We start from the raw sequence: 110300 nt of genomic DNA on the forward strand, positions 1-110300 counted from the left end.
TCTACCGTAGCGCTGGCTTGCATCTATCGTCGGTCTTGCCGATGAATTCCTTATTGGCGCTTTAGGTAGAAGGGGCGGGACGAGAAGTCTCCCACGGTCCGTACTGGCTAGAGTCGGAATCGAGCTTTTAGTCCCGCCCACCCCTTCAAGTCTAAACATACAAGCGAGCCTGCTCGCGATAGCGGTGTGTCAAGCTTGCCGGGATGTTGAATGTGCTGATGTCATCGCGAGCAGGGCTCGCTCCCACAGGGGATCTGTGTCAGACACAAAGCCAGCAGACACCTGGAACCACTGTGGGAGCGGGCTTGCTCGCGATAGCGGTGTGTCAAGCTTGCCGGGATGTTGAATGTGCTGACGTCATCGCGAGCAGGGGATCTGCGTCAGACACACTGCCTGCAAGCACCAGGTGGGCGCTGATTCAGCCGGCTCCGCGCAAATGCTCCATCGCCCAGACCGCCGCCTCGACCCGCGAGCGCAAGCCGAGCTTGTGCAGCAGGTTCTTCACATGCACCTTGACCGTGCCTTCGGTGATGCCCAGCTTGTGCCCGATGACCTTGTTGCTGTGGCCGCTGGCGATGGTCTTGAGTACCTGGCGCTCGCGTTCGGTCAGTTCCACTTCGGGCTGGCGCGGTGGCGAGCGCAGGGCCTGGGCCATGACGCGGGTCAGGCCGGGACTGATCACCAAGGCCCCGCCGAGGGCGTCGCGGATGTATTGGATCAGCAGTTCGGGCTCCATGTCCTTGAGCAGGTAGCCGTTGGCGTCCAGGCGCAGGGCATCGCGGATGTCGTCCTCGGCGTCGGATACGGTGAACAGCAGTACCTTGCCGCTGTAGTGCATGGCCCGCAGCCGACGCAGGGTCTCGATGCCGTTCAGATGCGGCATGTTGTTGTCCAGCAGCACCAGGTCGGGCTTGAGCGGCTCGATCAGCGCCAGGGCTTCTTCGCCATGGCTGGCTTCGCCGACGATCTGCAGATCGTCTTCGAGTTCGAGCATCTGGCGAATCCCGCGACGCATCATCGGATGGTCGTCGACCAGGAGCAGGGAGTGGCGCAGGGGGACGTTCATGTGGCAAGGCCTTCGGTGTGTTGACCCAGGAATTCCGGTTGGAAGCGCACCTGGATGCGGGTGCCCTGGGGCGTTCGGGAGAGAATCTGCAATTGGCCACGCAGGCTGCGGGCCCGTTCATTCATGATGTTCAGGCCATGGTGCTCACGCTGGTCCACCTCACCGCTGAACCCACGGCCGTCGTCTTCGATCGACAACTGCACTGTCTCGCCTTCCTGGCGCAGCTGCAGCCAGGCGTTCTCGGCATGGGCGTGGCGCAGGCAGTTGGACAAGGCTTCGCGGGTGATCTGCAGGATGTGGATCTGCTCGCTGGCCGACAGCTCGAAGGCCAGGGTGTCGATGAACAGATGCACCTGGAAATCCCCGCGGGCGGAGAACTCCTCGGCCGTATCCTTGAGTTCCTCCACCAGGCCATCGTCGTGGATCTGCAAGCGGAAGGTGGTCAGCAATTCGCGCAGCTGGCGATAGGCATTGTTGAGTCCTTCGCGCAGCTCGCCCGTGACGGTTTCCAGGGTCTGCACCGGTTCGCCGCGACGCATCAGGGTTTGCATGCGGCTGACTTGCAACTTCATGTAGGACAAGGCCTGGGCCAGGGAGTCATGCAGCTCCCTGGCAATGATCGTGCGTTCGTCGAGCAGCAGCAGGCGATGGTCCTGTTCGCGCTGGCGCTTGAGGGACAGCGAGGTGCCGATCAGGTTGGCCAGGGCCTGGATCAGTGCGGTCTCCCAGGGTTGTGCCGCGTGGCCGTCGACAAAGTGCGCCTTGAGTTCGCCCAGTTCATTGCCCTGGTTGCTGATGCTGAACGTCAGTGGCTGCGCCGCACCGTGTTTCTGGCAGGTAGCGCAATCGCTGCTGGCGCAGATCTCGCGGTTGTTGGCGCCATGAATGGCCAACAGGTGCCGTGCGGGTGCCTGTAATTGTCCCTGCAGGCACAGTGACAGGCGCAGGCCCGGCAGCCGTTGCTGGAAGCGCTGGATCAATTCATCCAGGCCCTTGGCATTGGCCTGTCGCGTCGCCAGGCTGCGGCTGCTCTGGTACAGCAGCTCCAGGGCGGCATTGGCCTGTTGCAGGTTCAAGGTCTTTTGCCGGACCTGGTTTTCCAGGGTGCGGTGGGACTCCTCGATGGTCTCGGCCATGGTGTTGAAGCTCGTCGCCAACTGGCCCAATTCATCCTCGGACTGATGATTGACCCGCACCTGGAATTCGCCACGGCGAAAGCGCTGGGTCGCGACCACCAGCTCCTGCAAGGGGCTGACCACGCTGTACTGCAATTCGTACAGGCCGATCAGCAGGATGATCATGGTGCTGAACAACGCCATGCCCTGGATCGTCTGCTGCCAGCCCTGTTTGTGCTCGCTCTGGCGTTGCAGCAAGGTGACGAACTGGTCCAGTTGCTCGACGAACGAACTGGCACTGTCCTGGAAGAACACCGAGTCGCCGCGCTCGACCGCAGGGCGCAGGGTCTGGTTCCAGCGTTGCAGGAGATCGCGATAACTCTGGTGCAGGGCGGTGCTCGGACCGTCCTCCAGCACGGCGCGAAGGGCAGGGCTATTGAGGCGTTGCTGCAGGCTGTCGATGATCGGGGCGATGTCTGCGGTGGCACCGGCCGCCAGTTTCCAACTGAGGTGGTAGGTTTCCATGCGCACCGAACCTGCGGTGTTGATCGCCGCTGCGTCGCCCTGGCTGAACCAGGCGATCAACCCGGCGCTCAGGGAACTGGCCAGGGCGAGGATGGCGATGAGAATCACCGCGACCCCGGCACGGGCGGGCAGGGAACTGCGCAGCCAGCCCATCATCGTGGCTGGCTCTGGAAAAATAGGTTCAAGCCTGACATGGGGCGTCCTGGACCATGGGTGTTGCAGCCGTCCCGGGCGCACTACCTCTAAAGAGTTGTTGGCCGTTCCGTTTCGATAAAAGCTTCGGCCAACTCAGTCAAGAGATTGATAAACAAAGGGTTTTATCAATTTCAAGGTCTACCCCTTTGGAGGTAGACGGGCCCAGCATAGGCCAGGATGGCTCCAGGGCTCGTTGACCCAGGTCAAGTTTTCAACGGGTTCGCATCACTAGGCTGCGCTCATCGAATCGAGGGGAGTGCAGCGTGATGCGAGCGCAAGTGCAACAAGGGCTGGTACTGGGGATGAGTACCCTGGCCTTCACCGTGTGCTTCATGGTCTGGATGATGTTTGCCGTCCTGGGCGTTCCGATCAAGGAAATGCTCGCGCTTAACGAAACCCAATTCGGCCTGCTGGCCGCCACCCCGGTACTGACCGGTTCGCTGGTGCGCCTGCCCCTGGGGATCCTGACCGATCGCTTTGGCGGGCGGATCGTGTTCTTCCTGTTGATGCTGTCCTGCGTGTTGCCGCTGTACCTGATCACCCTGGCGACCGCGTTCTGGCAATTCCTGGTGCTGGGCCTGTTCGTCGGCCTGGCCGGCGGTTCGTTTTCGGTCGGCGTCGCCTACGTCGCCAGGTGGTTCGACAAACAGAACCAGGGCTTCGCCATGGGTGTGTTCGGCGCCGGCAACGCCGGTTCCGCGCTCACCAAGTTCCTCGCCCCGGGCCTGATCGCCCTGGGCACCTGGCACCTGGTGCCGAAGGTGTTCAGCGCCATCCTGTTCATCACCGCGCTGTTGTTCTGGTTCCTCACCGCCGAGAAGAAAGAGCACCGCAGCGTTGGTGGCGCGAGCCTGCGCGAACAACTCAAGGCGTTGAAAGAACCGGCGGTGTGGCGCTACTGCCAGTACTACTCGATCGTGTTCGGTGGCTATGTCGCCCTGGCCCTGTGGATGACCAAGTACTACGTGCAGGAATACGGTTTCAGCCTGCAAAGCGCCGCGCTGCTGGCCGCCTGCTTTTCCCTGCCCGGCGGCGTGCTGCGGGCCGTCGGTGGCTGGATGTCGGATCGCTGGGGCGCCCAGAGCGTGACCTGGTGGGTGCTGTGGATCAGCTGGATCTGCCTGTTCCTGCTGTCCTACCCCCAGACCCAGCTGCAAGTGCACACCGTCAATGGCATCGTCGATTTCCACATCGGCCTCAACGCCACGCTGTTCACCGTGCTGCTGTTCGTGATGGGCATTGCTTTCGCGTTCGGCAAGGCCTCGGTCTTCAAGTACATCGCCAACGACTACCCCGGAAACATGGGCGCGGTGTCCGGCATCGTCGGTCTGGCCGGCGGCCTGGGCGGCTTCGTGCTGCCGATCCTGTTCGGTGCCCTGGTGGACCTCACCGGCGTGCGCTCGTCCTGCTTCATGTTGCTGTACGGCGTGGTCTGGGTCTCCCTGATCTGGATGTACCTCAGCGAAATCCGCAAGCGCCCGCTGCTGGGCAAGCAACCACTTGCCAGCCAACCCCCGTTTTCCAGCATTGCCCAAGGAGAAGAACATGTCCGTTCTGCAAACGCCTGACAAAGGCCCGGTCATTCATGACTGGCGCCCGGAAGACCCGGCCTTCTGGGGCCGCAGTGGCAAACAGACTGCGCGTCGCAACCTGTGGATCTCGATCCCGGCGCTGCTGCTGGCCTTCGCGGTGTGGATGGTCTGGAGCACGGTGATCGTGCGCCTGAATGCCATCGGTTTCAGCTTCAGCACCGACCAGTTGTTCTGGCTGGCGGCACTGCCGGGGCTGTCCGGCGCAACCTTGCGCATCTTCTATTCATTCATGGTGCCGATTTTCGGCGGACGCCGCTGGACCGCCCTGAGCACCGCGTCGCTGCTGATACCTGCGCTGTGGATGGGCTTCGCCGTGCAGAGTCCGGCCACGCCCTACAGCGTGTTCGTGCTGATCGCGCTGCTCTGCGGCTTTGGCGGCGGCAATTTCGCTTCGAGCATGTCCAACATCAGCTTCTTCTATCCCAAGTCCCAGCAGGGCACCGCCCTGGGCCTGAACGCCGGCCTGGGCAACCTGGGCGTGTCGGTGATGCAGTTCAGCGTGCCGCTGGTGATTTCCTTCGGGGTGTTCGGCTTCATGGGCGGTCAACCGCAGGTACTGGCCGACGGCAGCTCGTTGTGGTTGCAGAACGCCGGGTTCATCTGGGTGCCGTTCATCCTCGCCGTCACCTTGATTGCCTGGTTCGGCATGAACGACCTGTCCAGTGCCCGTGCTTCGTTCAGCGAACAGGCGATGATTTTCAAGCGCAAGCACAACTGGCTGATGTGCTGGCTGTACCTGGCCACGTTCGGCTCGTTCATCGGGTTCTCCGCCGCGTTCCCATTGCTGATCAAGACCTCGTTCCCGGACGTCATCGCCCTCAAGTTCGCTTTCCTCGGCCCTCTGGTGGGTGCCCTGGTACGGCCATTGGGTGGCTGGCTGGCGGACAAGCTCGGTGGCGCGAAAGTCACCCTGTGGAACTTCGTGCTGATGATCGCGATGGTGTTCGGCGTCATGCACTTCCTGCCGCAAGGCGGTCAGGGCGGCAGCTTCTACGGCTTCCTGGGCATGTTCATGCTGCTGTTCATCACCACCGGCGTGGGCAACGGTTCGACCTTCCGCATGATCCCGGTGATCTTCCGCACCCTTCACGAAAAAGCCGCCCTGGGCAAAAAGCCCGAGCTGCGTGAGCAAGCGCTCAAGAACGCTGGCAAGGAATCGGCTGCGGTGCTGGGTTTCAGCTCGGCCATGGGGGCGTTCGGCGCGTTCTTCATTCCCAAATCCTTCGGCACTTCGATGGCCCTGACCGGCGGCCCGGAGATGGCCTTCTACATGTTCGTCGGCTTCTACCTGAGCTGCATCGTGGTGACCTGGTGGTGGTACGCGCGCAAGGGTGCCGCGACCCCTTGCTGATTCGAAATTACCTGTTGCGTGGGCGGGGCGAAGACCCCGCGGAGCAAGCCTGAGAGGAAAGACACTGTGAGTCATTTACTGGATCAACTGCGGTTCTTCAACCGCAAACAAGGCGAGTTTTCCGAGGGGCATGGCGAGACCCGCAAGGAGTCCCGGGACTGGGAGAACGTCTATCGTTCCCGCTGGCAGTACGACAAGATCGTGCGCTCCACCCATGGGGTGAACTGTACCGGTTCGTGCTCGTGGAAAATCTACGTCAAGAACGGCCTGATCACCTGGGAAACCCAGCAGACCGACTACCCGCGTACCCGCAACGACCTGCCCAACCACGAGCCACGCGGCTGCCCTCGCGGCGCCAGCTACAGCTGGTACATCTACAGCGCCAACCGGCTCAAGTACCCGAAGGTGCGCCAGCCATTGCTCAAGCTGTGGCGTGAAGCCCGGCAGACCCTGCCGCCGGTGGAGGCCTGGGCCAGCATTGTCGAGAACAAGGCCAAGGCCGACTCGTACAAGAGCAAGCGCGGCATGGGCGGCTTCATCCGTTCCAACTGGGAAGAAGTCAACGAGATCATTGCCGCCGCCAACGTTTATACCGTCAAGCGACACGGCCCTGATCGGGTGGTGGGCTTCTCGCCGATTCCCGCCATGTCGATGGTCAGCTACGCCGCCGGCGCTCGCTACCTGTCGCTGATCGGTGGCGTGTGCCTGAGCTTCTACGACTGGTACTGCGACTTGCCGCCAGCCTCGCCAATGGTCTGGGGCGAGCAGACCGACGTGCCGGAATCGGCCGACTGGTACAACTCCAACTACATCATCGCCTGGGGCTCCAACGTCCCGCAGACCCGTACCCCCGACGCGCACTTCTTTACCGAGGTGCGCTACAAGGGCACCAAGACCGTGGCAATCACCCCGGACTATTCGGAAGTCGCCAAGCTCACCGACCTGTGGCTCAACCCCAAGCAGGGCACCGACGCGGCACTGGCCCAGGCCTTCAACCATGTGATCTTCAAGGAATTTCACCTGGACAAGCCCAGCGCCTATTTCACCGACTATGCCAAGCGCTACACCGACCTGCCGGTGCTGGTGATGCTCAAACCGATGCTTGGCACGGCGCCGGGCGCGGGTTACCAGCCGGACCGCTTCCTGCGGGCCAGCGACCTCACCGCTAACCTCGGTCAGGACAACAACCCCGAGTGGAAAACCATCGCCCTCGATGCGACCGGCGAATTGGTCTCGCCCCAGGGCTCCATCGGTTATCGCTGGGGTGAGAAGGGCAAGTGGAACATTCTGCCTCGCGAAGGCGGCGAGGGGCGTGAGATCGACCTCAAGCTGAGCCTGATCGGCGGCGACGTGGCCGAAGTGGCCTTTCCGTACTTCGCCGGCAAAACCCAGGAACACTTCCAGCACGTGGCCGGTGACGCGGTGCAGTTCCGCCGGGTGCCGGTGCACAGCGTGGTGCTGGCCGACGGCAGCGTGGCGAAAGTCGCCACCGTGTTCGACCTGTCGGCGGCCAACCTGGCCATCGACCGTGGCCTGGGTGGAGCCAACGTCGCCAAGGATTACGACGACGCCTCGGTGCCCGGCACACCGGCCTGGCAGGAGCAGATCACCGGCGTCAGCCGCGAGAAGGCGATCCAGATCGCCCGTGAATTCGCCGACAACGCCGACAAGACCCGTGGCCGCTCGATGATCATCGTCGGCGCGGCGATGAACCACTGGTACCACATGGACATGAACTACCGCGGGCTGATCAACATGCTCATGCTCTGCGGTTGCATCGGCCAGACCGGCGGTGGCTGGGCCCATTACGTCGGCCAGGAAAAACTCCGCCCGCAGTGCGGCTGGCTGCCCCTGGCCTTCGGCCTGGACTGGAACCGTCCTGCGCGGCAGATGAACGGCACCAGTTTCTTCTACGGCCACAGCTCCCAATGGCGCCACGAGAAGATGAGCATGCACGACGTGCTCTCGCCCCTGGCGGACAAGTCGCAGTTCCCCGAGCACGCCCTGGACTACAACATCCGCGCCGAACGTGCCGGCTGGTTGCCCAGCGCGCCGCAGCTCAACACCAACCCGCTGCACATCTGTCGCGATGCCGCTGCCGCGGGCATGGAACCCAAGGACTACGTGGTCAAGTCCTGGCAGGACGGGTCGCTGCGCTTTGCCTGTGAACAGCCCGACAATCCGGTGAACTTCCCGCGCAATATGTTCATCTGGCGCTCCAACTTGTTGGGTTCTTCGGGCAAGGGCCACGAGTACATGCTCAAGTACCTGCTCGGCACCAGGAACGGTGTGATGAACGAAGACATCGGCCAGGTCGGTGACTGCAAGCCGACCGAGGCCGAATGGGTCGACGAGGGCGCCATCGGCAAACTCGACCTGGTGACCACCCTGGACTTCCGCATGTCTTCGACCTGCGTGTACTCCGACATCGTCTTGCCGACCGCCACCTGGTACGAAAAAGACGACATGAACACCTCGGACATGCACCCGTTCATCCATCCGTTGTCGGCGGCCATCGACCCGGCCTGGGAGTCGCGTTCGGACTGGGAAATCTACAAGGGCATCGCCAAGGCGTTCTCGGCCATGGCGGTCGGACACCTGGGTGTCGAGAAGGACCTGGTCACCGTACCGTTGATGCACGACAGCGTCGGCGAGCTGGCCCAGCCGTTTGGCGGCACTGACTGGAAAACCGCCGGCGAGGCGCCGCAGCCGGGCAAGAACGCACCGAACCTGCAAGTGGTGGAGCGCGACTACCCGAACATCTACAAGCAGTTCACCTCCCTGGGGCCGTTGCTGGAAAAACTCGGCAACGGCGGCAAGGGCATCAACTGGAACACCGAGGCCGAAGTGAAATTCCTCGGCGAGCTGAACCACCACGAAGTGGATGCGGGCATCAGCCAGGGCCGGCCAAAAATCGACAGCGCCATCGACGCCGCCGAAGTGATCCTGTCCCTGGCCCCGGAAACCAACGGCCACGTAGCGGTCAAGGCCTGGGCGGCGCTGTCGGAGTTCACCGGCATCGACCACAGCCACCTGGCCGTCTCCAAGGAACACGAGGCGATCCGCTTCCGCGACATCCAGGCCCAGCCGCGCAAGATCATTTCCAGCCCGACCTGGTCCGGCCTGGAAGACGATCACGTGAGCTACAACGCCGGCTATACCAACGTTCATGAGTCGATCCCATGGCGCACCATCACCGGCCGCCAGCAGTTCTACCAGGATCACCCGTGGATGCAGGCGTTCGGCGAGCAACTGATGAGCTATCGGCCGCCGGTCAACACCCGCACCATCGAGGTGGTCAAGGGCAAGCGCACCAATGGCCATACCGAGATCGTCCTCAACTGGATCACCCCGCACCAGAAATGGGGCATCCACAGTACCTACACCGACAACCTGCTGATGCTCACCTTGAGCCGTGGCGGGCCGATCATCTGGCTCTCCGAGATCGACGCCCGGCGCGCCGGTATCGAGGACAACGACTGGGTCGAATGCTTCAACGCCAACGGCGCGTTGACTGCCCGCGCGGTGGTCAGCCAGCGGGTCAAGGAGGGCATGGTGATGATGTACCACGCCCAGGAACGGATCGTGAACGTGCCAGGTTCGGAAACCACCAAGACCCGTGGCGGCCACCACAACTCGGTGACCCGCGTGGTGCTCAAGCCCACCCACATGATCGGTGGCTACGCCCAGCAGGCCTACGGCTTCAACTATTACGGCACGGTCGGCTGCAACCGCGACGAATTCGTCGTGGTGCGCAAGATGGCCAAGGTCGACTGGCTCGACGGTTCCAGCGGCGATGAGCTGCCGCGTTCCCTGCCGACTGAGCTGGATTGAGGAGATTGAAATGAAGATTCGTTCACAGATCGGCATGGTCCTGAACCTGGACAAATGCATCGGTTGCCACACCTGTTCGATCACCTGCAAGAACGTCTGGACCAGCCGTGAAGGCATGGAATACGCCTGGTTCAACAACGTCGAGACCAAGCCCGGCATCGGCTATCCCAAGGAATGGGAAAACCAGGACAAGTGGAAGGGCGGCTGGATCCGCAATGCCGACGGCTCGATCAACCCGCGCATCGGCGGCAAGTTCCGCGTGCTGGCGAACATCTTCGCTAACCCGGACCTGCCAGGCCTGGACGACTACTACGAACCGTTCGACTTCGACTACCAGCACCTGCATACCGCGCCCCTGGGGGAACACCAGCCCACCGCGCGGCCGCGCTCGCTGGTCTCCGGCAAGCGCATGGAGAAGATCGAGTGGGGGCCGAACTGGGAGGAAATCCTCGGCACCGAATTCGCCAAGCGGCGCAAGGACAAGAACTTCGACAAGATCCAGGCAGACATCTACGGCGAGTACGAAAACACTTTCATGATGTACCTGCCGCGCCTGTGCGAGCACTGCCTGAACCCGGCGTGCGCGGCGTCGTGCCCGAGCGGCGCGATCTACAAGCGTGAAGAGGACGGCATCGTCCTGATCGACCAGGAAAAATGCCGCGGCTGGCGCATGTGCATCAGCGGCTGCCCGTACAAGAAGATCTACTTCAACTGGAAGAGCGGCAAGTCGGAAAAATGCATCTTCTGCTACCCGCGCATCGAAGCCGGGATGCCAACGGTCTGTGCGGAAACCTGCGTCGGCCGGATCCGCTACCTCGGCGTGCTGCTGTATGACGCCGACCGTATCAGCGAAGTGGCGAGCACCGCCAACGAACAGGACCTGTACGAGAAGCAACTGGAGATCTTCCTCGACCCGAACGACCCGGCGGTGATTCGTCAGGCCCTGGCCGATGGCGTGCCGCAGTCGGTGATCGACTCGGCACAGCGCTCGCCGGTCTACAAGATGGCCGTGGACTGGAAACTCGCGCTGCCGCTGCACCCGGAATACCGCACCTTGCCGATGGTCTGGTACGTGCCGCCACTGTCGCCGATCCAGAACGCTGCCGCCGCCGGCACCGTGGGCATGAACGGGGTGATCCCGGACGTCGACAGCCTGCGCATCCCGTTGCGCTACCTGGCCAACCTGCTGACCGCCGGCGATGAGAAGCCCGTCAAGCTGGCCCTCAAGCGCCTGCTGGCAATGCGTGCCTACAAGCGTTCCGAACAGGTGGATGGCGTGAAAGACCTGCAAGTGCTGGCCGATGTCGGCCTGAGCGTGAACCAGGTCGACGAGATGTACCGCTACCTGGCCATCGCCAACTACGAAGACCGTTTCGTCGTGCCGAGTGCTCACCGCGAAGACGCCATGAGCGACGCGTTCGCCGAGCGCTCCGGGTGCGGCTTCAGCTTTGGCAGCGGTTGCAGCGGCAGTTCCGACACCAACATGTTCGGCGGCAAGAAGGCCAACCGTCGCGACGTGATCAAGACCGTACAGTTGTGGGAGGACTGAGCATGCGCATTCTCAAGGTAATTTCGTTGTTGCTCGACTACCCGACCGAGACCCTGGTGGCCGGTCGTGACGAGCTGGAGCAAGCGATTCTCCAGGCGCGGGAAATCAGTCCCAATCAGCGCGCCGGGCTGTTCGAGTTGCTGGAGGTGATCTGCGCCAAGGACCTGATGGACGGCCAGGAGCACTACGGCGCGTTGTTTGGCCGCGGCCGTTCACTGTCGCTGTTGCTGTTCGAACATGTCCATGGCGAGTCCCGCGACCGCGGCCAGGCCATGGTGGACATGATGGCCCAGTACGAGGCGGCCGGTTTCGCCATCGGCGTCAAGGAGCTGCCCGACTACATTCCGTTGTACCTGGAATTTCTCTCCACCCGCGAAGACCTCGAGGCCCGCGAGGGCCTCGCGGATGTCGCGCACCTGCTGGCTTTGCTCGCCGCGCGCCTGGATGAGCGGGAAAGCGCCTACGCCAGTTGCTTCCGGGCCTTGCTGCAGATCGCCGGGGCCGAACCCCAGGGCGCGGTCGCCGAGCTGCGCGAGCAAGTGAAGGCCGAGCCACGGGACGACTCCCTGGAAGCCCTGGACCGGGTCTGGGAGGAGGAGGCGGTGGATTTCATGAAGGCCGAACAGCAGGACCGTTGCAGTTCGCTGCCGAGCGCGCCGGGCAGGGCTCGGGAAGAAAGTGCGGTGCCGTTGCACTGGGTGGATTTTCAGCATGAAGGGCGGGCCGCTGCGCCGGCCGGGGAGGTGGGCAATGTCTAAGTGGGATCTGTTGTTGTTCGGGGTCTACCCCTATGTCGCCCTGGCGATTTGTCTGCTCGGCAGCTGGGCGCGTTTCGACCTGTCCCAGTACACCTGGAAGGCCGGTTCCAGCCAGATGCTGAACCAGCGCGGCATGCGTGTGGCGAGCAACCTGTTCCACGTCGGCGTGCTGTTCGTGTTGGTGGGGCACTTTGTTGGCCTGCTGACGCCGTCGGCGGTCTACCACCATGTGCTGAGCACCGAGAACAAGCAGCTATTGGCGATGGTTTCCGGCGGCTTTTTCGGCGTACTGGGCCTGATCGGCTTGCTGATGCTGCTGAACCGGCGCCTGAGCGATCCGCGGGTGCGCGCTACGTCCAATACCTCGGACATCCTGGTGTTGGTGTTGCTGTTGGTACAACTGGTGCTGGGGTTGATGACCATCGTTGCCTCCACCGCCCACATGGACGGTTCGGTGATGGTGATGCTGGCCGACTGGGCGCAGAACACGGTGCTGTTGCGTCCGGTGGAAGCCGCTACGTCGATGGCGCCGGTGGGCCTGGTCTACAAGCTTCACGTGCTGCTGGGCCTGACCCTGTTCGTGCTGTTCCCGTTCACCCGCCTGGTGCACATCGTCAGCGCGCCGGTCTGGTACCTGGGACGGCGTTATCAAATCGTTCGGCAGAAATTCTGAGGAGGCGATCATGGCCAGTGGATGCGGATGTGGTGGCGGTAACGGCGGCAGTGGCGGCTGTGGTTCGTCGGCAAAGGCGGCGCCCGTGGCGGATGTAGCGCCCGTCGGGGCGGTGCAGTTCGAGCCGGTGGTGGTTGATGAGGCGCCGCCGCAGTTGATTGCCAGCAGTGAACAGGAATGGCCGATCCTCAGCGTCAACGGGGTGTCGATCACCCCGCAGGCGATGGCCCAGGAGCTGCAATATCACCCGGCGCAGAGTCGCGAGGATGCGGTTTACCAGGCCGCGCGGGCCCTGGTGATTCGGGAATTGCTCCAGCAGCGCATCGCTGAGCTGGGCTTGTCCCTGCAGGTCGGTGCCGGTGAAAACGAAGAGGAGGCGGCGACGCGGTTGCTGCTCGAGCGCGAAGTACAGGTGCCGCAATGCGACGAGGCAACCTGCCTGCGCTACTACGAAAGCAACCGCGCGCGCTTTCACAGCGCACCGTTGCTGGCGGTGCGGCACATCCTGCTCGAATGCGCACCGGACGACGCCGAGGGGCGCAGCCTCGCGTATGTCCAGGCCGAGTTGCTGCTGGAACGACTGGACCAGGCTCCGGGCACTTTCGCCGAGCTGGCCCAAACGTATTCGGCCTGTCCGTCCAAGGAGCAGGGCGGGTCGCTGGGGCAGATCAGCAAGGGCCAGACCGTGCCCGAGCTGGAGCGCCAGTTGTTTGCCTTGCCGGCGGGACTGTGGGGCAAACCCCTGGAGAGTCGCTACGGCTGGCACGTGATTAGCATTGACCAACGCATCGACGGCCAGCCGTTGCCTTACGAGGCGGTGGCGACGGCGATCCGCACCCAGCTGCAGCAGGGCGTCTGGCAGAAAGCGTTGGTGCAGTACCTGCAAACCCTGATTGGTGCGGCGGACATTCGCGGTATTCATCTTCAGGGCGCCGACTCGCCGCTGGTGCAGTGAGCATCGACTCGAACAGGGGGCATTCATGAACGCTTCGCTGCAGGATGGATTTGGGCGCCAGATCGATTATCTACGGATGTCGGTGACCGATCGTTGTGATTTTCGTTGTGTGTATTGCATGGCGAAGCACATGACCTTCCTGCCGCGTCAGCAGGTATTGACCCTGGAAGAGCTCCAGCGGTTGGCGCGGCTGTTCGTCGGGCTGGGGGTGAAGAAGATCCGCCTGACCGGCGGCGAGCCACTGATCCGCCCGGGCATCGTCGGGTTGTGCCGCGACATCGCGGCATTGCCCGGGCTGCGGGAGCTGGTGATGACCAGCAACGGCTCGCAGCTCGGGCGTCTGGCCAAGCCGCTGGTCGATGCCGGCGTCAAGCGCATGAACATCAGCCTCGACAGCCTTGACGGCGAGCGTTTTCGGGCCATCACCCGCAACGGCAACCTCGACCAGGTGCTGGCCGGCATCGAAGCGGCAAAGACGGCCGGATTCGAGCGGATCAAGCTCAACTGCGTGGTGATGAAAGGACGCAATTTCGATGAGGTGCCGGCGTTGGTGCAGTACGCCATCGAGCAGCGCATCGACATCAGCTTCATCGAGGAAATGCCGTTGGGGGAGGTGGGGCGTTCCCGGGGGGAGTCGTTCTGCTCCAGCGATGAAGTCCGGGCTGTGATTGCCCGTCATCACAGGTTGCTCGACAGCGCCGAGAGCAGCGGCGGGCCGGCGCGCTATGTGCGCCTGGAGCGTCACTCCGGCACGCGGATCGGCTTCATTTCACCGAACACCCACAACTTCTGCGCCAGTTGCAACCGGGTGCGCATGACCGTTGAGGGGCGCTTGCTGCTGTGCCTTGGACAAGAGAACGCCCTCGACCTGCGTGGCCTGCTGCGGCGCTATCCGCTGGAGGACCAGCCAGTGATCCAGGCGGTGCAACAAGCCCTGCGTGGCAAACCGCTGCGCCATGACTTCAATCCTGGAGGGGAGGTGCAGATTGTGCGGTTCATGAACATGAGTGGGGGTTAGGCATTTACCTGGCAGACACCAAAGACACCCTGTGGGAGCGGGCTTGCTCGCGAAGGCGGTGGGTCAGTCGCTGAAGATGTTGACTGATCTGACGCCTTCGCGAGCAAGCCCGCTCCCACACGGAATGACGGTGTTGATGAGTTAGCTTTCAGACCATCCCCAATTCTTGACATCAATCAATTCCAATTAAACCTATCGGGCCTAACATCACTGCATATTGTGTCTTAATAGCTAAATGTATCTATATGTAGTGTCTGGAGCCCAAATGCAAAGCACGTTGATTTCGGTAGGGTGCAACCGCCTGCACAAGCGCGACGGCAGTGTGGTCGCTTTTGATGCGGACAAGATCCGCCAGGCGCTGATCGCCGCCGGCAAGGCCACCGGCGAGTACGCCGAGGCTGAAGCCGAAGCGCTGCTCAACGCCGTGCTGGCCCGGTTGGAAGGGCAGTCGCGATTGAACGTCGAGCAGATCCAGGATCGGGTCGAGCGGGTGTTGATGGACGCCGGTTTCTTCCTTTCCATGCGCGCCTACATTGTTTACCGCGAGCAACACGGACGCCTGCGCCGTGATCGTCGCACCCTGGTGGAAGTCGCCACGTCGATGAACGAATACCTCGACCGCGAAGACTGGCGCGTGCAGGCCAACGCCAACCAGGGCTATTCCCTGGGCGGGCTGATCCTCAACGTGTCGGGCAAGGTCACCGCCAACTACTGGCTCGATGAGGTCTACAGCCAGGCCATCGGCGAGGCGCACCGCGAGGCCGACCTGCATGTCCATGATCTGGACATGCTCGCCGGCTACTGTGCCGGCTGGTCCCTGCGCACGCTGTTGCACGAAGGTCTCAACGGTGTGCCGGGGCGGGTCGAGGCCGGGCCGCCCAAGCATCTGAGCAGCGCCCTGGGGCAGATGGTGAATTTCCTTGGCACCCTGCAGAACGAATGGGCCGGGGCCCAGGCCTTCAGCTCGTTCGACACCTACCTGGCGCCCTACGTGCGCAAGGACCGGCTCAGCTACGACGAGGTCCGCCAGTCGTTGCAGGAGTTCATCTACAACCTCAACGTACCCTCGCGCTGGGGTACGCAAACGCCGTTTACCAACCTGACGTTCGACTGGGTCTGCCCGCAGGACCTGCGCGAACAGATCCCGGTGATCGGCGGCGAAGAGATGCCATTTGCCTACGGTGAGCTGCAAGCGGAAATGGAGCTGATCAACCGTGCCTACATCGAGGTGATGCAGGCCGGCGATGCGAAAGGGCGGGTGTTCACCTTCCCGATCCCGACCTACAACATCACCCATGACTTCCCCTGGGACAGCGACAACGCCGACCGCCTGTTCGAAATGACGGCCCGCTACGGCTTGCCGTACTTCCAGAATTTCCTCAACTCGGACATGCAACCCAACCAAGTGCGCTCGATGTGCTGCCGCCTGCAACTGGACGTGCGCGAGCTGCTCAAGCGCGGCGGCGGTTTGTTCGGTTCGGCGGAACAGACCGGCTCGCTGGGGGTGGTGACGATCAACTGCGCCCGGCTGGGCTACCTGTACAAGGGCAACACCAGCGCGCTGTTGCAACGCCTCGATGCCCTGATGGAACTGGCGAAGGAGAGCCTGGAGGTCAAGCGCAAGGTGATCCAGCACCACATGGACGCCGGCCTGTATCCCTACACCAAGCGCTACCTGGGCACCTTGCGCAATCACTTCTCCACCATCGGCGTGAATGGCCTGCACGAAATGCTGCGCAACTTCACCGATGACCAACAGGGGCTTCACACCGAGCAGGGACGCGAGTTCGCGCTGCGGTTGCTGGATCATGTGCGGGCGACGCTGCTGCGCTTCCAGGAGGAAACCGGCCATCTCTACAACCTGGAAGCCACGCCTGCCGAAGGCACCACCTACCGCTTCGCCAAGGAAGACCTCAAGCGCTACCCCGATATCCTGCAGGCCGGCAGCCCGGTCGCACCGTACTACACCAACTCTTCGCAATTGCCGGTGGGCTTTACCCAGGACCCGTTCGAGGCCCTGGAGCTGCAGGACGAACTGCAATGCAAATACACCGGCGGCACCGTGTTGCACCTGTACATGGCCGAGCAGATCTCTTCCACCCAGGCCTGCAAGCAACTGGTGCGCAAGGCCCTGGGGCGGTTCCGGCTGCCGTACCTGACGGTCACGCCGACGTTTTCCATCTGTCCGGTACACGGCTACCTGGCCGGTGAACACGAGTTCTGTCCCAAATGCGACGAGGCGTTGTTGCTGCAACAGCAACAGGCACGCTGCGTCCACTGATCCGATCATCCACCGCAAGGAGTTTCACCATGAATGAATCGCGCAACCTTCCGCAGGCCCAGCGCCAACGCTGTGAAGTCTGGACCCGGGTAATGGGGTATCACCGCCCGGTGGCGGCGTTCAACCCGGGTAAGCAGTCCGAGCACCGCGAACGGGTGCATTTCACCGAACGCGCGGCCGGGCGTCCATGAGTCGAGTGCTGCGGGTCGGGGGCATGGTGCCCCTGACCACCCTCGATTATCCGGGCCAATTGGCCTGCGTGCTGTTTTGCCAGGGTTGCGCCTGGCGTTGCCGTTATTGCCATAACCCGCAACTGATCCCGCCCCGTGGCAGCGAGGAAGTGGAGTGGTGCCGGGTGCTGGCGTTCCTGCAACGCCGTCAGGACCTGCTCGACGCAGTGGTGTTCAGCGGCGGCGAACCGACCTTGCAGGACGGCCTGGGCTCGGCCATGGAGGAGGTGCGACAGATGGGCTTTCGCATCGGCCTGCACAGCGCCGGCATCAAGCCGGCGGCATTCGCCAAGGTGGTCGGGCAAGTCGACTGGGTGGGCTTCGACGTCAAGGCCCTGGCCGAAGATGCCTTGGACGTGACCCGGGTCGAAGGCAGCGGCATGGCCAACTGGCGCAGCCTCGACCATCTGCTGGCCAGCGGCGTGGATTACGAGTGTCGCACCACGGTGCATTGGCATCTGTTCGACCCCGAGCGGCTGCTGACCCTGGCCCGGCGCTTGAGCGAACACGGTGTCAGCCGGTTCGCCGTGCAACTGGTGCGCACGGCCCGGATGCTCGACCCGCACCTCTCCAGCGTTTCGGCATACGCCTTGCAACCCGAACTGTGGGCCGCTCTGCGGGAGCTGTTTCCCTCGTTCGTGTTGCGCAGCTAAGCCTTGTCGGGACGAACGACACCGCGGCTCGGGATGACCCGGGCCACTCTTTTCCAAGGTTCTCAAATGCGCTGCCGGATTGGCAGGTAGTTGAACAGGGAGCATTTGATATGACCAGACTCACCACCGCCCAACGCATCGTGATCGGCTTTGCCATCGCGCCGCTGGCCTTGATCGCCCTGGCGTTGTACGCCTTGCACGACCTGGCTGTGTTGCGCGACCAGGCCGAGCAGATCGTCCGGCAGGATTGGCCGAAGATTGACCCGATCATGGTGATCGCCACAGGCGTACGCGATAACGCCAGGAACACCCGGGACTTGCTGATCGACAAGAACAATGCGCAGGTGCAGCAATCCATCGATGCCACGCGGCAACGCATCACCCAGGCTTTTGCGACGTTGGAGCCGCTGTTGTTTCAGCCCGAAGGCAAGGCGGCTTTTGCCGAACTGAAGAAGCGTCGAGAGGCCTATGTGGCGGCATTCGTCCAGGTGCAGGCGCTGATCCGCCAGGGCGCCACGAATGAGGCGATGACGCAACTCAGGCAGGGTGTGATCCCGGCGGAGCTTGAGGTGTACAAGAGCCTGGAAGGTTTGATGGCGATGCAGGGCAGGCTCTTTGCCGAGCGTGAGCAACTGGCCCAGGCGCGCTACAGCGATGCGCGGCGCAACATGTTGATGTTGGTCCTGGCGTGCCTGGCCGTGGTGAGTACCGTGGCGATACTGGTGACCCGCAGCGTGACCCGTCCGTTGGGCGGCGAGCCCGATGATGCCGCGCGGGTGCTGAGCCACATCGCCCAGGGCGATCTGACGATCCGCGTACCGGTGGGCGTCGGCGCCAACGACAGTGTGATGAGCAACATGCACGACATGCAGCAGAATCTGAACACCATGGTTCGGCACATTGCGGCCTCGGTGGATCGGGTAGCCAGTTCATCCGAAGAGCTGAGTGCGGTCAGCAGCCAGACCAACAGCACGTTGCAGTTGCAAGGCATGGAGATCGAGCAGGCTGCGGCGGCGGTGAACCAGATGACAGCGGCGGTGGACGAGGTGGCGCGCAACGCCGTGAGTACCAGCGAAGCCTCGCGGGTTTCCGAGCAGACCGCCCAGCGTGGACGTGAGCAGGTCCAGCAGACGGTCGCCTGCATCTCGGCGCTGGCGGACGGCGTGACGGACACCTCGGCGCGCATCCAGCAACTGGCGGGGCGGGTCGAGGGTATCAGCACTGTACTGGACGTGATCCGCGGCATTGCCGAGCAAACCAACCTCCTGGCCCTGAACGCCGCCATCGAAGCCGCCCGGGCCGGCGATGCCGGACGCGGCTTTGCGGTGGTGGCTGACGAAGTCCGTGCACTGGCCCATCGCACCCAGGATTCGACCCGGGAAATCGAGGACATGATCGGCAACATCCGCCAGGACAGCGGACATGCTGTGACGGCCATGCAAAGCAGCAGCGAGCGGGTACTGGACACCTTGCAAGTCGCCCAGCGTTCCGGCGACGCCCTGGATGAAATCGCCCGCTCGATATCGCAGATCAACGAGCGCAACCTGATGATCGCCAGCGCCACGGAACAACAGGCCCTGGTGGCCCGGGAAGTTGACCGCAACCTGGTGGGCATTCGCAACCTGTCGGAACAGGTGCTTCTGGGGGCAAGGCACACCGATACCGCCGGCCAGGACCTGGCACAGATGGCCGGCTCGCTGCATGAGACGGTGGCGCGGTTCAAGGTGTAGCGGGGCGGGCATTACGAACTTTCTGTGGGAGCGGGCTTGCTCGCGAAAGCGGTCTTTCAGTTACCTATGCATCACTGACACACTGCATTCGCGAGCAAGCCCGCTCCCACAGGATCCAGTTCTACCCAGGTGTTAGGAACACCTCGCAAGATCACCACCCCCAGAACTGCAACCACCAGCCGTATCCCACCAGGCCGCAGGCCAATGCCAGGCATGTCACGGTGGGTAATCGTCGAACCGGGGGCATCTGCTCCAGGCGTTTCCAACCCAGCCACAGGCTCCAGGCCATCGCCGCCAGCAAAAGCACGGCCCGCGCCGGCTGCACCCATTCGAGCGACAATCCTTCATAGCGCAGCAGTTTTACCGTGGTGGCCGACAAGCCGAGAAACAGCCCTGCACCACCAAGAGGCGTCAGGGTGATGGCTAAGGGCCAATAGTGTGCGGCATCTCCCGACATTTTCGCCGCCAGGCGTATCAGCAGCGTCAACGAACCACCCAGCAGCAAGGCGCTCATGCCCAGGTAGGCGAGGATGCAAAAACCATCGAGCCAGCTGAAACTGTCATTGAGCTGCGGATAGTGCGTCAACAGCCACCAGGGCTCGTTATCCTGGAGGGGCCAAAACAGGTCATGGGTTATCAGCCATTGGGCCAGATTCTGCTTCAAGGCGATGAACCACGGGCTGATAGTCCACTGGAAAGCTCCCATGGCCAGGCCGATGACGCCGAACAACAGCAAGCGCACGTCCCACGGCGAGACGCTGTCCGGTGTCGAATCAAGGATTTCCTGGTTGCTGGAACGGGCGATCAGGCGCACGGCGTCGCGTTGGCCGCTGCAACGACCGCAGGCATGGCAGTCGGCGGCGCTGCGCATGCGACGAATGTCCAGCAGCGGCGCGCAGTTGGGCGCTGGTCGACGGGGCGCCGGGTTTTCCAGCCAGCGTTGTTCGTCCACCTGAAAATGCACCGGTGCCAGGCGGGCGAGCAGGGCGAAGACGCCGCTGACCGGGCACAGGTAGCGACACCATACCCGTTTACCCCGGGCGAACAGCAGGCCGACGAGCACCGCCGCGACGGTCGAGCCGCCGAGGATCAACAGCGCAGCCTGAGCATAGTCATAAACGCTGATGAGTTGGCCATAGATCGTGGTCAAACAGAAGGCCAGGGTCGGCCAACCGGCCCAGCGCAGGCCTCGCGGTATGCCCAGGCCTTTGCCATATCGGCTGGCCCATTCGCTCAAGGCGCCCTCGGGGCACAGCACGCCACACCAGAGCCGACCGAACAGCACGATCGACAGCAACACGAAGGGCCACCAGAGGCCCCAGAACAGAAATTGAGCCAGCAACGTGAGGTTGTCGAGCAGGCGCGCCTGGCTGTCCGGCAAGGGCGGGAACGCAGGGACCACCAGCAACACCCCATAAAACAGCACCACTGCCCATTGCACGGCGCGGATGGTCGCGCCGTGGCGGCGCATGCCGTCGCCCAGGCGCTGGAGCCAGGCGTTCAGGTCGGGCATGGCAGGGTTTCCATCTTGCGTGGCCGCAGCGACCCGACGACGGCCAGCCAATAGCCGACCCACACCAGCAATGTCAGCGCGCTGGGACTCGCCCGATACCCGGCGAAATCGGCGAGGAAACCACCTAACCCATGGCCGTCATCCAGAATCGCGCTGCTGTCCCACAGGGCATCGCCGATGCCGCGATACACTGCCTCGGGCCAGTCCATCGCAAGCAACTGCCCGGCGACCCGCTCGATGCCGCTGACCAGCAACGCCGCTCCCAACAGCAACACAATCGTCTCGCTGATGGCAAAGAAACGCGGCCATGCGATGAACCGTCGACCGCTGTGCAGCAAGGAAACGGTCAGCAGCGCCAGCACCAGCCCAGCCAGTGCGCCAACGGCGAACAGGCCCAGTTGCGTCCCGTGCAGGCGAGCCCCGGCGCCATACAGGAAGACCACGGTTTCACTGCCTTCGCGGCTCACGGCCAACAGCGCCAGGACCAGCAGGCCCAGGCCACCCTGGCGGTCCAGGCGCTGATCGGCGTGACGGGTCAGCGCCTGCTTGAGCGTCCCGGCGTTGCGATGCATCCAGCCCACCATCTGCACGATCAGCACACTGGCAACCAGCGCCAACGAGGCCTGGAACCACTCGTTGGCCGCGCCGCTCATGGCTTCGCCGGCCAGCAGGATCAGCCCCGCCAGCCCCGCCGAAAGCAACAGGCCCAGGGCCGCGCCGCTCCAGACGTAGCGCAGTAGCGGCCGGGTCTGTCGCTGCCGGCTGACCCAGGCCTGGAGAATCCCGAGCACCAACAAGGCCTCGACGCTTTCGCGCCAGACAATAAACATCGATTGAGTCATGCAAACGCCTCCTGCTGACCGATCACTGGGCCAGGATGCCGCCCTCGGGCAGTTGCGGATTGAATTCATCGAAAAATGGATAGTGCCCCGGACGCAGCGGATGAATCACGACGAAGGTGGTGACTCCGGGCGACAGCACTTTTTCCACTCGCAATGGCGTGCTCTCGAACTCCGCCGGACCCTGGCCGATGTTCTTCAGCACGATCTTGAAGCGCTGCCCGGCCGGTACTTCCAACAGCGGCGGGGTGAAATGTCCGTCGCGGATGCTCAGTTCATAGGTCGGCAACTCGGCCTGGGCCAGCGACGGCAGCAGGCTCGCCAGCACCAGCCAGGCCAGGCGTCCATGCCTCGCGGGCTGCCCGCGGGTTCGACGGTCCATCGTCAATATCCGCCTTTCTTGCCGATCCCGGCGTAGACGAATTCGTAGTGCAACTCACATCGTTCGAACCACGGCGCGACGCCGGTCTCCTTGTCGGTATGACGACCGAGGGAGCCATGGCCGCCCGGGGGCAGGACGGTGAAGGTCAGTTGATATTTGCCGGGACCGAGCAGTTTCACGTTGTCGCCATAGTGCGGTCTGTCATTGGCGACCATGGCGTGGAAATCACCCTTGAGCTCGGTGTCGTTGCCCTGTTTTTTCAGCTGGAACGCCACGTTGAGGTAAGGCACGAAACTGCCTTCCTGGAAGCCTTGCGGGTTGTCCGCCGTGGCGCGGATATCGGCTTCCAGGTGAATGTCGGAATCGGCGGTGGCGCGCATCATGCCGGCCGGGGCCATTTCAATCGGTTGCAGGTACACCGCGCCGACTTCCAGTCCCGGGCACAGTTGCGGTTCGCCGATGGGGTATTCCTTGGCCTGGGCCAGCGGCGTGAGAACGAGGAGGGCGAGAGACAGGGGAGCGAACGTGCGCATGATGACTTCCTGGACGACATGAGAGTTGGCCGGAGTCTAGGGAGCTTCGCTGCGAATAATAATGATTATTGTCAATTTCCCGCGTGATTCTGCGAAGGAAATGGCGAGGGGGTTTTTGATCGAAATCAAGGGCGATCCAGGCCCGACGCGTTAGGGTACAGCTACACCCATCTGTCAGCGGGGTTCCCATGGCCAAGCCCTTTCCCCTTAGTCCCAAGCATCCTGAACGCATCTGCTGGGGCTGCGACCGCTACTGCGCATCGAACGCCCTGGCCTGTGGCAACGGCGCCGACCGGACCATGCACCCGGCCGAGATGATTGGGGAGGACTGGTACCTGCATGGGGATTGGGGGTTGGAGTTGACTGACATTACAGACCAAAGCGCCAATCTGGAGAAATAGACCAAAGCACCTGTCTGAAGGAATAGACCAAACCTGTGGCGAGGGGATAAATCCCCTCGCCACATTAAACCTGCCAGCCTGGAACCAACAGGCCGGCAGGTGTACTCAGAGCTTCGGCATCTGCCCGATCCGTCCCATCATTTCGGTCACGATCTGCAAGTCCAGCATGAACTGCTCGACTGTCTTGAACTCGTTGTCGTTATGACCGGTGTACTTGACATTGGGCATTGCCAGGCCGAACTGCACGCCGTTGGGCAGGTCGTGGACCGACGTGGCGCCTGCGGAGGTGCCGTATTTGTGCTCCATGCCCAGGTTCTCGGTGGCCACGGCCAGCAGCGCCTTGACCCATTCGCCCTCGGGGTTGCGGTACATCGGTTCGTCGATGGAATAGTCGAAGGCCACCGCCACGTGGGACTTCTTGCTCCAGGCCGCGAGTTTGTCGGCGATCTCGGTCTTGAGCGCTTCGGTGGACTTGCCGACCGGAACGCGCAGGTTGACGGCGAGCTTGAAGGTCTTGTCATCCATGCCGACAAAGGTCAGAGAGGCTGTCAGCGGGCCCATGAACGCGTCGGAGAAGCCAATCCCCAATTGTTTGCCCAGGTAGTCCAGGCCCCAGTTGTCGGCGGCGTAGCGGGCGGCGTCGGTGATGTGGTTGTGCTTGAGTGCGACCTTGCCGTCGAGGCCGTTGATGAAGTCGAGCATCCGCGCTACCGGGTTGACGCCGGACTCGGGTTCTGACGAGTGAGCGGAAACACCGGTGAAGGTCAGTTGGACGTCCTTGCCGACGACCTGGCTGGCGACCTCGAAGTTGCCGCCATTGCGCTTGGCATAATCGGTACCGGCCTTGAGCAGGCTGGCGGCCAGTTCGGCAGGCTTGTCAGCGACAAAGGTGGCCACCGATGTCGATGGAATCTGATTGGTTGCCAGGCCACCGGTCAACCCAGTGATTTCGGCGCCCTTGCCTTGCGCAGGACGGCGGGCAAAGTTCGCCATGACCGTGCCATAGCCTTTCTCGGCAATCACGACAGGGTAGCCGCCATCCAACGCCAGGTTGTAATTCGGCGTCGGGTTGTGTTCGAAGTAGTAGGGAATCGCGTCACCGGTGGTTTCCTCGGTGGTGTCCACCAGCAGCTTGAAATTCCGCGCCAGCGGCAGTTTCTCTTCCTTGATGATCTTCATGGCATAGAGCGCCACGACGATACCGTTCTTGTCGTCCTCGGTGCCTCGGCCGTACATACGGTCGCCCACCAGGGTGACTTTGAACGGGTCGAGCCGTGTGCCATCCTTCAGCACCCAGTTTTCCGGCGTCACCGGGACCACATCGGCGTGGGCGTGGATGCCCACGACTTCGTCGCCACTGCCTGGCAGGGAAATTTCATAGACACGGTTGTCGATGTTGCGGAAGTTCAAGTCGAAGCCCTGGGCGAGGCTTTTGATCTTGTCGGCGATCTTGAGGAATTCCGGATTCTCGTACTGGGCCACGCCGTCCTTGCGGAAGGTCGGGATCGCCACCAGTTCTTTCAGGGTTTCGGTGGCCGCGGCGCCGTATTTCACCCGCGCATAGATACCCAGCAGGCGATGGATTTCGTTCTGTTGTTCAGCCGACAGGGTTTTGTTGTCCTGGAAGGCGTTGATGGCCGGACCCAGGTTCGCGGTTTTGGCAACGTCGCTCTTGGCCACGCTACCCAGGAACTGCCTGAAGTCCGTGGCCGATGTGTCAGCGAGTGTCTTGACGAGCGTCGCGCTCTGCTGCGCGGTGATGTTGGCAAGTGCTGGCGCGCAGAGTGTTGCGAAGCTGGACAGCAGCAGGGTGGTCACAGCCAGGTGCTTGAGCGAGAAGTCCATTGCTGGGGGCATTCCTTTGCAGGGAGTTGAAGGAAGATGTTTCATTGGTGAAACAACTACGCAACCTAACACTGCAGATCAGCGGGCGGGGAGTCCACGAAGTAGGATTTGTCGCACACTCAAGCAAAAACGGCGCACAAATGAAAAACAATGCAGCCGGCGGTCCAGGTGGACGGGTGTATGCAGCCTCTGCATACATCACCGAACCCTGTGGGAGCGGGCTTGCCCGCGAAGGCGGCACATCCTGTATCTGTGTGACAGAGACACCGCTTTCGCGAGCAAGCCCGCTCCCACAGGCCATTGCGGCATTGCTTAATGCGGTGCGCGTGGAATGGTCTTGAGCAGGTCTTCAGGGCTGATGTACCCGACCACCGGCTGCGCCGTGCTGCCCGGCAATGGCAGGTCGAGGATGTGGCCCTTGATCTTGCCGACCACGTGCATCTCGCAGGGTTTGCAGTCGAACTTCAGCGTCAGCACTTCATCGCCGTGGATAAGCTGCATCGGTGCGACCTTGGTGCGCACGCCGGTGACGCCCTTGGCCTGCTTGGGACAGAGGTTGAACGAGAAACGCAGGCAGTGCTTGGTGATCATCACCGGCACTTCACCGGTTTCTTCGTGAGCCTCGAACGCCGCGTCGATCAGCTTGACCCCATGGCGATGATAGAAATCCCGGGCCTTCTGGTTATAGACGTTGGCCAGGAACGACAGGTGCGACTCTGGATACACCGGCGGCGGGCTGGTCTCGGCCTTGCGGCTACCGCGGGGGTGCGCTTCGATGCGGGCGGCGGTCAGGGCTTCGATGGCTTCGCGACGCAACGCCTTGAGCTGCGAGTTGGGAATGAAGAATGCCTGGGGTGCATCCAGCTCGATGGCGGTGGCGTGGTATTCGGTGGTGCCCAGTTGGCCGAGCAGGTCGTGCAATTGCTCCAGGGCCTGTTCCGGCTTGTTGGCTACGCCGAACGGTCCGTCCAGGCCGATGCTGGCGCTGATGCCTTCCTCGCTGGTGGCCGTCAGTTGCAGGCGCTCTTCGCGCAGGCACGCGACCCAGGCCAGGCCGACACGGCGCTCGGATGAGGTTTTCAGCAGCGCCTGCTGCCAGTTATGGTCCAGGTTGCGGCTCAACGGGTGGTTGGGGCGCAACTGGTACATGCCGGCCGGCATCTCGTTCGGCTCGACGCGGTAGCGGTAGCGTTTCTGGCCGTCTTCTTCGAATTCGCCTTTGGGCTCGGCGATGTTGGCCCGGAAGCCCACCACCTCACGCTTGACCAGCACATTGAGGCCGTCGCCGTTGGACAGCGGGTCGAAGGTCACGACCTGCAGGTCGCGCTTGCCGACTTTTTCCACCACGCCCACCGGCACGCCAGTGAAGGTCGGCGAGTCGAAGGCGCCGATGTCGATCTTGCGCTCGCTGACGAAGTAGTCGGTGCTGCCCCGGTGGAAGGTCTTGTCCGGGTCGGGCACGAAGAAGTGCGCGGTACGGCCGCTGGATGCCCGGGCCAGGTCCGGACGGTCTTCGAGGACGTCGTCCAGGCGCTGGCGATAGTAGGCGGTGATGTTCTTCACATAGCCCATGTCCTTGTAGCGCCCTTCGATCTTGAATGAGCGCACACCGGCCTCCACCAGGGCGCGGATGTTGGCGCTCTGGTTGTTGTCCTTCATCGACAGCAGGTGCTTTTCATAGGCGACGACCCGACCCTGGTCGTCCTTGAGGGTGTAAGGCAGGCGACAGGCCTGGGAGCAGTCGCCACGGTTGGCGCTGCGACCGTTCTGGGCGTGGGAGATGTTGCACTGGCCGGAGAACGCCACGCACAGCGCGCCGTGGATGAAGAACTCGATGGCGGCATCGGTTTCGTCGGCGATGGCGCGGATTTCCTGCAGGTTCAGCTCGCGGGCCAGCACCAACTGCGAAAAGCCGGCCTGATCGAGGAACTTGGCCCGGGCCAGGGTACGAATGTCGGTCTGGGTACTGGCATGCAACTCGATCGGCGGAATGTCCAGCTCCATCACTCCCAGGTCCTGGACGATCAATGCGTCGACACCCGCATCGTAGAGCTGATGGATCAGCTGGCGGGCCGGCTCCAGCTCATTGTCGTGCAGGATGGTGTTGATCGTGGTGAATACCCGGGCGTGGTAGCGATGGGCGAACTCCACCAGCCGGGCGATATCGCCCACCTCATTGCAGGCGTTGTGACGCGCGCCGAAACTCGGGCCACCGATGTACACGGCGTCGGCGCCATGCAGGATGGCCTCGCGGGCGATGGTCACGTCGCGGGCAGGGCTGAGTAATTCCAGATGATGTTTGGGCAAGGACATGTGTTTTTTAGTCAGGCTGGTCACGGTCGAAGCGACCATTGTAGCCGCCAGGCGCCTTGCCGGCACCTGTGGACTTGGATTTGCGCGATCCGGACCGATGCACGGCGGTCCTTTACCGGCTCAACCCGACGTTGCGTTGGCACTGCACCAGCGGTTTCGCCCGGTGTTCTTGGCCAGGTACAGAAAGGCGTCGGCGGCCTTGATCAACATGGCAGGCGTCACGTCCACCGTGCCCGGCTGGCTGGTGGTGATGCCGGCGCTGGCCGTGACGATGCCCAATGGATGATCGCCATGTTCGATGTCCAGCGCTCTGATGGCGTCGAGAATGTCCTGGGCTATCTTGGAGGCACCGGTGCTGTCGGTATTGGGCAGCAGGACGGTGAACTCTTCGCCGCCGTACCTCACCGCCAGGTCGCTCGGCCGATTGACCGCGCCCCGGATCGCCCCGGCAATGGCCCGCAGGCACTCATCGCCTGCGGCATGCCCGTATTTGTCGTTGAAGCGCTTGAAGTAATCGACATCGAGCATGATCAGCGCCAGGGACGAGCCCTGGCGCTTGGCCAGGCGCAGCTCATCGGCCAAGGCCAGGTCCAGCTTCCGGCGGTTGCCCAGCCCGGTCAGGCTGTCGGTCAACGCCATGTCCCGCATGCTCTGGTGTGCATGACGGATCTGCTTTTCCATGGTCATCCGGTAGCGCAGTTGGCTCAGCACGATGAGCCCGAAGCCGACCAGGGTGACGATCAGGAAAACCAGCACGAAGCCGGTCTTGAGCAGGTCGCGGCGCCAGGGTGCGGTGATGGAGTCCCGGGACAGGCCGGCTTCCACCACCAACGGATAGGTGGTCAGCGCGCGGTAGCCATACAGGCGTTCGGTGGCGTCGATTACGGCGCGGGCTTCGGCGATGCCCTGGTTCGACGTCGGCAGGAAGTTCTTGAAAATCACGCTATTGACCAGGCTCTTGCCGATCACCGTCTCGACGAAGGGGCGCCGTACCAGGACGGTACCGTTGCGCATGGCCAGGACCAGGGCGCCTTTGTCGTCGATCTTGAAGTCGCCGTAGTAGTCCACGAAGTAGGCGACCTTGACCGTTCCAAGCAGCACGCCGGCGAATGAACCGTCGGGGTTGTTCAGGCGTCGAGAGATGGGAATGATCAGATCATTGGTGGAGCGGCTCCTGATGACCTCGCCAATGCGCACGTTTCTATCCGTGTGGGTGCGGTGATACTGGAAATAGTCACGGTCCGCGTTGTTCGCCGGTTCCGGGATCGTTTCCTTGTCGGTGACCACCCATTGCCCATCGGGTCCGTAGATAAACAGCCCATGCAACTGCGGCATGATGGCTGATTGCTGCACCAGCAGTTTATGGATGCGCGGGATGTCGATGTTCTTGAGCCCGTCGCCTTCCACCCGCTCGCTGAGCGCGGCGGTCACCACGTCCACCTGGCGGATGGTGTCTTCGGCGTGCTGAGCCGTCGCCCGCGCCAGGTTCGTCACCGAATCACGGGCGGCCGAAAACGCCGCACGGTAGTCACGCCATGTTCTCCAGCCCTCCACGGACAGAAAGGCGATCACCACCACCAGCATGAAACTGACGGTAAGCCTCAATGCCGCACCTGGCCGCGCAGGCTGGGGGTCGAAATCCTCGACAGGGCTTTCGCTCTTTGGCTCCGGCCGTTTGCGTCCGAGCATTAACATTTCCTTTTACGACAAGTCTGCGCACTATGGCTGCGCAGCCTATCTTATTCAATTCCAGCACGTTAGCCATTGCGACGACGCAGATTCGGCGGGAAATCACATGAAAGTTGGCGTCATTTCCGATACCCACGGCTTACTCCGTCCTGAAGCGCTTGCCGCGCTGACGGGGTGCGAGCGGATCATACATGGTGGTGATATTGGCAACCCCGGGATCCTCGAACAACTGGCGTCCATTGCGCCGCTGCATGTGGTGCGCGGCAACAACGACCTCGGGGCGGACTGGGCCGGGCCGTTAGCCGATAGCCTGCAGTTCGATCTGTGTGGTTGGCAGGTCTTTCTGGTGCATGACATCGCCGACGTGCCGGCTTCACTCGACTCGGCTGTGAAGGTGGTCATCACGGGGCACTCTCACAAACCGCGTATCGAATGGCGTGGCGAGCGTTTGTACCTGAACCCCGGCAGCGCTGGCCGGCGGCGTTTCAAGCTGCCGGTGACGCTGGGGTTGCTTGAGGTGAGTGCGGGTTCGATCGAACCGCGGATTGTGGCGTTGCTGGAGTGACGAGATGGGGGATCCCGGATCGCGAGCAGGCTCGCTCCGACCCAATCCGCGTTCATAACGAATGCCTGGTGCAGGCTGGGCGATCGAAGAAAAAACACCCGCCGAACCATCCATGGCGGGTGTCTGGGAAAAACCGGCTCAGAAAGGAGGGATCTGGCCGGGATCAGCGAAGTGAAATCACGCCACCGGAATCGACGGGTCGGCTGCTGCCAGGGCTGCGGCGCGGTCGGCGGCGGGCGGGTAGATCCATATCGAGTTGATCTGGGTCTTGAGGGTCTTGGCCTCCTGGCCTACCAGTTTGAGCTGGCGATCCCACCCTTCGGTATACACCGCACCCCAGGCGCCCAGGTCCAGGCAGGTCACGTACTTGGGCTGGCTGTAGGGCATCGGTGCCACGCCCAGCAGGTCGGCGGCGACGTTGTTGCCGGCGTAGCGGCCCAGGGCTATGGCGTGCTGGCAGGACATCGCCGCATAGTTGCCCGCGGTGTCGGTGGCGGCGTAAGCCACGTCACCGGCGGCGAAGATGTGGTCCTGGCCCAGCACCTTCAGGTTGCCGTCGACGTGCAAGCGGCCTTGGCGATCACGGGTGCCGGGTACGTGTTCGGTCAACGGACTGGCACGGAAACCCACGGTCCAGACCACCGTGCTGGATTCGATGCGCTGGCCGTTCGACAGGGTGACGCCGCCAGCATCCACCGATTCGACCGAGGCGTTGAGGATCCATTCGATGCCCAGGTGAGCCGACGCTTCGATCAGGGAAGGGCGGATGCCCTCGCCCAGGGAGGCACCGATCTCTGGTGCGCGGTCGACGACGATGACCCGGATGTTGGCATGTTCGCCCAGGGCGGCGCGCAGGCGGGCGGGCATTTCGGTTGCGGTTTCTATCCCGGTAAAGCCGCCGCCGGCCACTACCACGGTGTTGCGGGCAGGGCTGTCCGGCAAATTGCCAAGGGACTTGATGTGGGCTTCGAGACGGGTTGCCTGCTCGATCTCATCGACGTCGAAAGCATGCTCGACCACGCCCTTGAAGTCAGCGCGCATCAACTGGCTGCCGGCGGCGAGCACCAGCCGATCATAGCCCAGCGTGCCGTGGGTACCGGAGGCGTCGCGATAGCTCACCTGCTTGAGATCGGCGTCGACGCCCTGTGCCGAGCCCTGCACGAAATTCACTCCGACCGCGTTGAACAACCCGTCCAGCGGAGCCGTCATCGTATGGACGTCCGGCTCGTAGAAACGCGGCCGGATGCGCAGCTCCGCCTGGGGCGCCAGGACGGTAATCTGCACATCGTTGCGATCATGCTGGTCCAACAGGCGGGCCGCGCTCAAGGCGCTCCATACCCCACCGAAACCTGCGCCAATTACCAGAATATGCTGTTTCATGATGTGCTCCCGAAGACAAAATCGATACGTTGAATTGTTCAACTGTTTCAGCGTGACCGTGTCGCGAAGTACCCGAACGTGCGTGGCTTCATGCATTCAGCTTCGGTTCGCTGTAGGAAATGGTATGCGTCGGTTCGGCGGCCGACACTTCTACATAAGGTCAGCGGCGGCATGTCTGCGTATGAAGGATCTATACGAAGGTGTTAGAGCAATGGGTGAGAGGATTGGCGGTTGGACACTGCTTTTGTGAACCACGCGGAACCTGTGGGAGCCGGGCTTGCCCGCGATGGCGGTGGCCATTCAGTCGATTGGTCGATTGAGTACCGATTCGATGCTGGCAATCAATTCAGCGCAGTGAAACGGCTTGGGAAAGAATGCCACCGGTTCCGCTGCGCCGGCCTTGACCCGGGGCGTCGGGGCGGGATGGCCGGTGATGAAAATGACCGGGATGTGAATGCCCTGGCCGGCCAGCTCGTTATACATCTGGATGCCGCTCATGCCGGGCATCGTGATATCGGAGATCAGGCAGGCGGTCTGTTCGGGGCCGCTGGAGGACAGGAAATCCAACGCGTTGGCATAGGTTCGAACGGTGTAACCGCTGGAACGCAGGAGACCATCCAAGGCGATTCGAACGGACTCATCGTCATCGACCACTGAAATAATCGCGGTATTGGACATTTAGATACCGAAGGTGATGTCAGGTCGCTATAAAGGCCCCGTCTTCCCTGCAAGATACCTTGTCCTGTCACCCCGCCAAGTTATACCTGGGTATGAACGTTCACCCGCCGCGATGCATGTCCAGCGCCTGGGCCATGCGCACCAGATCGGCGAATGAGCGCGCACGCATTTTGCGCATGGCCTGGCCCCGGTGGATCTTGACCGTGATTTCACTCAAACCGATTTCCCCGGCGATCTGTTTGTTCATCAATCCCGACACGGCCAGGGCCATGACCTGTTGTTCCCGGGCCGTGAGGCTGGCGTAACAGTCCTGGAGCGCCCGACGGCTACGGTCGGACTCACGGCGCAATCGATCCCGCTGCAGGGCGGCGGACACTGCATCGATCAGGTCCTGCTCCCGGAAGGGTTTGCTCAGGAAATCCACCGCGCCGGCTTTCATGGCCTTGACCGTCATGGCGATGTCGCCGTAGCCGGTCATGAACACGATCGGCAGATGGGTATCGGTCGTCGCCAGTTGCTGCTGGAAGTCCAGGCCGCTGGTGCCGCGCAGCCGCACGTCGAGCACCAGGCAACTGGGCTGGTCGGGGCGAGGGTATTGCATGAACTCCGTCACCGAGCCGAACAGTGCGACCTGCAGGCCAATGGAGCGCAACAGGCCGCCGAGGGCTTCGCGCAGCGGTTGATCGTCGTCGACGATATAGACGAGCGGCTCGTCGTTGATGGCCTGGCAGGCGGAGTGGGTAGGCGTCATCGGCTTTCCGAAACGAATCATGTGCAAGTGAGTAGGGGCGGGGCGAACCTGCACGAAGTGCCTTGGGCTGCGCTCGGATCCTACGGTCATGGGAATCGTTGCATCTTAAAAGTGCCGCTTGCCGCCAGGTAGGACATAAAACCCTGAAATTGCGCCACGGTCCTGAAGCGCTGCATACCGAAGTATCGATGAGCTTGCCTAAAGGTTGAATGGGTTGTCCCTAGGTACAACAGACAAGCGCGCGGCCGCGGGAATAACCTGCCAGGCATACCGTCGCCGGTGCGTCTCGATGAAAGGGCCGGCGATGATCCTGTCAACTCCTGAATCAATGGCCTGGTGCCTGGGACGGCTACTATGATGAACAGAAATGACCTGCGTCGTGCTGACATCAACCTGCTGGTTGTCTTCGAAACCCTGATGCATGAGCGCAATGTCAGCCGTGTCGGTGAAAAGCTGTTTCTTGGTCAACCGACGATCAGCAGTGCGCTGGCCCGCTTACGACTGATGTTCGATGACCCCTTGTTCATTCGTTCGGGCCGCTTGATGGAGCCGACGTCACGGGCCCAGGAAATATTTTCCAACCTGAGCCCTGCACTGGATGGCATTGCCGCTGCCCTGAGTCGCTGCCAGGCGTTCGATCCGGGCACCAGTGAAGCGACCTTTCATGTCGGACTGTCCGATGACGTTGAATATGCGTTGCTGCCGGATCTGTTGCGCCGCCTGCGGGTCGAGGCGCCGGGCACGACACTGGTGGTGCGCCGGGCTGATCAATGGCAGATGTCCCAGTTGCTGATCAGCGGGGAAATCACCCTGGGCATCAGCCACACCCTGGAATTGCCGGCCAATGCCCGGCGCAAGGACTTGCGGCGGATTCGGCCGATGCTGCTGCGGGCCGACTCGAAGCCTGGGGAATTGTCCCTGGACGAGTTCTGCCAGCGACCCCACGCGGTGGTGTCGTCCATGGGCAATGTCATCGATGACTCTGATCGCGCCTTGAACCTGATCGGGCGCCAACGCCGGGTGGTGTTGACCGTGCCACAGTTCAGCGCCTTGCCCGTGTTGTTGGCCAATAGCGACATGATCGCCATCGTGCCGGACTATGTCGCCCAGGCCATGGCGACGGCCACTGGCCTCAGGGCCGAGCCGGCGCCGATCCGTTTGCCCGAGCACGCGCTGTCGATGGTCTGGGGTGGTGCTTCTCACAATGATCCGGGGGAGTGCTGGTTGCGTGCCCGTTGTAGCGCGTTCGTGGCCGAGCACGCCGAGCACCAGGACGCCAGGAAGGTCGCTTGAGCTGCGGGCCGGCTAATCGTCTTTCGAGGCGTATCCCTCGGGGTCGACGTTGGCTTGCGCCTTCGCCACCAGGCGCTGCACCCATTCGGCATCCTGCTCGTTGATCACCGCGTAGCGGTCCGGTGGAAAAAAGGTCCAGTGATGGGCGGCCTCGGCAAGGCGCTTGAGTTCATCGCCAGACAGCCAGTACGCCGTGTCGATCAAGGGTATCGGTGCGCCGTCGAAACGCCGGCCCAGGGGCAACTGGGTGCCGGGGGCAAAGGCAATCGCCAGTTGCTCCCGTGGTTGAAGCTGCTTGGCCGGCGCAGGCGTTTGTCCAATCCGAGCGTAGGTGAAGTTGCCGGGGAATTGCTCCTTGAGCACCAGCCAGTGTCCCTCCTTGGTCCTGGCCAGGACCCACTGCGATACGCCGCTGTCTTGCACGCGCTCGATTTTATCGTTGACCCAGAGCATGAGGCTGTTGCAGTCGGGGTCATAGTCGTTGGCCCACAGGCAGAAACCTGAGACCAGGGTATGGCGCTCAAGCTCGACCACACCCTGATCCGGCATGGACTGCCAGTAGCGTTTGGTCGGGTCGTGTTTGTCCCGCAGGAAATTGCGCAGCGCCCAGGCCGTGGTGAAAAGCACTATCGCGACCGCCAGCCATCCCAGGGACTCATCGATGATGGGATCCAGGTCGAGGCCAGGGGCGAACAGTGCTTGATAGAGCATCAGCCCCAGGAATAACGCGATGGGGGGCAACAGGGGGCCGAAGCACAGCGGCGGCACCAGCACCATGAGCCAGTTGAAACGGTGGTGAGCCGCATAATCATGGGCCCAGGCCAGCTCCTGGGGGTGCATCGGCGCCTGTTCACGCGGGCCGATGGCTGGGTCCGGGGTCCAGAAACGCATGTACTGTGTGTAGGAGAAGTCGCTCATGGACGAAGTCATGCTCGTTAGAAATCGTTGGGAGCCTCAGCCCGGTCAGCGGGAAAAGCGCTTGCGGTAATCCCGGGGTGAAATCGAGAGGTGGCGCTGGAAGGTAAGGCGCATTCGTTCTTCGTCACCGAAACCGCACGAGCGGGCGATCTGATCGATGTTGCGTTGGGAGTCTTCCAGCAGCCTTCGCGCGGCTTCCAGGCGAAACAACTCGATGGCTTTGGCCGGAGTCCGGCCGGTCTGGCGCTTGTAGACCCGGGAGAAGTTACGCGGGCTCATTCGCGCCTGGCGGGCCAGCCGTTCGATGGTCAGGTCGTCGCCCAGGTGCTCGGCAATCCAGAGGTGCAGCTCGTCGAAGCCGGCGCTGTCCTGGGTTTGCAATTGCAGCAGCTGGCTGAATTGCGCCTGGCCACCGGGGCGCTTGAGAAACACCACCAGCTCCCGGGCCACTTGCAGGGCGACCTCGCGGCCGCAGTCGGCTTCCACCAGCGCCAGGGCCATGTCGATGCCGGCGCTGACCCCTGCCGAGGTCCACACGTGACCCTGCTGGATGAAAATCGCATCCAGGTCCACTTCCACCATCGGGAAACCGCTTTTCAGCATGTCGCACATGGCCCAGTGCGTCGCGGCACGGCGTCCGTTCAGCAAGCCGGCCTGGGCCATCAGGAACGTGCCGCTGCACACCGATGCGGTGCGTCGGGCCCTGACTGAAGCATGGCGCAGCCAGTCGACCAGATCGACGCAATCGATCATCGCCTGGCGGATGTCGGGCGCGCCGGGGACGATCAGCGTGTCGATCAGAATGTCTTCGAACTGGCGCAGGCGGCAGGTCTGCACGACCAGGCCTTCGGCGGTTCGCATCAACCCGCCCGGGAGGCTGGCGGTATGCATGGCGTAGCCGGGCAGGCCGCGTTCGGCCATGGCTTTGGTCGCCGCCCAGAACACCGTCTGGGCGCCGGTCAGGTCCAGAAGGCCCATTTGCGGGTAGGCCAGGAAGACCAGCGTGCGTGGTTGGGTGATCGACCGGCTGGCAAGGTCGATGTCACGGGGCATTTCGTTCATGGTGGCGTGGATGTTCAGAGGTCGATTCATTCTGCTTTATACACTGGCAGCGAATCCATTCCTGGCCAATTATCCGTTTTCGGCACAATTGCACGGCTTGCCTGGGAGGCGGAATGGAACTTGCCTGATGTTTGATCCGTAAGCCCAGGAATCGATGAAGGTCGGGTCAATGAATAACAACAACAGAGTGCAGTCGACGGTTCCGGCAAGTGGGTTTCCGACCCCGGTGGTCAATCGGTTTCGCACCGGTGACATCGACGAACACTCGCGCAACATGGGCGGTTGGCAACTCTGCTACGACCAGTTGACCCCAGGGCGCTTCGAGGGCGACCTGGTCGAGTTCCGTGCCGACTGGATGCAGCTGGTGCGTGACCGCTCTAACCAGGCGATGACCAAGCAGGGCGCGGCTTGGGAAGGCGCCATCACCTTCAGCTTGCCGCTGAATGCGGACGGTCCGGCCTTCTGCTCCGGACACCCGATTGCCGAACCCAGCCTGTTGGTTGCACGCGGGCAAAACCTGCCCGAGTTGTGTACGCCTGCGCACCTCGATCTGTTCGCTTTCGCCTTGGATGAGCAGACGCTGGAACATATGCTGGAGCGCCAGGGCAGCCGGTTCCAGATTACCGATCTTCCCAAGTGTTACCGGCTCGGTGATTCGATGCTGCCGGCCGAAGTCGCGATGGTGTTCAATGAACTCGAAGGCTGCGCCCAGGGACGCGACTCGATGTTGGGCTATGAGTCGATCCGTCGGGGCCTGCGCGACACCGTCATGGTGCAGGTGCTGGAATTGGTCGCGCCGGACGAGGCGCCCCCGCTCAACCCTACGGCGCGCAAGCGCATGGTCGACCGGGCCCGGGAGTACGCCATGGCCCATGTTGATGAGCCGCTGTCGATCCTTGACCTGTGCAACCACATCGGTGCCAGCCGGCGCAAATTGCAGTATTGCTTCCAGGAAACCCTGGGCATCAATCCCGTGGCTTATTTACGCGCGTTGCGCCTCAATGCCGTGCGCCGTGAGCTGCGCAATGATGATCAGGTCCAGAGCGTGCAGGAGGTAGCGGCACGCTGGGGATTCTGGCATTTGAGCCGGTTTTCCAGTGACTATCGGGTCCTGTTCGGTGAAACGCCTTCGCAAACCTTGCGTCGCACGCATCTGTGCTGAAAACGGATAACGGCCGATGACGCCTGCTCCCTAGGATGACCCCACCACCACATGGTCGGAAGGGGCATTCGATGAATCACAATAAGAAAACAAACGTCTTGCGCTTTACGTGGTTGACCCTGGGGATGATCGGCCTTTGCGCCGCCGCCCATGGCACCGAAAACGGCGCGCCGACCACGGCGGTCGGGGTCTACGACTTCGGTGCGGGCATGATGCCGCCGGCCACGCCCTTCGGGACCGTCGGCCTGCGCACGGCGTTTTACTCCGCCAACGTGCAGAAAGACCGCCACGGCAACTCGGTGGACAACAATTTCTCTCTGGATGTGCTGTCCATCGGCGTCGCCTACATGCGCATGACCGATTACACCGTGTTGGGCGCCAAATATGGCTTCGGCACCGTAGTGCCGTTCTTCAAGATGGACGCCTCGGTACAGGTGCAGACACCTGTCGGCCCGCTGGACCTTGAAGCCGATCCGTTTCGTCTGGCGGACGTCCAGTTCCTGCCGGTGATCCTGCAATGGACCCTGTCGCCGAACCTGTTCGTCAACACTCAGTTCCAGATCCAGGCGCCTACCGGCGACTACGACAAGAATCGCTTGATTTCACCCGGCCTCAACCACTGGACGTTCTCACCGATCGTCAACGCCACCTACCTCTCCGACAGCGGCTTTGAAGTGTCTTCCAGCTTCGAGGTCGATGTGAATACCCGCAACAACGCCACCGACTACAAGAACGGCGTCGAGTACCGCCATGAGTTCGCCGTGGGGCAGCACGCCGGGCCCTGGACCGTGGGGGTGGGCGGCTACTACTACCGCCAGTTCAGCGATGACGATGCGCCAGGACTGGAGACCGGCAATCGCGCCCGGGTGATGGCCGTAGGGCCGGCGGTGAGTTACTTCAAGCCCGGTATTCCGCCGGTGTGGCTGCACGTCTACAAAGAGTTTGACGCCCGCAACCGTGCCGAGGGCTATACCGCGGCGTTGCGTATTTCTCAAAGTTTCTGAAGGGGCTCGCCATGAACCAACCAAGCAGCGTTTCAACGGCTCCGTTGCGTCAGGCAGGCCTGCGTGAGGGCCTGGTACTGATGCTGGGCAGCAGTTTGACCATTATGGGGTCGGTGATGGTTTCTCCCGTCCTGCCCCGCTTGGGTGCCGAATTCGGCCCCGTGGAACCCCGGGCCGATTTGCTGTTGCCGCTGGCGGTCACCGGGCCGGCCCTGGCAATCGCCCTGTGCGCACCTCTGGCCGGATGGTTGGCCGATCGCGTCGGGCGTAAGGCCTTGCTGGTGCTTGCCACGTTGCTCTACGCCGTGCTCGGCGCCTTGCCCGCCATGCTCGATAGCCTGCCCGCCATCGTGGCGACGAGGCTGTTGTTCGGCTGTACCGAAGCGGCGGTCATGACCTGTTGTGCCACGTTGATTGCCGACTATTGGCACGACGAGGAGCGCTTGCGCTACGTCAATCGGCAGGTGGTTACCATCGGGCTGGTGGGGGCGCTGTTCTTTGTGGTGGGCGGGGCACTTGGGGAGCATTCGTGGCGCTCGCCGTTCCTGCTCTATCTCCTGCCGTTATTGCTGGTACCGTCAATGATGAAGGTGTTGTGGGAGCCGCCGCTGGCGCGGCGCAGCGCGACCAGGTCGCCAAACGACGGGGCAGGCTTGACCAAAGTGGCGGTGCTGCCGCTGGTGGTCGGCAACCTGATGATTTTTGGCGGCATGGTCCTGGCCTTCGTTTTACCGGTCCAGGCGCCGATGCTGTTGGTCAGCCTGGGCATTACCTCCAGCACCATGATCGGCATGGCAGCGGGGCTGAGCCTGTTGGCGACGCTGGTCGGTTCGCTGATGTGGCCGATGCTGCGTCGCCGCTTCGGCATCGCCGGTTGCAATGCATTGCTGCTGGGGCTGGCGAGCCTTGGGCTATGGCTGCTGACGCGCGCACAGAGTTACAACGAGGTGCTGGTTTCAGTACTCATCCAGGGTCTGGGGTTCGGGTTGTTGGTGCCCAATGTGATGGCACCGGTGATGAACGCCCTGACCGCCAGCACCCGTGGTCGGGGGTTGGGCGGGTTCACGGCATTTCTCTATCTCGGTCAATTCGCCAGTCCTCTGGTAGTGGCCGGCGTGGGGGGATTGGCCGGGGATCTGCGCCAGTCCATCCAATGGTTAGCGTTCACCAGCCTTGTCGTAGCACTGCTTTGGCTGATTACCGGTCTGCGCAGCCGTGGTCACGACCAGGCCAGTCCTATCGGTACACGCCCATCATCATGAATAAGGAATCCGAAGCATGAGCATGCAAGACATCCACCAGTTGATGGATCGCGAAGACGCCATGGGCCTGGCCGAGTGGGTCCGGCGCGGCGAGGTCCGGCCTGGCGAATTGCTCGAGGTGGCCATCGAGCGCCTCGAACGGGTCGAGCCGCAACTCAATGCCGTGGCCGAGCGGCTGTATGACGCGGCCCGGGAAGCGGCGCAAACGCCTGAGATGGGGCAGGGCCCGTTGGCCGGCGTGCCGACGTTGATCAAGGACCTGTTTTCGCCGGTCAACGGTGCGGCGATGACCAATGGCTCCCGTTCTCTTGGAAGCGCTCGTGCGGATTTCGAGGCGGAAGTGGTGACGCGTTTGCGCCGGGCAGGGTGCCAGTTGATGGGCACCAGCACGTCGCCGGAGTTCGGCACGTCGTACTCCACCGAGTCCACGCGTTTCGGCGCGACTCGCAACCCCTGGAACACCGACTACAGCGCCGGGGGCTCCAGCGGCGGTGCAGCGGCGTTGGTGGCGGCCCGGGTGGTGCCGTTCGCCCATGGCAACGATGGCGGCGGTTCGTTGCGGGTGCCGGCGTCCTGCTGCGGGGTGTTCGGTCTCAAGCCCAGCCGTGGCCTGTTGCCCTCGGGGCCGATTGTGGGGGAGGGCTGGGCGGGGATGGGCACGCCCCATGCGATCACCTTGTCGGTGCGTGACAGCGCGGCGTTGCTGGATGCGACCGCAGGGATGGATCTCGGCGCGCCCTATGCCGCCCCGGTGCAGGCACTGCCTTACGTAACCGCGGTGCAGCGCGATCCACAGCCGCTGCGCATCGCCCTGGTCGAGCAGCTCGGCCCCTGGCCGACGTCGCCTGAGAGCTTGCGGGCGGTGGGCGAGGCGGCACGCTTGTGCGAGTCCCTGGGGCATCGTGTCGAGCCGGTGAGCCTGCCGGTGGTGTTGCCGGAGTTTCTCGACCAGGTGTTCACCATCATCGGTGCAAGCACGCGTCATTATGTCGATCTGCTGGGCCAGATGCGTGGCTTCGCGGTCCAGGCCGAAGAGCTGGAAGTGCGCACCCGGATCATCCTGCGGGACAAAGGGAATGTGAGCGGCGCCCAATACGCGGCCGCTGTGGAGTGGATACACGGCCTGGGCCGGCAACTGGCGCTGTTCATGCAGGATTACGACCTGATCCTCACCCCGGTCCTGACCCGCGAACCGGCGCCGATTGGCGAGCTGGACATCCAGGATGTGTGCCTGAGCCTTGATCAGTTGATCGAGCGCTACCACAGCTACTCGCCCTTCACGGCCTTGTTCAATGCCAGCGGTCAACCGGCGATGTCGGTGCCGTTGTCCTGGAGTGCCAGAGGCTTGCCGATGGGGGCGCATTTCGCCGGGCGCTTTGGTGAGGAGGGCACGTTGCTGGCCCTGGCCGGACAACTGGAGCGAGCCCGGCCGTGGCGGGGGCGGGTGCCGGCGGTGAATGCTTGTTGGTGAGCTTGACTGGCTAAAAGGCAACGCGATGCTCGCCCTGCAGGGAGCGGGCATCGGCAACTTTCTTCAAACGGTTTATGCCCTTTCTACTGTCTGTAACCTGCGCTCTAGAGGGGTTATCCGTCGCAGGGCACTAAACCAGCGCAATAATTTCAAATCAATATCAAAGAGCCATATTGACCCATTGTCCTACAATCAGTAATCTTTGCTGAATGTTTCAAGGACTGAAAATATGACTGACGGATTAGTCGCGCCTGCTCGCCTGTGCCTGATAGAAAAATTCCTTTCTTGCCCATCTTCTCGTCTGACCACGGTCCTGGCGCAGGATGGCGTTGTCTCCTTGAAACAGTCCGAAATGCTTGCCCGGGTGGCTTGTGCGCGCCGGGTATTGCGTCAGAGTGCCCTGGCACCTGAACAGGTCGTTGCCATCGCCCTGCCTTCCAGCGTTGAAGTGCTGGTCGTGGTGCTAGCATGCTGGGCCGAGGGGTTGGCGATTGCCTTGCTGCCCCACGAAAGCAAACGCGAAGGGGCGGGGATAGAGGCGATGCTGGCATTGCTCGAACCTGCCTTGATCCTTACCTCTGAGCACATCGCGCAGCAGCTTGCGCAAGAATGGGCGCAGCGGGTCTTGACGGATGCCGCCCTGAGCGAGCGTATGCAGGCTGTGGAAACACCCGTCAATGAGCCAGTACTCAGCCGTCCTGAAAGCCTTGCGATCCTGCAGTTTACCTCCGGCAGTACCGGCGCGCCGAAAGCGGTATGCATCACCCAGGCCATGCTCAGTGCCAATTGCCAGGCTATCGCCGAACGCGTGTCCGTCGCAGCGGCGGATCGCATGGTGAGCTGGTTGCCCCTGCATCACGACATGGGGCTTTCTGCCTTGACCCTGGCCTGGTGGTGCTCCATCGACCTGGTGTTGATGCCCACCAGCGAATTCAGCCGTCAGCCCTTGGCCTGGCTCCATGCGCTGTCGCGCTACAAAGGCACGCTGTCACCGGCGCCGACCTCGGCTTTCGCGTTGCTTGGCCGTCTGGCGGGACGCTTGCGTGACGGCGATCTGGATCTGTCCCATTGGCGCTACGCATGGGTCGGTGCCGAACCGGTTTTTCACGCGCATCTTCATCAGTTCGAAACTGCCTTCAGCGCTTATGGCCTGCAAGCGGGCGTACTGCAACCAGCTTACGGCATGGCAGAAGCGGTGGTGGCCGTATCCCTCAATGCGCCAGGCCAGGCGTTGCGCGTGCGCTGGCTGGACACTCAGAGCCTGCATGCCGACGGTGTGGTCCGCGAGCAACCGGAAGGTGCACCAGGCGCTGCGGCCTATCTGGGCAATGGCACCGCGGTCGGTGACGTCGAAACGCGTGTGGTGGACGAACACGGCCTTGAGGTGAGTGAAGGCCTGCTGGGCAGCCTGCAGATTCGTGGCAGCAGCGTGATTGGCCGGTACTTGAAGATGGAGCCCGTGCGCCCGCAGGCCAGCGATTGGTACGACACGGGTGACCTGGGTTTCATACTGGACGCCGAGATCTACATCACCGGCCGGACCAAGGACCTGATTACCCGTGCGGGAGTGAATGTCAGCCCGCATATCGTCGAATGGTCGTTGGAGCATGAACTGGGCCTTGCGGCAGGTTCTGTCGCGGCGTTTTCCTGCATTGACAGCCGGCATGTCAAAGAGAGCGTCGTGGTGGTGATCGCCGTCAATGCGTTGGGCAATCGTGACCTGGAGGAACTGCGTCGCGAAGTCGCCCGGACAGTGGCGCGCCATGCCGGCGTTCAAGTGGACGACCTGGTGTTGATCCGTCGCGCCGATTTCCCCAAGACCACCAGCGGCAAGATCCAGCGCCAGGCGCTGAGTCGCTTGTACCTGAGTGGCAAATTGAAGCCCGCAGCGGTCACCACAGACGCTGTATCCGCCTGATCCTTCCCCAGCAGCACGGATTGCATACGTGCAAGGAGCACTTGTGTTTGATGTTATTTGCCAGACCATCCACCGCCTCTCGACCCAAGGCATTCTACCGGCCCACCTCAATGGCTATCCATTGAAGGCCAGCGACACGCTGTTGGACCTGGGGCTCGACTCGATGGGGCAGTTGACGCTGCTGTCAGAGCTCCGGGGACAACTGTCGGCAGATTTTTCCGCGTCTCTGATCGACGCCATGACCACCCTCCAGGAGTTGGCGCAGTTGCTCGAACACGCCAGCACATTCGAGTTGTCTGCCGCGGTCTGAAGGGGCTTCAAGCATGTCCAATACCATCTCTGACAAGGCAGCGTGGTTCGTCAGTGCGCGAGCCGACACGCTGGCGATCCTGATTGGCGGTCCGCTTATTTCCGTCGCGCTGCTGCTGGCTATCATGCAGGGCCCGGCATTCCTGATCGGTGCGTTGCTGTTCGCACTGTTCCTGGATATTCCCCATGTGCTGCACACCCACGTCCGGCTGTTCGCCGAGCCGCTTGAATACCAGCGCCACAAGAAGCGCTTCTGGGCGAGCCTGCTGGTGATCTCGGCGGTTTGCGTCGGGTTGTATGCGATGAACGCCTTGCCTTGGCTGGTCGCGATCTGGGTGTACTGGCAACCCTACCATGTGTGCAAGCAACACTTCGGGGTGGCCGCGCTCTATGCGAAGAAGGCCGGGTACCGGCATTCGACCCAGCCGGTTCGCGACATGGTACTGGCGGGCTTCGCAGCCCCCTTGATGTACCGCATCACCCATGGCGGATTCCATTTCGGTGACTACCAGCTGTTCGGTCAGGCGCTGCCATTCGCCAATATTTCCATCCCGACACCGGCGCTCGATCCGTACTGGGCCTGGCTCGCCTACGGAATATTCGCGCTCATGACCATGAAGTTCATCGTGACCGAGTGGGCCCATCGGCGACAGGGAGAGGGCATGCCCCGCTTTGTGCTGGTGATGCTGGCGGTGTCGTTGGGGTTGTACAACACCGCGTATCTGTTGGTGGATGACCTGTATGCACTGATTCTGATCGGCACCAGCATCCATGCCTTGCAATACCACTTGGTCTGCACCTCGACGGTCCTGGCGGGCTTGCGCAGAACCCAGGCGCAGCCAACACCCTCCGGTGCGTTGGGGATGGCCCACGGCTGGGTAAGGCGCATGGGGGCCAAGCCCTGGGTCTGGCTGAGTACCCTGGGCCTGGCCAGCCTGCTGGTCCTGAGTCTGGAAATGCCCTCGGTTGGCTTGGTGCCCCTGATCGTCGTTCTTCATCACTTCTACCTGGACGGTGTCATTTGGAAACGTCGATGAAGACTGTGCCCGAGCGGGAGGGGCGAGCGTTTATCGCGGCGCTGCGGCCATTGATCGAGGACTTGCGGCGCCATCATGGGTGGCGTTATCGCCTGGATTTCGGGATGAGCATCGCGCTGTTCTGGAGCGCCTTGTCGCTGCTGGAAACCAGCCATTTTCCGATCTGGCTGGTGCTCTATTCGGTGGCGGTGTTCACTTTGTATCGGTCGGCCATGTTCATCCACGAACTGGTCCATATGCCTCGGCGAGCAGTACCGGGGTTCAACCTGATGTGGAACCTGGCCTGTGGGATTCCATTGCTGTTGCCGTCGTTTCTGTACTTGAGCCACATGGACCACCATACGCTGACGCGGTACGGCACCCGGCAGGATCCGGAGTACCTGCCGTTTCAACGACAGTTTGGCCGTAGCCTGTTCACTTTGCTGGTGGGCACGCTCCTGACGCCATTGTTGCTGCTGTTGCGATTTGCCCTGGTCGGGCCGCTGTCATGGTGTATGCCGTCGCTACGCCGGGTGGTGATCGAGCGCTACAGCGCGGTCACCTTGCATGCAGCCTATCGAAACAGCGCCGCGCGGTTCAGCGCTTCGCAGGGATACAACCGCCTGCTCGAGGGGCTGACCAGCGTATACGCCTGGGGGCTGATCCTGATGGCAGGGAGCGAATGGTTGCCCTGGTCCCGAATCGGCCTGTTCCTGGCCGTCATCTATGGGGTGCTGGGGATCAACATGTTCCGCACCTGCCTGGCCCATCGTTATGCCTCCAGCGGTCAGCCGGTTTCCCTTCAGTGGCAACTGAGCGATTCCTCGACCCATGCCGCCCAGGGGCGGTGGCTGGAGTTGTTCGAGCCCCTGAGCCAGCGTTATCACGCCCTTCATCATCTGTTTCCGGCGTTGCCTTATCACGCCATGCGGCCTGCCCATGAACGCATCGTGGCGGCCCAAGGCATGGCGGCAGATCTCTATCGGCAGACCTGCGGCCATCCATCCTCCGTTTCCACGCCTTACTCCACCGAGAATCCGTCATGAGTCGCTGGCAGCAAATGAGTCCGTTTGAGCAATACGTCAACCCCGAGATTGGCGAGTTGATTCGCCGGGTCGGCCTCGACAAGACGTTCGTCCGCGGCGAAGGCTGCTACCTGTACGATGAAGAAGGCCGTGACTACCTGGACTTTCTCGGCGCTTACGGTGCGTTGCCTTTCGGTCACAGCCCGGACGAGTTGCTGGCGGAGCTGGCCAGTTTCCAGCACACCCGGGAACCGATTTTCGTCCAGCCGTCGAGCCTCGCCGCAAGCGGTTTGCTGGCGCAACGTCTGCTCGCCATCGCGCCGGGTCAATACCGCAGCGTGACCTTCCAGAACAGCGGGGCAGAGACGGTCGAGGCGGCCCTCAAGGCGTGCCTGATCAAGACCGGGCGCAAGCGCATTCTGTCGACGTATCACAGTTTCCACGGCAAGACCCTGGGGGCACTCTCTGTCACCGGCTCGGACAAATACCAGGCCGGATTCCAGGCCCCGTTGCCGGGTTTCGACTTTGTCGACTACGGCGATATCCAGGCCCTTGAAGCCCAGTTGCAGCAATATCCGGGCGCCTATGCGGCGGTCATTGTCGAGCCGGTCCAGGGGGAGGGCGGCATCAACCTGCCGCCGGCCGATTACCTGCGGCAAGTCCGTGCAGCGTGCGACCGCAGTGGCACGTTGCTGATCATCGATGAAGTCCAGACCGGACTGGGGCGTACCGGAACCCTGTTCGCCAGTGCCGGTGTGCAAGCCGACTGCTTGCTGCTCGCCAAGGCGCTGGGAGGCGGCGTCATGCCCATTGGTGCATGTCTGCTGAGCGAGAATGCTTACAGTGCGGATTTCCAGAACAAGCATTCGTCCACCTTCGGCGGCAATACGCTGGCCTGTCGCATCGGCCTGAAAGTGCTGGACCTGCTGCACGAGCGTCAGGGCTTGTTGGATAACGTGCGTGAGAATGGACGGTACTTGCTCGAGCAGCTCAAGGCCCTGGCAGCACGACACGCCTCATTCATCAAGGAAGTCCGCGGGGCAGGTTATCTGATTGGCATCGAGTTCCAGCTCGACCGTAGCCACTATCCGCAGTTCCACGGCGGCTTCACCGGCATCATGGGCGAACAGGAAAGCCTGGTGCCGGTCCTGGCCAGTTACCTGCTCAACGTCGAAGGCATACGCGTGGCGCCGACACTCAATGGCGCCAATGTGATGCGCGTCGAGCCGCCATTGATTGCCGGGCGTGCCGAGTGCGAACGGTTCATCCAGGCCCTGGCCCGGACCCTGCAGTGGGTCGAGGACGGACGAACAGGCACGCTGCTGGCGCACCTGCTGGACGCCGAGCCCAGCCCCGCGGGGCCGGCCGGGCAAGCCAGGCATACGGTGAACTTCAGCGAGCCGGTGGCCGAGAACCATTTCGCGTTCGTCCTTCATCCGCTGGAGCTGTCGAACTATGCCGAGTTCGATGAAAGCCTCAGTCATTACTCGCAGTCGTCGTTGCATCTGTTGGAGCAGCGCTTGAACCCGCTGCTCGATCCATTCTTCGTCTCCACGGTAACGCTGACATCGCCTGCCACGGGCCGTAAGGTCACGGGCGACTTCATCATGGTGCCGCGTTCGGCGGCCCAGCTTGCCGCGATGCCCGTGGAGGAGTCGTGTGCAGTGATCGGCCAGGCCATCGACATGGCGCGGCAGCGTGGCGCTACCCTGGTGGGATTGGGCGGGCACACCTCGATCGTAACGGGGGGAGGCATGCGCCTGCTGGATAAAGGCGTGGCCCTGACCACCGGCAACAGCTACACCTTGCTGACAGCGGTGGAAGCCGCCTGTCGCGCGGTGCGCATGACCGGGCGACGGATGCAGGACATGCGCGTCGCCGTCGTCGGTGCAACGGGCAGCATCGGTTCGGCCATCGCCCGGTTGATCGTGGCGCAGGCCGGCCAGGTCACCCTGGTGGGCAACCCCAAGAGCGCACGCTTCAACACCCCGCGTTTCGCGTCAGTGATCAACCAGCTTGTGGCCTACAGCGCGCAGGCGACGGCGGCACCGGGTAGCGTGCTGGCGCATATCGCGCAACGCCTGGACGGGCAGGACAGTGCCAGCCTCGGCTCGCTGCTCCTGACGGAAAACGGTCGTCACACGGCGTTGCGTTGGAGCAACGATGTCCAGCAGTCGCTGGTCGACGCCGACCTGGTGCTGATCGCGACCAACAGTGCCGAACGGTTCATCAGCGCCGACGATATCGCCGCCGATGCCATCCTGTGCGACATCTCCAGGCCGGCCAATGTCAGCCAGGACATCGCCATTCGCCGCCCGGACGTGCTGGTGCTCGATGGGGGCATTGTCGAAATGCCTGGCGACGCCCGACTCGGCTCGCGCTACGGCATCCCCGACGACCTGGCTTACGCCTGCATGGCCGAGACCATGATGCTCGCCCTGGAAGGCCTCTCCCGGCATACCAGCCTCGGCCTGGACCTGAGCAACGATGACCTGGAACTGGTCCAGGCGCTGTCCAGCCGCCACGGGTTCAAGCTTGCCGGCTTCCGCAGTTTCGACAAAGCCCTGGACCCTGTCGCCTGGCAGCGCTACGCCGAGCGTTTCAATCTTGCCACCGCCGAACCTATCTGACCGAGGAAGCCCGAATGCCGGTATTGGAAAAAACCACGCTGATCAAAGGGCGTAGTTGTGCGCAGGTCTTCGATTTCTGCATGGAGGGAGTCAACTTCCCAAAGATTTTCCCTGAACGGGTCACTCCGTTGGGCAACATCGACATCGCCGATCTACGGATCGCCCAGGGACGCCAGTTCCGCTTCCGGCACTGGATGTTCGGGTTCATCCCGGCCAACTGGACCGTGGCCATTCGCGAGGTCAAGGAGAATGAGTACTTCATCGACGAGATGATCAAGGGGCCGTTGAGTGCCTTCCGGCACGAACATCGGGTCGCAGCGGCGGCCGGCGGCACGCTCTATACCGATCGGGTCACCTACAAGGCGATAGGGGGGGCATTGCTGGAGCGGCTGTTTGTGGATGCCTACATGGACCGCATCTTCGAAGCCCGTCATCGCAACATGCAACAACTACTGGATGCCTCATGATCTCGATTGAAGTAGTGAACACCGCCAAGCGCCTGAAGCAGTTCATCGAGCTGCCTTTCCGCTTGTACGCCGACGATCCGAAGTGGGTGGCGCCCCTGCGCAGTGACATGAAGCGCATCCTGTCGCCACGCCACAATCCGTTCTTTCGCGAAGCGCAGATCGAGCATTTCCTGGCGGTGGACGGACAGGGACAGGCGCAAGGCCGGATAAGCGTGAGCATCCATGCCGAGTACAACCAGCGTTTCGGCGACGAGCATGTGTTCTTCGGCTTCTTTGAGGTGACCCCAGACCCTGCCGTTGCGCGTGCCTTGTTTGAGGCGGTTGCCAATTGGGCCCGGGCTCGGGGCAAATCCAGGTTGTTGGGGCCTTACAGCTACACTTCGACCCAGGACGCCGCGCTGCTGCTGGAGGACCTGGATGGACGTCCCCCGACGCTGCTGCAAACCTATAACCCGCTCTGGTATGCCGAGACCCTCAAGCAGGTAGGCTTCGACCTGGCGTTCACCTTCAGCACCTACGGTGTCGATGCCGAGCAGTATCGTGCGCGACGCAAGGCCAACCGCAGCGAAAAAGTGCTGCCCGGCAGCCAGTTCAGTGTGCGCACGGCTACGCGGGCCGACCTCAAGTCCAATCTGGAAGAGATCCGCTGCCTGTTCAACAGCGCCTTTGCCGAAAACTACGAAGTCGCGCCGATCTCCCAGGCCAGCTTCAAGTTTCATATCGACAGCGTGAAAGCCTTCATCGACCTGGAAGGGATCAAGCTGATCGAGCTCGACGGTCGAGCGGTGGCGTTCTTTGTGATTTTGCCGGATCTGAACCAGATATTGAGCCAGCTCAAGGGCCACTTCGGTTTGTTCGATCTATTCAAGTTGGGACGCTACAAGCGCAGCGTCAACGGGGCGGTCATTGCTTTGATCGGTGCCGATCCGTCGGTACAGGGACGCGGTCTTGGGCGGTTGATCGGTGAGGAAATCGTCCGTTATGCCGAACCGCGCTTCGAACGGGTGGACACCATGTGGATCGATGATCGCAACCCGTCCAGCTACGTGCTGGCACGCAGTCTCGGGATGCGTCGGACCAAACGCTATGGTGTTTTCGGACTCGATCTGGCTGAAGCAGCGCTCTGACCTGGAGTTGTAGACGAAATGGATATTCCTTTGATTTCCTTGACTGGACTGAAAAAATTCTACCCCAGCGGCGATGAACGCAGTCTGGTGCTCAACAGCATCAACCTCGACATTTCCCGTGCCAGCATGACAGTAATCCGGGGTATATCCGGATCGGGCAAAACCACGCTTCTCAACATACTCGGCGGCCTGGATCGAGCCGACGAGGGCCAGGTGCGCGTGGGAGACGCGAGCCTGGACAGCATGGACTTCAAGGCCTTGACCCGGTTCCGGGCCGAGCGCGTGGGGTTCATCTTCCAGTTCCACAACCTGATCCCGACGTTGACGGTCAAGGAGAACGTGTTGACCGGTCTTGAGCCGATCCGTTCGGTCACGCCACGGGACCACGTGCGTGCCGAGGAGTACCTGCGTAAGGTCGGGCTGCATGAGCATGCCGAGAAATTCCCCTCCAAGCTGTCGGGCGGGCAGCAGCAGCGGGTGGCGATCGCCAGGGCGCTGATCAAGGAGCCGCAATTGATTCTTGCGGACGAGCCCACTGGCAGCCTGGATGAAGAGACCGGGATGCGGGTGTTCGAACTGTTGCGCCAGATGCAGGAAGAGAAGCAGATCACCGTGGTGATCGTTACGCACAACCCCGGGCTGGGGCAGCATGCCGACCATGTCTATGAGATGCGCTCGGGCAACCTGCACAGGGCCGACTCATGAACATGCTGGTGCGGCATGTGCTGCGCTCGGTTCGGGTGATTCGCTATCGGTTGCTGACCATTGCGCTAATCTGTGCCTCGACCTTTGGCGTGCTGGTGGGTGCCTACTCGGCCATCGACAGTTTGTTCAGCACCGTCGAGGACATCCAGTCCAATGCCGCCATGGCGGAGCTGGAGGTGATCTTTGCCCCCGATGACCTGATCAACCTGCCGGCGTTCGATGACATCGACGGCGTGACCGCCATTCATCATCGCTTGCTCATGCCCGGGCTGGCGCCTCTTGGCGATGAACAGCCGGTCGCTGGATTGATGGTCAGTGCGCCCGCGCAGGACTTCCTGGCGATCAACCGCTTGAAGGTTTTGCAGGGGCGCCTGCCCGATGCCATGGAGACCACCGGGATCGCTCTGGAGCGAAACTGCGCGCAGTTCCATGGCAAGGGCGTGGGGGATCGTTTCAACTTCACCGCCGGCCGGGCCGAATACCCGGTGGAGGTGATCGGGATTGTCGAAAGTCCCGAATACCTGGTTGCGCCCCTCAACCCCAGCGTTTATGTGCCCAGTAACGGTTCGCTGTGCGTGCTGTTTGCCGACCAGGCGCTGATGCACCAGCAGTTGGGCTTCTCGGCGATCAACAGCCTGTTGTTCAGCCTGTCGCCGGACGCCTCGCTTACGCAGGTCAAGCAGCGCATCACCGAGCGGGCGCAGTCTCGCCTGGCGGTGGATTATGTATTGCCACGCCAGGAACAGTTCAGCCAGAAGTTCCTCGAGCTGGACCTCAATACCTTCAAGGTCTTCCTGCCCACGGTGGTGCTGATTTTTGCGCTGTCGTCGACCCTGGTGGTGTTCTTCCTCATGTATCAGTGGGCCAAGGAAGAGCGGCCGCTGATCGCCATGTTCCTGACCCTGGGGTATAGCCGTCGACAGGTGGCCTGTGCCTACGGCTTGCCGGCATTGATGTTGATCGTCCTGGCGCTGGTCCTGGGCTGTGGCTTCGCGCTGTTCGACATGTATGCGTTCGGCTTGAACTATGCGCGAGCCATCGGCATGCCGGAGCCACAACTGCTGTTCAAGCCACCTTATCTGTGGCGAGCCGGTCTGTTGCTGTGCGGTACCGTTGCCTTGGGCATGTACCTGCCTATGCGCTCCATCCTGCGTATTACACCCATGGACGCCTTACGTGACGTTGGCGCCGGTCAGGAGCAAACCCTGGCGCTGCGCATGGTGGCTTGCCTGCGACACATTGGCGGACCTTTCTGGTTCCGCTATTCGTTGCGCAATCTGCTGCGCAGTTGGCGCATCAGCCTGGTGACGGTCCTGGCCATGTCAGCGAGTATCGCGATCACCATCGCGTTCTACATTTCCCTGACGTCGATGGAGCGCACCGCCATCAGCAACGTCGAGCGTGACAACTGGAGCCGCGTGGTGGACCTGGACGTGGCCTGGTGGGACGAGGACATCGCCCGTCTCGATGGCCTGGCGCCTGGCAGTCGCTGGTCGACCTTCGTCAAGGGCGGCGCCCAGGTCAGCGGCCAGGGCCAGTTGGACAACGCCAGCCTGCTGGGTATCGAACCGGCGGACGGCGTGCGTCACGTGAACCTCATGGAAGGCCGGATGCTGTTGGACGGCGACCTCGAAGCTTTGGTGATCGAGCGTCGTATCGCTATCGCACAGGGCGTTGGTCCGGGCGACCGGCTGACCCTCAAGGTGCGCGGCAATCTCTATCCAGCCAAGGTCGTCGGGGTGTTTTCCGGGGCGCTGCCGGGCGAAATCATCACCACTCGACGTTTCGCCCAGCGCATGTTGGCCCTCGATGAACAATTCACCGGCGCCTACCTGGTCGACGCGGGAAGCAGCGGCCTGGACGACGCCGCGATCTATGCCTTGCCGGGCGTGGTACGGGTAACGTCCAAGCAGAACATTGTCGCTTCCATTCTCGAAATCAGCTCGCACATCTGGGTGATCATCCATATCTCGGCGCTGATGAGCATCGCCATCGCCCTGTTGTTCGCCATCACCAGCATGAACTTCAGCATCGTGGGGCGGCGCGGTGAGTACGGCGTGCTGCGGATCCTCGGTTTCAGCGACCGCAGCGTGTCACTGATCATGCTCTGTGAAACCCTGAGCATTGCCGTAGTCGCCGGCGTTGTCGCCATCCCCCTGGGATATGGCCTTGGTGCCGTCCTCAACCATCGCCTGACCGATGTCTGGTTCAAGATCAACACCGACCCTGCCTTCAGCGATTTCTGGCGAGTCATTCTGCCGGCGTTGGTGATCATTCCCTTTGCGGCGATGCCTGCCATTCGCCACGTATTCCGCATCCCGGCGGTTGACACTCTCAAGCTCAGGAACTTCGGATGAACAACAAGCTGCCTGTTACTTTTTCCCTGTTGATGATGTGCATCGGGCCAGCCCATGCCGACGATGCGCTGTCGGTCATGCGCGATTCCGATCGCCGCATGAAAGCGGCGGATGAAAGGGTCGATTACCGCATGGAATTGTTGGAAGGCGAGCGCTTGACGTTCACCCGCCAGCTCAGCCGCCTGGACAAGCGAATGAGCGATCGCACGGGGACCCTGGTGCGCTTTACCGCTCCGGCAGCCGTAAAGAACGTAGCGCTGCTGATCGAAGACAGTGGCAAGGCCATCAACGATATCTGGTCCTACACCCCATCGACCAAAAGCCTGCGGCGCCTGGCGGGCTCGCAAAAGCAGAATTGGTTCATGGGCACGGACTTCACCTACGAAGATTTTGAAGACTACAAGCTGGACAGCTATCAGTTCACCAGCCTGGCGTCTCCCGAGCCTTGCCTGAGCTGGCCGGCCTGTCGGCGTATCGAGGCGAAGGCAAAAAGCGAAGAGGCGGACGTGTCCGGTTATTCGCGCAAGGTCTACTACCTCGAGGAAGCCAGTCGCTACCCGGTGCAGGTGGACTATTTCGATCGCCAGGGCGTGCTGGTCAAACAGCTCAAGACCGAGGGCCTGCAAGTCGTCGACGGCTTCAGCAGACCGACGGCTCAGACCATGCACAACCTGGCTGCGAACAAGAGCACGCGCCTGATCGTCGAGAAGGTCAGCATCAACCTCGGCGTCGCTGATGCTGAGTTCACCCAACGTGCATTGCGCACTGAACACTGATCCCGGGTAGTCATTTATGTCGACGCAATCGCTGCAAGCATTGGTACTGGATCTACTGGCCAGCACCCTGGAACTGGACATCACGGAGATGGACGTCCAACTGAGCGTGGAGGAGTTGGGGCTCGACTCGCTGGACGTGTTGAAGCTGACTTACGCGATTGAAAAGCGCTTTGGCGTCAATCTCTCCGCCTACAGCCATACCGACATCAGTTCAGTGCATCGCCTGGTGGAAATACTCGCCGAACAGTTGTCCACCCAACGAGCCGTTTCATGAACGCCGTCGTCATCACTGGGGTTGGCTGCGTTTCGCCGTTTGGCGTCGGCCGCCAGGCGTTATGGGACGGTCTGGCCCAAGGGCGTGGCGCCATTGGCCCGGTCTCCGGTCTGAGCGAGGCGGTTGGTGCGACCTGCAACGCCGGCGCGGCGCCTGAGGACGCCCTGGTCGACCGGTTCAGTGCCAACGAGTTGCTGCTGTTGGACCGTGCCAGCCAGTTCGCCTTGCTGGCCGCCGCCGAGGCCGTGGACATGGCCGCGATCGACCTGGCACAGGTTGATCCGACGCGCTGTGCGGTTTACATGGGCACGGCGGTGGGCGGCAGCGAGTCGTTGCACAACGCTTACCTGGATCTCTACCAGGCCCGCAGCTCCACCCTGGCGCCCTGGACCGTGCCACGGGTCATGGCGAACGCCGCCGCCAGCCACTTGAGCCTCAAGTACGGCTTCAAAGGGCCCGCCCTGACGATCAGCACGGCATGCGCGTCTTCGACTCAGGCGATTGGCGAGGCTTATCGCCTCCTGCGCCACGGTGATGCCGAACTGGTCATGGCGGGTGGCACGGACGCCTGTCTCAACGCACTGGTGTGGAAAGCCTGGGAGGCCTTGCGGGCGATGGCCCCGGATACCTGCCGACCGTTTTCCTTCGGTCGCCGGGGCATGGTGCTGGGTGAGGGCGGCGGTGTCCTGGTCATGGAAACCCTGGCCCACGCCCAGGCCCGGGGTGCACCGATCCTGGCCCAGGTATTGGGCTACGGCGTCAACAGCGACGCCGGCGACCTGCTCAAGCCCTCCGTGGATGGCCCGGCCCAGGCGATGCGCCAGGCCATCGCGGACAGTCGGTTACCCGCCGAGACGTTCGGCTATATCAACGCTCATGGCACTGGCACGTTGCTCAACGACCGTTGCGAGACCGCGGCGATCAAGCAGGTTTTTGGCAGTCACGCATCGCAGCTATGCGTCTCCTCGGTGAAATCGGCCATCGGTCACCTGATGGGGGCTGCGGGTGTGGTGGAGTTGATTGGCGGCCTGATGGGCTCGATGCATTGGCAGATTCCCGGCACCCTCAACTACCTGGGCCCGGATGCGGAATGTGACCTGGATTATGTGACCGAGGGCACGCGTAAAGCGGATGTCCAGGCCTGGCTGAAAAACTCCTTCGCATTTGGAGGGCTCAATGTTTCCTTGGCGCTGGCCACGGGGTTGTGCCCATGATTCTGGTCACAGGGGCCAGTGGGTGCCTGGGCAGTCATATCGTGCGTTGGTTGCTGGAGCAGGGGGAAACCGTGGCGGTGCTGGTGCTGCCAAAGGATCCGGCCCCGGCGCTGGCGGGCTTGCGAGAGCGCCTGGACTGGCGTGAGGGCGATCTGCTGGTTCCGGCCAGCCTTGCCCCGGCACTCCGTGGCGTTACCAGGATCTATCACGCCGCCGGCCTGGCCTTGCCCTATGAGAGCGAGCGCCAACGGATGTTCGCGGTGAATGTGCAAGGGACGGTCAATTTATTGCAGGCCGCCCGCGCTGCCGGTGTCGGCCGCATCCTGCACGTATCGTCCATTGCCGCCGTGGGTTACCCGGCCCGGCAAGCGGATGAAACCATGGCTTATAACGGCGATGCGTTTCGCCTGGCCTATATGCACAGCAAGCGGGAGGCCGAGGAGCAGGTACGCCGTTTCTGCGCCGAAGGCATGGACATCGTGATTGCCTGCCCGTCGGCGGTCATTGCCTCCCACTGCGATGTGCTGCATGGCTGGGGCAAGGTCATGCTCGACCTCCGGTACCGGCGCCTGCCGTTCATTCCACCTGGTGGCATCGCCGTTATCGGTGCGCGGGACCTGGTGCAGGGGCTGCAAGCCGTCATGGACCGCGGGCAGCGCGGTGAGCGCTACATCCTCAGCGCCCACAACATCAGCTACCGCGAACTCTTCGGCTGCATGGCGGACGCGCTGAGCGTCAAGGCGCCACGCTGGCGTCCCCGGACACTGGCCTGGATCGTCGCCTTGCTACGTCCGTTGGATCTGCTGATTGGTTGGGTTCCGCTGCGGCTCTCGGCTGACGTGGTGGCCTTGTTGGGCCGACAGGTCCATTACCGAACCGAAAAGGCCCGGCAGCAATTGGGGTTTGTTCCCCGTCAATCGTTGGAAGATCTGGTGCATGAGACGGCCCATTGGTTGATCCGTCTACAGGAGCGTAAGCGTTGAACGAAAGGATGGTGCCCGAGGTGGGTGTCCTGGCCGATACACCGGCGGTGGTGCAGTTGAATGCCTGGCTGCGGAACTGGGCCAGGCGCCTGGATTTCCGCTTGGTGGACGAGCGTCGTTGCCTGCCCCCGCATTGGGTACTGGCGTTGGGCAACAAAGGCTTGCTGGGCATGCAGGTGGCCGAACGCGACGGTGGCCTGTTGGGGTTATCGAATTTCGAACTGCTGCGGGTTCAGCGTCAGTTGGGCGCGATTGACCTGACGCTGGCCTTTTTCGTGGGGCTCAACAACGGGCTGGGTATTCGCCCCATCCAGCGTTTTGGTTCACCGGCCATCAAAGAGCGCTATTTGCCGCAATTGGCCAGCGGACGGATACTCGCCGCGTTTGCCTTGACCGAACACGGCGCAGGCTCCAATCCTCTCGGCCTGTCGGCGACGGCCCTGCGGGAGAAGGAGGGGTTCCGGGTGAACGGGAGCAAGTCCTGGTCGGGGTCTGCCGCCTGGGCGGGGGTGATCTCGGTATTCACCCGGCATCTCGATGAACAGGGGCGCGACTGCGGTTTCGTCGGCCTGTGTCTGGATGCCGAGCAACCAGGCATGCGCCAGGGCAGCGAGGCGCTGACCCTGGGGCTCAAAGGCATGGTGCAGAATCAACTGCATTTCGACGCCGCGCTGGTTGACCCGGACCGGGTGCTGGGCAGTCCGTTCGCCGGCATGGCCGTGGCCAGCGACACCATGGCCTATGGGCGCCTGGGTATCGCGGCCACGTGTGTCGGCGGCCTATGGCGGTGCCTGCAATTGATGATGCGCTACAGTACCCGGCGCAGTTTGGGCAGCCATCGGCTTTGGGATCACCAGTACACGCAATGGGTCGTGGACGATGCGCTGTGTGCCGCGACCGCGATTGGCGGTTGGGTCGACGATCTCGCGCTTCGCCTGGATCAAGGCCTGCCCGAGGCGCCGCCGCAGGTACTGGCGGCGGTCAAATGGATGGCCAGCGAGATGCTTGGTGAAGTCAGTGACGCCGCCTTGCAGATGCTCGGTGCGCGGGGTTACTGCGACAACAACCCCATTGGCCAGTTATGGCGCGACGCACGCATTACCCGTCTGTTCGAAGGGCCGTCGGAAACGCTGGCAACCTTTATCGGCCAGCGGGTACAGGAGCAACCTGTCGCGACGCTGGATTACCTGGAGCAGACGGCGCCCGGGAAGATCGCCGCCCAGCGGCTGCGGCAATGGCTGGCCGACGCGGGCCCGATGGAACGCCTATCGGCTGGCACGCTGCGCCTGGGCGAGTGCGTGGCTTGGCTGATGCTCTACGCCCAGCCGTTGGATGAGCCATCCAGGCGTTGGGTCGACTTCCGCCTGGAACAGGCGCTGCACACCTGGGAGCGGGTCCGCTCACCGGTGCGGGCAATGCCCGGACTGGCTGAGTGGATCAATGCCAACGCAGGCCTGTGCGATGAGCCCCAACCCGGTGAAGACAGCACCATCGATCCTCTGCTCATGTCACGGGAAGGCCTATGAAACGCACCGCATTGAAGGCCGGGTTGGCGATGAGTCTGCTCAGCAGTGCCTGCCAGGGCGCCTCGCTGGAGGCCTTGGATATCAATGGTCGTCTGGAAACCCGGCAAGCGCTGACGCGCGAGGGTGAATGGGGCCTCAACGAGTACTCGGCCCTGTTGGGCGGCAGTTGGCAGGATGATTCGGGCTGGCGATACAAGGTGCAAGTCCGGGCGCTGCAGGAAAACCAACTCGACGGCGACTATCACGAAGTGGAGCCTCGTGAGTTGTTTGCCGAGTATCAGGGCGACCGTTGCACCTATACATTGGGTGTACAACAAGTGGTCTGGGGGAGTGCCGATCGACTGAGGGTCCTGGACGTGATTCATGCCTTCGACCGACGCGAGGGCTACTTTGGCGACTATGTCCAGCAGCGGCGGCCACTGGCGATGCTCAACAGCGAGTGTTCGGTGTTCGAGGATCAATCGCTACAGCTGTTGGTGATCCCGCAGACGCGCAAGGACCTGCTGCCCGATGCCGGCTCCCGCTTCGCCGAGGCCAGCGTCGGGAATGCCTTGGCGGGCATTCCCCGTACAGAAGCGGACGACCCGGACTGGCGCAAGCCTGCCGACTGGACTCCGGCCCTGAAATGGAGCGGCAACCTTCAAGGCATCGACTATTCATTGAATGCCTGGCATGGATGGCAAACGGAGGAGAGCTATACCGCGCGCTTGTCCCAGGCCGGCCTGAGTTATCGTGAGTCGCTGAAACGCCGCACCCTGTTCGGCGGTTCGTTCGCCATGCCGATCGGCCCCGTGGTGTTCAAGGGGGAGGCGGCGTTGGTTCCCGACGCGTACCGCTACTCCAGGGCTCCGACGGGTGTGCTGGAACTTGAAAAAAACCGCCAGCAACAGCTGCTGTTGGGGGTCGATTATCTGAGCGGCGACTGGTTCTTCGGCATGCAGTACTACAACCTCTGGAAGGACGAGGTGAAGGACGCCGTCGATCAGGATCGCTCTGAAATCGTCAGCCTGGCGATCCGGCGAGAGATGTGGCAGGGCCGGCTTTACCTGACGGGCTATCTGGCCCAGGACCTGCGCAATTCCGCGCAGTACGCTGCCCTGGAAATGCGTTATGACCTCGATGCCCATTGGCAGTTGCGCACCGGATTGGACATCTTCGATGGCAACCGGCAGAGCTTCGGATATTTCGACGAGCAAAGCCGGTGGGTCAACGCCGTGCGTTATTCGTTTTAGGCTGTCACCCGCAGTCGTGGCGATGAAGCCTCTTCAAGTTGAGGCACTCCCATGCGGATCAAATAGGCCTCTAGCTCCGCTGTCCGGTCTGCGATAAAGATCGCACCGACATATCCGTCCGGACGGATCAGTACGCATTCGCCTGGTGTCACTTCGTAGGCATCGCGCCAGTGTCCCCAGGTATCGATGAGATCACCGTTCGGGCCGATGTGGTACACGCGCAGGCCCGGTCGTGATGCCAGTGTCTCAAGCTTCGCCTCGTGGGCAAGCAGCGTCCAGTGGGGCCCTTGGAACAACTGGAACAGTCGTGATGACTGACCCGCCGCGCCTTGGACCGTGGCATCCGGGGCGCGATCGCCGGCGCGAATGCCACCTTGGCGTTCGGGCCGTTCCCAGGCGAGCGGCGAGTCCGGGTAGCCGATATCGAGTTGGTGCACCTCGCGACCGCGGCGCATTCCGCCCTGTTTCCGGGCATTGAGCAAGCGTGTCGAAAGGCCGAGCACCGACTCGGCTACTGGGCGACGTTCGACCTCGTAGGTATCGAGCAGTTCTTCGCTTGCCCCCTTCAATACGGCCACCAGTTTCCAGCCCAGGTTGTAGGCATCCTGCACGCTGGTGTTCAGCCCCTGTCCACCGGTGGGTGGGTGTATGTGAGCGGCATCGCCGACCAGGAGCACCCGGCCCACGCGGTAGTGCACGGCCAACCGGGCATTCATTTGGTAGTCCGACGCCCAGGAGACCGAGTGGACGATCAGGTCTGCACGTCCCGTGCGGTCAGCGGTGAGGGCGGTCAGCCCTTCGGCCGAGAGGTCGGCCGGCGCACCTGGCGGGATCGGCGCCTGGATCTGGAAGAGGTCGGTACCGGCGAGCGGACAAATTGCGAGCATGCGCGCCATGTCGCCGTCGTTGAACTGGTGCCAGGCGTCGCGCTCAAGACCGGTCAGCACGACATCGGCAACAATGGCGCGAACGCCCAGGGTCTTGCCGGGAAAATCCACACCGAGGGTTTTTCTCACAAAGCTGCGCCCACCATCCGAACCAATCAGGTAGCGGGCCCGAAGCAGCTCCTCGCCCGCCGGGCCGGCGATACGCGCGGTGACGCCGTTGTCATCCTGCTCGAAGCCCAGTAATTCCTGGTTGAATACCACTTGATGGCCCAGCTCGTTCAACCGCTCGCGCATGATCTGTTCCGTCACGCACTGGGCAATCATCAATGGCCGTTGATAGGGTTCGGCCGGGGTTGGGTCGGCCTGCTCGGCCATGTCCGAATCGAGATAGCTGCCGTCGTCACCGTAGACACGCTGGCGGGGGTAGGGCCCACCGGCCGCCGTCATCCGGTCGAGGAGGCCAAGGTCCTCGAAGATTTCCTGTGTCCGTGGCTGGATACCCTTGCCCCGCGAGCCTGGAAACGGTGTCGCCAGTTTCTCGATCAATTGGAACGAGACGCCGTGTCGCGCAAGCTCGATGGCAAGGGTAAGGCCGGCTGTGCCAGCGCCGCAGATCAAGACATCGAGCATTGGTTGATTTGTCATGGCAGCTCCAATATGTGTAGGATGCACGTAATAGGAGCCATGCTATGCCATCGATGAAAAAGGTGCAAGATACACATATTTCTGAGCAGTTGAAGGTGCTGCATGGCGCGATGATCAGTCTCGTCAGTGCAATGAACCGGCCACAGAACGACGAGAGAATGATCGAGGAGGCCGGCATCCGGCTCGACCGGGCGTTGTTCTTCGTGCTTGTGGGCATTGAGCGACTGGGGCCAATCGGTGTGGTGGATCTGGCTGAACGTTCAGGACGCGACTACACCACCATCAGTCGTCAAGTTGCCAAGCTCGAAAGCCTGGGCCTGGTGACGCGTCGTGCAAGTCCCGTCGATCGCCGCGTGCGCGAAGCAGTCATTGCGCCGGCGGGAAAGGCGATGACTGATCGCATCGACGCTGCGCGTGAGCGGATGGGGCGTGCGGTCTTCAAGGATTGGGACGGGGAAGAGTTCGAGACATTCGTCAGACTGATGCGCAAGTTTGCCGATGGCCTGGAGAAGGAACTGTCAGTGGACACTTGACCTAGCCTCAATCAGCGTCCTGTACAGCGCCGCGGATAAGCGCCGCGAAGGCTTGGGTCACTTCGTCCTTGCCATGCCGACCGCGCATCGAGGCGCCCGCAAGTGCTTCTCCCGCACCGACCAGGCCGGTACAACGACGCTCCAGTTCGGTCACGGGCAGCTCGGTGTGGGGCTTGAGCACACGGGTGAACATTTGCACGCAGTTATCCAGCAGTTCCTGGAAAACCACGGCTTTCTCGTTGCTGCCTGCCAGCGCCGCACCCACCGCGAAGAACTCGTCGGTGTTGTCTGCCGCGCATTGGATATAGGCACTGGCGAGCACCAGCGCGGTTTCTTCCAGGGGCCGCTCGGTGCCTGTCATCGCATCACGGAACGCGTTGACCCGTTCGGTATCGATCCATTTATAAAGTTCGATCAGCAGGTCCGATCGAGTGCCGAAATGATCGTAGACCACCGGTTTTGACACGCCCGCGCGCACCGCAAGATGCCCCAGGGTCAAGCGGTCGGCGCCTTCCTCGCGCACGATCAATAGCGCGGTGTCCAGCAACTGCCGCCGCCGTTCGGCTTTTGACAGTCGGCGGCTAGAGGACGGGGTCGGGGACTCGATGTCGGTTTGCACTTCGTCGCTCCAGGGTTAAAAAACCTACCAATGGTAGGTAGTGGGGTGTATGTTCGGGTTGACTCTTCCTACTAATGGTAGGTTTCGTTTCCAACACAAGGAGAACATACCATGTCTGTTGATCCTATCTTGTTTATGGGCGGTTCTGGCGCCATTGGCCATCACACTGCCCAGGCGCTGCGCGCCGCCCATCCCGGCGTACCGCTGCTGATCGGTGGCCGCGATCTGGCAAAGGCCCAGCGGGCCGCAGAAAAGCTCGGTAACGCCCAGGGCGTGCTGATCGATGCCGGCGCTGACGACCTGGGGCTCGGTGATCGCGCTGTCAGCGGTGTCGTGGTTTTTTACATGGACCACGCGCTTGCTGGGCTGCGTTACGCGCAACGGCGTGGCGTGCCGCACCTCAGCATATCGTCCGGCATTTTCGAGATCGCACCGGAAATCGCGACGTACATGCACCGGCCCGATGCCGCGCCTATCGTCCTCGGATACGAATGGATGGCCGGCGCCACGACGGTGTCGACGTTGAAGGTGGCCGAGGCCTTCAGCCGCGTACACGACATCAGGATCAGTGCATTGATCGATGAGCAGGACACTGGAGGCCCGACGGTCGCGACTGACTTCGAACACCTGAACAGGATGCTTCCTGCCGCCATGACCCGGCGCGAGGGGGTGTATGTCTGGCGGGAAGGAGAAGAGGCCAGGGCCCGCTTCCGTGCGGTGGATGGCAGGGACATCGAAGCTGGCGGGTTCTCCTCCATCGACGTCGTCGGGTTGGCCGCCGCCACGGGCGCGCCCAATGTTCAATTCGACATGGCCATCGGGCTGAGCTCGACCCGACGCGAGGGTGGCCCCCTGTCGACAGAGATCATCATTGAACTGGCCGGCGAGGATCAGAAGGGCGAAGCGTTGCGTACACGCCACGCACTCGTCCACCCGGCGGGCACGGCACCGCTGACCGGCCTCAGCGTCGCGTTGCTCCTTGAGCGGTTGCTCGGGCTGGACGGGCAGCCGCCTACCGCGCCGGGCCTCTATTTCCCCTATCAATTGCTGAACGCGGCGACGTATCAACAACGCCTGGAACAGGAGGGGGGCGTGTTGCGCGAGCTAGCGGTGGAATGATTCGATCTCGCGGCGCCGGATGCGCCGCTATCGCGAGCAGGCTCGCTCCCACAGGGTCTGGTGGTGTATGCAAAAGGCAGCGTACTCCTCAAATCCAATGTGGGAGCGAGCCTGCTCGCGATAGCGGAGTGTCTGCCACGAAGAGTTGAATGTTCGCTCCCACACTGGATTGGGCTGTACGCCGCATTTACGTACAGCACCAGACCCTGTGGAAGTGAGTCTGCTTGCGAAGAACGAACGCACCGAGTGTCGCATCAGAAACCATGAACCCTTCTCCCGGATTAGACTGACAGTCCCCGCGCAGATCATTGCGCGGGTAGCCGGGCGCGTGCTCCCGCGTTCGCCAGGCGTTTCCCCACTCGGTGATGCGGCAATGCGCAACCGCGTGTCAATCCATCCGACCACCGCTACAGTTTTCAGGTCCTGCATGTCCGTATCGACGGTGGCCTTCTTACAGGAGGGTACGTAATGGACGAGGCAAAACTTAACGAGTTCATGGGCAAGCTGGTGTCCGACATGGGCGCCTCGGCAATGCTCGCCAATATGATCCTTGGCGATGAGCTCGGGTTGTATAAAGCCATGGCGGATAGCCGGCCGATCACCTCTGAAGAACTTGCGTCCAGAACGGGCTGCAATCCACGGCTGATCCAGGAATGGCTCAGCGCCCATGCGGCATCCGGGTACATGGAGCACCACGAGGGCCAGTTCGTCTTGCCTGAAGAACAGGCGTTGGCGCTGGCCATCGAGGATTCACCGGTGTATGTGGCGGGCGGTGTCATGGTGATCGCGTCCATGTTTCACGACAAGGACAAGCTGGTGGCGGCCATGCGCGGAGATGGAGGGCTGCCCTGGGGAGACCACCATCCCTGCATGTTTCACGGTACCGAACGCTTTTTCCGGCCTGGGTACAAATCCTATCTGGTGTCGCAATGGTTGCCGGCGCTGGAAGGGGTCGTCGATAAGCTCACCGCCGGTGCGAAGGTGGCAGACATCGGCTGTGGGCATGGCGCTTCGACTATCGTCATGGCCAAGGCCTTTCCTGCCTCGCGCTTTGTGGGGTTCGATTATCACGCGCCCTCCATTGCCACGGCGACGCAGCGTGCCGAAGAGGGCGGCGTCGAGGACCGGGTCAGCTTTGTCCAAAGTACCGCGAAGAGCTTCCCGGGAGATGATTACGATCTGATCTGCTATTTCGATTGCCTGCACGACATGGGGGACCCGGTCGGTGCAGCACGGCACGCCTATCAGTCGCTGAAGACAGACGGTACGGTGCTGCTTGTCGAGCCCTATGCCAAAGACACGCTGGACGAGAACATAACCCCCGTCGGACGACTGTTCTATGCCGCTTCCACGTTCATCTGTACACCGAACTCGCTGTCTCAGGAAGTGGGCCTGGGCCTGGGTGCGCAGGCCGGGGAGGCGAGGTTGCGGGAGGTATTTGCCGAGGCGGGTTTCGGACACTTGCGCCGGGCAGCGGAAACACCCTTCAACCTGATCCTGGAGGCCCGCAAGTAGTTGTGTCGGGACGGGCCGTGTACGGGGGAGAGACCGTGGGAGCAAAGCTTGCTCGCGATGGCATCGGGTCAGGCCGCATTGATTTCGACTGCCCAGGCGCTATCGCGAGCAGGCTCGCTTCCACCGGGGCTGTCTGGAGCTACTTATAGCCACCGGGGCGTGGTGAAGAACGAGGCCATTTCCGAGCGGGCCAGTGCCGAGCCGAAGTAAGGGCCCTGGACATGGTCGCAGGCAACGCTGCGCAATTGTCTGAATTGGCGGGCGTTTTCGATCCCTTCGGCGGTGACCATCAGGCCCACGCTGCGGCTCAGCCGGATCATCGCCAGGACGCCTTCCTGATCATGCTCCAGGCCCAGTTGCGAAAGGATATTGCGATCGAAGCGGATGCCGTCGAACGGTTGATTCAAGACTTCGCGAAGGGAGGCGATGTTGGTGCCGAACTTATCGATGTTGATCCGCACTCCCAGGTCCTTGAGGGCATGCAGGGTGGTGGCGACGGTCTTGTGGTCGACCAGCAGAATGCCCTCGGCCACTTCCAGGGTCAGTCGATGGGGAGCCAGATCGCTCGTCTCAAGGGCTGTCTGCACTTGATTGAGCAAGAAATTGCTGCTGAACCATTTCGGCGAAACCGCGACGGATACATTGACGGGCGTCGGCCAGCTCGCCGCTTCCTCACAGACGTTGATCAACATCCATGACCCCAACTCTTCCAACTGGCCTGACGCTTCAGCAACCGGAATGAAGTCGGAACCACCCAGCTCACCTTTTTCGGGATGATGCCAGAACGTCTGGGCTTCAAAGCCGTGCAACTGCTCGGCGTTGACATCGAAACGTGGCAGATAACGCAGCTCCAACTGGTCCCGGTGCATGGCGTCGCGCAGCTGCTGTTCATAGCGCCGGCGGTCGCGGGCCACATTACCCATGGCTTCCACGTAAACGCGCCAAGTGTTGCGGCCGGCTGCCTTGGCCGCATACAAGGCGATGTCGGCCTGGCGCAACAGCTCATCGGCCCGGCTGTCACCGGGGTGTGCCCAGGCCACACCGATACTCACGCCCAGGTACAGGGTGTTGCCGTCCAGGTGCATGGGGCGCTGCATGCAATCGATCAGGCGTCCACAGAGTTGATCGAGATCGTGGGCATTGCCGGGGTCGGGCATGACAATGACAAATTCGTCGCCGCCCAGACGAGCCACCAGGTCGGTATCGCGCACGTTCTGTTGAAGGATATGGGCCACCTCCTTCAACACTTTGTCGCCCACGGCATGGCCCAGGGAATCGTTGACCGGCTTGAAGCGGTCCATGTCCAGGTTCAGCACCGCCAACGACACGCCGCTGACCGGGTCCAGGTGTTCGCTGAGGCAGTCGAACAGCCGGTTGCGGTTGGCCAGCCCGGTCAGCGGATCGTGCAGGGAGAGGTGCTTGATCTGCGCCAATGCCCGCAACTCATCGGTGATATCGGTGGCGGTGCCGCGGAACCCCAGGGCGCCGGCTTCAATGGCCCGGACCGAGATTTTGCAGGTGCGGATGCGTTGATTGCGGGCCGTGTACTCGCACAACAGCGAATTCGAGGACTCATTATTGGCGCCGCCGAGCAACCACTGGGCAATGGAAATCGACCCGCCGTGGGGATGCAGCAGCCGATGCAGGGGCTTACCCAGCCACTCGGAGGGACTGAACCCGGTCACTTGCTCGAAGCGTTCCGACAGATAGGTCAATGTCCCGGCCGAATCGACTTCCCACAGCCAGTCGGAGGACACCTCCGCGATGTCGCGGAAGCGTTCTTCGCTACGCTCCAGCGCCTTGCGGTGGGCCAACAGGCTGTCGTACTGGTGTTCCTGGGCCCGAAGCATCATCAAGGCATGCCGCAGCACGGCGAGGGCCAGGATCCCCAGGATCAGCAGCGCCAGCACCAACAAGGGCAGCAAGACCTTGCGCAAATCATTGCCCGGAGTCGGCGGTCGCCAGGCCAGGGCCTCATGGATGTTCTCGCCAAGCGACAATTCGGCCGTTCCGTCCGGGCCCGGCTTATGGGCGATGTAGGCATCGGGCAGGGCAAAGTCCCGGGCCAGATTCTCCAATGAAGCCGGGTCGAGGACTTTCACAAACAGCATCAGGCTGGCCGGTCCCGGGATCTCGCGCACGCTGTTGTCCGTGCCGGTGGTGATGGCCGATGCGGCGACGAACGCGGGTGCGCCGTCGTGGTGCAGCAACTTGACGATGACTTCGTCACGGTTTTCCGCTGTACGGGCGGTCTTTCCCAGGCTTTGCAGGTCTCCCGTCAGCCAGGTACTGGCATCGGCGTCGCTCATTTCGCCGTTGATTACCGAGTAAACCGTTTTGCCCTTGGGGGAAATGACGAATACGGCCTGGTAACCGTAGAGCGAATAAACGCTGCTGCCGACATTTTCCTGGTCGTAGGCCCAGGCTTTATCCACCTTTACATGCAGATGGCGGTAAGCGTCGCTCCATTTGGAATAGTCGCTCAGGTCGCGACCGATACCCGTGCGGATGCCGTCGATGGCCCGTTGGGCAAAAAACAGGCTCTGTTCCCGGGCACGCTTGTCCTGGGCCCCGGTGATGTTGAGTAGCAGGGCAATCGCCAGCGCGGACATGACAAACAGCAGGAGCATGATGGCCGGGAAGGTGCGTCGGGTGAAACTACGGGTTGGCTTGCCCGGGGAAAACTTGGTGGAGTCGTTGCCTGCATCTTCAGTCATAAACAAGTCATCAGCTAAACGCGAAATATCCCGCACGCTTCTGTATCGGCTGCCAGGCCAGTTAACTTAACTGGTCTGGCAGGCGATTACTTGATAAGACGGTCAAATATTGGCACGCAGGCGCATGGCAGTCGGTAGCGCGTTTATTCCCTGTCCTTGCGATGGCCCGGCAACAGGGCGCCGAGGACCTGTTTGGCGGTTTCCACCACGATGCCGCGCTCGTTCGGGTCACCCTGGAGCAGGGTCGAAGCGAATTTCTTCGCCTGTTCCAGTTTGATATGGGGGGGCAGGGGCGGCACGTCGGGGTCGGTCCGGAATTCGATCAGGACCGGGCGTTCGGCCGCCAGCGCTTGCTCCCAGGCCGCAGCGACCTGGTCCTCCTGCTCGACGAGAATGCCCTTGAGGCCAATGGACTCGGCAAAAAGGTGATAAGGCACGTCCGGTATGTCCTGGGACGCCTCGAATTTCGGGTCGCCCTCCATGACACGTTGCTCCCAGGTCACCTGATTCAAATCCTGGTTATTGAACACTGCGCAGATCCAGGTGCCATTGGCCCAGGTGCGCCAGTATTTGGCGACGGTGATCAACTCGGCCATGTTGTTCATCTGCATCGCGCCGTCACCGACCAGGACGATGACCGGCCGCTGCGGATGACAGAACTTCGCTGCGATCGCATAGGGCACCGCGGCGCCCATGGACGCCAGGCCACCCGACAACGAACACATCATGCCGCGACGGATCTGGATATCCCGGGCAAACCAGTTGGCGCAGGAGCCCGAGTCGCAGGTGATGATGGCGCGATCCGGCAAGCGGGGTGACAGCTCGAACGTGACCCGTTGCGGATTGATCGGTTTGGCCGACACCAAGGCGCGTATTTCCAGGGTCTTGTCCCAGTCTGCTCGCCAGTGCTCGATTTTCTTGCGCCAGGCGCGGTCGGTCTTTTCTTCGATCAACGGCAGGAGGGCGCGCAGGGTGTCGGCGCAGTCGCCTTGCAGGTTGACTTCCATGGGGTAACGCAGGCTGAGCATGTCCGGCTGAATATCGATCTGTACCCCGCGGGCCTGGCCTTCGGGCGGAAGGAACTCGGCATAGGGGAAACCGGAGCCGATCATCAGCAGCGTGTCGCAGCCGGCCATCAGGTTATCGCTGGGTTCGGTGCCCAGCAGACCGATGGAACCGGTGACCCAGGGCAGGTCATCCGGTACCGCGGCTTTGCCCAGCAGCGCCTTGGCCACGCCGGCCCCGAGTTTGTCGGCGATGGCGATCACTTCGTCTGTCGCCTGCAGCGCACCGGCGCCCACGAGGATAGCGACTTTCTTGCCAGCGTTGAGGACCTCGGCGGCTTGGCGCAGATCTTCTTCGTAAGGTACGACCCTGGGTTTGCGGTAGCCGACGCCGGAGTGAACCGTACCGTGCTTGTGGGGCGGTGGGGTGTATTCCATTTCTTGCAGGTCATTGGGCAGGACCAGTGCGGTGACACGTCGCTCGCCCACGGCGGTGCGGACGGCGCGGTCGAGCAGATGGCGCACCTGGGACGGTGTGCTGGCCTGCTGGACGAACGCCCCGGCCACATCCTTGAACAGGCTGACCAGGTCCAGCTCCTGCTGGTAATGCCCGCCGAGGGCGGCGCGGGCCTGCTGGCCGCTGATGGCGAGCACCGGCATGTGATCCATCCGGGCGTCGTAGAGGCCCGTCACCAAGTGCGATGCACCCGGCCCCGAGGTGGCGATGCACACTCCCAGCTCGCCGGTGAACTTGGCGTGGGCACAGGCCATGAACGCGGCCATTTCCTCGTGACGTGCCTGGATGAAGCGGATCTTGCCATTGGCACGGTTCAAGGCGCCGAAAACGCCATTGATGCCATCGCCCGGATAGCCATAAATACAGCGAACGCCCCATTCATAAAGGCGTTCCACCAGAAAATCACCGACGGTCATGCTCATGTCTGTCCCTCATTGCTGGGCCGCAGCCGCTTGGAACGGCGTGCAGCGTTGGGTGGCTACACAGGACTGGACCGACGCAAGTCTTCCAAGGTTTCGATTTTCGAAGGCGAGGGGCGATGGCTGGCTGATGCTCCGGGCGGCGATCCGACGATTGCGCTGGGCCGGTCAGCCTAGAGTCAACGGCCGAGCGAGGTGTCGCGGGGCAGACGCAGTTCGGCGCACAGGCCGCCGCCTTCGCGGTTGCTCAAGGTCAGCGAGCCGCCCATGGCCGTCGCCAGTTGCTGGGCGATGGCCAGTCCCAGTCCGGTCCCACCGGTTTCACGGTTGCGCGAGCTTTCCACCCGGTAGAACGGCTTGAGCACTTCGGCCAGTTCCTGCTCATTGATGCCGGGCCCGCGGTCCAGGACCTGGATCGCCAGTTGGCCGTCGTTCTCGGCCTGCACCTCGATCCGCGCCGCGCCACCGAACTTCAACGCGTTGTCCACCAGGTTCACCAGCACCCGGCGCAAGGCATGGGGGCGGGTGTCGATGACGGCGGCGTTCTTTCCGGACAGTTGTACATCCTGCCCGGTGTCCTGGTAGTCGAACACCAGGCTGTCGAGGAATGCATCCAGGCTGATGCGGCAGCTGGCCTCGGTGGCGCCGTGGATGCTGCGGGCGTAGGCCACGCCTTCGCGCACCAGATGTTCCATTTCACCCAGATCGCTCCAGAGTTTGTCCTTCTCAATGCCCTCGTCCATGAATTCCGCGCGCAGCTTCATGCGGGTGATGGGGGTCTGCAGGTCGTGAGAGATCGCCGCCAGCAACTGCATGCGCTCCTTGAGATAGGCGGCGATGCGGTCCTGCATGGCGTTGAATGCCTTGGCGGCATGGACCACTTCGGTCGGGCCGTGTTCATCCAGGCGCACGCTGTGGGCATTCGGGTCGAGGGTTTCCACGGCCTGGGCCAGCCGGGTCAGCGGGCCGACGGCGATGCGCACGGCCAGCCAGGTGCAGCCGATCAGCAACGCCAGCTGCCCCAGCAATACCACCGGCAGCCAGGGGGAGAGGGGCATCATGGCTGGGCGGACGTCGATGGTCAGCGGACTGCCGTCGCTCAGGCGCAGGTGCGCCTGGTAATGCTTCTGCGGTCCCGGAATGTCGATAAAGGTCAGGGGATAGGCCTCACCGATGGCGTCCTCGATCGAACTCACCGAGATCGGCGCGTCGTCACGGGCTATCGGCTGGCCGGGTTGCCCTTCATTCAGCAGGTAACCGTAATTGCGCCGGGTGAGCCTGGGCAGCCAGTCCGGGCGTTCGGCGGCGGGCAGGCGGTCCAGGATGGCGACGGAGGTCGAGACATCGGTTTCCAGGTTGCCGAGCATGGTGGACTTGGCGGTCTGGTAGCGCTCGTAGTACTGGACGCCGAACGACAGGCCCTGGGCCAGGATCAGGCCGATCAGGAAAATCAGCGACAGCCGCGAGGCGAGGGTGCGCGGCCACCGTAGCGGCAGATTCATGTCGACGCCTCGAGAATCTCCACCGGCAAGGAGAAGACATAGCCTTCGCTGCGCACGGTCTTGATGTAGGCCGGCTCGCGGGCGTCATCCAGCAGACGCTGGCGCAGGCGGCTGACCAGCAGGTCGATGGAGCGATCGAACAGGTCGGCGTCCCGGCCCTGAGTCAGGTTCAGCAGTTGGTCGCGGTTGAGCACCCGCTGCGGATGGTCGAGGAACACCCGCAACAACCGGTACTCCGCGCCGCTCAGGGCAACCATGGTGCCGTCGCTGTCCAGCAGATGTCGCGCCGTGGTGTCCAGGCGCCAGCGGCCGAACGCCAGCAGACGGCCGCTTTCGGTGACCACCAGGTTGGGCGGCAGCATGCGGGTGCGGCGCAACACCGCGTTGATCCGGGCCAGCAGCTCACGGGCGGCGAAGGGTTTGACCAGATAATCATCGGCGCCCATTTCCAGACCGATGATGCGGTCGGTTTCGTCGTTGCGGGCGGTGAGCATCAGCACCGGCGTGTTCTTGTGCTTGCCGGCGCGCAGCTCCCGACACAGGACCAGGCCGTCATCCCCCGGCATCATCAGGTCCAGCACGATCAGATCTACCGGCGTGGTTTCCAGGAAGGCGCGCATCTGCCGACCATCGGCGACGACGGTGGTGCGCAGGCCATTCTTCTTCAGGTAGTTACCCACCAGTTCTCTGATCTCGCGATCGTCATCCACTATCAACACGTGATCGACATGATCCATGGTGTTCAGCCCTCTTGGCGTTTCGTTGTGATCAGAATACAGGGGCCGGCGGGCCCGGCTCGCGACGGATTGTATTGCAGTGTATCTGGCGCCCGCCGGATACACAGCGATGCAAAAAGCGCCCGGGCTCGATACAGACGCGATACCTCAGCGGCATTCAATGGCATCCAACGAGGCAACACACCCGGCCTCGACAGCAAGTACACCCATTGAATGAATCAAGGACACCGCCATGAACACCAAAGCCATCTACGCCGCCTGCCTGTTCGCCGCGCTGAACATCTGCACCCTGTCGGCCCGGGCCGAAAGCGACGTCCAGACGCAGACCTATGCCTATGGCAGTCACCTGGACATCCAGAAAGTGCTCTCCGTTTCCGAAGACAGCGGCCCCGCCTGCGGCGTGGTCAATGCCCACATGACTTACCTGGATTCGGCCGGGCATCGCCAGGCACTGGAGTATCGCAAACTGGCTGATCACTGCAATAACGACAACTGAAAGTAAAATATCAATAATGGTTAATAACTTGTTGTTTTAATTGGTATATGTTTTATATAAACAGGCCCGAACCGGCCTGGCTGCCCATGAGGTGATGCCATGCTTCTGATCGCTTTCCTCGGCGGGATCCTGACGATCCTCAGCCCTTGTATTCTCCCCGTGGTGCCGTTTCTGTTCGCCCGGGCCAATCGTACCGCCAGTTCGATGTTGCTGACCCTCGGCGGCATGGTGCTGACTTTTGCCTTGGTATCGAGCCTGGCGGTGGTCAGCAGCGACTGGGTATTGCGCGCCAGCAGCGTAGGTCGGCAAGTCGCCCTGGGGGTGATGGTGCTGTTCGCCTTGTCGTTGATCTTCAGCCGGGTTGGCAGCTGGTTGGCGCGGCCGTTGGTCAGCCTGGGCAATCGCGTCGATGCGGGCGCCGGACGACTGGGTGGGCCGTTGGCCTCGGTGTTGATCGGCGTTGCCACCGGGCTGCTCTGGGCGCCCTGTGCCGGGCCGATACTCGGGGTGATCCTGACCGGCGCCATGCTGCAGGGCGCCAGCGCCGGAACCAGCCTGTTGCTGCTGGCCTACGGGCTGGGCAGTGCCTTGTCGCTGGGAACCCTGATCTTCGCCGGACGTGGCTTGGCCGCGCGGCTGAAGCTTTCTTTGCCCGTGACCGCCTGGCTGCGTCGTGGCAGTGGGGTGGTGGTGTTGCTGGCTGCCGTGGCCATCGCTACTGGTGCCGATGATCGACTGTTGGCCAATACCTCTTCCCAAGGAGCCGCCAGCCTGGAGCAGCGGGTGCTGGAGAAGGTGCCCCAGGCAATCGACTACGTGGTCAGCAAGGCCAGCGCCAACCCGCTGCCGAGCCTCGAGTTCCAGGGCGCCATGCCTTCGCTGGACGGTGCGGTGCAATGGTTGAACTCGCCGCCGCTGAGCAGTGAATCGCTGAAGGGCAAGGTGGTGCTGGTGGATTTCTGGACCTACGACTGCATCAATTGCCAGCACACGCTGCCCTATGTGAACGACTGGGCCAAGAAGTATAAGCAGGACGGCCTGGTGGTGATCGGCGTTCACACCCCGGAATACGGCTACGAGAAGATCATCGACAACGTACGCCAGCAGGTGCGCAAACTGGACATCCACTACCCGGTGGCCATCGACAACCAGTATGCGATCTGGCGTGCCTTCAACAACCAGTACTGGCCGGCGCACTATTTCATCGATGCCAAGGGGCAGGTGCGCTACAGCCACTTCGGTGAAGGCCGCTACGGCGAGCAGGAGCAGGTGATCCAACAGTTGCTGCAGGAGGCCAAGGCGGACTCCGCCGTTACTCATCAACCCAATGGCCAATAAAATACCAACCTGTGGCGAGGGGATTTATCCCCTCGCCACAGGGGCGCGCACGTCAGTGCTGGCCCTTGCTTTCCGGAACCTCGTCAAACTTCTTTTATTTCAGAAAGTTGGGCGACAAACCTATGCGTGTTTCTATATGGGTGGTAACGACAGTTTTCCTGGTCAGCGTCGCGCTTGAGGCTCAGGCCCGGGCGCTGACGCAAAACCAGCAGTCCGTATGTCGTTGGGGGGCGGACATCGCGGCAGGCGCGCAAGCCTCCAAGCTCTCCGGTGTCTCCCTGTACGGCGCCCGGAAAAAGCTGCAAGTGCGCAAATTCCCCCGGCCATGGATGCGTATGACCGCCCTGGGCATCACCGAACAGACCTACGACAGCGCGTCTCGCCTCAAACCCGCCGCGGTCAAGCAGACCTACTACGAGCAGTGCGTGCGTCACGAGTTGGCGCGCCGCTAGGTTCTGTACGGAAAGCCTTGATACTCGTTCATGCCGGGCTTCGACCAGGCATGTCGATGCCATGTTGATGCACCCGTCGGTACAGGGTGGCCCGGGAAATGCCCAGGGCCCGGGCGGCGGCGGTGGGTTTCCAGCGATGGCGCACGAGGGCATCGAGCAGGGCCTGGCGTTCCGGGCTGGCGCTGGGCTCTGGGGCAAGGGCAGCGACGGGCGAGCCGTGCAACGACTCGGGCAGGTGAGCGCGCTGGATCACCCGGCTCTCGCATACCGCACAGGCGTAGCGCAACACATGGCGCAACTGGCGGACATTGCCCGGCCAGTGATAGCCGAGCAGGCATTCCAGGGCCGCGCTGCTCAATTGCACGGCGCCGCCGCAGCGGGTCGACTCCTCTTCGAGGATACGGTTGATCAGCGTCAGCCGGTCACTGCGCTCGCGCAGCGGCGGCAGTTGGAAGCGGGCGCCTCCCAGGCGGAAATACAGGTCCTCGCGAAACTCGCCGGCGGCGACCAGGTTCTCCAGGTCACGGTGGGTGGCGCAGATCACCTGGATGTCCACGGCTTTGCGGCGTGATGCACCGAGAGGCGCCACTTCGCCCTCCGCCAGCACCCGCAACAGACGAGTCTGCAAGGCCAGCGGCATATCACCGATTTCGTCCAGAAATAGCGTGCCGCCATCGGCCTGCTGCAACAGGCCCTGCATGCCCTTGGCCGAGGCGCCGGTAAACGCCCCGGCCACGTAGCCGAACAATTCGCTCTCGATCAGGCTTTCAGGAATCGCGGCGCAGTTCAGCGCGACGAAAGGACGCTCACGGCGCTGACTGGCCTGGTGCAACTGGCGGGCGAACACCTCTTTGCCGGAGCCGGTTTCGCCCTGGATCAACACCGGCAGGTTGCGATCCTTGACCCGCACCGCCAGGCGCAGGCTGTCGGCCAGGCGTGGATCGACGTCGACCGGTGCCATCGCCGCCCGTGTACGCGGCCGCGCCCGCTGCCGTGGCGCGCTCAAGCGGCCATGCAGGGACGACTCGGTCCCCTGGCGGTCGAAGGGATAAAGACTCTCGTCCCGGGCACGGTGCAACCATTGTTGATCGAAGACCTGGCTGATGTGCTGCGGCAACTGGCCGTATTGCTGCAGCAGGTACTGGCGTGCGGCGGGGTTCAGGGCCTGCAGGCAGCCATCGTCGTCCCAGGCGAACAGATAATCGGGCTGGCTGTCGACGTAGCCGGCGTTGCGGTGGGCTCGCAGTACCCAATAACCCTGGGCGCTGCTCATGAAGAATGCCTGTTCGATTTCCCGGGCGCTCTGCACCACCATCTGGCGGATCAAGTGCTGCGAGCGGCGCTCATCCGGTGAGCGAACCGCTGACACATCCAGCACCCCAAGCAGTTCTCCCTGAGGATCGAAGACCGGCGCGGCGGAGCAGGTCAGGCCAATGAAGGCGGCGCGGAAGTGATCGCGCTTGTGCACCGTCACCGGCGCCTTGGCCGTGAGCACTGCCGCCACGCCGCACGTGCCTTCCTCGCCCTCCGACCAACAGGTGCCCAGGTAAAGTCCGGCCTTGCGGCAGTCATTGCGAATGGCGGTTTCAACACGGTAGTCGATGGTCTGACCCTGGGCATCGGTCAGCAGCACACAGTAGTCGGCGTCCCGTACCCGGCCATGGAGGCGCGCCACTTCTTCGCTGGCGATATTGAGGAACAGTTCGGAGCGCTCGCGGCATTGCTTGAGCACATCCTCGGACAGGATGCGCGGGCCCTGCAGCGAGCCAGGGTCGAGGCGATGCTGCTCCATGGACCGACGCCAGGAGTCGAGGATCAGGTTCGGGACGGGAAGCTGCGGCAATTGGTCCGCGTTCTTCACGACGCGGCTGACGCAATCCACATGGGCCCGGGAGTGAGCGGAAAGCATGACTGGCCTCCGGTTCAGCTTCTTATCGTTGTGCGCTCATTAAGCGCCGTTCGCCGGACACAGACAAGCCTGACGGGATCAGGTGCCGGCGTGAGACGCCACGTCTCACGGTCTCGCCAATGGCTCGTGCAGGCTGATATGTGGCGTCTCACGGGGCCTTGTCCCGGTTCGTGGTTTATCTCGCTGCGAAGGCTCTGGTCCGGACGTCTGCCGGGATTTTCGCGCAACTGGCACCGCCCTTGCTCTAGGCCCTGTACCCGCACGACGGGCCTTCCAATAATAAGAAACGAGGTACGCCATGTCTTCCTGCCCTGGTCATTTGCCCGTCACGTCCGCGGTGGCGCCATGAGTCGCCGCCCCCTGACCGTAGGCATCATCGCCAACCCAGCCTCGGGCCGCGACGTTCGGCGCCTGACCGCCAACGCCGGGCTGTTTTCCAGCACTGACAAGGTCTCGGTGATTCAGCGCTTGCTGGCGGCTTTCGGTGCCACCGGTATCGAACAGGTGCTGATGCCCACCGACATGACCGGCATCGCCGCCGCCGTGCTGAAGAACAGCCACAGCCGCCACGCCCGCGACAGTCATTGGCCGGCCCTGGAGTTTCTCGACCTGACCTTGCGCCAGACCGTGGAAGACACCCGCAGGGCCGCGCGGCTGATGGCCGAGCGCGAGGTGGCGCTGATCGCCGTGCTCGGTGGTGACGGCACCCACAAGGCCGTCGCCGCCGAAGTGGGCGATATCCCCTTGCTGACCCTGTCCACCGGTACCAACAACGCTTTCCCCGAGCTGCGCGAGGCCACCACGGCAGGGCTCGCCGGCGGGTTGTACGCCAGCGGCCGCATTCCCGGGCAGATCGGCTTGCGGCGCAACAAACGCTTGCTGGTGTGCGAGGCCCAGCGCGGCCTGCGGGAAATCGCCCTGGTGGACGTTGCCGTGTCGCCGCTGCGCTTCGTCGGCGCCCGTGCCATCAGCCGGGCGGCGGATCTGGCCGAAGTCTTCGTGACCTTTGCCGAGCCGCAATCCATTGGCCTGTCGGCCTTGTGTGGCTTGTGGCTGCCGGTGACGCGGCAGGAGCCGGGCGGCGCCTGGATGCGCCTGGACCCGCAATCGCCCGAAGCGCTGCTGGTGCCGCTGGCCCCAGGCCTGTTGCAGGGCTGCGGCGTGCTCGCGGCCGGCCGCCTGGAGCCAGGCGTGGCCCACCCGTTGGCGCTGTCCAGCGGCACGCTGGCCCTGGATGGCGAACGGGAAATCGAATTCAACCCGCACGACCGTCCCACAGTCACCCTCGATGCCGGCGGCCCGCTGAGCATCGATGTCGACGCGGTGCTGGCCTACGCCGCGCAACAGCGCTTGCTGGGCATCGGCCGTGAACACCCGCAACACCCCCTGAACCTGCAAATCACCCTTCAAGACACCCCTGGAGAATAAAAAATGTCGACACCGCTCACCCACGATCAACTGCTGCACGCCTACCAGGTGATGCGCACCATCCGCGCGTTCGAAGAGCGCCTGCACGTGGAATTCGCCACCGGCGAGATTCCCGGTTTCGTCCACTTGTATGCCGGCGAAGAGGCCTCGGCCGCCGGGGTCATGGCCCACCTGGGCGATGACGACTGCATTGCCTCCAACCACCGCGGCCACGGCCATTGCATCGCCAAAGGCGTGGATGTCTACGGAATGATGGCCGAGATCTACGGCAAGAAAACCGGGGTCTGCCAAGGCAAGGGCGGCTCCATGCACATCGCCGATTTCGAGAAGGGCATGCTCGGCGCCAACGGCATTGTCGGCGCCGGTGCGCCGCTGGTGGTCGGTGCGGCGCTGGCGGCCCGGCTCAAGGGCACCGACAGCGTCGCGGTGGTGTTTTTCGGTGACGGCGGCTCCAACGAAGGCGCGGTATTCGAGGCCATGAACATGGCTTCGGTGTGGAACCTGCCGTGCCTGTTCATCGCCGAGAACAACGGCTACGCCGAGGCCACGGCGTCCAATTGGTCGGTGGCGTGCGATCACATCGCCGACCGTGCCGCCGGGTTCGGCATGCCGGGGGTGACCGTGGACGGTTTTGACTTCTTCGCCGTCCACGAAGCCGCCGGGGCGGCCATCGAGCGTGCCCGGGCCGGGGAAGGGCCGTCGCTGATCGAGGTCAAGCTGACCCGCTATTACGGGCATTTCGAGGGCGATGCGCAGACGTATCGGGCACCGGATGAGGTCAAGCACTTCCGTGAAAACCAGGACTGCCTGATGCAGTTTCGCGAGCGCACGACCCGGGCCGGGTTGCTTTCGGCCGAGCAACTGGACCAGGTCGACCGGGAAGTGGAACTGCTGATCGAAAACGCCGTGCGCAAGGCCAAATCCGATCCCAAGCCTGCGGCGGCTGATCTGCTCACTGACGTCTACGTCTCCTACCCCTGAACGCCCCTTATAAAACAAGAACAGAGAATTCCATCATGGCGAGAAAAATCAGCTATCAGCAGGCAATCAACGAAGCCCTGGCCCAGGAAATGCGCCGCGATAGCAGCGTGTTCATCATGGGCGAGGACGTGGCCGGTGGCGCCGGCGCGCCCGGTGAGAACGACGCCTGGGGCGGTGTGCTTGGCGTCACCAAGGGCCTCTACGACCAGTTCCCCGGTCGTGTGCTCGACACCCCGTTATCGGAAATCGGTTACGTCGGCGCAGCGGTCGGGGCCGCGACCTGTGGTGTGCGCCCGGTGTGCGAACTGATGTTCGTCGACTTCGCCGGCTGCTGCCTGGACCAGATCCTCAACCAGGCGGCGAAGTTTCGCTACATGTTCGGTGGCAAGGCTGCCACGCCGTTGGTGATCCGTACCATGGTCGGTGCCGGCCTGCGCGCCGCAGCCCAGCATTCACAGATGCTCACGTCCTTGTGGACGCACATCCCCGGGCTGAAGGTGGTGTGCCCGTCGTCGCCCTACGATGCCAAGGGTTTGTTGATTCAGGCGATCCGCGACAACGATCCGGTGATCTTCTGCGAGCACAAATTGCTCTACGGCATGCAGGGCGAGGTGCCCGAAGAGCTCTACACCATCCCGTTCGGCGAGGCCAACTTCCTGCGCGACGGCAAGGACGTGACCCTGGTGTCCTACGGCCGCATGGTCAACACCGCCATGGACGCAGCACGTAGCCTGGCCGGGCGCGGCCTCGATTGCGAGGTCATCGACCTGCGCACCACCAGTCCGATGGACGAGGACAGCATCCTCGAAAGCGTGGAAAAGACCGGGCGCCTGGTGGTCATCGATGAGGCCAACCCACGCTGCTCCATGGCCACCGATGTTTCGGCGCTGGTGGCCCGGAAAGCCTTCGGCGCGCTCAAGGCGCCGATCGAGATGGTCACCGCGCCGCACACGCCGGTGCCGTTCTCCGATTCCCTGGAAGATCTGTACATCCCTGACGCGGCGAAGATCGAACAAGCCGTGCTCAACGTGATCGAGTGGAGCAAGCGCTGATGAGCCAGATTCATACCCTGACCATGCCCAAGTGGGGGCTGTCGATGACTGAAGGCCGGGTCGATGCCTGGCTCAAGGAGGAGGGCCAGGCCATTACCAAGGGCGACGACGTGCTGGATGTGGAGACCGACAAGATCTCCAGCAGCGTCGAAGCGCCGTTCTCCGGTGTGTTGCGTCGGCAGATCGCGCGCCAGGACGAAACCCTGGCGGTCGGCGCCTTGCTGGGCATTGTCGTCGAAGGCGAGGCCAGTGACGCCGAGATCGATGCGGTCATCGAGCAGTTCCAGTCCAGTTTCGTGCCGGGCGACAGCGGTGACGAAGACACCGGCGCGAAACCGCAGAAGGTCGAGCTGAACGGTCGGGTGATCCGCTACTTTGAACGCGGCCAAGGGGGCGTGCCATTGGTGTTGGTCCACGGTTTTGGCGGGGACCTGAACAACTGGCTGTTCAACCATGAGGCCCTGGCGGCCGACCGCCGGGTGATCGCCCTGGATCTGCCGGGCCATGGCGAGTCCGGCAAGACCCTGCGACGGGGCGACCTGGACGAGCTGAGCGGCGCGGTGCTGGCCTTGCTCGATCACCTGGACATCAGCGTCGCGCACCTGGTGGGGCATTCCATGGGCGGCGCCGTGTCGCTGAACAGCGCACGCTTGATGCCCCAGCGGGTGCGTTCCCTGACGCTGATCGGCAGCGCCGGCCTCGGCCCTGAGATCAACGGCGGCTACCTGCAAGGCTTTGTCGAGGCCTCCAACCGCAACGCCCTCAAGCCGCAATTGGTGCAGTTGTTCTCCAATGCCGAGCTGGTCAACCGGCAGATGCTCGAAGACATGCTCAAGTACAAGCGCCTGGAGGGCGTGGAGGTAGCGTTGAAGCAGCTGTCGGCGACCTTGTTCGCCGAGGGTCGCCAACAGGTGGACTTGCGCGAGGTGGTGCAGGCTGGTCACGTGCCGACTCTGGTGGTCTGGGGCAGCGATGACGCGATCATCCCGGCGACCCATGGCGAAGGGCTGGACGCCCAGGTCGAGGTACTGGCCGGCCAGGGCCACATGGTGCAGATGGAAGCGGCCGAGCAGGTCAATCGATTGATCCTTGAGTTCATTGAGCAGCACTGATCAAACGGGCGACGCGCGAGTCGTCGCCCCCAAGCATTCTGGAGAACGCTATGAACGCCTCAATCAAGCCCACCCGCAGCATGCGCGCCGCCGTCTGGCATGGCCGTAACGACATCCGCGTCGAAGACGTACCGTTGCCCGTTTCGCCGCCTGCCGGCTGGGTGCAGATCCGCGTGCAGTGGTGCGGCATCTGCGGCTCCGACCTGCATGAGTACGTGGCCGGGCCGGTGTTCATCCCGGTGGACGCGCCGCACCCGCTGACCGGTATCAAGGGCCAGTGCATCCTCGGTCATGAATTCTGTGGTGAAATCGTCGAGCTGGGTGCCGGGGTAGAGGGCTTCAGCGTTGGCGAGCCGGTGGCAGCGGATGCCTGCCAGCACTGCGGCACCTGCTACTACTGCACCCACGGGCTCTACAACATCTGCGAGAACCTGGCGTTCACCGGCTTGATGAACAACGGCGCGTTCGCGGAACTGGTCAATGTGCCGGCCAACTTGCTCTATAAATTGCCCGCCGGTTTTCCTGCCGAGGCCGGCGCGCTGATCGAGCCGTTGGCGGTGGGCATGCACGCGGTCAAGAAGGCCGGCAGCCTGCTGGGCCAGAACGTCGTGGTGGTTGGCGCCGGGACCATCGGCCTGTGCACTATCATGTGCGCCAAGGCCGCCGGGGCGGCCCAGGTGATTGCCCTGGAGATGTCCGGGGCGCGCAAGGCCAAGGCCCTGGAGGTCGGTGCCACTCATGTCATCGATCCCAACCAGCGCGATGCGCTGGCCGAGGTGCGCCGCCTGACCGGAGGGCTGGGTGCCGATGTCAGCTTCGAATGCATCGGTAACAAGCACACCGCCAAGTTCGCCATCGACCTGATCCGCAAGGCTGGCAAATGCGTGCTGGTGGGGATTTTCGAGGAGCCGAGCGAATTCAATTTCTTCGAGCTGGTATCCACCGAGAAACAGGTGCTCGGCGCACTGGCCTACAACGGCGAGTTTGCCGACGTCATCGCGTTCATCGCCGATGGCCGCCTGGACATCTCGCCCCTGGTGACCGGGCGCATCCAGCTGGAACAGATTGTCGGACAGGGGTTCGAGGAACTGGTCAACAACAAGGAACACAACGTGAAGATCATCGTGTCACCGGCCCGGAGCTGACTTTTCCGATGTGGGCGATTGGCGATGGCCGGCAGCGGCCATCGCATTTTTTATGCTTTGGATTCAATCCGGCAGATAGGCCCGCCAGACCCGGCTTTCGTCGAGCTGCAATTGCTGTTCTTCCGTTTGCCGGAACTTGCGGTCGCAGTCGAGGAAAAACTCGTCGAGCTGTGGCGGCTCGATGTCGGTGTCGCTGAGCATCGTGTGGACCTGGCCACGGTGGTGAATCTGGTGTTCGAACAGGTGCAGCAGCAACCGGTCGATACGCTCGGGCACCACCGCACCGTCGGCGCGTACCAGCTCGACGGACCGGGCGAGGTCTTTCTCCCGCAAGGATTCGCAGAACGTGACCAATCGCTGGTCGCTGCGGGCCTGGCTTTGCACCAGATCGGCAAAGGCCAGGGTCTCGGAGAAATCCTTGGTCTGACCGTCACGATCGCCTTCCAGGGCGGTGAGGTAATAGCAATCCACCTCCAGGATATGGCAGAGGGTGGCTTGTATGGATGGAAAGAACCCGGTGCGGCGTGTCAGGTATTCGTCTTCGCTCAATTGCGCGCAAGTGCTGAGCAGGCGGTGGTTGGCCCACTGGTTATTCAGGGCCTGGGCCAGGAAATAGTTCATGGGAAGCCTTCCTTGATGTGGCCGCCTGGAATCCTGTGGGAGCGGGCTTGCTCGCGAAGACGGCGGACTATCCAGCATAGTCTTATCAGACAAACCGCTTTCGCGAGCAAGCCCGCTCCCACACAGGCCATCCTGATTTCAACGACGGTCCTAGAGCCCCACATCCGGCAGCACCGGCCGATTCGCCAGGGCCTTGGCCATGATCTGTTCCACATACAGCCGGTCCTCTTCCGGCAGGGCCAGGCGTGGTGGGCGGGAGAGGGCGCTGCCGCGGCCGGCGATGGCTTCGCACAGCTTGATGCATTGCACCAGGTCGGCGCGGGCGTCGAGGTGCAGGATCGGCATCAGCCATTCATAGATCGGCATCGCTTCGGCGAACCGGCCATCGCGGGCCAGGCGGAAGATGGTTTCGCCTTCCTTCGGGAACACGTTGGACATGCCCGAGACCCAGCCTTCGGCGCCCACGGCGAGGCTTTCCAGCACCACGTCGTCGAGGCCTGCGAACAGGACAAAGCGATCACCTACTTCATTGCGCACATCGATGAACCGCCGGGTGTCGCCGGAGGAGTCCTTGAAGCACACCACGTTGTCGCAATCGGCCAGGGAAATCAGGATGTCCGGGGTCACGTCGTTCTTGTAGATCGGTGGGTTGTTGTAGACCATCAGCGGCACGTCGGCATGCCGGGCGACATAGCGAAAGTGCTCGGCGGTCTCGAACGGCTTGGAGCCATAGACCAATGCTGGCATCAGCATTACGCCGTCGACGCCGACCTTGCGCACCGCGTTGGCGACCTTGGCCGCCTGTACGCTGGTGAATTCGGCCACGCCGCAGATCACCGGCACCCGGCCCCGGGAGGCGTCCACCGCGACTTCGGTCACGGCGATTTTTTCTTCGGCGCTCAACGAGGTGTTTTCCCCCACCGAACCGCAGACCACCAGGCCCGAGACGCCGTCACGGATGACGTTGGAAATGACCTCATGGGTCTTGTCCAGATTGATGGAGAAGTCATCGTTGAATTGGGTGGTAACGGCGGGGAATACGCCGCTCCAGTTGATGCGTTTGCTCATGGTTGTCTCCGGTTGATGATAGTACTGTGGCGAGGGGATTTATCCCCTCGCCACAGGGGTGGGTGTGAAATTCGGAATGTTCATGCGCCAGGCCACGTATCCGAAAGCCGATAGCCTTGGGGCCACGGATCGGCCGGATCCAGCAGCAGTTGGTGGGTCCCGGTGATCCACGCTCGCCCGGCAACGCACGGGTAGATCGCCGGGCGTTCGGCCACGTCGGTCAGCGAGTCGATGCGGCAGTGGAACTCGGAGCCGATGATCGAGCGCCCGATGAACCGTTCACCCACCTGCATCAACCCCTTGGCCTGCAGCACCGCCATGCGTGCCGAGCACCCTGTGCCGGTGGGGGAGCGATCGATCTTGCCGGGTTGGATCACCACGGCGTTGGCGCCGGTCGCGACACCTGCCTCCATGACGATGGGCGCGGCGATCTGGCAGAACGAGATATGCGACCAGTCCGGGTTCAGCGGATGTTCGAAACCCAGTTGTTCATTGGCGGCCCGGGTGATTTTCAGCCCGATATCTACCAGGTCGGCGGCCTCGTCAGGGCGGATGGCAAAGCCCAGGCGCTGGGCGTCGGCGATGACGAAACTGTCGCCGCCATAGGCGGTGTCCACCTGTAGCGAGCCCAGGCCCTGCACTTCGATCCAGGCATCGAGACGGTCGGCGAAGGACGGCACGTTCCTGATCTCCACCCGTTGCACCTTGCCGTCGCGGCAATCGGCGACGGCTTCGATCAACCCGCCAGGGGCCTCCAGTATCAGGCGGGTCTGGGGTTCAGTCATGGGCAGGATGCCGCTGTCCAGCAGCACAGTCGCCACGCAAAGGGAGTTGGAACCGGACATCGGCGGCGTGTCGGCGGGCTCCATGATGATCCAGCCCATCTGTGCCCGCGGGTCCTTGGCCGGTACCAGCAGGTTAACGTGGCGGAACACGCCGCCACGGGGTTCGTTGAGGACGAAGTTGCGCAGGGTCTCGTCCCGGGCAATCCAGCGCGACTGTTCCCACACGGTGGCACCGGGCGGAGGGGCAACGCCGCCGACGATCACATCGCCGACTTCGCCTTCGGCGTGGCAGCTAACGATGTGGATGATTTTGGATGAGCGCATGGGATGCTCCTTATGTTGTTCATGCGGGCCTCTTCGCGAGCAAGCCCGCTCCCACATGGGATTCGTGGACAGCACCGAACCCTGTGGGAGCGGGCTTGCTCGCGAAGGGACCAGCGCCTATTTCACCGACCTGAGAAACGCCGCCGTCTCCCGCTGCATCGGATTGCCGATCACCTGGTCCGGCGGTCCGATCTCATGGACCCGGCCATTGCAGAAGAACGCCACGCGATCGGACACGTCCCGGGCGAAGCGGATCTCGTGGGTTACCAGCACCATGGTCATGCCGTCCTCGGCGAGCATGCGCATGGTGTCCAGCACCTCGCCCACCAGTTGCGGGTCCAGGGCCGAGGTGGCTTCGTCGAACAGCATGTAGTCCGGCGACATCGCCAGGGCCCGGGCGATGGCCATGCGCTGTTGCTGGCCGCCGGACAGCTTGTTCGGGAAGGCCTTGAGCTTGTCCCCCAGGCCCACGTGCTCCAGCTGCTTAACCGCCAGGGCCTCGGCGTCCTGTTTGCTCTTGCCCAGCACCTTGCGCGGCGCCAGCATCACGTTCTCCAGTACGGTCAGGTGCGGGAAGGCGTTCCATTGCTGGAAGACAATGCCGATCTTCTGCCGCAAGTGATTGAGATCGGTGGCGCGGTCATGGACCTCGACACCGTCCACGCGAATGCTGCCTTGCTGGATCGGCTCCAGGCCGTTGATGCACATCAGCAGGGTCGACTTGCCGGAACCCGAGCCACCGATGATCGACACCACTTCGCCTTTGTCCACGGTCAGGCTGACACCCTTGACCACTTCCAGGTCGCCAAAGGATTTATGCACGTTCTCGATCTCAATCATTTTCCTGCCACCTTCTTTCCAGACGTGCGCCGAGGCGGGCAACCACCAGGCTCATGACGTAGTAAATGAGGCCTGCGATGCACAGCACCAGCAGGGGTTCCTGAATGCGCGTGACGATGGTTTGAGAGGCACGCAGCAGCTCGACAATGCCGATCCACATCACCAGCGCGGTGTCCTTCATCACTCCGAGTACCAGGTTCAGCCAGCCGGGAAACGCCACGCGCGTGGCAATCGGCAGGACGATGAAGCGCAGGTCCTGCAGGTAGCTCAAGCCCAGGGAACGGCTGGCCCGCCGGGTGCTCAGTGGCACCGCCAGCACACCGCCGCGGACGATTTCGGTGAAATACGCGGCGGCGTAGACGCCGAGCACGATGCAGCCGACGGCGAAGGCGCTGAGGTTCAGCCCGGCGATACTTTTCAGGGAGTTGAACAGCACGAACTGGATCAACAACGGCACGCTGCGGAACACGTCCAGTACCCAGGCCAGCGGCAGGCTGGCCCGGGGCAGCAGTGCCCGGAGCAGGCCGAACAGCAACCCGGCCAGGGTGCCGAGCAGGATCGACCAAACAGTCAGTTGCAGCGTGACCCAGGCCCCGTCGAGCAAGAACAGCAGGTCGTTGACGGTGAGGCTTGTTGTAAACATGACCGGCCCTCAATAACGGAAAAGCCGCCAGGACAACAGCCGGGCGAGCCCGACGATGAGCTTGGCGATCAGGTAATACAGCGCGGCCGCGAGGGCGAAGTACTCGAAGGTGCGGAACGTCTTGACGTTGTATTCCTGGGTCACCCCGGTGAGGTCGTTATTCAGGCCGACCACCACGCCCAGCGAGGTCATCAGCACCGCCCAGACCATCTGGTTGGTCAGCGGGTAGAAGACGATGCGCAGCAGTTGCGGGACGATGATCATCCGATAGGCCTGGAACGCGCTCATGCCCAGGGAACGGGCGGCGCGCATCTGCGTACCGGGTACGGCCTTGAGGCCACCGCGAAAGTTCTCCGCCAGGTAACCGGCATTGTTGAAGGTGATCCCGGCCAGCAACGCCAGCCAGGAACTGACGTGCAGCCCGAGGGAGCCGAGGCCGAAGTAGAGGATGTAGATCTGGAACAGCGACGGCGTGTTGCGGGCGATGGAGACCCAGCCATTGCCGATGCCGCGCAGCAATGGATGACGCGCCTGGCGCATCACCGTCAGCACCAGCGCGATCAGCACGCCGAAGATCATCGACAGCGCCGCGGTCTCGAACGTGACCCAGGCCCCGGCGAGCATGTCGGGCAACGCGCGCAGGGCCGGGCGCCATTGGAAGCTGTAGTCAAACATGGAAGGGATTCCCCCGGCGGGTGACAGGTTGCAGCCAGAGCGGCGGTTGGCCGCTGGCGGTGGCGATGCAGGCGGCGTCGACACAGGCCGCGAGGCTGGCGAAGTGCACCCCGCGCCCCACCAGGCCGGGCGCGTAATGGGCGTATTTGCCGGAATTGGTCATCAGGGTGGTGGCAGCGGGTGGGATGACCGGTTCGCCCAGCATGCACCAGCAGGTGTCGGTCACCAGCGTCGCGCCGAAGGCTTCGATGGCGTCCAGGTGGCCCGCCTGGCGGGCCTGTTCCAGTACCGCACGGCCGCAGGTGATGGCGAGTATCACGTCCGGGTGCTTACTCCGGCCGGTGCAAAGAGTCGCCAGGGCGGCAAATTCGCTGAGGGAGAAATGCGGATTGCCCAGGGAAACCACGTCCACCCGGTTGTCCCGGGCACTGTTGAGCTCACGCCAACTGGCAAGCAGCCCCGCGGCATCCACCGTTACCATCGGTATTGGACAATCCACCTCCACGACATCGGCCGGGTCGAGGGCTTCCGGTGTGACCCCAGCGATGTGGAACAGGGGCGCGGCACTGGTGGTCGCGAACGCGGCTCCGAAGGCCTTCAGGTCATCCCGTGTCGGCGCGGCGTGCTCCAGGCCGCGTATCAATGGAATGCGCCGGCCCGTCAGGCCACCGATGTGATAGCCCAGCAGCGGATAGAAGCTGTCGTCGACAGTGCCCAATCCCGGCACGTCGACGATCAGCTTGGCTTTGCGCTGATCGTCCAGGTGACAACCGGTCAAGGGCGCCCGGCCGCACAAGGCGATGCAGATATCCAGGAAATCCGGATATTTCTGCGTGCGAGCCCCGAGCACACTGTTGGCGTAGACCACCGCGTTGGACTCGGCCCAGACGATCTGCTCGCCGGCCCTGGGCGCGGTATCCAGCAGATACGGCGCGCAGGTGAAGCTCAACTGTGCGCCCATCGTCATGTAGGCATCGCCCAAGGCACTCGCCGGTTCGCCCAAGGCCGGGTCGATGCCCAGTTCGCGCCAGCGGCGCTGGTCCACGGAAATGGAATTGAGGGTAGTGGGCACGCGCACCCTGGCGCCCCACTGCACCAGTTGCTCGGCAAAGCGCAGGCTGGCCGGGCCGGTGTAGATGCAGCCGTCGATGTGGGCCTGGGTTACGTCCAGCAACTGCGTGGCACCCTGGATTTCGGCCATGCGCAAGACGACTTGCATGGCCACCTGGGCGGCCTTGCCGTGGCTGCCGTCGAGCAGCGTCCGGTCCTGTTCGGTGAGGCTGACGGTAGACGGCATGGGCGGCTGCAAGGGGACGTCGGCGCCATCCCAGCGATCGTTGGGACGACGACCGGACAAGGTCAGGCAATCGCCTTCGACGCGCACGAAACCCTGGCCGCGCAAGCCGTCGAAGGCTTCACGACCGACCTGCACCACCGGCAGGGAACGCTGGAAAATCAATTGCGCCACCAGCACGCCCAAGGTCAGGATCTCATCCGTTTCGGCCAGCACCAGCGCTGCGGGTGCATGGCCGTTGCTGATCAGCTCCATCAAGACGCTGCTGCCGGTGCACGAGCCGCGCCCGCTGGGAATTGCCAGCACGCGCCCGGCCAGGCGCTCGCCGCTGAGCGGGTGATGCCGGTCGATGACTTCACCGCTGGCCGGATCCACACCGCCCCAGAAACTCAAGCCCACATCGGCAAAGAGCAGGGCACCCTGGGCGGCACCCTCCACCAGACTGCGGCCCATGACACGGATAGGCGTGCTTGGCATGCCCCGATCCTCAGTAATAGACCTGCGGGACGGTCAGGTTGGCCGGCGGAATGTCGGTGCCGACCCATTTGGCGAACAGCTCTTTGTAGCGGCCGGTGCGCACCTGTTGGTTGACGAACAGGTTGAGGTAGTTGATCAGGCCGAACTCGTTGCGCTTGGCGCCAAGGGACACATAGTCGATGACATAAGGTGCGTCACCGGCGATCTTCAGGTTTTTGTATTTGCCCGACTTGATGGTCGCAGCGGCCACGGTGTTGGTGACCACCGTCGCATCGATATGCCCTTGGGCGACGGCCAGCAGCGTGTCGTTCTGCGACTGGTAGGCGCGGAAGCTGCCGCTGCCCCAGTTCTTCTGGTCTTTCTCCAGCGAGATGGCTTCATAGGTGCCGCTGGTATTGCCCACGGCCTTGCCCTTGAGGTCGGCGAAGCTATTGATGCCAGTGTTGTCGCGGGTCAGCACCACCATCTGGAAGGCGAAGTAGGGCACGGTCAGGCCGACGGTCTTGGCCCGCTCCAGAGTGTCGGAGGTGGAGGCGACGATGACATCGGCGCGGCCGGAAATCAGTGCCGGGATCCGATCAGGGAACGGTGTTTCCACGACTTCGGCATCGACCCCCAGGACCTTCGCCAGATCGTGGCAATAGTCCACGTCGAAGCCCGCCGGTTTGTTGCTTTCGTCACGAAAGCCCATGGGCGGGAAGTCCAGGGTCACGGCGCAGCGCAGCTTGCCGGAGTCGATGATGTCATCGAGCTTGTCGGCATGGGCGGTGGTGATGAACAGGGGGGCCAGGACAACACTTAACGCTACGGCCAATGCAGGATTTTTCATAAATGCCTCGCTGTCGAATAAATGCGGTGAGATATCGTATTGAGGATTTCGTATACGATATTAGATAAGCAATCCGCGTGCCTGTCTCACAAAACGCTCGCTTGAATGGATAACTCGTTGATAACAAACAGTAATAGGGCGTAGAGGGTTCGAGCGGTACTCAAGATCGCTTCAGGCAGGTGTTACAGATGGGAGCAGTGGGGGCTCCGTCGCCCTTTAAGGGAACAGATTCACTCCTGGCTTTCGCGGTACTGGCTCGGCGACAGGCTGGTCAAGGCGCGGAACTGGCGGCTGAACGCGCTGTGGTCGGTGTAGCCGCAACGCAAGGCGATCTCGGTGATAGGCAGGTCTCTGTCCAGCAGCAGGCGCGAAGCTTCTTCCAGTCGGGCTTTGTGAATCATTTGCCGGGGCGTGAGCTGAAAAATGCGTTTGCAGTGCCGCTCCAGTTGCGCCACCGACAACCCGGCGATGGCGGTCAGTTCGGCGAGGCTGATGGGGCGGGCAAAGTGATGTTTGATATGGGCATCCACCGCCGCCAGTTTCTGAAACGCCGGGTGGCTGGACTGCGGCAGTTGCAGGTCCCGGGAGATGCCGGCCAGGCCGGTGATCTGGCCGTTGGGCTCGCGCAGGGCGATTTTATGGGTCAGGCACCACACCGGTTGATTGCCGTAGTACAGGTGCAGTTCGAGTTGGTCGGCCAGCTCCCGGCCGCTGGCCAGCACCCGTCGATCCTGTTCGGTGTACAGCGGGCCGAAACGCTCGGGGAACACCTGCTCGGCGGTGCGGCCGAGCAGATCACTGCTGTGCTTGAAGCCGCAGCGCCGGGCCAGGGTCTGGTTGACGAAGGCGTAGCGGGCCTGAGTGTCCTTGATGAAAAACACCACGTCCGCGAGGGTGTCGAGCAGCGGCGCGATGGATTGCAGGTTGTGCAGTAGAGTGCCCAGGTCGCAGGGGGTGAAGGATGTGAGCGAGGGATACATGGGTTGGCATCATCTCTGGTTGAAGCGAGCATGCTCCCACAGTTGCGGTATGAACACATCGATTCCAGTGGGAGCGGGCTTGCTCGCGAAAGCGGTGCTTCAGTTTGCATTGATCTTGAATGTACCCCCTCTTCGCGAGCAAGCCCGCTCCCACAAATGGATCGCTGTCTGGCTCAAGTGGACGGGGTTTCTTCCAGCCCCAGCAAAGTTTCGATCCGTGCCGGGCTGAACGGCGGGCGCGGAGTGGGTGGCGTCCAGTCGAACAGATACTCCAGGGCCGCACCGCAGACCCGGCCCTGGCACGCGCCCATGCCACAGCGGCTGGCGAGCTTGGCTTCGCGCCAGCTCACGTGGCCGATCAGGTCGCCGTAGGGCACGTCTTCGCAGCGGCAGACCAGGGTGTCGGCCCTGGCCAGGGACTTGAGCCGCTCATTGAGGGCGAAGGCTTTGTTCAGTGCTCGGGCGAAACCCTGCCAGCGTTCCCGACGCGGCCACAGGCGTCGGGCGGCCGCGGTATCGTCGACCGCCGCGTGACCGGCGATGGCGCCTTCCACCAGCGCCAACTCGCTGCCGCCGAAACCGGTGCATTCGCCGGCGGCGTAATGGCCCTGGCGAGTGGTCGCCTGCCAGGCATCCACCGCAAGGGCATTCTCGGCGAGCTCGCAGCCCAGGGCCTGGCCGAGCAGGGTATTGGGGATGAGCCCAAAACCACACGCCAACCGGTCGCAGGCCAGTTCGACAACCTTGCCCTGTTGCAGCAAACGCACGCCTTCGAGTCGCTCTTGCCCCAAGGCCTCCAGCACATGGCTTGCGGTGCGGTAATGGCTATCGAACAGAGCGAACGCTTGCAGGAACTTGCCCGGCCAGCGCGGCAATTGCGCGGCGAAACCGGCCACGGCGGCACGGCTTGCCTGTTCGGCCACCCGTAGCACGTGGGCACCCTGGTGCCTGGCCGTGGCGGCGCTGGCCAGCAACAGTGGCCCGCTCCCAGCGATCACCAGGCGTTCATCCCGTACCGGCAGGCCCGCTTTGATCAATGCCTGCAAACCGCCGGCGCCGGTGACGCCGGGCAGGGTCCAGCCGGGGAAGGGCAGCAGCAACTCCCGGGCGCCGGTGCACAGGATCAAACGCTCGTAGGTGATCTGCCAACCGCGCTCGGCATTCTCCACCAACAGGGTTTTATCGGCGGCGCAGGCGATGACCCGGGTACCGGCATGGCAGCGCACATTGGCACAGGCCTGCAACCGCTGACGCAGGCGGCGTGCCGCGGCGGGTAGGCTGGCCTGGGGGCCGTCGCGCCAGATCTGCCCTCCAGGCAACGGGTTGTCGTCCAGCAGTACGATAGACGCGCCGCGGCGTGCCGCGGCCAGGGCGGCGGCCATGCCGGCGGGGCCGGCGCCGATGATCAGCAGGTCGGTGGTTTCGTTCATGGTCGGGTCTGCACATGCATGCCGTCGCGGCACAGGGTCTGGCAGGCCAGGCGCCGCTGGCCGTCGATCATCACCCGGCATTCCTGGCAGATGCCCATGCCGCACAGGGGCGCACGCCGTTGGCCGCTGACCGAGGTGCGACTGCAACCGTCCGCACCCAAGGCCAGGGCGGCGGCGACGCTGGTGCCGGGGGTGACCGTGAGAGGGTGGCCGTCCAGGAATAATTCAGGCATCTATCGGGCTCCGTATAAAACTGTGGCTAGAAGATTTAGCTGACATGCACGGGCTCCCCCAGAAAACGCTCCGGCAGGTACGCTTGAAGGGCCAACGGCGAGGCTTCGTTGAACAGCTGCGCTACCAGCAAATCAGCCGTCGCGGGGGCCGTTGTGACTCCCAGTCCTTCATGCCCCACCGCCAGCCACAGACCCTTGCGTTGCGGGTGCTGTCCCACCAGCGGCAGGCCATCGGGGCTGGCGGCGCGCAAGCCGGTCCAGGCACGGATGCCGTTGAGCTGTGCCAGCCCGGGCATGTAGTCGACAGCGCGCTTGAGCATCTTCGCCAGCATCCAGCCTTCCACCTGCGGGTCGACGGTGCCGAACTGGCGCGAGGCGCCGATGAACAACTGCCCGGTGGGACGCGGCTGGATGTTGCAGGCCACCGATGGGCCGCTGGCGTTGTGAGCACTGGTGACGTAACCCAGTTCGACCAGGGTGTGGGTGACGGTGGCGGGGTAGCGATCGGTGATCAGCAGGTGGCCTTTCTTCGGCTCGATCGGCAGCTCCGGGCACAGTTCAGTGGCCTGGACTCCGTTGGCGAGGATCACCGCTTCGGCCCTCAACCAGCGCCCGTCGTCCAGGCGTACCCGCGGGCCGTCCACTTCGGCAACTTGCGCCCGTTGCTGGCGGATGTGGGGGCCGCCCAGCATCCAGCGCGTGGCGGCGGGGGCATAGAGGATGCCGTCGCCCTTGATCAGCAGGCCGCCTTCCAGGCCTTCGCGCAATTCGGGTTCGCGCTGACGCAGGGCCCCGCGTCCGATCAGCTCGCAGTCTTCTCCGTGGGCCAGCAGATTCAGGTATTTGCTGTTGGCGACCGCCATTTCCTCCGGATTGGCCGCCAGCCACAAGGTGCCGTTGTTGCGCCACCCACAGCCTTCGGGAAGAGCCGGGGCCAGCTCGCGCCAGCGCTGCAAGGAATATTGACTCAGGGCCAGTTCCGCCGGGTTGTCGTCCAGCACCAGCAGATGCCCCATGCCGGCCGCGGTGGCGCCGTGCCAGCCGGCATCGAGCACCACGACCTTCAAGCCACGCTGGGACAAGGCCCGGGCACAGGCCGCGCCGACGATGCCCGCACCGATGACGATCACGTCGGCGATCAGGCCCTCGGTCACAGTCGAATGCCCCAGGCGAACGGGTCATCCGCTTCGATGATCAGCGTGGCTTCGGCGCTGATATAGGCGCGGCCGCGAATCGTCGGCACGATGCGCTCGCCCGCCTGCTCATAAGAGCCTTCGAACTCGCTGCCGATCACACTGGCCTGGCGCCAGATCTGGCCGGGCTGCAGCTTACCGTCCGCGGCCAGGCACGCCAGCTTGGCGCTGGTGCCGGTGCCGCAAGGGGAGCGGTCGTAGGCCTTGCCGGGACAAAGTACGAAGTTGCGGCTGTCGGCTTGCAAGTCGTCGGCAAACAGCTCGATGTGGTCGATCAGCCCGCCGTCCTCGCCACGCAGGCCTTGCTGTTCCAATGCTTGCTGCACGGCGTAGGTGTAGGCGGTCAGCGCGTCGAGGTTGTCGCTCGCCACCCGTTGGCCGTGGTCGGCGATCAGGAAGAACCAGTTGCCGCCCCAGGCCACGTCGCCTTCCACCGGGCCGATGCCGGGCACTTCCAGGCGCAGTGCCTTGCGCCAGCGATAGGCGGGGACGTTGCGCACGCTGACCGAGCGATCCTCATGCAAAGTGGCCTGGACGGTGCCCACCGGGGTTTCGATGCTGTGTACGCCCGGGCCGATCCGCCCCAGATGAGCCAGCGACGCCACCAGGCCGATGGTGCCGTGGCCGCACATGCCCAGGTAGCCGCTGTTGTTGAAGAAGATCACCCCGGCACAGGCGCTCGGGTCGACCGGTTCACACAGCAGCGCGCCCACCAGCACGTCGCTGCCCCGGGGTTCCAGTACGCAGGCGGCGCGCCAGTCATCGTGCTGCGAGGCCAGGCGCTGCCTGCGCTCGGCCATGCTGCCCTGGCCGAGATCGGGAAAACCGTCGGTGACCAGTCGGGTCGGCTCACCGCCGGTGTGGGAATCGATCACAGTGATGCGCTTCATGGGGCCACGTCCGTTCAGATAAGTGAGCGCAAGCGTGGCCCGCAACAGGGGGCGGCGGCTTGATGGTTTTATCTGTCACCCATGACGAAATCGGCACAGTGCAGAGCCGTGATCATCAGTCGGAGGTGTCTCTCCACTGCCACTCGATGTATTCCGTATTGATGCCCAGGGCCTCGAACTTTTCCGCCACGTAGCGCAGGCAGGCTCCGCCGTCGGGGCGGTAATGCCCCGACGCATCGTTGACCATGGCAATGACGTGCTCCATGCGATGCTCCCTGATCCTGAATTCCCCGGCGCATATGACCGGCCTGCCGCTGCCGAGTTGGCTGTGCCGGATGTAGTTGGCCCGATCAGCATGTTCCCAGCGTTTATAAATGATGGAGTTTTCCGGGGTATACACCCAGGTGTAGCTGTTGGACTGGTCGTTGGGAGAGAGTATTTCGCTGGTTTGCGATTTCAGTTGATTGCCGATCAATTGGCCGTCCCACATCCCCACCAGTTGACCGACGCCGTCGATTTTCGACGGATCATAGCAACGCCAGTGCATGAGATCGCCAATGAAGGGCATCCACCTGATCGGGTAGGTCTGGGCGTTGAGGTCAATCGATCGCTTGTCGGAATTCATCCAATCGGAAAAATGCACATGGCCCGACCATACGGCGAGCAAGTGCGAGGATGAATTCCTGAGCCAACGGTGCACCTGCTTGAAGGACAGGTTGGTGTAGATGTCATTGGCCTTGATCAGTACGGAGTCCAGCTCCCAGTCATCGGTGGCGATCGGGTGGGCTTCGGGCCTCTGGTAGAAGGTCAGGCCGTCGATTTCGGACAATGAGATCCGGGGGCGGCCGAACAGTCTTGGCAGGTCGATCTCCACCGTGATGGTCTGCCCGACTCGCGGGGCTTCACAGAATAATTGCATCTGACTGAGAGGCCCCATGGACACATACAGGGTGTCGTCGGTGCCGGCCCAGTTTTCGTTGGTGATCGAGGCTGTCACAGTCAGGGTGTCTACAATGGTATCGGTCATGATTGAGGGGCATTTTGTCTCTGATTAAGAAGGCTCCGATTCTGCGGCCGCGTTGCTGGGCCCTGGTGGTACATATGTATATGCGCAAAAAAAAATGCCGGGTCGCTCAGCGGCCCGGCATTTTTTGAGCGATCAACCTCAATGGCTGGAAGGCAGGAACTCGAACAGCGTCTTGCAGACGCCGGCGATGTGCTCGTCCAGCAGTTTCACCGCCCGTTCGATATCACCGGCCCGGCAGGCATCGAGGATTTCCCGGTGCTCGTGATCGGCGCGCTCCTTGCCGGCCGACAAACTCATCTGCATGCGCAGGTAGCGCTCCAGCTTGTCGTGGACCGAGCGAATCAGGCTGACCAAAAAAGGCCGTTGTGCCGGCTCGTAGAGGCAGGCGTGCAACTGCCAGTTGAGTTCGGCCCAGCGCCCGACGTCATCCTCGCCGATGAACTCGCGACAAATGGCCTCGGCGCGAGCGAAGGTGTCTTCGGTCATGTTGGGAATCGCCAGGCGCAGCACCTTGTCCTCCAGCAACATCCGCACTTCGAACATCTGCGCCAACTCCACCTCGGACATCCGCGTGACCATCGCGCCACGATTGCGCTGGAACATCACCAGGCCTTCGGCCTCCAAACGCTTGAGAGCTTCACGCACGGGGATCTTGCTGACGTTGAACTGACGGGCGATATCGTCCTGGCGAATCGGCTCGTCCTCGGCAAAATGCCCGGCCACGATGGCCTCGCGCAGGTGCCGGGTGATGATTTCCGAAGTGGAAGGGGTGTTGCCCAGGTCAGGCAGTTTGAACTTGGATAAAGTCACGGCGGCGGGTCGGTTGCTGAGTTGGGGATATGGTATACGACTTGGCGGAGGTGGTGTCTCGGATCTTGACGCTACCCTCCCGACGAGTGAGCCCTTTGTGGCGAGGGGATTTATCCCCGCTGGGCTGCGAAGCGGCCCTAAAATCTGGCAACTCGAGGTAATCGGTTTGATCCAAGGGGCCGCTTCGCGCCCCAGCGGGGATAAATCCCCTCGCCACAAAGGGTTCCGTGTTCAGCCGTGGGATACGCGGATTACATACGCTTCTGTCCGAACGATGACCCACCCCGTCACCAACGCACCCAACGACAACGCCAGCCCGAACAGGACCAACGCCACATCGGCGCCAAACCGGTCAGCCAACAGGCCGGTCACCACCACCGGAATGCTGAACCCGATGTACGCGAACAGGAAGAACCCGGCACTGACCCGGGCCTTTTCCAGGCCGGCCATTGCGGTGATCGCCGAGAGCCCGCCCAGGTACAGAAAACCATAGCAGGCGCTGCTGGCCCCCAGCGCCCCAAGCAGCACTGCGATCAGCGAACCGCTGCTCGCGCCCCAGGCCAGCAGCGCATAGCTCAAGGGCAGCACCAGCAAGCCAAACCCGGTGGCCCTGGCCGGTTGCAGGCGACGCACCCAGGGCTGGAACAGCAGCCCGCAGCTGATCACGGTGAAGGTCGACAGGCCCGACCATTGCTGCAGATTGTGACGTGCCAGCACCGAGGGCAGTATCGCGATAACCAGGCCCGAGGTCGCCCAGGCCAGCAGCATGGAGAAGCCATAGGGCAAGCTGCCGGCGGGGAACAGCGGCAGGCGCAGCATCGGCGCCCGAGTTGTTCTGGCCGCAGGGTCCGGCAGCCTGGACACCACGATGAACGCGACAGCGGCCAGGCACAACTGCAACCAGAAACTGCCGGGCACCACGCTGTGGTGGACGGACAGGAACAGACTGGTCAACGCCGCCCCCAGGCCGAAGCCCAGGGAGGTGCTGGCGGTGATCCGATTGGCGGCGGAGCGGGTATCGCTGCCCGCCAGCAGTTCAGTCATGTAGGCCGTCGACGTTGCCGACGCCAGGCCCGTGCCCACCCCCATCATCAGCCGCGCCAGACCCAGCGCGACGAGGTTCGGCCAGATCGAGGTGATGACTGTCGCCAGCATCGACAAACCCAACGCAAGCATTATCAGCGGCCGGCGTCCTACCCGGTCGGCCAGCCCGCCGAAGGCCAGCAGCACCGGCAACACCCCCAGTACATAACATGAGAACGCCACCGCCGTAGCACCGGCCCCGTGGCCGGACGCCTGGGCGTAGGTGGTATAGAGCGGCGCCTGCAGGTTGACCGCCAGGGTGATCAGGCAAAGGCCGAAAGCCAGTCCCCATGAATGTCGATGCTGTGCGTTCAAGCGTGCTCCCCGAAAGTCGTCAAATGGCGTCTACGGGACTATCACTGCCGGGCTTCGCGGGAACAAGGAACAGGCCGAGGGGTTTTGTGATTAACTGTTCGCTCGAAATTGGAGAACACTTCAAGAGCCTCCGACATGGACCTGAATATCGACCGCAATGCCGCCGAGCCCATGACCCGGCAACTGATGACTCAGCTGGTGGGCTGGATCAGCAGCCATCACATCCGCCCCGGTGCCCGAATGCCTTCCATCCGGCAATTGGCCCAGGAGAATGATGTCAGCCTGTCATGTGTGATCAAGGCCTATGACCAACTGGTTGCCAGCGGGGTGCTGGAATCGCGGCATGGATCGGGTTTCTTTGTCGCCCAGCAGGTGTCCCGGCCCGTGGAGCCGGATGCTGAAACAAGCGAGGGGGCATGGACGTTATTCGACAACGAGTCCACGCTACTCAAGCTCGGCTGCGGCTGGCTGCCTGACTCCTGGCGCGACGACACCGATCTGGGTCAGGCGATCCGCCAGGTGGTGCGCAGCGACAACCACGCACTGTTCAACTACAGCACGCCCCTGGGCTCTGTTCCTCTACGCCAGCACATCCAGAAACGCCTGGGGCTGATCGACATACATGCCGATCTTGCGCAGATCCTCACCACCCAAGGCGCCAGCCATGGCCTCGACCTGTTGGTGCGCACGCTGCTCAAGCCTGGTGACCTGGTCCTGGTGGAAAGCCCCGGCTACTACAATCTGTTCAATCTGCTGAAGTTGCACGGAGTCAGGACCCTGGCGGTTCCGAGGGGCACCCAAGGGCCGGATATCACCAGCCTCGAGCGCTTGCTCGGCCAGTACAAACCCGTCTATTTCTTCATCAACAGCATGTACCAGAACCCCACCGGCACCAGCCTCGCGCCGAGCGTCGCGTATCGTCTGCTGCAACTGGCCAACCAACACGATTTGCGCCTCATCGAAGACGACATCTACGCTGACTTCCAGAATGGGCCGACGTCTCGCCTCGCGACCCTCGACGGTTTGGACCGGGTGATCTATCTGGCGAGCTTTTCCAAGACACTGTCCAGTTCGCTGCGCATCGGTTACGTGGTCGCTCAACCTGACATCATCAACCGGCTGGCCGAGGTCAAGATGGTGACCGGTATCGGCTGCTCGCTGTTGGCGGAAAATGTCGTGGCGACACTGCTCGCCAACGGGGCTTATCGCAAGTTGCTGCAACGCCTGCGCCAGCGTTTGAACAAGCAGATGGCGAGCACGCTGCGCCAACTTGACCAGGCGCACTGGGAGGTCTTCGCCGAGCCGACCGGGGGCCTGTTCGTATGGGCCAGGCCCCGGCATGTGGAGAGCGGACGGGTGCAGCAGATCGCCCGTGAAGCGCAGGTTCAGCTCTCCCAAGGCGCCAGTTTCATGCCGGCGAGGGAGACGTGTGACTGGTTGCGGCTGAACGTGGCTTTCGTCCAGGATATTCGGGCGCAGACGTTTTTTCGGCGGATAGAAGAGGCGTCGCTGGTGGGGCAGGCGGAACAGAGGAATGAAGCTGTTTGAGAGTTGGTCGGAATCTCGGACGTTTCCCGCAGGCTGTGACGTCTTTCGCTGACTGTACGGTGATGGGGTTCGCCGCTAAATTCTGTTCGTCGCTACCGATGTAGCGACCGGATGTGGAAGTCCGTTCTCTAGCTAAAGGCGCTAAGCGTCCATGAGCTGATGTTGACCGCTTTCTGTGTCAACATTGCGGCGTTATGGCAGCTTTGCGCGGGGCACTTTAGGGTGCGCCGGGTTCCTTTAGCCCCGGTCTTCCACACCCGCGTACGGCTGCCACCTTCATGTGGAAGTGAGGTTGGTGGTTAATTGAACTGCTAAAGGAGCTTCACCCATGAATCGTTACATGCCCATCACTGGGATCGAAAACAACTACCACGCTCTATTGATCGACACTGAGGCGCCGCTGGATGTGTTGCACGATACGGCGGCTTATCGAATCGCCGCAGTGACACAACTATTGGAAAATCTGGCCATGCGCTCGGAGATCAGCAGCGATGCAGTGATCCTGCATGACTTTGCCGAAGTACTGGCCATTCCCTTGCGCGATGGGTGCGATCTGCTTGATGTCATTGGTCGCCGATTGCATGCGATGGCCTCTGACCTGGAATAGGACCCGTCAGTTAAATCATGACCCTGTGGGAGCGAGCCTGCTCGCGATAGCGTCAGGTCAGTCGAAGAAAATATCGGCTGGAGGGGCCTCATCGCGAGCAGGCTCGCTCCCACAATGGGCTGTGGCGACTCCTACCACTTGCCCGTGCTCATCCCGCCATCCACCGGCAGTACCACGCCGGTCGTGAAATCGGCGCCTGCCAGATACAACACCGCCTCGGCGATTTCCCCTATGGTACCCACGCGGCCGGCCGGGGCCAGATTATTGAGGAATTCGCGATGGGCCGGATCATGCATCGGCGTGTCGATGATGCCGGGCGCGACGGCGTTGACCTTGATGTTGTGCGGCGACAACTCAAGAGCCAGGGCACGGGTCATCTGGTTGACGCCCCCCTTGATCAACACCGGCAGCGCGGCCGGCACCTGGATATTCGGCTGCAGGGCCACAGCGGCGGAAATGTTGATGATGAAACCCTGCCGGCGATCGATCATGTGTGCGGCAGCCGCCTGACTGGCGTAGACGAGTCCCTTGAGGTTGGTATCCAGCAATGACTCCAGGTCTTGGGGGCTGTATTCGATGAAGGGTTTGGGCAGGAAGAACCCGGCATTGTTCACCAGCCCGTCAACGGCGCCGAACGCTTCGATGGCTCTGCTGATGAGCGCGGTTGAAGTCGCCGGTGCGGCGATATCGCCGGCCACCCCGATGAAGCCGGCCGGATGACCGAGTCGCGCAGCGACCTGATCCAGCCCGGACTGGGAACGCGCGTTACCCACCACGTTATAACCCCGATCCAGAAACGCCTGGACCAGACCCAGGCCGATTCCGCTGGACGCGCCGGTGATGAGGACGGTTTTCTTGCTGTTCATGATTTGACTCCTGATCAAATTGAGTTGAACCGCGGCGCCGGTAGGCGCTGGTTGAGATCAGGTTATTGCTGCGCCTGGACTTGATAAATGGGGGTTCTGGTACTTGAGTTGATACCTGGTGTAATCAATCCTGTCTGAGACACAGATAATCAATGTGGGAGCGGGCTTGCTCGCGAAAGCGGTGTACCAGCCACATATCCATTGCTGACACACCGCTTTCGCGAGCAAGCCCGCTCCCACAGGGGCACGCACCAGACAGAAAAAAGCCCGGTCAACTGGACCGGGCCTGGAAAGGCAAACCCTCACTCTTTGGGAAGACTCCGATACTCCGTCGTCGTCATCCCCGCATAACCCCAGTTATCCGTATCGACTTCCTCGATCACGATATGGGTCAGGTGCGGATCCTTGCCCAGTACACGCTGGAGGGTCTCAGTGATTTCCGAGATGACCTGGGCTTTTTGTTCGCGGGTGACGCCGTCACGGGTAATCCGCACGTTAACGAATGGCATGTTGCACTCCTGCTGATGAGAAATGAGCGCGGGAAAATTCCTGCGCAACCGAAGTCCACTGTATTTATACGCCGCCGGCTGATAAACAGGCAGCTGGCATATTCAGTTGATACGCGGTGTAACGAATCATGAAGCGGCACTTTGAAGACCTGCAGTTGGGCAGCATAGAACTGTTCTGCCTGGCGGCCGAAGCGGGCAGCTTCACGGCGGCGGCACAGGTGGCAGGCGTGACCCCGGCGGCGGTGAGCCGTTCTATCTTTCGCCTGGAGGAACGTCTGGGTTCGCGCCTGTTCGTGCGCACCACCCGCAGTATCCGCCTGACCGACGCCGGCAAGACCTATTTCGAGCAGTGCCGGCAGGCGTTGACGCAATTGGTGGAGGCTCAACAGGAAGTGATGGGGGCGCAATCGGTGCCGTCCGGGCAACTGCGCATCAGCCTGCCTACTACCTACGGGCATCACCGGATCCTGCCCTTGCTGCCGGCCTTCCGTGCGCAGTATCCGCAAGTCAGCGTGGACGTGCACCTGAGCAATCGGAACATCGACTTCGTCGCCGAGGGCTACGACCTGGCGATTCGCGTGCGGGCCCAGCCGGACTCTTCGCTGATCGCCCGCTTGCTGGAGGACGCCAAACTGGTCGTGGTCGCGTCTCCGGATTACCTGAGCAAGGCTGGCACGCCGCAGACCCTCGAAGACCTGGGTGATCACGAATGCATTCAATTCGACTTGCCCAGCAGCGGCCGGCGGATTTCCTGGTTGTTCAATGTCGATGGCAAGGAGCGGGAGGTGTTCGGCCAGGGCAACTACTGCTGTTCGGACGATGTACTGGGCGGGGTGACACTGGCCAAGCATGGCGCGGGGCTGTTCCAGACCTACCGCTTCATCGTCGAGCAGGAACTGGCGGACGGGAGCCTGGTGGAAGTGCTGCAGCCTTTCAGTGGCCGCTCACGTCCCTTCACCTTGCTCTATCCCCATGGCCGCTACATGCCCCAACGGGTCCGCGCCTTCGTCGATTTCCTGATGCAGCAGCGGGAGCAGTGGGCAGGCATCTAGGTGCAATTGCTGTGGGAAGCCTGCTCGCGATAGCGTAGTAACTGGGCTGACGCCATTGCGAGCAGGCTCGCTCCCACATTGAGTTCAAGGCTGACCGCAAGATCACTGTCAGCCGACAAGCCCTGTGGGGCGATTAGAACTTGAACGCTTGCCGCCCGATCAGCAGCCACTTGCCATTTTTCTGCTTCTGCCAGATCTGGAAGTTCTCGATTTCCGTCGGCACGATATCGGTGCCCTTGATCGCCTGGGCCGAGAAATGGTTGCGCACCAGGGCGGTGTCACCTGAGAGGGTGATTTTCTGGTTCTGCATTTCCAGGGTCTTGAACGCACTCTTACCGGTCTCGATGTCAGCGATAAAGGCCTTCTTGTCCTGAATATTCCCACTGGAATGCCCGTAGGTCAGGTTCTCGGCGGCCAGGGCCTGAAGCTGGGGGATGTCCTTGTGCAGCATGGCCTGGGTCAGGTGATCGACGGCCTGGGCCACCTCTTGTTCGGCGGATGAAGTGGCCGCCGCTGCGTAACCGCTGAACAGGCACAGGAAGCTGATGGCCAATGTCGCTTTTTTCATGGGGTGTTTCCTTGTTGTTGTAAGTATGAGGAAATGAGTGCTTCCAAATGCATTCATCTGTCATCGTACAACTACTTTGGCGTGGCGGGAACAGCTGAGTCGCTGGATCCCCTCGCCACAAATGCGTAATCGACAAAATACTTCGGCAGACAACGCATCAAACTCCCTCGCGGACCGCCCCGCGAATCCCTTCCAGCAACATGGTAAACGCCGGATTGTCATTGTCCTCGCGCCACACCAGATGCAACTCGCTCTGTACCCCTTCACCCAGATCGATCTCGCGAAACACCACCTGCTTGAACACCACGCTGGTGGCGCAACGCGGCACCAGCGCCAGGCCCATGCCGGCGTTGACCAGCGCCAGGATTGTCAGTGACGACCCCAGCCATTGCACGAATTGCGGCGCGACCCGGGCCGAGCGGAGCATGCCGGTGAGCAATTCGTTGAAGGGTGGGTAGGCGGAATGGGAATACATCAGGAACGGTTGGGCATCCAGATCCTGGACGCGCACCGTGTCGGCAGTCGCCAGCGGATGTCCGGCGGGGACTGCCAGCACGAAGGGTTCGCGTACCAGGCATTCGGTGGCGTAGCCGGTTTCCAGTAGCGGCGAGCGGACAATGCCCAGGTCGATGCGCCGCGCGCGCAAGGCTTCATGCTGCTGGTAGGTGTTCATCTCCGAAAGGACGATTTTTACCTGGGGCTGTTTCAGCCGCGCCTCGGCGATGACCTTGGGCAGAAACTCATAGACTGCGCTGCCGACGAAGCTGATGGTGACCGAGCCGATGTCGCCCTGGGCGAAGCGCCGGGCGGCCGTGGCGGCTTGTTGCGCCTGTTCCAGCAGGTTCTGCGCCTCGATGAAGAACGCCCGGCCGGCGGCGGTGAGGGCCACGCTGCGGGTGCTGCGGGTGAACAGTTCGACACCCAGGTGATGCTCCAGCAATTGGATCTGCCGGCTCAGCGGTGGCTGGGTCATGTTCAACCGCTCGGCGGCGCGGCGGAAATTGAGCTCCGTCGCGACGGTGGTAAAGCAGCGCAGTTGGGCCAGTTCGAACATTGATTCAATCCAGGTATCAATCAAGTGCCAAGTTAGATTAGACGGGAACAATACACCCCGTCCATCATCGAGCCGTTCCCCACAAAAACAACGATTGGGAGGCTCCCTTGAATAACGTACCGGACTCCACGCATGACAGTACCCTGGCGCGCGCCGCGGCCAAGGTCAAACGTCATGTACTGCCCCTGGTGGTGGTGATGTTCATCGTCAACTACATCGACCGGGTCAACATCGGCTTCGTGCGCAGCCACCTGGAAACCGACCTGGGCATCGGTGCCGCCGCCTATGGCCTTGGCGCCGGGTTGTTCTTCGTCGGCTACGCGCTGTTCGAAGTGCCGTCCAACATGTTGCTGCAACGCTACGGTGCCCGCGCCTGGCTGACGCGGATCATGTTCACCTGGGGCGCGGCGGCGATGGCCATGGCCTTCGTGCGCGGCGAAACCAGTTTCTACGTGCTGCGCTTCATTCTCGGCGCGGCGGAGGCGGGCTTCTTTCCCGGCATCATCTACTACTTCACCCAGTGGCTGCCGGCCAACGAGCGCGGCAAGGCGATGGCGATCTTCCTCAGCGGTTCGGCCATCGCTTCGGTGATTTCCGGGCCGGTGTCCGGTGCCCTGTTGCATGTCAGCGGCATGGGGTTGCATGGCTGGCAGTGGATGTTCCTGATCGAAGGCTTTGCCTCCATCGTGCTGTGCGGGTTTGTCTGGTTCTGGCTGCAATCGCACCCCAACCAGGCCAAATGGCTGAGCGCCGAAGAGAAAGCCGTGTTGACCGTCACCATCGCCGAAGAACAACGGGCCCGGGAAGCCGCCCAGGTGATCAAGCCGTCGATGTTCAAGCTGCTCGCCGACCGGCAGATCGCGCTGTTCTGTTTCATCTATTTTTCCATCGCCCTGACGATCTACGGCGCCACGTTCTGGCTGCCGAGTATGATCAGGAAAATGGGCAGCCTGGGGGATTTCCAGGTCGGCTTGCTCAACTCCATCCCATGGATCATTTCCATCGTGGCGATGTACGGTTTCGCGGCCCTGGCCGGCAAATGGAAGTTCCAGCAGGCGTGGGTGGCGGCTACCCTGGTGATTGCGGCGTTCGGCATGTTCATGTCCACCACCGGCGGGCCGGTCTTCGCCTTCGTCGCCATCTGTTTCGCGGCCATCGGTTTCAAGGCCGCGTCGGCGCTGTTCTGGCCGATTCCCCAAAGCTACCTCGACGCCCGCATCGCGGCGGCGGTGATTGCTCTGATCAACTCCATCGGCAACCTTGGCGGCTTCGTCGCGCCGACGGCGTTCGGTTTCCTGGAGCAGACCACCGGCTCCATCGAGGGCGGCCTGTATGGCCTGGCGATTACCTCGCTGGTCGCCGCCGTGGTGATCTTCTTCGCCCGTACCTCACCGGGGCGCGACACGCCCAACTCATTGTCCGGCAAGCGTGAAATCGTCGCGCAGGCCCATCCATCGGAAAACACCCAAGCCCTGAACCCTGGCCCATCGGGAGCCGCTGTATGAAGATCAAACGCGTCACCGTCACCCCCATTGCCTTTCGCGATCCGCCATTGCTCAACGCCAGCGGCATTCATGAGCCGTTTGCGCTGCGCTCGATCATCGAGATCGAGAGTGACAACGGCTACATCGGTCTGGGCGAGAGCTACGGCGATGCGCCGGCCCTGGCGATCCAGCAGCAATTGCAGGACCAACTGATTGGCCTGGACCCGTTCAACCTCAACCAGTTGCGGAGCATCGTCCAGGCCACCGTCGCCGCGCAACGGCCCGCCAGTGTCGCCGGCGCCGAACTGGCGCCGGGCTCCCATGCGAGCAAGGCCGTGAGCAACGCCTACTCGGCATTCGAAGTGGCTTGTCTGGACCTGCAGGCCCATTACCTCAATGTACCGCTGGTGGATCTGCTGGGCGGGGCGATTCGCGAAGAGATCCCGTTCAGCGCGTACCTGTTCTTCAAGTACGCCGAGCACATCGATTCGCCGTATCCGCCGGACAGTTGGGGCGAGGCGCTGACCGAACAGCAGATCGTCGCCCAGGCCCGGCGCATGATCACCGACTACGGTTTCAAGAGCATCAAGCTCAAGGCTGGCGCACTGGAGCCGGAACATGAAGTGGCGTGCATCAAAGCGCTGAAACGCGCGTTTCCCGGCTACCCGTTGCGCATCGATCCGAACGCCAACTGGTCGCTGGAAACCTCCATTCGCATGGCTGAGCTGCTGGGCGATGACCTGCAGTATTACGAAGACCCGACGCCGGGTTTGGAGGGCATGTCCGAGCTGCACAAGCGCACCGGCCTGCCGTTGGCGACCAACATGGTGGTCACCGATTTCGACGAGTTCCGCCGCAGTGTCGCGCTGAACAGCGTGCAGATCGTATTGGCCGATCACCATTACTGGGGCGGCCTGCGGGACACCCAGGCGTTGGCGAAAATGTGCGACACCTTTGGCCTCGGCGTATCGATGCATTCGAACTCGCACCTGGGCATCAGCCTGATGGCCATGGCCCACGTAGCGGCCGCGGTGCCGAACCTGGACTATGCCTGTGACACCCATTACCCGTGGCAGGAGCCGGATGAGGAGGTGATCAAGGGCGGCAAGCTGCCGATTGTCGATGGCTGCGTGAAGATTACCCGGGCACCGGGACTCGGGCTGGAACTCGACCGGGATCAACTGGGCATGTTGCATGAACAGTTCCTGCGTTGCGGCATTCGCCAGCGCGACGATGTGCGGCAGATGCAGCGCTACCGGCCGGACTGGAAGACCGTCAAGCCGCGGTTCTGAGTTCAGGTCGAGGGGGCCTGCTGCGCAGGCCAGCGGGAGCAAGCTCCCTCGCCACGGGTGGACATCAATCTTGTGGGATAGGGTTGGGCCCGAAGTATTGCTCCCCCGAGCACCAGGGTCGTACACCGAAACTGTCGCTCCAAACCCGCGCCACCAAAGCACCCGCCAATTGCCTCCAAGGCAGCGTATGGCGGGGCCTGTAGCCTTTCGATAATCGCCTCCGACATCCCGTCCCCTGTTGCGGAGCGCGCCATGCACAACAATAAAAATACCCGTCGCCGTTTTATGCCTGCGGTCATCGCCAGCCTCTCGACCCTCGGCCTGACGTCGTGGGCCCAGGCTGAAATCATGCTGTACGACAAGGACCAGACCACCTTTTCCACCGATGGCTACATCAACGCCTTCTACGTCAACAGCGACGTGGACCGGGCGGGGGATCAGTTCGACCGGCGCCAGGCGCGGGTCAAGATGGGTTTTCTGCCCAACTACCTGGGCTTCAACATGAGCAAACAGGTCGATGACCTCAAGCTCGGCGCCCGCGCGTCGTTCTGGGTGACCATCAACGACAGCGAGACCAACGGCACCGACACTGCCATCGACGTGCGCCAGTTCTACGGCACCGTCGCCAACCCGGAGTGGGGCGAGGTGTTGATCGGCAAGGACTTCGGTCTGTTCGCCCGTTCCAACATTCTGCTCGACGAATTGCTCGCCGGCTATGGCCAGGTCAGCGACACCCTGGGCCTGGTGGACGGCGGTGGCGTGTCGTTCGGCAACATCGGCAGCGGCTATCCCTATCCATTCCCGACCTCGCAGATCACCTATCGCACCCCGGTCATGGACGGGCTGCGGGTGGCAGTGGGGATCATGGATCCGGTGGACACCAACGACAACAGCGCCACCGGCAAGGCCTACCAGGAAAACCCGCGCACCGAGAGCGAGATCACTTACCAGTTCGACCTCGGCGGCGCGAAGATCTACAGCTGGCTCAACGGTAGCTACCAGACCTCGGACAACACCGATTCCACTGTCGAATCGGTGACCTCCAAAGGCCTGGGTTATGGCGTGCAGGCGAAGATGGGCGGCCTGTCGCTCACCGGCTCCGGGTTCCAGGCCAAGGGCATCAATCCGTTCTTCACCAACAACGCCGGCGAAGCCACGTTGCGCAACGTCGACAGCAAGGGCTATCTGTTGCAAGGCTCGTACAAGCTGGGCAAGAACCGCCTGGCGCTGTCCTATGGCAAGACCGATGACGACGGCAACGGCGTGGTGGGCAGCGGTGCCGATTACGAAACCCGCGGCATTGCGCTGTTCCATGACGTCAACGATAACCTCAAGCTCGTGGCCGAGTACAACCAGTTCGAAATCAACGGCCACGATACCAGCGCGCAGAATGAAGACACCGATACGTTTGCGGTGGGGGCTGTGTTGACCTGGTAGTACCTATGGCAACACAACCCCTGTGGCGAGGGGATAAATCCCCTCGCCACAGGGGTGTTCCAGTTCTGGTTCAGGCATGTTTTGTGGTGGCCCCAGCCGTGCGCATCGCGGCCCGGGCCGCCACCGTTCTCATCCCATGGAAGCGCACACCCGCTACCCAAGTAGCATTCGTGGGCCCGGCGCGGCTTCGTACACTCAAGGCTCCTGTCACGGAGGCGAAGATGCAGCAGGCCCAGAGCGAAGGCGTGGTAAGCGCGATGTCCCAGGCAACGGATGTCGAGCAAGTGGCTCAGGAACTGGCGCGGCAGTTGCTGCATCCGTACCTGGGCTTCGTGCTGTTTTTCTGTTCCGCCGAATACGATCTGCCGGCCTTGGGCCAGGCACTGTCCCGGAGTTTCGGCGGGATTCGCCTGGTGGGTTGCACCAGCGCCGGGGAAATCACCGCCCAGGGTTATGGTCGCAACTGCGTGAGTGCGGTGGGGTTCGACCACCGGCACTTTTCCATTGCCGCCGAGTTGATCGGCGAAATGGGCGACTTCAGCCTGATCGACGCCCAGCAGATGGTCGAACGCCTGGCGAGCGGCTGCCGCAGTAATGCCCTGGCACCGATCAAGGGCCACAGCTTCGCACTGACCCTGCTCGACGGCCTCTCCAGCCGCGAAGAGATGGTGCTCGCGGCGCTGAGCGCTGCCCTGGGCGACATCCCGCATTTTGGCGGTTCGGCCGGCGACGACAACTACCTGACCCACACCCACGTGTATTTCGAAGGCCAGTTCCATAGCGGCGCGGCCGTGGTGGTGCTGATCAATACCTGGTTGGAATTCGAAGTGTTCACCACCCATCACGTCCTGCCCCGGGAAGAGAAACTGGTGGTGACCGGCGCCGACAGCACTTCGCGCCGGGTTTATGAGCTCAACGCCGAACCGGCCGCTGAGGAATACGCACGGCATATCGGCGTGCCGGTGAGCGCCCTCGACTATCGGGTGTTCGCCGCCCATCCGTTGGCGGTGCGCATCAACGACCAGTATTACGTGCGGGCCGTCCAGCAGGTGCACCCGGACCTGAGCCTGAGTTTCTACTGCGCGGTGGAGAACGGCATCGTTCTCACGGCCATGACCCCGGGCCCCTTGCTGAACAACCTGGAAAACCTCTTCGACGGCTTGCAGGCGCGTCTCGGCGATCTGTTGCTGACCATCGGCTGCGACTGTTTCCTCAGGCGTCTGGAGCTGGAAGACCGCGGTGGCCTGGAGCAGATCGGCCAGTTCTTGCGCAAACAACGGGTGATGGGTTTCAACACCTATGGAGAACAGTTCAATGGCATGCACATCAACCAGACCTTTACCGGAGTTGCCATTGCCCGACATCGCGTCCCCGGCCATCGCTGATCTGCAGGCGCAGATTGCCGGACTGCAGCACGAAAACCACAAACTGCGGCGCATCAATGCTGCGCTGATCGAGCGGGTGGAGTCCGGTGTGACCCGGGGCAGCGACCCGTATGCGGCGTTCCAGCATTCGGTGGTGCTGGCCGAGCAGGTGCGCGAACGCACCGATGCGTTGAACCAGGCCATGGCCGAGCTCAAGGCCGGCAATCATTTGCTCGGTGAGGCCCGGCTGCGGGCGGAAACGGCCCATCGGCACCTGATCGACGCCATCGAGAGCATTTCCGATGCATTCGTGCTGTTCGACGCGCAACAGCGCATCGTCCTGTTCAACAGCCGCTTCAAGGCATTCTGGGCCCACAGTCGGGTGCGCATCATCGCCGGGATGCGCCTGGGCGAGGTCAAGCGCCTGATGACCGCCAACGGACTGTTCAGCGAGGAAAACCGCGGCCAGGATGATGAGCATGTGCTGTATCGCCTGCAGAACGGTCGCTGGTTGCAGGTCAGTGAGCGGCCGACCCAGGAGGGTGGACGGGTGATCCTGTTCACCGACATCACCGACGTCAAGCTCAGTGAAACCGTGCGCCGCGAGCAGGCCATCGCGCAGAAGTCCCATCTGTTGCAGCGTGCGGTGGACAACCTCTCCCAGGGCGTGGCGATGGTTAACGCCCAGGGCGTGCTGGAGTTGTGGAACCGGCGCTTCCTGGAACTCAGCGGCCTGGCCCCGGTGGCGGCCCACCGACCGTTCAACGAAGTGATTGCCGACAGCGAACTGCAACTGTTGACCCCGGCCAGCCGCGACAGCAACGGTCGATTGATTCATGAACGCGAGCAGCGCCTCTCCGACGGACGGGTCCTGGAAATCCGCACCCATCCGTTACCCACTGGCGGCTACGTCAACACCTTCACCGACATCACCGAGCGCTATCAGCACGCCGAGGCGTTGAGCGAAAGCGAGCGCTGGATCCGCCTGATCACCGACCATGTGCCGGCACTGATCGCCTACCTCAATGCCGACCTGGTCTACGAATTCACCAACAAGGTCTATGAACAGTGGTATTGCTGGCCTCGTGGCGTGATGCTCGGCCAGAGCCTGCGCGAAGCCCACAGCGAGCAGCATTACCAGCGCCTGGAAGCTTACGTGGCCCGGGCCCTTGCCGGGGAGAGCGTGACGTTCGAGTTCGCCGAAACCAACATCAACAACCAGGAACGCTACATGTTGCGTTCCTACGTGCCGAACCGCCTGGCCAATGGCGAGGTGGTGGGGATCTTCGTGCTGATCCGCGACATTACCGAACGGCGCCGCACCGCCGAGGCGTTGCACCAGGCCTACCAGAACCTGGAACAGCGGGTTCAGGAGCGCACGGCGGAACTGACCACCCTCAACGAACAGTTGCTGCGCGAGATCGACGAACGCAGCCGCGTGGAACTGCGCCTGCGCGAAGCCAAGCGCGAGGCCGAGCAGGCCAATCTGTCGAAGACCAAGTTCCTGGCGGCGGTCAGCCACGATCTGCTGCAACCGCTCAACGCCGCGCGATTGTTCACCAGTGCCTTGCTCGAACGGCGTGAGCCGGTGGCGAATGCTCACCTGGTGCGCAACGTCAGCAATTCCTTGCAAGACGTGGAGAACCTGCTGGGTACCCTGGTGGACATCTCCAAGCTCGATGCGGGGGTGATCAAGGCGGACATTGCGCCGTTCGCCCTCAGCGAACTGCTCGGTAACCTGGCCGCCGAGTACGTCCAGGTCGCCCGCAGTGAAGGGCTGACGCTGCGCTTCGTGCCGTGCTCGGTGCTGGTGCGCAGTGACATGCAGCTGCTCGCCCGGATTCTGCGCAACCTGCTGAGCAATGCCATCCGCTATACCCCCAGCGGTCGGGTGGTGCTGGGGTGCCGGCGCCAGGGGCAGCGAGTGTCGATCCAGGTCTGGGACTCCGGTATCGGCATCGCTGAGGAGCGCCTGGAAGAAATTTTTCAGGAGTTCAAGCGCGGCGATGTGCAGCGTCCCGACCAGGATCGCGGGTTGGGCCTGGGCCTGGCGATTGTCGAGAAGATCGCCGGGATCCTCGGCCATCGGATCCAGGTGCGTTCGTGGCCGGGCAAGGGCTCGATGTTCGCCATCGACGTCCCGCTGAGCGCCACTGCGCCCAAGCCGGTGCCGTGCGTGGACATGAGCGAGCCGATGCTCGAGCGCTTGCGCGGGGCGCGGATCTGGGTGCTGGATAATGACGCGGCGATCTGCGCGGGGATGCGCACGTTGCTGGAAGGCTGGGGCTGTCGGGTCGTCACTGCGCTGTCGGAGCAGGACCTGGCGCGCCAGGTGGACAACGACCACGCCGAGGTGGACCTGTTGATCGCCGACTATCACCTGGACAACGATCAGAACGGCGTCGACGCCGTGGCCCGGATCAACGCCCGGCGCAAGTCAGCGATCCCGGCCATGCTGATCACCGCCAACTACAGTAACGAACTCAAGCAGCAGATCCGCGAGCGCGGGCATACCCTGATGCACAAGCCGGTAAGGCCGATGAAGCTGAAGATTGCGATGAGTCATTTGTTAGGCGGGCCCCAGAGCCACTAAGCCGAACCCGTTGTGGGGGGGGGGGGAGCGCCCCCCCCCCCAACCCCCCGGGGCGGAGATGTAGCCCCCAAACCCCCCCCGGTAGGCCCCAAAAAAAAATAAACCCCCCCGGGGATGGAGTGCACCCCCGGGGTGGA

At 62.7% G+C, this 110300-nt stretch carries 94 protein-coding genes; 53 read left to right on the plus strand and 41 right to left on the minus strand.

Annotation, left to right across the window (positions count from 1 at the left end):
• Nucleotides 1-418: 418 nt before the first annotated feature.
• Nucleotides 419-1066: a two-component system response regulator NarL gene (gene narL, locus FBX99_RS15070; protein ID WP_144929458.1), complete on the minus strand. Its 648-nt coding sequence runs from the start codon at nucleotides 1064-1066 to the stop codon at nucleotides 419-421.
• A complete protein-coding gene (locus FBX99_RS15075) occupies nucleotides 1063-2862 on the minus strand; it encodes a HAMP domain-containing protein (RefSeq protein ID WP_144929457.1) in 1800 nt (599 codons plus the stop codon). Before FBX99_RS15075 ends, narL begins: the two co-directional genes overlap by 4 nt.
• A 305-nt stretch (nucleotides 2863-3167) precedes the next feature.
• On the opposite strand from FBX99_RS15075, the gene FBX99_RS15080 reads away from it, so the two are divergent.
• The 12 genes from FBX99_RS15080 to FBX99_RS15135 all read left to right on the plus strand — a co-directional run bounded on the left by FBX99_RS15080 (nucleotide 3168) and on the right by FBX99_RS15135 (nucleotide 19525).
• Nucleotides 3168-4469 (plus strand): nitrate/nitrite transporter, encoded by a 1302-nt coding sequence (locus tag FBX99_RS15080; RefSeq protein WP_371921427.1) that lies wholly within the window; start codon nucleotides 3168-3170, stop codon nucleotides 4467-4469.
• A complete protein-coding gene (locus FBX99_RS15085; protein WP_145131893.1) occupies nucleotides 4447-5844 on the plus strand; it encodes a NarK family nitrate/nitrite MFS transporter in 1398 nt (465 codons plus the stop codon). The genes FBX99_RS15080 and FBX99_RS15085 overlap by 23 nt, the downstream gene beginning before the upstream one ends.
• A gap of 66 nt (nucleotides 5845-5910) precedes the next feature.
• Nucleotides 5911-9678 (plus strand): nitrate reductase subunit alpha, encoded by a 3768-nt coding sequence (locus tag FBX99_RS15090; protein ID WP_145131895.1) that lies wholly within the window; start codon nucleotides 5911-5913, stop codon nucleotides 9676-9678.
• Nucleotides 9679-9688: 10 nt separating this feature from the next.
• Complete coding sequence (gene narH / locus FBX99_RS15095) at nucleotides 9689-11227, plus strand: nitrate reductase subunit beta (protein ID WP_145131897.1); 1539 nt, start codon at nucleotides 9689-9691, stop codon at nucleotides 11225-11227.
• 2 nt (nucleotides 11228-11229) lie between these two features.
• Nucleotides 11230-11985 (plus strand): nitrate reductase molybdenum cofactor assembly chaperone, encoded by a 756-nt coding sequence (gene narJ / locus FBX99_RS15100; protein WP_145131900.1) that lies wholly within the window; start codon nucleotides 11230-11232, stop codon nucleotides 11983-11985.
• The gene (gene narI, locus FBX99_RS15105; RefSeq protein WP_145131902.1) at nucleotides 11978-12658 is read left to right on the plus strand and encodes a respiratory nitrate reductase subunit gamma; all 681 of its coding nucleotides are present in this window, start codon (nucleotides 11978-11980) and stop codon (nucleotides 12656-12658) included. The genes narJ and narI overlap by 8 nt, the downstream gene beginning before the upstream one ends.
• Nucleotides 12659-12668: 10 nt before the next feature.
• Nucleotides 12669-13613 (plus strand): peptidylprolyl isomerase, encoded by a 945-nt coding sequence (locus tag FBX99_RS15110; RefSeq protein WP_144929450.1) that lies wholly within the window; start codon nucleotides 12669-12671, stop codon nucleotides 13611-13613.
• A gap of 25 nt (nucleotides 13614-13638) precedes the next feature.
• Nucleotides 13639-14631, plus strand: a complete 993-nt coding sequence (gene moaA / locus FBX99_RS15115) for a GTP 3',8-cyclase MoaA (RefSeq protein WP_145131904.1) — start codon at nucleotides 13639-13641, stop codon at nucleotides 14629-14631.
• Between the two features lie 265 nt (nucleotides 14632-14896).
• Nucleotides 14897-16912, plus strand: coding sequence for a ribonucleoside triphosphate reductase (locus FBX99_RS15120; protein ID WP_144929448.1), 2016 nt, complete (start codon nucleotides 14897-14899; stop codon nucleotides 16910-16912).
• 29 nt (nucleotides 16913-16941) lie between these two features.
• On the plus strand, nucleotides 16942-17103 hold the full coding sequence (gene nrdD / locus FBX99_RS15125) for an anaerobic ribonucleoside-triphosphate reductase (protein WP_144929447.1): 162 nt from the start codon (nucleotides 16942-16944) through the stop codon (nucleotides 17101-17103).
• Nucleotides 17100-17795 carry an anaerobic ribonucleoside-triphosphate reductase activating protein gene (locus FBX99_RS15130; protein ID WP_256662517.1) on the plus strand — a complete coding sequence of 232 codons (696 nt, stop codon included), beginning with the start codon at nucleotides 17100-17102 and terminating at the stop codon, nucleotides 17793-17795. Before nrdD ends, FBX99_RS15130 begins: the two co-directional genes overlap by 4 nt.
• A gap of 110 nt (nucleotides 17796-17905) precedes the next feature.
• Nucleotides 17906-19525, plus strand: a complete 1620-nt coding sequence (locus tag FBX99_RS15135) for a methyl-accepting chemotaxis protein (RefSeq protein WP_144929446.1) — start codon at nucleotides 17906-17908, stop codon at nucleotides 19523-19525.
• Nucleotides 19526-19676: 151 nt separating this feature from the next.
• Here FBX99_RS15135 and FBX99_RS15140 read toward each other — a convergent pair whose 3' ends face one another.
• From FBX99_RS15140 to FBX99_RS15155, 4 genes are read right to left on the minus strand one after another with little or no spacing between them, the layout of a single operon-like run.
• Nucleotides 19677-21038, minus strand: coding sequence for a 4Fe-4S binding protein (locus tag FBX99_RS15140; protein WP_145131906.1), 1362 nt, complete (start codon nucleotides 21036-21038; stop codon nucleotides 19677-19679).
• Nucleotides 21026-21880, minus strand: coding sequence for an FTR1 family protein (locus tag FBX99_RS15145; RefSeq protein WP_145131908.1), 855 nt, complete (start codon nucleotides 21878-21880; stop codon nucleotides 21026-21028). Before FBX99_RS15145 ends, FBX99_RS15140 begins: the two co-directional genes overlap by 13 nt.
• Nucleotides 21881-21902: 22 nt before the next feature.
• A complete protein-coding gene (locus FBX99_RS15150) occupies nucleotides 21903-22259 on the minus strand; it encodes a cupredoxin domain-containing protein (protein ID WP_144929443.1) in 357 nt (118 codons plus the stop codon).
• 2 nt (nucleotides 22260-22261) lie between these two features.
• Nucleotides 22262-22792 carry an iron transporter gene (locus FBX99_RS15155; RefSeq protein WP_145131910.1) on the minus strand — a complete coding sequence of 177 codons (531 nt, stop codon included), beginning with the start codon at nucleotides 22790-22792 and terminating at the stop codon, nucleotides 22262-22264.
• 188 nt (nucleotides 22793-22980) lie between these two features.
• On the opposite strand from FBX99_RS15155, the gene FBX99_RS15160 reads away from it, so the two are divergent.
• The gene (locus FBX99_RS15160) at nucleotides 22981-23193 is read left to right on the plus strand and encodes a DUF3079 domain-containing protein (RefSeq protein ID WP_144929441.1); all 213 of its coding nucleotides are present in this window, start codon (nucleotides 22981-22983) and stop codon (nucleotides 23191-23193) included.
• Nucleotides 23194-23298: 105 nt separating this feature from the next.
• Here the strand turns inward: FBX99_RS15160 and FBX99_RS15165 are convergent, their stop codons facing one another.
• From FBX99_RS15165 to FBX99_RS15180, 3 genes are all read right to left on the minus strand, one after another.
• Nucleotides 23299-25038, minus strand: a complete 1740-nt coding sequence (locus FBX99_RS15165; protein ID WP_144929440.1) for a dipeptidase — start codon at nucleotides 25036-25038, stop codon at nucleotides 23299-23301.
• 312 nt (nucleotides 25039-25350) lie between these two features.
• Complete coding sequence (locus FBX99_RS15175) at nucleotides 25351-27351, minus strand: U32 family peptidase (protein WP_144929438.1); 2001 nt, start codon at nucleotides 27349-27351, stop codon at nucleotides 25351-25353.
• A 120-nt stretch (nucleotides 27352-27471) separates the two neighbouring features.
• The gene (locus FBX99_RS15180; protein WP_144929437.1) at nucleotides 27472-29040 is read right to left on the minus strand and encodes a sensor domain-containing diguanylate cyclase; all 1569 of its coding nucleotides are present in this window, start codon (nucleotides 29038-29040) and stop codon (nucleotides 27472-27474) included.
• A gap of 106 nt (nucleotides 29041-29146) precedes the next feature.
• Here FBX99_RS15180 and FBX99_RS15185 point away from each other — a divergent pair, with 106 nt between their 5' ends.
• Nucleotides 29147-29605 (plus strand): metallophosphoesterase family protein, encoded by a 459-nt coding sequence (locus tag FBX99_RS15185; RefSeq protein WP_144929436.1) that lies wholly within the window; start codon nucleotides 29147-29149, stop codon nucleotides 29603-29605.
• A 177-nt stretch (nucleotides 29606-29782) separates the two neighbouring features.
• Here the strand turns inward: FBX99_RS15185 and FBX99_RS15190 are convergent, their stop codons facing one another.
• From FBX99_RS15190 to FBX99_RS15200, 3 genes are all read right to left on the minus strand, one after another.
• On the minus strand, nucleotides 29783-30985 hold the full coding sequence (locus FBX99_RS15190) for an NAD(P)/FAD-dependent oxidoreductase (protein WP_145131912.1): 1203 nt from the start codon (nucleotides 30983-30985) through the stop codon (nucleotides 29783-29785).
• A 300-nt stretch (nucleotides 30986-31285) separates the two neighbouring features.
• A complete protein-coding gene (locus FBX99_RS15195; protein ID WP_144929434.1) occupies nucleotides 31286-31663 on the minus strand; it encodes a response regulator transcription factor in 378 nt (125 codons plus the stop codon).
• Between the two features lie 100 nt (nucleotides 31664-31763).
• Complete coding sequence (locus tag FBX99_RS15200) at nucleotides 31764-32414, minus strand: response regulator transcription factor (protein WP_144929433.1); 651 nt, start codon at nucleotides 32412-32414, stop codon at nucleotides 31764-31766.
• A gap of 354 nt (nucleotides 32415-32768) precedes the next feature.
• On the opposite strand from FBX99_RS15200, the gene FBX99_RS15205 reads away from it, so the two are divergent.
• The gene (locus tag FBX99_RS15205) at nucleotides 32769-33707 is read left to right on the plus strand and encodes a LysR family transcriptional regulator (protein ID WP_144929432.1); all 939 of its coding nucleotides are present in this window, start codon (nucleotides 32769-32771) and stop codon (nucleotides 33705-33707) included.
• A 12-nt stretch (nucleotides 33708-33719) separates the two neighbouring features.
• On the opposite strand, the gene FBX99_RS15210 is transcribed toward FBX99_RS15205, so the two are convergent.
• Nucleotides 33720-34625, minus strand: a complete 906-nt coding sequence (locus tag FBX99_RS15210; RefSeq protein WP_144929431.1) for a hypothetical protein — start codon at nucleotides 34623-34625, stop codon at nucleotides 33720-33722.
• Between the two features lie 45 nt (nucleotides 34626-34670).
• Complete coding sequence (locus tag FBX99_RS15215; RefSeq protein WP_371921426.1) at nucleotides 34671-35678, minus strand: GlxA family transcriptional regulator; 1008 nt, start codon at nucleotides 35676-35678, stop codon at nucleotides 34671-34673.
• A 178-nt stretch (nucleotides 35679-35856) separates the two neighbouring features.
• Here FBX99_RS15215 and FBX99_RS15220 point away from each other — a divergent pair, with 178 nt between their 5' ends.
• From FBX99_RS15220 to FBX99_RS15310, 19 genes are all read left to right on the plus strand, one after another.
• On the plus strand, nucleotides 35857-36849 hold the full coding sequence (locus FBX99_RS15220; RefSeq protein WP_144929430.1) for a helix-turn-helix domain-containing protein: 993 nt from the start codon (nucleotides 35857-35859) through the stop codon (nucleotides 36847-36849).
• A 71-nt stretch (nucleotides 36850-36920) separates the two neighbouring features.
• Nucleotides 36921-37853 (plus strand): transporter, encoded by a 933-nt coding sequence (locus FBX99_RS15225; protein WP_145131915.1) that lies wholly within the window; start codon nucleotides 36921-36923, stop codon nucleotides 37851-37853.
• Nucleotides 37854-37864: 11 nt separating this feature from the next.
• Nucleotides 37865-39115, plus strand: coding sequence for an MFS transporter (locus tag FBX99_RS15230; protein ID WP_144929428.1), 1251 nt, complete (start codon nucleotides 37865-37867; stop codon nucleotides 39113-39115).
• Nucleotides 39116-39131: 16 nt separating this feature from the next.
• The gene (locus FBX99_RS15235) at nucleotides 39132-40586 is read left to right on the plus strand and encodes an amidase (RefSeq protein WP_144929427.1); all 1455 of its coding nucleotides are present in this window, start codon (nucleotides 39132-39134) and stop codon (nucleotides 40584-40586) included.
• Nucleotides 40587-40815: 229 nt separating this feature from the next.
• Complete coding sequence (locus FBX99_RS15240) at nucleotides 40816-42504, plus strand: AMP-binding protein (protein WP_145131917.1); 1689 nt, start codon at nucleotides 40816-40818, stop codon at nucleotides 42502-42504.
• A 43-nt stretch (nucleotides 42505-42547) separates the two neighbouring features.
• Nucleotides 42548-42814, plus strand: a complete 267-nt coding sequence (locus tag FBX99_RS15245) for an acyl carrier protein (RefSeq protein ID WP_055129336.1) — start codon at nucleotides 42548-42550, stop codon at nucleotides 42812-42814.
• Nucleotides 42815-42827: 13 nt separating this feature from the next.
• Entirely contained in the window at nucleotides 42828-43850 is a 1023-nt protein-coding gene (locus FBX99_RS15250) for a hypothetical protein (protein ID WP_144929425.1), read from the plus strand.
• Nucleotides 43847-44875, plus strand: coding sequence for a fatty acid desaturase (locus FBX99_RS15255; protein ID WP_144929424.1), 1029 nt, complete (start codon nucleotides 43847-43849; stop codon nucleotides 44873-44875). Before FBX99_RS15250 ends, FBX99_RS15255 begins: the two co-directional genes overlap by 4 nt.
• The gene (locus FBX99_RS15260) at nucleotides 44872-47484 is read left to right on the plus strand and encodes an aminotransferase class III-fold pyridoxal phosphate-dependent enzyme (protein ID WP_218570569.1); all 2613 of its coding nucleotides are present in this window, start codon (nucleotides 44872-44874) and stop codon (nucleotides 47482-47484) included. The genes FBX99_RS15255 and FBX99_RS15260 overlap by 4 nt, the downstream gene beginning before the upstream one ends.
• Nucleotides 47485-47498: 14 nt before the next feature.
• On the plus strand, nucleotides 47499-47951 hold the full coding sequence (locus FBX99_RS15265) for an SRPBCC family protein (protein ID WP_144929423.1): 453 nt from the start codon (nucleotides 47499-47501) through the stop codon (nucleotides 47949-47951).
• Nucleotides 47948-49078 (plus strand): hypothetical protein, encoded by a 1131-nt coding sequence (locus FBX99_RS15270; RefSeq protein ID WP_145131919.1) that lies wholly within the window; start codon nucleotides 47948-47950, stop codon nucleotides 49076-49078. The genes FBX99_RS15265 and FBX99_RS15270 overlap by 4 nt, the downstream gene beginning before the upstream one ends.
• A gap of 18 nt (nucleotides 49079-49096) precedes the next feature.
• Nucleotides 49097-49783 (plus strand): ABC transporter ATP-binding protein, encoded by a 687-nt coding sequence (locus FBX99_RS15275; protein ID WP_144929421.1) that lies wholly within the window; start codon nucleotides 49097-49099, stop codon nucleotides 49781-49783.
• Nucleotides 49780-52140: an ABC transporter permease gene (locus FBX99_RS15280; RefSeq protein WP_144929420.1), complete on the plus strand. Its 2361-nt coding sequence runs from the start codon at nucleotides 49780-49782 to the stop codon at nucleotides 52138-52140. The genes FBX99_RS15275 and FBX99_RS15280 overlap by 4 nt, the downstream gene beginning before the upstream one ends.
• Entirely contained in the window at nucleotides 52137-52916 is a 780-nt protein-coding gene (locus FBX99_RS15285; RefSeq protein ID WP_144929419.1) for an outer membrane lipoprotein-sorting protein, read from the plus strand. Before FBX99_RS15280 ends, FBX99_RS15285 begins: the two co-directional genes overlap by 4 nt.
• A gap of 16 nt (nucleotides 52917-52932) precedes the next feature.
• Nucleotides 52933-53190 (plus strand): acyl carrier protein, encoded by a 258-nt coding sequence (locus tag FBX99_RS15290; RefSeq protein ID WP_055134400.1) that lies wholly within the window; start codon nucleotides 52933-52935, stop codon nucleotides 53188-53190.
• Nucleotides 53187-54404 (plus strand): beta-ketoacyl synthase, encoded by a 1218-nt coding sequence (locus FBX99_RS15295; RefSeq protein ID WP_145131921.1) that lies wholly within the window; start codon nucleotides 53187-53189, stop codon nucleotides 54402-54404. The genes FBX99_RS15290 and FBX99_RS15295 overlap by 4 nt, the downstream gene beginning before the upstream one ends.
• Nucleotides 54401-55387: an NAD-dependent epimerase/dehydratase family protein gene (locus FBX99_RS15300; RefSeq protein ID WP_144929417.1), complete on the plus strand. Its 987-nt coding sequence runs from the start codon at nucleotides 54401-54403 to the stop codon at nucleotides 55385-55387. The genes FBX99_RS15295 and FBX99_RS15300 overlap by 4 nt, the downstream gene beginning before the upstream one ends.
• Nucleotides 55384-56913 (plus strand): acyl-CoA dehydrogenase family protein, encoded by a 1530-nt coding sequence (locus tag FBX99_RS15305; protein ID WP_145131923.1) that lies wholly within the window; start codon nucleotides 55384-55386, stop codon nucleotides 56911-56913. The genes FBX99_RS15300 and FBX99_RS15305 overlap by 4 nt, the downstream gene beginning before the upstream one ends.
• Nucleotides 56910-58145, plus strand: a complete 1236-nt coding sequence (locus FBX99_RS15310; protein ID WP_145131925.1) for a hypothetical protein — start codon at nucleotides 56910-56912, stop codon at nucleotides 58143-58145. The genes FBX99_RS15305 and FBX99_RS15310 overlap by 4 nt, the downstream gene beginning before the upstream one ends.
• On the opposite strand, the gene FBX99_RS15315 is transcribed toward FBX99_RS15310, so the two are convergent.
• Nucleotides 58142-59677: an FAD-dependent oxidoreductase gene (locus FBX99_RS15315; RefSeq protein ID WP_144929414.1), complete on the minus strand. Its 1536-nt coding sequence runs from the start codon at nucleotides 59675-59677 to the stop codon at nucleotides 58142-58144. The two genes, FBX99_RS15310 and FBX99_RS15315, sit on opposite strands and share 4 nt — an antisense overlap.
• 44 nt (nucleotides 59678-59721) lie before the next feature.
• Between FBX99_RS15315 and FBX99_RS15320 the strand changes: the two genes are divergently transcribed.
• Nucleotides 59722-60210, plus strand: a complete 489-nt coding sequence (locus FBX99_RS15320; RefSeq protein WP_144929413.1) for a MarR family winged helix-turn-helix transcriptional regulator — start codon at nucleotides 59722-59724, stop codon at nucleotides 60208-60210.
• 7 nt (nucleotides 60211-60217) lie between these two features.
• Here the strand turns inward: FBX99_RS15320 and FBX99_RS15325 are convergent, their stop codons facing one another.
• Nucleotides 60218-60829, minus strand: a complete 612-nt coding sequence (locus FBX99_RS15325; RefSeq protein WP_178111948.1) for a TetR/AcrR family transcriptional regulator — start codon at nucleotides 60827-60829, stop codon at nucleotides 60218-60220.
• Nucleotides 60830-60940: 111 nt separating this feature from the next.
• Here FBX99_RS15325 and FBX99_RS15330 point away from each other — a divergent pair, with 111 nt between their 5' ends.
• Nucleotides 60941-61948: an NAD(P)-dependent oxidoreductase gene (locus tag FBX99_RS15330; RefSeq protein WP_144929412.1), complete on the plus strand. Its 1008-nt coding sequence runs from the start codon at nucleotides 60941-60943 to the stop codon at nucleotides 61946-61948.
• Nucleotides 61949-62416: 468 nt separating this feature from the next.
• Nucleotides 62417-63463 (plus strand): class I SAM-dependent methyltransferase, encoded by a 1047-nt coding sequence (locus FBX99_RS15335; RefSeq protein ID WP_144929411.1) that lies wholly within the window; start codon nucleotides 62417-62419, stop codon nucleotides 63461-63463.
• A gap of 143 nt (nucleotides 63464-63606) precedes the next feature.
• Here the strand turns inward: FBX99_RS15335 and FBX99_RS15340 are convergent, their stop codons facing one another.
• The 4 genes from FBX99_RS15340 to FBX99_RS15355 all read right to left on the minus strand — a co-directional run bounded on the left by FBX99_RS15340 (nucleotide 63607) and on the right by FBX99_RS15355 (nucleotide 70359).
• The gene (locus tag FBX99_RS15340; RefSeq protein ID WP_144929410.1) at nucleotides 63607-66180 is read right to left on the minus strand and encodes an EAL domain-containing protein; all 2574 of its coding nucleotides are present in this window, start codon (nucleotides 66178-66180) and stop codon (nucleotides 63607-63609) included.
• A gap of 143 nt (nucleotides 66181-66323) precedes the next feature.
• A complete protein-coding gene (locus tag FBX99_RS15345) occupies nucleotides 66324-68123 on the minus strand; it encodes a thiamine pyrophosphate-requiring protein (RefSeq protein WP_145131927.1) in 1800 nt (599 codons plus the stop codon).
• A 176-nt stretch (nucleotides 68124-68299) separates the two neighbouring features.
• Nucleotides 68300-69622, minus strand: coding sequence for an ATP-binding protein (locus FBX99_RS15350; protein ID WP_144929408.1), 1323 nt, complete (start codon nucleotides 69620-69622; stop codon nucleotides 68300-68302).
• Entirely contained in the window at nucleotides 69619-70359 is a 741-nt protein-coding gene (locus FBX99_RS15355) for a response regulator (protein WP_144929407.1), read from the minus strand. Before FBX99_RS15355 ends, FBX99_RS15350 begins: the two co-directional genes overlap by 4 nt.
• A gap of 232 nt (nucleotides 70360-70591) precedes the next feature.
• On the opposite strand from FBX99_RS15355, the gene FBX99_RS15360 reads away from it, so the two are divergent.
• The 3 genes from FBX99_RS15360 (at nucleotide 70592) to FBX99_RS15370 (ending at nucleotide 72645) form a co-directional block, all read left to right on the plus strand.
• Complete coding sequence (locus tag FBX99_RS15360; RefSeq protein WP_144929395.1) at nucleotides 70592-70855, plus strand: DUF2790 domain-containing protein; 264 nt, start codon at nucleotides 70592-70594, stop codon at nucleotides 70853-70855.
• Between the two features lie 99 nt (nucleotides 70856-70954).
• Nucleotides 70955-72193, plus strand: coding sequence for a cytochrome c biogenesis protein DipZ (locus tag FBX99_RS15365; protein WP_145131929.1), 1239 nt, complete (start codon nucleotides 70955-70957; stop codon nucleotides 72191-72193).
• A gap of 122 nt (nucleotides 72194-72315) precedes the next feature.
• The gene (locus FBX99_RS15370; protein ID WP_144929391.1) at nucleotides 72316-72645 is read left to right on the plus strand and encodes a hypothetical protein; all 330 of its coding nucleotides are present in this window, start codon (nucleotides 72316-72318) and stop codon (nucleotides 72643-72645) included.
• Between the two features lie 28 nt (nucleotides 72646-72673).
• Here the strand turns inward: FBX99_RS15370 and FBX99_RS15375 are convergent, their stop codons facing one another.
• A complete protein-coding gene (locus FBX99_RS15375) occupies nucleotides 72674-74554 on the minus strand; it encodes a sigma-54-dependent Fis family transcriptional regulator (RefSeq protein WP_144929389.1) in 1881 nt (626 codons plus the stop codon).
• A gap of 345 nt (nucleotides 74555-74899) precedes the next feature.
• On the opposite strand from FBX99_RS15375, the gene FBX99_RS15380 reads away from it, so the two are divergent.
• From FBX99_RS15380 to FBX99_RS15400, 5 genes are all read left to right on the plus strand, one after another.
• A complete protein-coding gene (locus FBX99_RS15380; RefSeq protein ID WP_145131931.1) occupies nucleotides 74900-75982 on the plus strand; it encodes an ATP-NAD kinase family protein in 1083 nt (360 codons plus the stop codon).
• 3 nt (nucleotides 75983-75985) lie between these two features.
• Nucleotides 75986-76963 (plus strand): thiamine pyrophosphate-dependent dehydrogenase E1 component subunit alpha, encoded by a 978-nt coding sequence (locus tag FBX99_RS15385; protein WP_047702923.1) that lies wholly within the window; start codon nucleotides 75986-75988, stop codon nucleotides 76961-76963.
• A 35-nt stretch (nucleotides 76964-76998) separates the two neighbouring features.
• Nucleotides 76999-78015, plus strand: coding sequence for an alpha-ketoacid dehydrogenase subunit beta (locus tag FBX99_RS15390; protein WP_144929385.1), 1017 nt, complete (start codon nucleotides 76999-77001; stop codon nucleotides 78013-78015).
• Nucleotides 78015-79127 (plus strand): acetoin dehydrogenase dihydrolipoyllysine-residue acetyltransferase subunit, encoded by a 1113-nt coding sequence (locus FBX99_RS15395; RefSeq protein WP_144929383.1) that lies wholly within the window; start codon nucleotides 78015-78017, stop codon nucleotides 79125-79127. The genes FBX99_RS15390 and FBX99_RS15395 overlap by 1 nt, the downstream gene beginning before the upstream one ends.
• 80 nt (nucleotides 79128-79207) lie before the next feature.
• Nucleotides 79208-80272 (plus strand): 2,3-butanediol dehydrogenase, encoded by a 1065-nt coding sequence (locus FBX99_RS15400; RefSeq protein WP_256662518.1) that lies wholly within the window; start codon nucleotides 79208-79210, stop codon nucleotides 80270-80272.
• Nucleotides 80273-80335: 63 nt separating this feature from the next.
• On the opposite strand, the gene FBX99_RS15405 is transcribed toward FBX99_RS15400, so the two are convergent.
• The 16 genes from FBX99_RS15405 to FBX99_RS15485 all read right to left on the minus strand — a co-directional run bounded on the left by FBX99_RS15405 (nucleotide 80336) and on the right by FBX99_RS15485 (nucleotide 95789).
• Complete coding sequence (locus FBX99_RS15405) at nucleotides 80336-80893, minus strand: DinB family protein (protein WP_144929379.1); 558 nt, start codon at nucleotides 80891-80893, stop codon at nucleotides 80336-80338.
• Between the two features lie 150 nt (nucleotides 80894-81043).
• Nucleotides 81044-81961, minus strand: a complete 918-nt coding sequence (locus FBX99_RS15410; protein ID WP_144929377.1) for a dihydrodipicolinate synthase family protein — start codon at nucleotides 81959-81961, stop codon at nucleotides 81044-81046.
• Between the two features lie 80 nt (nucleotides 81962-82041).
• Nucleotides 82042-83070, minus strand: a complete 1029-nt coding sequence (locus tag FBX99_RS15415) for a proline racemase family protein (protein ID WP_144929375.1) — start codon at nucleotides 83068-83070, stop codon at nucleotides 82042-82044.
• A gap of 117 nt (nucleotides 83071-83187) precedes the next feature.
• A complete protein-coding gene (locus FBX99_RS15420; protein WP_144929373.1) occupies nucleotides 83188-83910 on the minus strand; it encodes an amino acid ABC transporter ATP-binding protein in 723 nt (240 codons plus the stop codon).
• Nucleotides 83903-84553: an amino acid ABC transporter permease gene (locus FBX99_RS15425; RefSeq protein WP_144929371.1), complete on the minus strand. Its 651-nt coding sequence runs from the start codon at nucleotides 84551-84553 to the stop codon at nucleotides 83903-83905. Before FBX99_RS15425 ends, FBX99_RS15420 begins: the two co-directional genes overlap by 8 nt.
• 9 nt (nucleotides 84554-84562) lie before the next feature.
• Nucleotides 84563-85228, minus strand: a complete 666-nt coding sequence (locus tag FBX99_RS15430; protein ID WP_041024839.1) for an amino acid ABC transporter permease — start codon at nucleotides 85226-85228, stop codon at nucleotides 84563-84565.
• Nucleotides 85221-86999, minus strand: a complete 1779-nt coding sequence (locus FBX99_RS15435; RefSeq protein WP_144929369.1) for an aconitase X — start codon at nucleotides 86997-86999, stop codon at nucleotides 85221-85223. The genes FBX99_RS15430 and FBX99_RS15435 overlap by 8 nt, the downstream gene beginning before the upstream one ends.
• A gap of 10 nt (nucleotides 87000-87009) precedes the next feature.
• Nucleotides 87010-87828: a transporter substrate-binding domain-containing protein gene (locus tag FBX99_RS15440; RefSeq protein ID WP_145131933.1), complete on the minus strand. Its 819-nt coding sequence runs from the start codon at nucleotides 87826-87828 to the stop codon at nucleotides 87010-87012.
• A gap of 230 nt (nucleotides 87829-88058) precedes the next feature.
• A complete protein-coding gene (locus FBX99_RS15445; RefSeq protein ID WP_144929365.1) occupies nucleotides 88059-88808 on the minus strand; it encodes an AraC family transcriptional regulator in 750 nt (249 codons plus the stop codon).
• Between the two features lie 173 nt (nucleotides 88809-88981).
• Nucleotides 88982-90238: an FAD/NAD(P)-binding oxidoreductase gene (locus tag FBX99_RS15450; RefSeq protein ID WP_145131935.1), complete on the minus strand. Its 1257-nt coding sequence runs from the start codon at nucleotides 90236-90238 to the stop codon at nucleotides 88982-88984.
• Nucleotides 90235-90471, minus strand: a complete 237-nt coding sequence (locus FBX99_RS15455; RefSeq protein ID WP_144929361.1) for a 2Fe-2S iron-sulfur cluster-binding protein — start codon at nucleotides 90469-90471, stop codon at nucleotides 90235-90237. Before FBX99_RS15455 ends, FBX99_RS15450 begins: the two co-directional genes overlap by 4 nt.
• Nucleotides 90472-90506: 35 nt before the next feature.
• Nucleotides 90507-91625, minus strand: a complete 1119-nt coding sequence (locus FBX99_RS15460; protein ID WP_144929360.1) for an FAD-binding oxidoreductase — start codon at nucleotides 91623-91625, stop codon at nucleotides 90507-90509.
• Nucleotides 91622-92554 carry a 4-hydroxyproline epimerase gene (locus FBX99_RS15465; protein ID WP_144929358.1) on the minus strand — a complete coding sequence of 311 codons (933 nt, stop codon included), beginning with the start codon at nucleotides 92552-92554 and terminating at the stop codon, nucleotides 91622-91624. The genes FBX99_RS15460 and FBX99_RS15465 overlap by 4 nt, the downstream gene beginning before the upstream one ends.
• Before the next feature lie 115 nt (nucleotides 92555-92669).
• Entirely contained in the window at nucleotides 92670-93581 is a 912-nt protein-coding gene (locus FBX99_RS15470) for a hypothetical protein (protein ID WP_144929356.1), read from the minus strand.
• A 138-nt stretch (nucleotides 93582-93719) separates the two neighbouring features.
• Nucleotides 93720-94391 (minus strand): GntR family transcriptional regulator, encoded by a 672-nt coding sequence (locus tag FBX99_RS15475; RefSeq protein WP_144929354.1) that lies wholly within the window; start codon nucleotides 94389-94391, stop codon nucleotides 93720-93722.
• Between the two features lie 231 nt (nucleotides 94392-94622).
• Nucleotides 94623-95789, minus strand: coding sequence for an MFS transporter (locus FBX99_RS15485; RefSeq protein WP_144929352.1), 1167 nt, complete (start codon nucleotides 95787-95789; stop codon nucleotides 94623-94625).
• Nucleotides 95790-95924: 135 nt separating this feature from the next.
• Here FBX99_RS15485 and FBX99_RS15490 point away from each other — a divergent pair, with 135 nt between their 5' ends.
• Both FBX99_RS15490 and FBX99_RS15495 read left to right on the plus strand, forming a co-directional pair.
• Entirely contained in the window at nucleotides 95925-97337 is a 1413-nt protein-coding gene (locus FBX99_RS15490; protein ID WP_144929350.1) for a PLP-dependent aminotransferase family protein, read from the plus strand.
• 328 nt (nucleotides 97338-97665) lie between these two features.
• Nucleotides 97666-97944, plus strand: coding sequence for a hypothetical protein (locus FBX99_RS15495; protein ID WP_144929348.1), 279 nt, complete (start codon nucleotides 97666-97668; stop codon nucleotides 97942-97944).
• A 131-nt stretch (nucleotides 97945-98075) separates the two neighbouring features.
• On the opposite strand, the gene FBX99_RS15505 is transcribed toward FBX99_RS15495, so the two are convergent.
• Both FBX99_RS15505 and FBX99_RS15510 read right to left on the minus strand, forming a co-directional pair.
• Complete coding sequence (locus FBX99_RS15505) at nucleotides 98076-98810, minus strand: SDR family NAD(P)-dependent oxidoreductase (protein WP_144929346.1); 735 nt, start codon at nucleotides 98808-98810, stop codon at nucleotides 98076-98078.
• A 302-nt stretch (nucleotides 98811-99112) separates the two neighbouring features.
• The gene (locus FBX99_RS15510) at nucleotides 99113-99319 is read right to left on the minus strand and encodes a 4-oxalocrotonate tautomerase family protein (RefSeq protein ID WP_025213530.1); all 207 of its coding nucleotides are present in this window, start codon (nucleotides 99317-99319) and stop codon (nucleotides 99113-99115) included.
• A 128-nt stretch (nucleotides 99320-99447) separates the two neighbouring features.
• Here FBX99_RS15510 and FBX99_RS15515 point away from each other — a divergent pair, with 128 nt between their 5' ends.
• Nucleotides 99448-100371, plus strand: coding sequence for a LysR family transcriptional regulator (locus FBX99_RS15515; protein WP_144929344.1), 924 nt, complete (start codon nucleotides 99448-99450; stop codon nucleotides 100369-100371).
• 133 nt (nucleotides 100372-100504) lie between these two features.
• Here FBX99_RS15515 and FBX99_RS15520 read toward each other — a convergent pair whose 3' ends face one another.
• Together FBX99_RS15520 and FBX99_RS15525 are read right to left on the minus strand one after the other, a co-directional pair.
• Nucleotides 100505-100939 (minus strand): nuclear transport factor 2 family protein, encoded by a 435-nt coding sequence (locus tag FBX99_RS15520; protein WP_144929342.1) that lies wholly within the window; start codon nucleotides 100937-100939, stop codon nucleotides 100505-100507.
• A gap of 157 nt (nucleotides 100940-101096) precedes the next feature.
• A complete protein-coding gene (locus FBX99_RS15525; RefSeq protein WP_144929340.1) occupies nucleotides 101097-101993 on the minus strand; it encodes a LysR substrate-binding domain-containing protein in 897 nt (298 codons plus the stop codon).
• 107 nt (nucleotides 101994-102100) lie between these two features.
• Here FBX99_RS15525 and FBX99_RS15530 point away from each other — a divergent pair, with 107 nt between their 5' ends.
• The 5 genes from FBX99_RS15530 to nahK all read left to right on the plus strand — a co-directional run bounded on the left by FBX99_RS15530 (nucleotide 102101) and on the right by nahK (nucleotide 110163).
• Complete coding sequence (locus FBX99_RS15530; RefSeq protein WP_144929338.1) at nucleotides 102101-103498, plus strand: MFS transporter; 1398 nt, start codon at nucleotides 102101-102103, stop codon at nucleotides 103496-103498.
• Nucleotides 103495-104769 carry a glucarate dehydratase family protein gene (locus tag FBX99_RS15535; protein ID WP_144929336.1) on the plus strand — a complete coding sequence of 425 codons (1275 nt, stop codon included), beginning with the start codon at nucleotides 103495-103497 and terminating at the stop codon, nucleotides 104767-104769. Before FBX99_RS15530 ends, FBX99_RS15535 begins: the two co-directional genes overlap by 4 nt.
• A 252-nt stretch (nucleotides 104770-105021) precedes the next feature.
• Nucleotides 105022-106206 (plus strand): porin, encoded by a 1185-nt coding sequence (locus tag FBX99_RS15540; RefSeq protein WP_144929334.1) that lies wholly within the window; start codon nucleotides 105022-105024, stop codon nucleotides 106204-106206.
• A 221-nt stretch (nucleotides 106207-106427) separates the two neighbouring features.
• Nucleotides 106428-107591 carry a nitric oxide-sensing protein NosP gene (gene nosP, locus FBX99_RS15545; protein WP_144929459.1) on the plus strand — a complete coding sequence of 388 codons (1164 nt, stop codon included), beginning with the start codon at nucleotides 106428-106430 and terminating at the stop codon, nucleotides 107589-107591.
• On the plus strand, nucleotides 107521-110163 hold the full coding sequence (gene nahK, locus FBX99_RS15550) for a hybrid sensor histidine kinase/response regulator NahK/ErcS' (RefSeq protein ID WP_144929332.1): 2643 nt from the start codon (nucleotides 107521-107523) through the stop codon (nucleotides 110161-110163). The genes nosP and nahK overlap by 71 nt, the downstream gene beginning before the upstream one ends.
• Nucleotides 110164-110300 lie beyond the last annotated feature (137 nt).

This window comes from Pseudomonas sp. SJZ074 (genome assembly GCF_007828215.1).
Classification (GTDB): Bacteria; Pseudomonadota; Gammaproteobacteria; order Pseudomonadales; family Pseudomonadaceae; genus Aquipseudomonas.

Coding starts and splice junctions, on each gene's coding strand:
- FBX99_RS15280 (WP_144929420.1), top strand. CDS start 49,780: ATGAACATGCTGGTGCGGCATGTGCTGCGCTCGGTTCGGGTGATTCGC.
- FBX99_RS15490 (WP_144929350.1), top strand. CDS start 95,925: ATGGACCTGAATATCGACCGCAATGCCGCCGAGCCCATGACCCGGCAA.
- narL (WP_144929458.1), bottom strand. CDS start 1,066: ATGAACGTCCCCCTGCGCCACTCCCTGCTCCTGGTCGACGACCATCCG.
- FBX99_RS15440 (WP_145131933.1), bottom strand. CDS start 87,828: ATGAAAAATCCTGCATTGGCCGTAGCGTTAAGTGTTGTCCTGGCCCCC.
- FBX99_RS15155 (WP_145131910.1), bottom strand. CDS start 22,792: ATGCGCACGTTCGCTCCCCTGTCTCTCGCCCTCCTCGTTCTCACGCCG.
- FBX99_RS15135 (WP_144929446.1), top strand. CDS start 17,906: ATGACCAGACTCACCACCGCCCAACGCATCGTGATCGGCTTTGCCATC.
- FBX99_RS15330 (WP_144929412.1), top strand. CDS start 60,941: ATGTCTGTTGATCCTATCTTGTTTATGGGCGGTTCTGGCGCCATTGGC.
- FBX99_RS15425 (WP_144929371.1), bottom strand. CDS start 84,553: ATGTTTACAACAAGCCTCACCGTCAACGACCTGCTGTTCTTGCTCGAC.
- FBX99_RS15310 (WP_145131925.1), top strand. CDS start 56,910: ATGAAACGCACCGCATTGAAGGCCGGGTTGGCGATGAGTCTGCTCAGC.
- FBX99_RS15190 (WP_145131912.1), bottom strand. CDS start 30,985: ATGAAACAGCATATTCTGGTAATTGGCGCAGGTTTCGGTGGGGTATGG.
- FBX99_RS15430 (WP_041024839.1), bottom strand. CDS start 85,228: ATGTTTGACTACAGCTTCCAATGGCGCCCGGCCCTGCGCGCGTTGCCC.
- FBX99_RS15120 (WP_144929448.1), top strand. CDS start 14,897: ATGCAAAGCACGTTGATTTCGGTAGGGTGCAACCGCCTGCACAAGCGC.
- FBX99_RS15380 (WP_145131931.1), top strand. CDS start 74,900: ATGAGTCGCCGCCCCCTGACCGTAGGCATCATCGCCAACCCAGCCTCG.
- FBX99_RS15140 (WP_145131906.1), bottom strand. CDS start 21,038: ATGCCCGACCTGAACGCCTGGCTCCAGCGCCTGGGCGACGGCATGCGC.
- FBX99_RS15210 (WP_144929431.1), bottom strand. CDS start 34,625: ATGAGCGACTTCTCCTACACACAGTACATGCGTTTCTGGACCCCGGAC.
- FBX99_RS15365 (WP_145131929.1), top strand. CDS start 70,955: ATGCTTCTGATCGCTTTCCTCGGCGGGATCCTGACGATCCTCAGCCCT.
- FBX99_RS15145 (WP_145131908.1), bottom strand. CDS start 21,880: ATGACTCAATCGATGTTTATTGTCTGGCGCGAAAGCGTCGAGGCCTTG.
- FBX99_RS15315 (WP_144929414.1), bottom strand. CDS start 59,677: ATGACAAATCAACCAATGCTCGATGTCTTGATCTGCGGCGCTGGCACA.
- FBX99_RS15260 (WP_218570569.1), top strand. CDS start 44,872: ATGAGTCGCTGGCAGCAAATGAGTCCGTTTGAGCAATACGTCAACCCC.
- FBX99_RS15495 (WP_144929348.1), top strand. CDS start 97,666: ATGAATCGTTACATGCCCATCACTGGGATCGAAAACAACTACCACGCT.
- FBX99_RS15150 (WP_144929443.1), bottom strand. CDS start 22,259: ATGGACCGTCGAACCCGCGGGCAGCCCGCGAGGCATGGACGCCTGGCC.
- FBX99_RS15230 (WP_144929428.1), top strand. CDS start 37,865: ATGAACCAACCAAGCAGCGTTTCAACGGCTCCGTTGCGTCAGGCAGGC.
- moaA (WP_145131904.1), top strand. CDS start 13,639: ATGAACGCTTCGCTGCAGGATGGATTTGGGCGCCAGATCGATTATCTA.
- FBX99_RS15300 (WP_144929417.1), top strand. CDS start 54,401: ATGATTCTGGTCACAGGGGCCAGTGGGTGCCTGGGCAGTCATATCGTG.
- FBX99_RS15345 (WP_145131927.1), bottom strand. CDS start 68,123: ATGAGCATGACCGTCGGTGATTTTCTGGTGGAACGCCTTTATGAATGG.
- FBX99_RS15290 (WP_055134400.1), top strand. CDS start 52,933: ATGTCGACGCAATCGCTGCAAGCATTGGTACTGGATCTACTGGCCAGC.
- FBX99_RS15360 (WP_144929395.1), top strand. CDS start 70,592: ATGAACACCAAAGCCATCTACGCCGCCTGCCTGTTCGCCGCGCTGAAC.
- FBX99_RS15355 (WP_144929407.1), bottom strand. CDS start 70,359: ATGGATCATGTCGATCACGTGTTGATAGTGGATGACGATCGCGAGATC.
- FBX99_RS15205 (WP_144929432.1), top strand. CDS start 32,769: ATGATGAACAGAAATGACCTGCGTCGTGCTGACATCAACCTGCTGGTT.
- nahK (WP_144929332.1), top strand. CDS start 107,521: ATGGCATGCACATCAACCAGACCTTTACCGGAGTTGCCATTGCCCGAC.
- FBX99_RS15340 (WP_144929410.1), bottom strand. CDS start 66,180: ATGACTGAAGATGCAGGCAACGACTCCACCAAGTTTTCCCCGGGCAAG.
- FBX99_RS15240 (WP_145131917.1), top strand. CDS start 40,816: ATGACTGACGGATTAGTCGCGCCTGCTCGCCTGTGCCTGATAGAAAAA.
- FBX99_RS15085 (WP_145131893.1), top strand. CDS start 4,447: ATGTCCGTTCTGCAAACGCCTGACAAAGGCCCGGTCATTCATGACTGG.
- narI (WP_145131902.1), top strand. CDS start 11,978: ATGTCTAAGTGGGATCTGTTGTTGTTCGGGGTCTACCCCTATGTCGCC.
- FBX99_RS15295 (WP_145131921.1), top strand. CDS start 53,187: ATGAACGCCGTCGTCATCACTGGGGTTGGCTGCGTTTCGCCGTTTGGC.
- FBX99_RS15285 (WP_144929419.1), top strand. CDS start 52,137: ATGAACAACAAGCTGCCTGTTACTTTTTCCCTGTTGATGATGTGCATC.
- FBX99_RS15225 (WP_145131915.1), top strand. CDS start 36,921: ATGAATCACAATAAGAAAACAAACGTCTTGCGCTTTACGTGGTTGACC.
- FBX99_RS15265 (WP_144929423.1), top strand. CDS start 47,499: ATGCCGGTATTGGAAAAAACCACGCTGATCAAAGGGCGTAGTTGTGCG.
- FBX99_RS15195 (WP_144929434.1), bottom strand. CDS start 31,663: ATGTCCAATACCGCGATTATTTCAGTGGTCGATGACGATGAGTCCGTT.
- FBX99_RS15470 (WP_144929356.1), bottom strand. CDS start 93,581: ATGACCGATACCATTGTAGACACCCTGACTGTGACAGCCTCGATCACC.
- FBX99_RS15390 (WP_144929385.1), top strand. CDS start 76,999: ATGGCGAGAAAAATCAGCTATCAGCAGGCAATCAACGAAGCCCTGGCC.
- FBX99_RS15385 (WP_047702923.1), top strand. CDS start 75,986: ATGTCGACACCGCTCACCCACGATCAACTGCTGCACGCCTACCAGGTG.
- FBX99_RS15525 (WP_144929340.1), bottom strand. CDS start 101,993: ATGTTCGAACTGGCCCAACTGCGCTGCTTTACCACCGTCGCGACGGAG.
- FBX99_RS15455 (WP_144929361.1), bottom strand. CDS start 90,471: ATGCCTGAATTATTCCTGGACGGCCACCCTCTCACGGTCACCCCCGGC.
- FBX99_RS15535 (WP_144929336.1), top strand. CDS start 103,495: ATGAAGATCAAACGCGTCACCGTCACCCCCATTGCCTTTCGCGATCCG.
- FBX99_RS15165 (WP_144929440.1), bottom strand. CDS start 25,038: ATGGACTTCTCGCTCAAGCACCTGGCTGTGACCACCCTGCTGCTGTCC.
- FBX99_RS15445 (WP_144929365.1), bottom strand. CDS start 88,808: ATGTATCCCTCGCTCACATCCTTCACCCCCTGCGACCTGGGCACTCTA.
- FBX99_RS15270 (WP_145131919.1), top strand. CDS start 47,948: ATGATCTCGATTGAAGTAGTGAACACCGCCAAGCGCCTGAAGCAGTTC.
- FBX99_RS15510 (WP_025213530.1), bottom strand. CDS start 99,319: ATGCCATTCGTTAACGTGCGGATTACCCGTGACGGCGTCACCCGCGAA.
- FBX99_RS15320 (WP_144929413.1), top strand. CDS start 59,722: ATGCCATCGATGAAAAAGGTGCAAGATACACATATTTCTGAGCAGTTG.
- FBX99_RS15255 (WP_144929424.1), top strand. CDS start 43,847: ATGAAGACTGTGCCCGAGCGGGAGGGGCGAGCGTTTATCGCGGCGCTG.
- FBX99_RS15180 (WP_144929437.1), bottom strand. CDS start 29,040: ATGCTCGGACGCAAACGGCCGGAGCCAAAGAGCGAAAGCCCTGTCGAG.
- FBX99_RS15505 (WP_144929346.1), bottom strand. CDS start 98,810: ATGAACAGCAAGAAAACCGTCCTCATCACCGGCGCGTCCAGCGGAATC.
- FBX99_RS15175 (WP_144929438.1), bottom strand. CDS start 27,351: ATGTCCTTGCCCAAACATCATCTGGAATTACTCAGCCCTGCCCGCGAC.
- FBX99_RS15450 (WP_145131935.1), bottom strand. CDS start 90,238: ATGAACGAAACCACCGACCTGCTGATCATCGGCGCCGGCCCCGCCGGC.
- FBX99_RS15335 (WP_144929411.1), top strand. CDS start 62,417: ATGGACGAGGCAAAACTTAACGAGTTCATGGGCAAGCTGGTGTCCGAC.
- FBX99_RS15405 (WP_144929379.1), bottom strand. CDS start 80,893: ATGAACTATTTCCTGGCCCAGGCCCTGAATAACCAGTGGGCCAACCAC.
- FBX99_RS15160 (WP_144929441.1), top strand. CDS start 22,981: ATGGCCAAGCCCTTTCCCCTTAGTCCCAAGCATCCTGAACGCATCTGC.
- FBX99_RS15520 (WP_144929342.1), bottom strand. CDS start 100,939: ATGAAAAAAGCGACATTGGCCATCAGCTTCCTGTGCCTGTTCAGCGGT.
- narJ (WP_145131900.1), top strand. CDS start 11,230: ATGCGCATTCTCAAGGTAATTTCGTTGTTGCTCGACTACCCGACCGAG.
- FBX99_RS15415 (WP_144929375.1), bottom strand. CDS start 83,070: ATGCGCTCATCCAAAATCATCCACATCGTTAGCTGCCACGCCGAAGGC.
- FBX99_RS15400 (WP_256662518.1), top strand. CDS start 79,208: ATGCGCGCCGCCGTCTGGCATGGCCGTAACGACATCCGCGTCGAAGAC.
- FBX99_RS15130 (WP_256662517.1), top strand. CDS start 17,100: ATGAGTCGAGTGCTGCGGGTCGGGGGCATGGTGCCCCTGACCACCCTC.
- nrdD (WP_144929447.1), top strand. CDS start 16,942: ATGAATGAATCGCGCAACCTTCCGCAGGCCCAGCGCCAACGCTGTGAA.
- FBX99_RS15395 (WP_144929383.1), top strand. CDS start 78,015: ATGAGCCAGATTCATACCCTGACCATGCCCAAGTGGGGGCTGTCGATG.
- FBX99_RS15410 (WP_144929377.1), bottom strand. CDS start 81,961: ATGAGCAAACGCATCAACTGGAGCGGCGTATTCCCCGCCGTTACCACC.
- FBX99_RS15420 (WP_144929373.1), bottom strand. CDS start 83,910: ATGATTGAGATCGAGAACGTGCATAAATCCTTTGGCGACCTGGAAGTG.
- FBX99_RS15275 (WP_144929421.1), top strand. CDS start 49,097: ATGGATATTCCTTTGATTTCCTTGACTGGACTGAAAAAATTCTACCCC.
- FBX99_RS15370 (WP_144929391.1), top strand. CDS start 72,316: ATGCGTGTTTCTATATGGGTGGTAACGACAGTTTTCCTGGTCAGCGTC.
- FBX99_RS15540 (WP_144929334.1), top strand. CDS start 105,022: ATGCACAACAATAAAAATACCCGTCGCCGTTTTATGCCTGCGGTCATC.
- FBX99_RS15185 (WP_144929436.1), top strand. CDS start 29,147: ATGAAAGTTGGCGTCATTTCCGATACCCACGGCTTACTCCGTCCTGAA.
- nosP (WP_144929459.1), top strand. CDS start 106,428: ATGCAGCAGGCCCAGAGCGAAGGCGTGGTAAGCGCGATGTCCCAGGCA.
- FBX99_RS15075 (WP_144929457.1), bottom strand. CDS start 2,862: ATGATGGGCTGGCTGCGCAGTTCCCTGCCCGCCCGTGCCGGGGTCGCG.
- FBX99_RS15375 (WP_144929389.1), bottom strand. CDS start 74,554: ATGCTTTCCGCTCACTCCCGGGCCCATGTGGATTGCGTCAGCCGCGTC.
- FBX99_RS15110 (WP_144929450.1), top strand. CDS start 12,669: ATGGCCAGTGGATGCGGATGTGGTGGCGGTAACGGCGGCAGTGGCGGC.
- FBX99_RS15515 (WP_144929344.1), top strand. CDS start 99,448: ATGAAGCGGCACTTTGAAGACCTGCAGTTGGGCAGCATAGAACTGTTC.
- FBX99_RS15435 (WP_144929369.1), bottom strand. CDS start 86,999: ATGCCAAGCACGCCTATCCGTGTCATGGGCCGCAGTCTGGTGGAGGGT.
- FBX99_RS15465 (WP_144929358.1), bottom strand. CDS start 92,554: ATGAAGCGCATCACTGTGATCGATTCCCACACCGGCGGTGAGCCGACC.
- FBX99_RS15215 (WP_371921426.1), bottom strand. CDS start 35,678: ATGCCCCGTGACATCGACCTTGCCAGCCGGTCGATCACCCAACCACGC.
- FBX99_RS15200 (WP_144929433.1), bottom strand. CDS start 32,414: ATGACGCCTACCCACTCCGCCTGCCAGGCCATCAACGACGAGCCGCTC.
- FBX99_RS15080 (WP_371921427.1), top strand. CDS start 3,168: ATGCGAGCGCAAGTGCAACAAGGGCTGGTACTGGGGATGAGTACCCTG.
- FBX99_RS15235 (WP_144929427.1), top strand. CDS start 39,132: ATGAGCATGCAAGACATCCACCAGTTGATGGATCGCGAAGACGCCATG.
- FBX99_RS15350 (WP_144929408.1), bottom strand. CDS start 69,622: ATGAATCTGCCGCTACGGTGGCCGCGCACCCTCGCCTCGCGGCTGTCG.
- FBX99_RS15250 (WP_144929425.1), top strand. CDS start 42,828: ATGTCCAATACCATCTCTGACAAGGCAGCGTGGTTCGTCAGTGCGCGA.
- FBX99_RS15220 (WP_144929430.1), top strand. CDS start 35,857: ATGAATAACAACAACAGAGTGCAGTCGACGGTTCCGGCAAGTGGGTTT.
- narH (WP_145131897.1), top strand. CDS start 9,689: ATGAAGATTCGTTCACAGATCGGCATGGTCCTGAACCTGGACAAATGC.